General features: G+C 72.7%; 100 protein-coding genes and 1 riboswitch (1 of these 101 only partly in view). Of the genes, 48 read left to right on the top strand and 52 right to left on the bottom strand.

The window, feature by feature from the left end; translation table 11 throughout:
* Positions 1–375 carry the 5' portion of a lysophospholipid acyltransferase family protein gene (locus ABTY59_RS12920; RefSeq protein WP_352018966.1) on the bottom strand. Its footprint begins 372 nt before the window's first position, so the window shows 375 of its 747 coding nt (coding positions 1–375); its start codon is at positions 373–375; its stop codon lies off the left edge, out of view.
* A 174-nt stretch (positions 376–549) separates the two neighbouring features.
* Between ABTY59_RS12920 and ABTY59_RS12915 the strand changes: the two genes are divergently transcribed.
* Together ABTY59_RS12915 and ABTY59_RS12910 are read left to right on the top strand one after the other, a co-directional pair.
* The gene (locus tag ABTY59_RS12915; RefSeq protein WP_352018965.1) at positions 550–1,332 is read left to right on the top strand and encodes an alpha/beta hydrolase; all 783 of its coding nucleotides are present in this window, start codon (positions 550–552) and stop codon (positions 1,330–1,332) included.
* On the top strand, positions 1,325–1,978 hold the full coding sequence (locus ABTY59_RS12910; protein WP_352018964.1) for a hypothetical protein: 654 nt from the start codon (positions 1,325–1,327) through the stop codon (positions 1,976–1,978). Before ABTY59_RS12915 ends, ABTY59_RS12910 begins: the two co-directional genes overlap by 8 nt.
* A gap of 50 nt (positions 1,979–2,028) precedes the next feature.
* On the opposite strand, the gene ABTY59_RS12905 is transcribed toward ABTY59_RS12910, so the two are convergent.
* The 6 genes from ABTY59_RS12905 to ABTY59_RS12880 form a co-directional block, all read right to left on the bottom strand.
* Entirely contained in the window at positions 2,029–2,772 is a 744-nt protein-coding gene (locus ABTY59_RS12905; protein WP_352018963.1) for an endonuclease/exonuclease/phosphatase family protein, read from the bottom strand.
* A 75-nt stretch (positions 2,773–2,847) separates the two neighbouring features.
* Positions 2,848–3,789, bottom strand: coding sequence for an ROK family glucokinase (locus ABTY59_RS12900; protein ID WP_352018962.1), 942 nt, complete (start codon positions 3,787–3,789; stop codon positions 2,848–2,850).
* 66 nt (positions 3,790–3,855) lie between these two features.
* Entirely contained in the window at positions 3,856–4,320 is a 465-nt protein-coding gene (locus ABTY59_RS12895) for a DUF5304 domain-containing protein (RefSeq protein ID WP_352018961.1), read from the bottom strand.
* A 44-nt stretch (positions 4,321–4,364) separates the two neighbouring features.
* A complete protein-coding gene (locus tag ABTY59_RS12890; protein ID WP_352018960.1) occupies positions 4,365–5,501 on the bottom strand; it encodes an ArsA family ATPase in 1,137 nt (378 codons plus the stop codon).
* 96 nt (positions 5,502–5,597) lie between these two features.
* Entirely contained in the window at positions 5,598–6,038 is a 441-nt protein-coding gene (locus tag ABTY59_RS12885; RefSeq protein ID WP_352018959.1) for an SRPBCC family protein, read from the bottom strand.
* A 100-nt stretch (positions 6,039–6,138) separates the two neighbouring features.
* Positions 6,139–6,906 carry a metallophosphoesterase family protein gene (locus ABTY59_RS12880; protein ID WP_352018958.1) on the bottom strand — a complete coding sequence of 256 codons (768 nt, stop codon included), beginning with the start codon at positions 6,904–6,906 and terminating at the stop codon, positions 6,139–6,141.
* Between the two features lie 255 nt (positions 6,907–7,161).
* On the opposite strand from ABTY59_RS12880, the gene ABTY59_RS12875 reads away from it, so the two are divergent.
* On the top strand, positions 7,162–8,958 hold the full coding sequence (locus ABTY59_RS12875; RefSeq protein WP_352018957.1) for an AMP-dependent synthetase/ligase: 1,797 nt from the start codon (positions 7,162–7,164) through the stop codon (positions 8,956–8,958).
* Between the two features lie 57 nt (positions 8,959–9,015).
* On the opposite strand, the gene ABTY59_RS12870 is transcribed toward ABTY59_RS12875, so the two are convergent.
* The gene (locus ABTY59_RS12870; protein WP_352018956.1) at positions 9,016–10,158 is read right to left on the bottom strand and encodes a glycosyltransferase family 4 protein; all 1,143 of its coding nucleotides are present in this window, start codon (positions 10,156–10,158) and stop codon (positions 9,016–9,018) included.
* A gap of 84 nt (positions 10,159–10,242) precedes the next feature.
* On the opposite strand from ABTY59_RS12870, the gene ABTY59_RS12865 reads away from it, so the two are divergent.
* Positions 10,243–11,520 (top strand): glycosyltransferase 87 family protein, encoded by a 1,278-nt coding sequence (locus ABTY59_RS12865; RefSeq protein WP_352018955.1) that lies wholly within the window; start codon positions 10,243–10,245, stop codon positions 11,518–11,520.
* 23 nt (positions 11,521–11,543) lie between these two features.
* Here the strand turns inward: ABTY59_RS12865 and ABTY59_RS12860 are convergent, their stop codons facing one another.
* The 5 genes from ABTY59_RS12860 to ABTY59_RS12840 all read right to left on the bottom strand — a co-directional run bounded on the left by ABTY59_RS12860 (position 11,544) and on the right by ABTY59_RS12840 (position 16,927).
* Positions 11,544–12,758: a hypothetical protein gene (locus tag ABTY59_RS12860; RefSeq protein WP_352018954.1), complete on the bottom strand. Its 1,215-nt coding sequence runs from the start codon at positions 12,756–12,758 to the stop codon at positions 11,544–11,546.
* A gap of 24 nt (positions 12,759–12,782) precedes the next feature.
* Positions 12,783–13,802: a C40 family peptidase gene (locus ABTY59_RS12855; RefSeq protein ID WP_352018953.1), complete on the bottom strand. Its 1,020-nt coding sequence runs from the start codon at positions 13,800–13,802 to the stop codon at positions 12,783–12,785.
* 195 nt (positions 13,803–13,997) lie between these two features.
* Entirely contained in the window at positions 13,998–15,029 is a 1,032-nt protein-coding gene (locus tag ABTY59_RS12850) for a C40 family peptidase (protein WP_352019209.1), read from the bottom strand.
* Between the two features lie 257 nt (positions 15,030–15,286).
* Positions 15,287–16,651 (bottom strand): NYN domain-containing protein, encoded by a 1,365-nt coding sequence (locus tag ABTY59_RS12845; protein ID WP_352018952.1) that lies wholly within the window; start codon positions 16,649–16,651, stop codon positions 15,287–15,289.
* A 33-nt stretch (positions 16,652–16,684) separates the two neighbouring features.
* On the bottom strand, positions 16,685–16,927 hold the full coding sequence (locus ABTY59_RS12840) for a hypothetical protein (protein WP_055644001.1): 243 nt from the start codon (positions 16,925–16,927) through the stop codon (positions 16,685–16,687).
* Between the two features lie 161 nt (positions 16,928–17,088).
* Between ABTY59_RS12840 and ABTY59_RS12835 the strand changes: the two genes are divergently transcribed.
* A complete protein-coding gene (locus ABTY59_RS12835) occupies positions 17,089–17,823 on the top strand; it encodes a rhomboid family intramembrane serine protease (RefSeq protein ID WP_352018951.1) in 735 nt (244 codons plus the stop codon).
* Positions 17,820–18,101, top strand: a complete 282-nt coding sequence (locus tag ABTY59_RS12830; protein WP_017238849.1) for an Lrp/AsnC family transcriptional regulator — start codon at positions 17,820–17,822, stop codon at positions 18,099–18,101. Before ABTY59_RS12835 ends, ABTY59_RS12830 begins: the two co-directional genes overlap by 4 nt.
* Positions 18,102–18,172: 71 nt before the next feature.
* Here ABTY59_RS12830 and ABTY59_RS12825 read toward each other — a convergent pair whose 3' ends face one another.
* The 6 genes from ABTY59_RS12825 to ctaE all read right to left on the bottom strand — a co-directional run bounded on the left by ABTY59_RS12825 (position 18,173) and on the right by ctaE (position 25,327).
* On the bottom strand, positions 18,173–19,573 hold the full coding sequence (locus ABTY59_RS12825; RefSeq protein ID WP_352018950.1) for an aminotransferase class V-fold PLP-dependent enzyme: 1,401 nt from the start codon (positions 19,571–19,573) through the stop codon (positions 18,173–18,175).
* Between the two features lie 185 nt (positions 19,574–19,758).
* Positions 19,759–19,874: riboswitch (SAM riboswitch) on the bottom strand.
* Positions 19,875–19,961: 87 nt separating this feature from the next.
* On the bottom strand, positions 19,962–21,026 hold the full coding sequence (gene trpD, locus ABTY59_RS12820; protein ID WP_352018949.1) for an anthranilate phosphoribosyltransferase: 1,065 nt from the start codon (positions 21,024–21,026) through the stop codon (positions 19,962–19,964).
* 129 nt (positions 21,027–21,155) lie between these two features.
* A complete protein-coding gene (qcrB, locus tag ABTY59_RS12815; RefSeq protein ID WP_352018948.1) occupies positions 21,156–22,778 on the bottom strand; it encodes a cytochrome bc1 complex cytochrome b subunit in 1,623 nt (540 codons plus the stop codon).
* The gene (gene qcrA, locus ABTY59_RS12810) at positions 22,775–23,827 is read right to left on the bottom strand and encodes a cytochrome bc1 complex Rieske iron-sulfur subunit (RefSeq protein WP_352018947.1); all 1,053 of its coding nucleotides are present in this window, start codon (positions 23,825–23,827) and stop codon (positions 22,775–22,777) included. The genes qcrB and qcrA overlap by 4 nt, the downstream gene beginning before the upstream one ends.
* Complete coding sequence (gene qcrC / locus ABTY59_RS12805; RefSeq protein WP_352018946.1) at positions 23,824–24,633, bottom strand: cytochrome bc1 complex diheme cytochrome c subunit; 810 nt, start codon at positions 24,631–24,633, stop codon at positions 23,824–23,826. The genes qcrA and qcrC overlap by 4 nt, the downstream gene beginning before the upstream one ends.
* A 73-nt stretch (positions 24,634–24,706) precedes the next feature.
* A complete protein-coding gene (gene ctaE, locus ABTY59_RS12800; protein ID WP_352018945.1) occupies positions 24,707–25,327 on the bottom strand; it encodes an aa3-type cytochrome oxidase subunit III in 621 nt (206 codons plus the stop codon).
* Between the two features lie 202 nt (positions 25,328–25,529).
* Here ctaE and ABTY59_RS12795 point away from each other — a divergent pair, with 202 nt between their 5' ends.
* Positions 25,530–25,931, top strand: coding sequence for a DNA-binding transcriptional response regulator (locus tag ABTY59_RS12795; protein ID WP_189802204.1), 402 nt, complete (start codon positions 25,530–25,532; stop codon positions 25,929–25,931).
* 23 nt (positions 25,932–25,954) lie between these two features.
* Here ABTY59_RS12795 and ABTY59_RS12790 read toward each other — a convergent pair whose 3' ends face one another.
* From ABTY59_RS12790 to ctaC, 4 genes are all read right to left on the bottom strand, one after another.
* Positions 25,955–27,208: a L,D-transpeptidase gene (locus ABTY59_RS12790; protein ID WP_352018944.1), complete on the bottom strand. Its 1,254-nt coding sequence runs from the start codon at positions 27,206–27,208 to the stop codon at positions 25,955–25,957.
* A gap of 122 nt (positions 27,209–27,330) precedes the next feature.
* Positions 27,331–27,729, bottom strand: coding sequence for a cytochrome c oxidase subunit 4 (locus tag ABTY59_RS12785; protein WP_352018943.1), 399 nt, complete (start codon positions 27,727–27,729; stop codon positions 27,331–27,333).
* On the bottom strand, positions 27,726–29,462 hold the full coding sequence (gene ctaD, locus ABTY59_RS12780; protein WP_352018942.1) for an aa3-type cytochrome oxidase subunit I: 1,737 nt from the start codon (positions 29,460–29,462) through the stop codon (positions 27,726–27,728). Before ctaD ends, ABTY59_RS12785 begins: the two co-directional genes overlap by 4 nt.
* A complete protein-coding gene (ctaC, locus tag ABTY59_RS12775) occupies positions 29,459–30,424 on the bottom strand; it encodes an aa3-type cytochrome oxidase subunit II (RefSeq protein WP_352018941.1) in 966 nt (321 codons plus the stop codon). Before ctaC ends, ctaD begins: the two co-directional genes overlap by 4 nt.
* 502 nt (positions 30,425–30,926) lie before the next feature.
* On the opposite strand from ctaC, the gene ABTY59_RS12770 reads away from it, so the two are divergent.
* Positions 30,927–32,312 carry a cysteine desulfurase/sulfurtransferase TusA family protein gene (locus ABTY59_RS12770; RefSeq protein WP_352018940.1) on the top strand — a complete coding sequence of 462 codons (1,386 nt, stop codon included), beginning with the start codon at positions 30,927–30,929 and terminating at the stop codon, positions 32,310–32,312.
* A 705-nt stretch (positions 32,313–33,017) separates the two neighbouring features.
* On the opposite strand, the gene ABTY59_RS12765 is transcribed toward ABTY59_RS12770, so the two are convergent.
* Positions 33,018–33,992 carry a carbohydrate kinase family protein gene (locus ABTY59_RS12765; RefSeq protein WP_352018939.1) on the bottom strand — a complete coding sequence of 325 codons (975 nt, stop codon included), beginning with the start codon at positions 33,990–33,992 and terminating at the stop codon, positions 33,018–33,020.
* Positions 33,993–34,145: 153 nt separating this feature from the next.
* Between ABTY59_RS12765 and ABTY59_RS12760 the strand changes: the two genes are divergently transcribed.
* Both ABTY59_RS12760 and ABTY59_RS12755 read left to right on the top strand, forming a co-directional pair.
* Positions 34,146–34,352, top strand: coding sequence for a hypothetical protein (locus ABTY59_RS12760; RefSeq protein WP_352018938.1), 207 nt, complete (start codon positions 34,146–34,148; stop codon positions 34,350–34,352).
* Positions 34,353–34,419: 67 nt separating this feature from the next.
* Positions 34,420–35,904: a hypothetical protein gene (locus ABTY59_RS12755; RefSeq protein WP_352018937.1), complete on the top strand. Its 1,485-nt coding sequence runs from the start codon at positions 34,420–34,422 to the stop codon at positions 35,902–35,904.
* A 75-nt stretch (positions 35,905–35,979) separates the two neighbouring features.
* Here ABTY59_RS12755 and ABTY59_RS12750 read toward each other — a convergent pair whose 3' ends face one another.
* On the bottom strand, positions 35,980–36,336 hold the full coding sequence (locus tag ABTY59_RS12750; RefSeq protein ID WP_018848827.1) for a HesB/IscA family protein: 357 nt from the start codon (positions 36,334–36,336) through the stop codon (positions 35,980–35,982).
* A gap of 246 nt (positions 36,337–36,582) precedes the next feature.
* On the opposite strand from ABTY59_RS12750, the gene nadA reads away from it, so the two are divergent.
* On the top strand, positions 36,583–37,761 hold the full coding sequence (gene nadA / locus ABTY59_RS12745; protein ID WP_352018936.1) for a quinolinate synthase NadA: 1,179 nt from the start codon (positions 36,583–36,585) through the stop codon (positions 37,759–37,761).
* A gap of 78 nt (positions 37,762–37,839) precedes the next feature.
* Here nadA and ABTY59_RS12740 read toward each other — a convergent pair whose 3' ends face one another.
* The 5 genes from ABTY59_RS12740 to ABTY59_RS12720 all read right to left on the bottom strand — a co-directional run bounded on the left by ABTY59_RS12740 (position 37,840) and on the right by ABTY59_RS12720 (position 44,316).
* Positions 37,840–40,995: an efflux RND transporter permease subunit gene (locus ABTY59_RS12740; RefSeq protein WP_352018935.1), complete on the bottom strand. Its 3,156-nt coding sequence runs from the start codon at positions 40,993–40,995 to the stop codon at positions 37,840–37,842.
* Positions 40,996–41,172: 177 nt separating this feature from the next.
* Positions 41,173–41,862: a response regulator gene (locus ABTY59_RS12735; protein WP_352018934.1), complete on the bottom strand. Its 690-nt coding sequence runs from the start codon at positions 41,860–41,862 to the stop codon at positions 41,173–41,175.
* Entirely contained in the window at positions 41,859–43,103 is a 1,245-nt protein-coding gene (locus tag ABTY59_RS12730) for a sensor histidine kinase (protein ID WP_352018933.1), read from the bottom strand. The genes ABTY59_RS12735 and ABTY59_RS12730 overlap by 4 nt, the downstream gene beginning before the upstream one ends.
* Before the next feature lie 117 nt (positions 43,104–43,220).
* Positions 43,221–43,499 carry a PspA-associated protein PspAA gene (gene pspAA, locus ABTY59_RS12725; protein WP_352018932.1) on the bottom strand — a complete coding sequence of 93 codons (279 nt, stop codon included), beginning with the start codon at positions 43,497–43,499 and terminating at the stop codon, positions 43,221–43,223.
* Between the two features lie 19 nt (positions 43,500–43,518).
* Positions 43,519–44,316 (bottom strand): PspA/IM30 family protein, encoded by a 798-nt coding sequence (locus ABTY59_RS12720; protein WP_189802190.1) that lies wholly within the window; start codon positions 44,314–44,316, stop codon positions 43,519–43,521.
* A 273-nt stretch (positions 44,317–44,589) separates the two neighbouring features.
* On the opposite strand from ABTY59_RS12720, the gene ABTY59_RS12715 reads away from it, so the two are divergent.
* Both ABTY59_RS12715 and ABTY59_RS12710 read left to right on the top strand, forming a co-directional pair.
* Positions 44,590–45,195, top strand: a complete 606-nt coding sequence (locus ABTY59_RS12715; RefSeq protein WP_352018931.1) for a DUF3043 domain-containing protein — start codon at positions 44,590–44,592, stop codon at positions 45,193–45,195.
* A 50-nt stretch (positions 45,196–45,245) separates the two neighbouring features.
* The gene (locus tag ABTY59_RS12710) at positions 45,246–46,022 is read left to right on the top strand and encodes a class I SAM-dependent methyltransferase (protein WP_352018930.1); all 777 of its coding nucleotides are present in this window, start codon (positions 45,246–45,248) and stop codon (positions 46,020–46,022) included.
* Between the two features lie 97 nt (positions 46,023–46,119).
* Here ABTY59_RS12710 and ABTY59_RS12705 read toward each other — a convergent pair whose 3' ends face one another.
* Positions 46,120–46,326 carry a hypothetical protein gene (locus ABTY59_RS12705; RefSeq protein ID WP_352018929.1) on the bottom strand — a complete coding sequence of 69 codons (207 nt, stop codon included), beginning with the start codon at positions 46,324–46,326 and terminating at the stop codon, positions 46,120–46,122.
* A gap of 91 nt (positions 46,327–46,417) precedes the next feature.
* Here ABTY59_RS12705 and ABTY59_RS12700 point away from each other — a divergent pair, with 91 nt between their 5' ends.
* From ABTY59_RS12700 to ABTY59_RS12685, 4 genes are all read left to right on the top strand, one after another.
* A complete protein-coding gene (locus ABTY59_RS12700; RefSeq protein WP_352018928.1) occupies positions 46,418–47,620 on the top strand; it encodes a bifunctional adenosylcobinamide kinase/adenosylcobinamide-phosphate guanylyltransferase in 1,203 nt (400 codons plus the stop codon).
* A 56-nt stretch (positions 47,621–47,676) separates the two neighbouring features.
* Positions 47,677–48,753 carry a nicotinate-nucleotide--dimethylbenzimidazole phosphoribosyltransferase gene (cobT, locus tag ABTY59_RS12695; RefSeq protein WP_352018927.1) on the top strand — a complete coding sequence of 359 codons (1,077 nt, stop codon included), beginning with the start codon at positions 47,677–47,679 and terminating at the stop codon, positions 48,751–48,753.
* A 107-nt stretch (positions 48,754–48,860) separates the two neighbouring features.
* Entirely contained in the window at positions 48,861–50,624 is a 1,764-nt protein-coding gene (locus tag ABTY59_RS12690; RefSeq protein ID WP_352018926.1) for a phosphatidylglycerol lysyltransferase domain-containing protein, read from the top strand.
* Entirely contained in the window at positions 50,621–51,334 is a 714-nt protein-coding gene (locus ABTY59_RS12685; protein ID WP_352018925.1) for a hypothetical protein, read from the top strand. The genes ABTY59_RS12690 and ABTY59_RS12685 overlap by 4 nt, the downstream gene beginning before the upstream one ends.
* Here the strand turns inward: ABTY59_RS12685 and ABTY59_RS12680 are convergent.
* Positions 51,271–52,038 carry a hypothetical protein gene (locus ABTY59_RS12680; RefSeq protein ID WP_352018924.1) on the bottom strand — a complete coding sequence of 256 codons (768 nt, stop codon included), beginning with the start codon at positions 52,036–52,038 and terminating at the stop codon, positions 51,271–51,273. The two genes, ABTY59_RS12685 and ABTY59_RS12680, sit on opposite strands and share 64 nt — an antisense overlap.
* Positions 52,039–52,105: 67 nt before the next feature.
* Here ABTY59_RS12680 and cobS point away from each other — a divergent pair, with 67 nt between their 5' ends.
* Positions 52,106–52,870 carry an adenosylcobinamide-GDP ribazoletransferase gene (gene cobS, locus ABTY59_RS12675; protein WP_352018923.1) on the top strand — a complete coding sequence of 255 codons (765 nt, stop codon included), beginning with the start codon at positions 52,106–52,108 and terminating at the stop codon, positions 52,868–52,870.
* An 89-nt stretch (positions 52,871–52,959) separates the two neighbouring features.
* On the opposite strand, the gene ABTY59_RS12670 is transcribed toward cobS, so the two are convergent.
* From ABTY59_RS12670 to ABTY59_RS12650, 5 genes are read right to left on the bottom strand one after another with little or no spacing between them, the layout of a single operon-like run.
* Positions 52,960–53,754: an endo alpha-1,4 polygalactosaminidase gene (locus ABTY59_RS12670; protein ID WP_352018922.1), complete on the bottom strand. Its 795-nt coding sequence runs from the start codon at positions 53,752–53,754 to the stop codon at positions 52,960–52,962.
* Positions 53,751–54,371, bottom strand: a complete 621-nt coding sequence (locus ABTY59_RS12665) for a spherulation-specific family 4 protein (protein WP_352018921.1) — start codon at positions 54,369–54,371, stop codon at positions 53,751–53,753. Before ABTY59_RS12665 ends, ABTY59_RS12670 begins: the two co-directional genes overlap by 4 nt.
* 7 nt (positions 54,372–54,378) lie before the next feature.
* Positions 54,379–55,872 (bottom strand): hypothetical protein, encoded by a 1,494-nt coding sequence (locus ABTY59_RS12660; RefSeq protein ID WP_352018920.1) that lies wholly within the window; start codon positions 55,870–55,872, stop codon positions 54,379–54,381.
* Positions 55,869–57,401: a GT4 family glycosyltransferase PelF gene (gene pelF, locus ABTY59_RS12655; protein WP_352018919.1), complete on the bottom strand. Its 1,533-nt coding sequence runs from the start codon at positions 57,399–57,401 to the stop codon at positions 55,869–55,871. The genes ABTY59_RS12660 and pelF overlap by 4 nt, the downstream gene beginning before the upstream one ends.
* A 27-nt stretch (positions 57,402–57,428) precedes the next feature.
* Positions 57,429–59,537 (bottom strand): hypothetical protein, encoded by a 2,109-nt coding sequence (locus ABTY59_RS12650; RefSeq protein WP_352018918.1) that lies wholly within the window; start codon positions 59,535–59,537, stop codon positions 57,429–57,431.
* A 304-nt stretch (positions 59,538–59,841) separates the two neighbouring features.
* On the opposite strand from ABTY59_RS12650, the gene ABTY59_RS12645 reads away from it, so the two are divergent.
* The 6 genes from ABTY59_RS12645 (at position 59,842) to ABTY59_RS12620 (ending at position 69,659) form a co-directional block, all read left to right on the top strand.
* Positions 59,842–61,347, top strand: coding sequence for a leucyl aminopeptidase (locus ABTY59_RS12645; protein WP_352018917.1), 1,506 nt, complete (start codon positions 59,842–59,844; stop codon positions 61,345–61,347).
* Positions 61,348–61,659: 312 nt separating this feature from the next.
* The gene (lpdA, locus tag ABTY59_RS12640; RefSeq protein ID WP_189802175.1) at positions 61,660–63,048 is read left to right on the top strand and encodes a dihydrolipoyl dehydrogenase; all 1,389 of its coding nucleotides are present in this window, start codon (positions 61,660–61,662) and stop codon (positions 63,046–63,048) included.
* A gap of 62 nt (positions 63,049–63,110) precedes the next feature.
* A complete protein-coding gene (sucB, locus tag ABTY59_RS12635; protein WP_352018916.1) occupies positions 63,111–64,889 on the top strand; it encodes a 2-oxoglutarate dehydrogenase, E2 component, dihydrolipoamide succinyltransferase in 1,779 nt (592 codons plus the stop codon).
* Positions 64,890–65,020: 131 nt separating this feature from the next.
* Positions 65,021–65,644 (top strand): GntR family transcriptional regulator, encoded by a 624-nt coding sequence (locus ABTY59_RS12630; RefSeq protein WP_123451562.1) that lies wholly within the window; start codon positions 65,021–65,023, stop codon positions 65,642–65,644.
* Between the two features lie 303 nt (positions 65,645–65,947).
* Positions 65,948–68,653, top strand: a complete 2,706-nt coding sequence (gene aceE, locus ABTY59_RS12625) for a pyruvate dehydrogenase (acetyl-transferring), homodimeric type (RefSeq protein ID WP_352018915.1) — start codon at positions 65,948–65,950, stop codon at positions 68,651–68,653.
* A 43-nt stretch (positions 68,654–68,696) separates the two neighbouring features.
* Positions 68,697–69,659 (top strand): helix-turn-helix transcriptional regulator, encoded by a 963-nt coding sequence (locus ABTY59_RS12620; protein WP_352018914.1) that lies wholly within the window; start codon positions 68,697–68,699, stop codon positions 69,657–69,659.
* Positions 69,660–69,741: 82 nt separating this feature from the next.
* On the opposite strand, the gene ABTY59_RS12615 is transcribed toward ABTY59_RS12620, so the two are convergent.
* Positions 69,742–70,662 carry an SDR family oxidoreductase gene (locus ABTY59_RS12615; protein ID WP_352018913.1) on the bottom strand — a complete coding sequence of 307 codons (921 nt, stop codon included), beginning with the start codon at positions 70,660–70,662 and terminating at the stop codon, positions 69,742–69,744.
* A gap of 99 nt (positions 70,663–70,761) precedes the next feature.
* Here ABTY59_RS12615 and ABTY59_RS12610 point away from each other — a divergent pair, with 99 nt between their 5' ends.
* On the top strand, positions 70,762–71,283 hold the full coding sequence (locus ABTY59_RS12610) for a DUF4240 domain-containing protein (protein WP_352019208.1): 522 nt from the start codon (positions 70,762–70,764) through the stop codon (positions 71,281–71,283).
* Between the two features lie 49 nt (positions 71,284–71,332).
* Here ABTY59_RS12610 and ABTY59_RS12605 read toward each other — a convergent pair whose 3' ends face one another.
* Together ABTY59_RS12605 and ABTY59_RS12600 are read right to left on the bottom strand one after the other, a co-directional pair.
* Complete coding sequence (locus tag ABTY59_RS12605) at positions 71,333–72,166, bottom strand: SDR family NAD(P)-dependent oxidoreductase (protein ID WP_352018912.1); 834 nt, start codon at positions 72,164–72,166, stop codon at positions 71,333–71,335.
* The gene (locus ABTY59_RS12600) at positions 72,166–72,960 is read right to left on the bottom strand and encodes an SDR family NAD(P)-dependent oxidoreductase (RefSeq protein WP_352018911.1); all 795 of its coding nucleotides are present in this window, start codon (positions 72,958–72,960) and stop codon (positions 72,166–72,168) included. The genes ABTY59_RS12605 and ABTY59_RS12600 overlap by 1 nt, the downstream gene beginning before the upstream one ends.
* A 113-nt stretch (positions 72,961–73,073) precedes the next feature.
* Between ABTY59_RS12600 and ABTY59_RS12595 the strand changes: the two genes are divergently transcribed.
* On the top strand, positions 73,074–73,736 hold the full coding sequence (locus ABTY59_RS12595) for a TetR/AcrR family transcriptional regulator (protein ID WP_352018910.1): 663 nt from the start codon (positions 73,074–73,076) through the stop codon (positions 73,734–73,736).
* On the opposite strand, the gene ABTY59_RS12590 is transcribed toward ABTY59_RS12595, so the two are convergent.
* On the bottom strand, positions 73,726–74,223 hold the full coding sequence (locus ABTY59_RS12590) for a GNAT family N-acetyltransferase (RefSeq protein ID WP_352018909.1): 498 nt from the start codon (positions 74,221–74,223) through the stop codon (positions 73,726–73,728). The genes ABTY59_RS12595 and ABTY59_RS12590 overlap by 11 nt on opposite strands.
* A gap of 39 nt (positions 74,224–74,262) precedes the next feature.
* Between ABTY59_RS12590 and ABTY59_RS12585 the strand changes: the two genes are divergently transcribed.
* Positions 74,263–75,183, top strand: coding sequence for a TIGR01777 family oxidoreductase (locus tag ABTY59_RS12585; RefSeq protein ID WP_352018908.1), 921 nt, complete (start codon positions 74,263–74,265; stop codon positions 75,181–75,183).
* 269 nt (positions 75,184–75,452) lie between these two features.
* On the top strand, positions 75,453–76,814 hold the full coding sequence (locus ABTY59_RS12580) for an NAD(P)/FAD-dependent oxidoreductase (RefSeq protein WP_352018907.1): 1,362 nt from the start codon (positions 75,453–75,455) through the stop codon (positions 76,812–76,814).
* 64 nt (positions 76,815–76,878) lie between these two features.
* On the opposite strand, the gene ABTY59_RS12575 is transcribed toward ABTY59_RS12580, so the two are convergent.
* Positions 76,879–78,348, bottom strand: a complete 1,470-nt coding sequence (locus ABTY59_RS12575; RefSeq protein ID WP_352018906.1) for an NsdA family TPR-like regulatory protein — start codon at positions 78,346–78,348, stop codon at positions 76,879–76,881.
* A 288-nt stretch (positions 78,349–78,636) separates the two neighbouring features.
* Between ABTY59_RS12575 and lipB the strand changes: the two genes are divergently transcribed.
* The 4 genes from lipB to ABTY59_RS12555 all read left to right on the top strand — a co-directional run bounded on the left by lipB (position 78,637) and on the right by ABTY59_RS12555 (position 81,759).
* Positions 78,637–79,482, top strand: a complete 846-nt coding sequence (gene lipB / locus ABTY59_RS12570) for a lipoyl(octanoyl) transferase LipB (protein WP_352018905.1) — start codon at positions 78,637–78,639, stop codon at positions 79,480–79,482.
* 103 nt (positions 79,483–79,585) lie between these two features.
* A complete protein-coding gene (lipA, locus tag ABTY59_RS12565; protein WP_041128874.1) occupies positions 79,586–80,554 on the top strand; it encodes a lipoyl synthase in 969 nt (322 codons plus the stop codon).
* A 274-nt stretch (positions 80,555–80,828) separates the two neighbouring features.
* A complete protein-coding gene (locus tag ABTY59_RS12560; protein WP_041128875.1) occupies positions 80,829–81,044 on the top strand; it encodes an SCO2195 family GlnR-regulated protein in 216 nt (71 codons plus the stop codon).
* 10 nt (positions 81,045–81,054) lie between these two features.
* Positions 81,055–81,759: a DUF4191 domain-containing protein gene (locus ABTY59_RS12555; RefSeq protein WP_352018904.1), complete on the top strand. Its 705-nt coding sequence runs from the start codon at positions 81,055–81,057 to the stop codon at positions 81,757–81,759.
* Between the two features lie 69 nt (positions 81,760–81,828).
* Here ABTY59_RS12555 and ABTY59_RS12550 read toward each other — a convergent pair whose 3' ends face one another.
* On the bottom strand, positions 81,829–82,296 hold the full coding sequence (locus ABTY59_RS12550) for an RDD family protein (protein WP_352018903.1): 468 nt from the start codon (positions 82,294–82,296) through the stop codon (positions 81,829–81,831).
* A 221-nt stretch (positions 82,297–82,517) separates the two neighbouring features.
* Between ABTY59_RS12550 and glnA the strand changes: the two genes are divergently transcribed.
* The 3 genes from glnA (at position 82,518) to ABTY59_RS12535 (ending at position 86,087) form a co-directional block, all read left to right on the top strand.
* Complete coding sequence (gene glnA, locus ABTY59_RS12545) at positions 82,518–83,942, top strand: type I glutamate--ammonia ligase (protein ID WP_352018902.1); 1,425 nt, start codon at positions 82,518–82,520, stop codon at positions 83,940–83,942.
* A gap of 229 nt (positions 83,943–84,171) precedes the next feature.
* On the top strand, positions 84,172–84,897 hold the full coding sequence (locus tag ABTY59_RS12540; protein ID WP_352018901.1) for a cyclodityrosine synthase: 726 nt from the start codon (positions 84,172–84,174) through the stop codon (positions 84,895–84,897).
* A complete protein-coding gene (locus tag ABTY59_RS12535) occupies positions 84,894–86,087 on the top strand; it encodes a cytochrome P450 (RefSeq protein ID WP_352018900.1) in 1,194 nt (397 codons plus the stop codon). The genes ABTY59_RS12540 and ABTY59_RS12535 overlap by 4 nt, the downstream gene beginning before the upstream one ends.
* Before the next feature lie 64 nt (positions 86,088–86,151).
* On the opposite strand, the gene ABTY59_RS12530 is transcribed toward ABTY59_RS12535, so the two are convergent.
* Positions 86,152–86,427 carry a hypothetical protein gene (locus tag ABTY59_RS12530; protein ID WP_352018899.1) on the bottom strand — a complete coding sequence of 92 codons (276 nt, stop codon included), beginning with the start codon at positions 86,425–86,427 and terminating at the stop codon, positions 86,152–86,154.
* A 160-nt stretch (positions 86,428–86,587) separates the two neighbouring features.
* Between ABTY59_RS12530 and ABTY59_RS12525 the strand changes: the two genes are divergently transcribed.
* The gene (locus ABTY59_RS12525; RefSeq protein WP_352018898.1) at positions 86,588–86,947 is read left to right on the top strand and encodes an arsenate reductase family protein; all 360 of its coding nucleotides are present in this window, start codon (positions 86,588–86,590) and stop codon (positions 86,945–86,947) included.
* A gap of 15 nt (positions 86,948–86,962) precedes the next feature.
* Entirely contained in the window at positions 86,963–88,411 is a 1,449-nt protein-coding gene (gene pdxR / locus ABTY59_RS12520) for a MocR-like pyridoxine biosynthesis transcription factor PdxR (protein WP_352018897.1), read from the top strand.
* Here pdxR and ABTY59_RS12515 read toward each other — a convergent pair.
* On the bottom strand, positions 88,353–89,270 hold the full coding sequence (locus ABTY59_RS12515) for a Gfo/Idh/MocA family protein (protein WP_352018896.1): 918 nt from the start codon (positions 89,268–89,270) through the stop codon (positions 88,353–88,355). The two genes, pdxR and ABTY59_RS12515, sit on opposite strands and share 59 nt — an antisense overlap.
* Here ABTY59_RS12515 and ABTY59_RS12510 point away from each other — a divergent pair.
* The 4 genes from ABTY59_RS12510 to ABTY59_RS12495 all read left to right on the top strand — a co-directional run bounded on the left by ABTY59_RS12510 (position 89,269) and on the right by ABTY59_RS12495 (position 94,096).
* Complete coding sequence (locus ABTY59_RS12510; RefSeq protein ID WP_352018895.1) at positions 89,269–90,852, top strand: hypothetical protein; 1,584 nt, start codon at positions 89,269–89,271, stop codon at positions 90,850–90,852. The two genes, ABTY59_RS12515 and ABTY59_RS12510, sit on opposite strands and share 2 nt — an antisense overlap.
* Entirely contained in the window at positions 90,849–92,000 is a 1,152-nt protein-coding gene (locus ABTY59_RS12505; RefSeq protein ID WP_352018894.1) for an ARPP-2 domain-containing protein, read from the top strand. The genes ABTY59_RS12510 and ABTY59_RS12505 overlap by 4 nt, the downstream gene beginning before the upstream one ends.
* Before the next feature lie 156 nt (positions 92,001–92,156).
* Complete coding sequence (gene glnII / locus ABTY59_RS12500) at positions 92,157–93,188, top strand: glutamine synthetase (RefSeq protein WP_352018893.1); 1,032 nt, start codon at positions 92,157–92,159, stop codon at positions 93,186–93,188.
* Positions 93,189–93,538: 350 nt separating this feature from the next.
* On the top strand, positions 93,539–94,096 hold the full coding sequence (locus ABTY59_RS12495) for a winged helix-turn-helix domain-containing protein (RefSeq protein WP_352018892.1): 558 nt from the start codon (positions 93,539–93,541) through the stop codon (positions 94,094–94,096).
* On the opposite strand, the gene ABTY59_RS12490 is transcribed toward ABTY59_RS12495, so the two are convergent.
* Positions 94,097–95,512, bottom strand: a complete 1,416-nt coding sequence (locus ABTY59_RS12490; protein WP_352018891.1) for a PepSY-associated TM helix domain-containing protein — start codon at positions 95,510–95,512, stop codon at positions 94,097–94,099. It abuts the gene before it with no gap.
* A 51-nt stretch (positions 95,513–95,563) separates the two neighbouring features.
* Positions 95,564–96,193, bottom strand: coding sequence for a hypothetical protein (locus ABTY59_RS12485; protein ID WP_352018890.1), 630 nt, complete (start codon positions 96,191–96,193; stop codon positions 95,564–95,566).
* Positions 96,194–96,411: 218 nt separating this feature from the next.
* Here ABTY59_RS12485 and ABTY59_RS12480 point away from each other — a divergent pair, with 218 nt between their 5' ends.
* From ABTY59_RS12480 to ABTY59_RS12460, 5 genes are all read left to right on the top strand, one after another.
* On the top strand, positions 96,412–97,410 hold the full coding sequence (locus ABTY59_RS12480; RefSeq protein WP_352018889.1) for an NAD-dependent epimerase/dehydratase family protein: 999 nt from the start codon (positions 96,412–96,414) through the stop codon (positions 97,408–97,410).
* A 191-nt stretch (positions 97,411–97,601) separates the two neighbouring features.
* The gene (locus tag ABTY59_RS12475; protein WP_352018888.1) at positions 97,602–98,402 is read left to right on the top strand and encodes a tyrosine-protein phosphatase; all 801 of its coding nucleotides are present in this window, start codon (positions 97,602–97,604) and stop codon (positions 98,400–98,402) included.
* A 54-nt stretch (positions 98,403–98,456) separates the two neighbouring features.
* Positions 98,457–100,856 (top strand): hypothetical protein, encoded by a 2,400-nt coding sequence (locus ABTY59_RS12470; RefSeq protein ID WP_352018887.1) that lies wholly within the window; start codon positions 98,457–98,459, stop codon positions 100,854–100,856.
* 68 nt (positions 100,857–100,924) lie between these two features.
* Positions 100,925–101,809: a metal-dependent hydrolase gene (locus ABTY59_RS12465; RefSeq protein ID WP_352018886.1), complete on the top strand. Its 885-nt coding sequence runs from the start codon at positions 100,925–100,927 to the stop codon at positions 101,807–101,809.
* Positions 101,809–102,861, top strand: coding sequence for a PDR/VanB family oxidoreductase (locus ABTY59_RS12460; protein ID WP_352018885.1), 1,053 nt, complete (start codon positions 101,809–101,811; stop codon positions 102,859–102,861). The genes ABTY59_RS12465 and ABTY59_RS12460 overlap by 1 nt, the downstream gene beginning before the upstream one ends.
* Here ABTY59_RS12460 and ABTY59_RS12455 read toward each other — a convergent pair whose 3' ends face one another.
* Positions 102,862–103,332 carry a hypothetical protein gene (locus ABTY59_RS12455; RefSeq protein WP_352018884.1) on the bottom strand — a complete coding sequence of 157 codons (471 nt, stop codon included), beginning with the start codon at positions 103,330–103,332 and terminating at the stop codon, positions 102,862–102,864.
* A 37-nt stretch (positions 103,333–103,369) separates the two neighbouring features.
* Here ABTY59_RS12455 and ABTY59_RS12450 point away from each other — a divergent pair, with 37 nt between their 5' ends.
* Positions 103,370–104,083: a TetR/AcrR family transcriptional regulator gene (locus tag ABTY59_RS12450; RefSeq protein ID WP_352018883.1), complete on the top strand. Its 714-nt coding sequence runs from the start codon at positions 103,370–103,372 to the stop codon at positions 104,081–104,083.
* Here ABTY59_RS12450 and ABTY59_RS12445 read toward each other — a convergent pair.
* Positions 104,068–104,400, bottom strand: coding sequence for a 5-carboxymethyl-2-hydroxymuconate Delta-isomerase (locus ABTY59_RS12445; RefSeq protein WP_352018882.1), 333 nt, complete (start codon positions 104,398–104,400; stop codon positions 104,068–104,070). The genes ABTY59_RS12450 and ABTY59_RS12445 overlap by 16 nt on opposite strands.
* A 51-nt stretch (positions 104,401–104,451) precedes the next feature.
* On the opposite strand from ABTY59_RS12445, the gene ABTY59_RS12440 reads away from it, so the two are divergent.
* Positions 104,452–104,964 (top strand): GNAT family N-acetyltransferase, encoded by a 513-nt coding sequence (locus ABTY59_RS12440; RefSeq protein WP_352018881.1) that lies wholly within the window; start codon positions 104,452–104,454, stop codon positions 104,962–104,964.
* Between the two features lie 24 nt (positions 104,965–104,988).
* Here ABTY59_RS12440 and pulA read toward each other — a convergent pair whose 3' ends face one another.
* The 3 genes from pulA to ABTY59_RS12425 all read right to left on the bottom strand — a co-directional run bounded on the left by pulA (position 104,989) and on the right by ABTY59_RS12425 (position 113,231).
* Positions 104,989–110,277: a pullulanase-type alpha-1,6-glucosidase gene (gene pulA / locus ABTY59_RS12435; RefSeq protein ID WP_352018880.1), complete on the bottom strand. Its 5,289-nt coding sequence runs from the start codon at positions 110,275–110,277 to the stop codon at positions 104,989–104,991.
* Between the two features lie 69 nt (positions 110,278–110,346).
* Positions 110,347–112,032: a carbohydrate-binding module family 20 domain-containing protein gene (locus tag ABTY59_RS12430; RefSeq protein WP_352018879.1), complete on the bottom strand. Its 1,686-nt coding sequence runs from the start codon at positions 112,030–112,032 to the stop codon at positions 110,347–110,349.
* A gap of 122 nt (positions 112,033–112,154) precedes the next feature.
* Complete coding sequence (locus tag ABTY59_RS12425) at positions 112,155–113,231, bottom strand: LacI family DNA-binding transcriptional regulator (RefSeq protein WP_352019207.1); 1,077 nt, start codon at positions 113,229–113,231, stop codon at positions 112,155–112,157.
* Positions 113,232–113,277: the final 46 nt, after the last annotated feature.

The following is a 113,277-nucleotide window of genomic DNA, read 5'->3' as shown; positions in this document are numbered from 1 at the left end:
GTCGGGCGAGCGGGTGCCCTCGGGGTAGATCCCGAAGAGCCCGCCGCCCTCGATGACCTCGATGCCGGCCTTGATGGCCGCCTCACCCGCGCCGCGGGCGCCCGAACGGTCCACCGGGAGCTGGCCGACGCCCTTGAAGAAGGCGGCGGTGAGCTTGCCCTTCACCCCCGGGGTGGTGAAGTACTCGGCCTTGGCGATGAAGGTGACCTTCCGGTCCAGCACGGCGGGAAGGAAGAAGGAGTCCGAGAAGGACAGGTGGTTGCTCGCGAGGATCGCGGGGCCCTCGGCGGGGATGTTCTCCAGACCCTCCACCCAGGGCCGGAAGGCGAGCTTCAGGGACCCGCCGAGGGAGAACTTCATTGCGCCGTAGATCAACTCGCCATGCCTTCCGTGTGCCGTCGCCACGACTTTATCCCGTACCGGCGCACGGCCCCCGCTACGGCCCTGGTCGGTGTCGGTCCGGTCGCGTACCGTGAAGGTCCTTCCCCATTTGCCGTCGCTCCGGCGCACCCCGAGGACGCCGGAGTCGCAACCGAACAGGAGACCCCGGTGCCGGTCCTTCCCGGAGCCGAGCCGTACCGCCATGAGGGCGGAGAGGTCGGCGTCCTTCTCTGTCACGGATTCACCGGTTCCCCGCAGTCGATGCGCCCGTGGGCCGAGTACCTGGCCGACCGCGGCCTGTCGGTCTCGGTGCCGCTGCTGCCCGGCCACGGCACCCGCTGGCAGGACATGCAGCTCACCACCTGGCACGACTGGTACGCGGAGGTGGACCGGGCCCTGGGCGAGCTGCTGGAGCGGTGCCGGACCGTCTTCGTCTTCGGCCTCTCCATGGGCGGCGCCCTGACGCTGCGGCTCGCCGCCCGGCACGGGGACGCGGTGCGGGGCATCGTCCTCGTCAACCCGGGCAACAAGGTGCACGGCCTCGCCGCGCACGCGCTGCCCGTCGTCCGGCACCTGGTCCCCTCCACGAAGGGCATCGCCAGCGACATCGCCAAGGAGGGCTCGACCGAGGTCGGCTACGACCGGGTGCCGCTGCACGCCGCGCACTCGCTGCGGCAGCTCTTCCGGACGGTGGACGCCGAGCTCCCGCAGGTCACCCAGCCGGTGGTACTGCTCCACAGCCCGCAGGACCACGTCGTGCCGCCCGCCGACTCGGCCCGGATCCTCTCCCGGATCTCCTCGACGGACGTGAAGGAGATCCTGCTGGAACAGAGCTACCACGTGGCGACGTTGGACCATGACGCGGAGCGGATCTTCGACGAGAGCCTGGCCTTCGTCGAGCGTCTCGCCCCGGATCTGGTCGACGGGAAGGGGAGCAGGAGCGGTGGCTGAGCAGCAGGACGGCGACGGGCGGGAGCCGCAGCCCATCGACGAGGAGGCGGCCTGGGCCGCGATCGTCGCCGGGTACGGCGAGGAGCCCGCGGACCCTCCGGGGACGAAGCCGTTCCGGTCCGTCGAGAACCTGTCGCTGCCCGAGCCGGAGGAGCAGGACGGGGAGGACGACGCCCCGGAGATCCGGCCGGTGAAGGGCACGGCCTGGAAGCCGCGGCCCAAGCCGGTGCCCGAGGAGCCCGAGGCGGACGAGGACCCGGACGAGGACCCGGAGGCGGGCTCCGCGCGGCCCGCGCTCGGCAGCTCGATCGTGTTCGCGCCCGGGGTGCTGGGCGGTGGTCCCCGGGACTACTCGCCGGCCGAGCCGGAGGAGGCGGCGGGCGGCGACGAGGGCCACTTCGTGCCGCCGGAGCCGCCCCCGCTGCCGGAGGCGGACACCACGACCAAGTTCGCCTGGCTCGCGGTCGTCGGCGGACCGGTGCTGATGCTGCTCGCCGTCCTGCTCCAGTGGGACATGACCTGGTGGCTGACGACGCTGTGCGTGGGCGGCTTCCTCGGCGGCTTCGCGACGCTGGTGACCCGCATGAAGCACGACGACGACGATGACGACGGCTTCGACGACCCGGGCCGCGGGGCGGTCGTGTAGGGAAGGGGCCGTGGAGGGCGCGGGCCGTGCGGGGCGCGGCCCGCGCCCTCCTATGAGGCCGGCACCCGGACCGCCGCCAGGACCGGCAGGTGGTCGGTGGCGGCCCTGAGGTCCTGCGGGTCGAGGTCCGTCGGGACTCCGCAGCCGAGGAACTCGACGCCCGGGGTCGCCAGGATCGCGTCGATGCGCTGGTACGGGTCGGCCGGGGTCCAGGTGTGCTCGCCGCCCCAGGGGCTCACCGCCCAGCCGTCCTGGAGCTCCTTCGTGAGCCGGGTGAAGGCGGGGCCCCCGGGGCGTTCGTTCAGGTCGCCGGCGACGATCGCGTGCGGGGCGCCCAGTGCGGCGACCCGGTCGAGCACCATCCCCGCCTGGGCGTACCGCTCGTCCTCGCGCAGGCTCAGATGGCAGCTGACGAGCCCGAGCCGGGCGCCCGCGAAGCGGACCACGGCGGTCGCGAGGCCGCGCCGGTGCAGACCGGGGGTGAGCGGCAGCAGGACGTCCTCGGTCCGCTCCACGGTGGCCCGCAGGGAGCACAGCAGAAGCGGTCCGGCCGCGGTCGCGCCGCCGCTCAGGACGACGAGCTCGCTCTTCGCGGCGAGCCGGGCGGCGTGTTTGCGCCAGCGGAAGAAGCGCGGGGCCTCCTGGACGAAGACGAGGTCCGGGGCGCACGCGCGGATCACCCGGGCGAGGGCGTCCTCGTCGTCGCGCATCGAGCGGACGTTGTAGCTCAGGACCCGGAGGACGGCCGAACCGTCGCTCTCGGTGCGGGAGTTGGGCAGCTCACTGATCGCCATGACGGTCAACATACGACGACCGCCCGCCGGGTCCGAGAGGACGCGGCGGGCGGTCGTCACATGCCGGTGCGGGGTTCAGCCCTGGCGGGCCAGGTCCGCGGCGCCGACCAGGCCGGCCTTGTTGCCGAGCTGCGCGGCCAGGACCTGCGCGTGCGGACGCCACTGGCCGCCGATCAGCCAGCGCCGGAAGGACTTGCGGATCGGGTCGAGGACGAGGTCGCCCTCGTCCGAGACGCCGCCGCCGACGATGAACGCCGAGGGATCGAAGAGCGAGGCCAGGTCGGCGAGACCGGCGCCCGCCCAGCGGGCCAGCTCACGGAAGGAGTCGATGGCCACCGGGTCGCCGCCGCGGGCGGCCTGGCTGACGTGCTTGCCCTCGATGCCCTCCGGGGTGCCGTCGCCCAGGCCGAGGAGCAGCTCCGCGCGCTCCGGGGTGGCGTTGGCGCGCTGCTTGGCGTACCGGACGAGCGCGCGCCCGGAGGCGTACTGCTCCCAGCAGCCCTGGCTGCCGCAGCCGCACAGCAGGCCGTCCGGGACGACCCGGATGTGGCCGAACTCGGCGGCCACGCCGAAGCGTCCGCGGCGCAGCTTGTTGCCGATGATGATGCCGCCGCCGAGGCCGGTGCCGAGGGTGATGCAGATGACGTCCTCGTGGCCCTGGCCCGCGCCGAAGCGGTACTCGCCCCAGGCCGCCGCGTTGGCGTCGTTCTCCACGACGACGGGGAGACCGACCCGCTGCTCGACCTTGTCCTTGAGCGGCTCGTGCCGCCAGTCGATGTTCGGCGCGAAGAGGACGGTGGCGCGCTTGTCGTCGACGTAGCCCGCGGCTCCGATGCCGACGGCCTCGATCTGGTACCCCTTGCCGGCCTCGGAGACCGCGGCGCAGATGGCGTCGACGATGCCCTCGGGGGTCGGCGGGGTGGGCACGGTGTGCGTGTCGAGGATGTTGCCCTCCTCGTCGACCACGCCGGCCGCGATCTTCGTGCCGCCGATGTCGACGCCGATGGTGAGTCCCATGTGTCCCTCAGTTTTCGGTCGAGCCCCGCTAAGGCCCACCGTACCCGAGCGGGGGTGGCCCGCCGATCAGTCCAGGTCGATGTGCTGGCCGGTTCCGGGCCCTTCGTCGTCCTTGCGGTCGGCCTCGCTCGGTGCGTCCGCGTCCCGGCGCGGGTCGTCCGCGTCGGGGACGGCGCCGCCGGAGCCGCCGCGGGTCCAGCGGCTCTCGTGGCCCTCGACGGCCGAGCGGTAGGCGGCGAGCAGTTCGCTGCCGGCGGCGGCGAGGTGGTCGAAGACCTGCGGGTTGCGTTCGATGACGGGCTCGACGGCGGCCTTCGCCTGGTTGACGAGCTGCTGCACGGTCTGCGCGGCCTGGCCGCCGAGGAGCGGGTTCCCGAGGCCGCCGGAGACCTTGTCGGCCACGGCCTCGAAGAGCTTGCGGAACTCCTCCGCGGGCGAGCCCGGCTCGGTCGCGCGCTGCGCCCGGCGGCGGGCCTTCTCCGCCTCCAGGTCCTCGGCACAGGCCTTGGCCCAGGCGTCCGAATCGCTCATGGCGTACTCCTCAGTGGCTGCGTACTTCGACGGTACACGCCGTCTCAGGGGGTGCGGGGCCAGAGCCCGGGGTCGGGGGTGAAGCGCACCCGCAGGTCCCCGTCGACGAGCGCGGCGCCGGTGACGGTGCAGCGGCGCAGGGCTCCCGGCAGCGGGACTGCGCGGCGGAACGCGCCGACGGTCAGGAGCAGTTCGTCGCCGCGGCGGACCAGGGAGAGCTCCTCCTTGACAGCCCCGGGCAGCGGGATGTGCCAGACGAGGACACCGTCCTGTTCGCGCCGGTCCTCCACGGCCCACTCCGCCACGGGGGCCGTCCTGTCCGGCGCCGGGGAGGCGAGGAGCGCCAGGTCCTCGGCTCCGCCCGGTGCGCGGCCGAGGTGCGGCGCCTCGTACACCTCGTACGGCTCCTCGGCGGCGGTGGTGCGGAGCTCCGCGAGGTGGCGGTGCTGCTCGGCGGCGAGTCCCGCGAGCCAGGGGTCCCCCGAGCCGGCGGGGAGGATCCGGTTGGCGACGACGGCGTCGAGCGCGAGGCGCTGGACGGCGAGGCCGAGACGGGCGTCGCGCAGGGCGCGGGCGGCGGCGGGGCCGGGTTCGAGCACGAGACGGACGGTGGTGTCGGGGGCCTCGACGACGGCCTGGACGGCGGCGAGCTCGGCCTCCCAGCGGGCGGTGGTCTCGTACAGCCACTGCGCGGGCATCGGGACGCCGGCGAGCTGGGCGAGCATCGGGCGCAGGGCGCGGGCGGCCTGGCGCTCCGGGGGGAGGAGGCGACGCAGATAGCGGCGGAGCTGCCCGGGCAGGGCGAGCAGGGCCAGGGCCTCGGGGAGCGGGGGCAGATCGACGACGGCGAGGTCGTGGTCACCGGCGGCGGCCTCGCGGAGCGCCCGCAGCAGGGCGAACTGACGGCTGCCGGGGAGTTCGGTCAGCTCGGCGTCCTCGAAGGGGGCGGCGCCGAGGAGGTCGAGGGCGGCGGAGGAACGGGCCTGGAGGTCGAGGAACTCCCGCCGGAAGTCGCTCCCCGGCCGGGGGCGCAGGACCCGGAGGTTCCCCTCGCTCACGTGCCGGTCGTCCTCGGAGACGAGCAGGACCCTGCGGCCGGCCCTTGCCTCGGCGAGGGCGGTGGCGGCGGCGAGGGTGGTGCGTCCGGCGCCGCCGGGTCCGGTGACAAGCATGATCCCCATGCGCCAGACGTTACCGGGCGCCGTCGCGGGCGCGCCCCGGCCCGTGCGGGCAGGCGTCCCGCGGGGCGGAACGCGTGCCCGTGACGGGCGCGGCGGCTACTCGCCGGATTCCACCCGCTGCTTCAGGCCCTGCAGGGCGCGGTCGATGATGACCTTCTCGGCCTTGCGCTTGATCATGCCGAGCATGGGGATCTTGACGTCCACGGTCAGCTGGTAGGTCACCTCGGTGCGGTCGTCGCCGAGGGCCTTGAGCAGGTACGAGCCGTCGAGGGAGCGGAGCATCTGGGACTTGACGAGCGTCCAGCTGACCTCGTTGTCCCCGGTCCAGGTGTACGCGAGGGTGTGGTCGTCCTTGATCGCCCCGGCGTCGAGCAGCAGCCGGACCTTCTCCGCGCGCCCGGCCTCGTCGGAGGAGAGGATCTCGGCCTGCTTCACCTCGCCGGTCCACTCGGGGTAGCGGGCGAAGTCGGCGATCACACCCATGACGTCGGCCGGCGCCGCCTCGATGGTGATGCTCGAGCTGGTGTGTTCGGCCATCGCGGTGGCTCCTCCACTGTGCGGTCCGGCGGAAGTAAAGCGGAAGCAAAAGGGCACAGACGTGCCGACGGAAGGCTATCGCGCCCCTGTGGCCGCGCCGTCACCACTCCAGCGCGTGGGGCCTTCCGGTCGAGGCGAAGTGGCCGACGTTCACGCACTCCGTCGCGCCGATCCGCATCCGGCGTGCCAGCGGCTGGTGGACGTGGCCGAAGAGCGCGTACCGGGGCCGTACCCGGTGAATGGCGTCGAGCAGCGCGCGGCTGCCGCGCTCGAAGCGCCGGGCGACGGTGTCGTACGTCAGCTCGGGCACGTCCGGCGGGATGTGGGAACAGAGGACGTCGACGTCGCCGAGGGCCTCGACCTTCGCCGCGTACTCCTCGTCGGAGATCTCGTACGGGGTGCGCATGGGCGTGCGGAGGCCGCCGCCGACGAAACCGAACACGAGCCCGCCGAGTTCGATCCGCTCGCCGTCGAGGACGGTCGTCCCCGGCCCGGCGAAGTCGGTCCAGAGCCGGGGGATGTCGACGTTCCCGTAGGTGGCGTACGTGGGGGTGGGGAAGGCGGCGAAGAGTTCGGCGTACTGGCGGCGGACCGCGGCCTCGATGGCGGTGTCGCGGTCGACGTCGAGTCCGGCCCAGAGCCGTCGGCCCAGGTCGCGGGCCTCGTCGAAGCGGCGGGCGGTGCGGAGTTCGACGAGCCGGTCGGCGTTCTCGGTGCCGAAGAGGTCGGGGAAGATGCCCCGGCTGTGATCGGCGTAGTCGAGGAAGAGGACCAGATCGCCGAGACATATCAGGGCGTCGGCGCCCTCCCCCGCCTTGGCGAGGTCGCCGGCGTTGCCGTGCACGTCACTGACCACATGGACTCGCATGAGCCCACCTTAGGGGGTGTCACCTGCGGTTACTTGGGAGTCGCGAAACCCGTGGATTACTGTGCGCAGAGCACCGTCACGCATGTGTGACGCACGGAACATCTGGCCGGGACCCCCTATCGGGAACCCTGTACTGGTGGGTAACGTCCGGGCAGTCCAGTCGTGCTCACCCCCACTGAGCACCTGCCCGATCATGGACTACACCGGTGCATCACACAGAGCCGTGGCGCCGGCGCCCGATGAGGAGCAGCAGTCTTGCGCGAGTTCAGCCTTCCGGCCCTGTACGAGGTCCCCACGGACGGCAACCTGACGGATCTCATCCGCCGCAACGCCTCCCAGCACCCAGACGTCGCCGTGATGGGGCGCAAGATCGACGGGGTCTGGACCGACGTCACCGCGACGCAGTTCCTCGCCGAGGTCCGGGGGGTCGCCAAGGGGCTGATCGCCTCCGGCGTGGAGCCGGGCGACCGGGTCGCGCTGCTGTCCCGCACGCGCTACGAGTGGGTGCTCCTCGACTTCGCGATCTGGAGCGCCGGCGGGGTGACCGTGCCGGTGTACGAGACCAGCTCGCCGGAGCAGATCCAGTGGATCCTCGGCGACTCGGGCTCGGCCCTGGCGCTCGTCGAGAGCGCGGCGCACCAGGCGTCGGTGGATTCCGTGCGGGAGCACCTTCCGGAGCTCAAGGACGTCTGGCAGATCGAGGACGACGCGCTCGCGCGGCTCACCGCGGCCGGCACGGACGTCTCCGACGAGCTGCTCGACGCGCGCATGTCGGCGGCGAACGCGGACGACCCGGCGACGATCGTCTACACCTCGGGCACGACGGGCCGCCCCAAGGGCTGCGTCCTGTCCCACCGGGCCTTCTTCGCCGAGTGCGGCAACATCGTGGAGCGGCTCAAGCCCCTGTTCCGTACGGGCGAGTGCTCGGTGCTGCTGTTCCTACCGGCCGCGCACGTCTTCGGGCGGCTCGTCGAGGTCGCGTCCGTGATGGCGCCGATCCGTCTCGGCTGTGTCCCGGACATCAAGAACCTCACCGACGAGCTGGCCTCGTTCCGGCCGACGCTGATCCTGGGCGTGCCGCGCGTCTTCGAGAAGGTCTACAACTCGGCGCGGGCGAAGGCGCAGGCCGACGGCAAGGGCAAGATCTTCGACAAGGCCGCGCACACGGCCATCGCGTACAGCCGGGCGATCGGCACCCCGCAGGGCCCGTCCTTCGGTCTGAGGCTGAAGCACAAGGTCTTCGACAAGCTCGTCTTCAGCAAGCTGCGGGCGGTGCTGGGCGGTCGCGGCGAGTACGCGATCTCGGGCGGCGCGCCGCTGGGCGAGCGTCTCGGCCACTTCTTCCGGGGCATCGGCTTCACGGTCCTGGAGGGCTACGGCCTGACGGAGTCGTGCGCGGCGACCGCGTTCAACCCGTGGGACCGGCAGAAGATCGGCACGGTCGGCCAGCCGCTGCCGGGCTCGGTGGTGCGGATCGCCGACGACGGCGAGGTGCTGCTGCACGGCGAGCACATCTTCTCGCGGTACTGGAACAACGAGGCGGCGACGGCCGAGGCGCTGGCGGACGGCTGGTTCCACACGGGTGACATCGGCACCCTCGACGAGGACGGCTACCTCGCGATCACCGGCCGCAAGAAGGAGATCCTGGTGACGGCGGGCGGCAAGAACGTCGCCCCTGCGGTCATCGAGGACCGGATCCGGGCGCACGCGCTGGTCGCGGAGTGCATGGTGGTCGGCGACGGCCGTCCGTTCGTGGGCGCGCTGGTCACGATCGACGAGGAGTTCCTCGGCCGCTGGGCGAGCGAGCACGGCAAGCCGGCGGGTGCGACGGCGGCCTCCCTGCGGGACGACGCGGACCTGATCGCGGAGGTCCAGCGGGCCGTCGACGACGGCAACGCGGCGGTCTCCAAGGCGGAGTCGGTCCGCAAGTTCCGCATCCTCCCGGCGCAGTTCACCGAGGAGGCGGGCCACATCACCCCGTCCCTGAAGCTGAAGCGGAACGTGGTGGCGAAGGAGTTCGCGGACGAGATCGAGGCGATCTACACCAAGTAGCGGCACGACGGAGGGGCCCGGGGCGGCGCGTGCGCCCCGGGCCCCTCTCGCGTGCTCCTACAGCAGCTCGCGCAGCCGTTCCGCGAGCAGGTCCCAGCGCCACTTCTCCTCGACCCAGGCACGGCCGCGCTCGCCCATGCGGGCGCGCAGCTCGGGGTCGAGGAGGAGGGTGGCGACGCGGTCGGCGGCCTCCTCGGCGGACTCGCCGCGGACGACCCAGCCGGTCTCGCCGTCGAGGACGGCGTCGGGCGCGCCGCCGGAGTCCCCGGCGACGACGGGCAGACCGGTGGCGGAGGCCTCCAGGTAGACGATGCCGAGGCCCTCGACGTCGAGGCCGCCGCGCCGGGTGCGGCAGGGCATGGCGAAGACGTCGCCGGCCCCGTAGTGCGCGGGCAGCTCGGCCCAGGGCACGGCGCCGGTGAAGCGCACGGATCCGGCCACGCCGGTCTCGGCGGCGAGACGGCGCAGGTCCTTCTCGTACGGGCCGCCGCCGACGATCAGGAGGACGGCGTCCGGGACCCGGCGGAGGATTTCGGGCATGGCCCGGATCAGGGTGTCCTGGCCCTTGCGCGGCACGAGCCGGGAGACGCAGACGACGACGGGCCGGTCGCTGAGCCCGAGGCGGGCGCGGACCTCGGCGCCGCCGGAGCCGGGGTGGAAGGTCTTCTCGTCGACACCGGGCGGGAGCTGGACCATGCGGTCCGCGGCGGCCGGGGTGAGGGCGCTCGCGATCCGGGAGCGGGTGTACTCGCCGAGGTAGGTGATCGTGTCGGTGCCCTCGCCGATGCGGCGCAGGAGCTGCCGTGCGGCGGGGAGCTGGGCCCAGCCGGCCTCGTGGCCGTGGGTGGTGGCGACGAGCCGCTTCGCGCCGGCGCGGCGCAGTGCGGGGGCCATCAGGCCGAGCGGCGCGGCGGCACCGAACCACACGGACTCGCAGCCGTGCTCGCGCAGGAGCGCGGTGGCGCGGGCGGTGACGCGAGGGGTCGGCAGCAGCATGGTGGTGCGATCCCGCACGACCGTGAAAGGCTGTTCGGCGTCGAACGCGGCCGTCGCCTCGATCCCCTCGCGGCCGCGCTTCCACGTGGAGGCGTAGACCACGATCCGGTCGGGATCCAGGCGGAGTGCCATGTTGTGCAGGAAGGCCTGGATTCCGCCGGGACGCGGCGGGAAGTCGTTGGTTACGATCAGGGTCTTGTGCATCGTGGCCGACAGTACGCGATCGCATCCACCGCCCGGCAACACGGCCGCCCCGCCACCGCGGGCCGACAGGACAAGGACGCGACAGTGACGACGGGTGCCGTGGAGAACGGGTCACGCACGAGCCTGCGGCTTCCGCTCGGCCTCTGGGGTCTCAGCCGGGTCCTGCTGCTGCTCTGCGTCTTCAAGGTCGTGGTGATCCCGGGGCCGGACATCACGTTCGACGTGTCGAACATCTACCAGGGCTGGTACGAGGTCCTGCGGACGGGCACGTACCCGCTGGACGACGTCACCTGGCAGTACCCGCCGGCCGCGGCGTTCGCGATCCTCGCCCCGGGCCTGCTGCCGTTCCTCGGTTACGCGTCGGCGTTCTTCGTCCTCGCCTTCCTCTGCGACGCGGTGGTCTTCGGGCTCCTCCTCCACACGGGCCGCCGCGCGGGCCGCTCGATGCGGGGTGCCTGGTTCTGGCTGGCGGGCGTCCCGCTGCTCGGCCCGACGGCGTACGCCCGGTACGACGTGATGGTGACCGCCGTCGCGGTCATGGCCCTGCTCGCGGCGGGCCGCAGCCCCCGGGTGCTGGGCGCGCTGGCCGGCTTCGGCGCGGTCCTCAAGGTGTGGCCGGTGCTGCTGCTCGCGGGGACCCCGAAGGGGCGGGCGACGTTCCGCTCCTGGTCGACGGCGGTGGGCGCGGCGGCAGGCGTGCTGGCGTTCTGCCTGGTGTGGATGCCGGGGGCGCTGGCCTTCCTCGGCTTCCAGCGGGACCGGGGCACCGAGGTCGAGTCGCTGGGCGCGATGGTCTTCCACGTGGTCCGGCACTTCGGCTGGGACGGCGAGGCGCGGATGAACTACGGCTCGATCGAGTTCCTCGGCCCGTACGTGTCCACGGTGTCGACGGCCGCGATGGCCCTGACGGTCGCCGCCTTCGGCTGGCTGCTCGTGTGGCGGATCCGGGCGCGCCGCTTCGTGTCGTCGACTCCGGCGGACGCGGCCTTCGTCGCGGTGCTGCTGTTCACGACGACGAGCCGGGTCCTCTCCCCCCAGTACATGCTGTGGCTGGTCGGGCTGGCCGCGGTGTGCCTGGCCTACCGGTCGAGCCGGATGCGCAGGCCCGCGCACCTGGTGCTGTGGGCGACGGCGGTGACGCAGTTCGAGTTCCCGGTGTGGTTCTCGCACGTGACGCGGAGCGATCCGCTGGGCGTGGCGGTGCTGTTCACGCGGAACGGTCTGCTGATCGCCGCGACGGTCGTCGCCTGCCGGATCCTGTGGCGGCACACGGTGACGGAGCCGCGGCTCGCCGGGGCCGGGCGGGTGCCGGCGCAGGCGGCTCGGCCGGAGCGCGAGAAGGCCCTGTCGGGCTCGTTCTGAGCGTGCCCCGAGGAGGAAGGTAGCTAGCCGAGCCGCTCGCCCAGGTACGTGCGCCAGTCGGCCGTGAAGTCCTCCGGCGTGGTGTCCAGGACGTCCCGGAACGCCTTCTCCAGCGCGCCTTCCCGGACCGGGTGCGCCCCCACCGCCCGGTAGAACTCCGTCAGCTTCTCCTCGCCCCAGCGGTCCGCGATCAGCTCGCAGGCCAGCCAGCCGCCCTCGTAGGCGCGGGCCAGGGCCTCCGCGTCGCCGCCGAAGGCGAAGGCCGCGTCGTCGGGGAGTTCCGCCGGGAGGTCGCCCGCCCGGACCGCGCGCCGCAGCTCGGGGGCGGCCTGGGCGGCGGTGCGGTCGGTCCCCCGGTAGGCGACCCAGTCGGCGAGGCCCTCGGAGAGCCAGACCGGGGTGGCCCCGGTGGTCTGGACACGGGTCGCGACATGGGTGGTCTCGTGCGTGAGGACCAGCTGCCGGCCGAACGCGCCGAGCACCGCGTACGCGTCCGGGTTGACGATCACCCGGTCCGCGGGCGCCTTCGGGCCGCCGCCCGCCCGGCCGGTCGTGACGGCCGCGATGCCCCGGTAGGAGTCGGCCGGCCCCCCGAGGAGCCGGCCCATGGCCTCGATGGAGTCGGGGACGAGGACCACGACCCGGCCCGCCCAGTTCCCGTTCCAGGCGTCCCCGACGGCGGGCACCGCCCGGTCCGCGGCCGCCGCGATCTCCCGCAGCCGCTCCTGGCCCTGTCCCACGCCGAGGACGAGGCTGCGCGCGCCGGTCACCGTCGTGACCTCGCCCTGCTGCCACAGCTGCTGCGGGGCGCCCTCGGCGGCGCGGTCCCCGGTCACGTACCAGCGGCCGTCCCGCTGGGTCAGGTCAAGGATCCGCTCGCTGGTGGCGGGCCCGGAGTCGTAGCCCTTGATCCGGTAGCCGAGTTCGGCGCGGGCGGTGGCCCGGCCCTCGCCGGTCCGGTCGACGTCGGTGACCCGGTAGGTCCAGCTGCCCAGCGGGATCTTCGCGAGCCGGTCGAACTCGGTGCGCGCGGCGGGCGCGAGCGCGGGGTCGAGGGCCGCGAGCCAGCCGGGCGCGTCCCGGTCGAGCAGGGCCCGCGCGTGCGTGTCGAGGAGGCTCTGGATCTCCCGGGAGTCCGGGCCGGCCGGGGCGGGGGCCGCGCATCCGGCGAGGACGAGCACCACGGCCGACAGCCCCGCCGCCGCGCCGCGCACCGCACCACTCCGCCGAAACGCCACGCCCCCGATCGTAAGCGGACGGCCCTACACCCGGGTCACCGTCACGTGGGACATCATGTTCACCGGGTCGTAGCGGACCCGGGCCCCGGGGTAGGGGGCGTGGATGACCTGCCCGTTCCCCGCGTAGATCGCCACGTGGCTGGCGTCGCCGCGGTAGGTGACGAGGTCGCCGGGCTGGGCCTGGGAGAGCGGCACCTGACGGCCCGCGTGCCGCTGCGCGGACGAGGTGCGCGGCAGGCTGATGCCGGCCTGCCGGTACGACCAGACCATGAGGCCCGAGCAGTCGAAGGCGCTGGGGCCGGTCGCCCCCCACACGTACGGCTTGCCGATCGCGCTGCGGGCGGCGATCACCGCGGCGGCGGCCCGGGAGGGCCCGAGGTCGGCGAGCGGCGGCAGTGCCTCGCCGGGTGCCTCGGCGCGGTCGCCGGTGCGCGAGGAGCGGTCGTAGTCGGCGCGCTCCTCGACGGTGAGGGAGGCGAGCACCCGGCGGGCCTCGGCGAGCTTCCGCTCGACGGTGCGCTTGTGGCGGGCGACCTCGGTGCGGCTGGCCTCCAGTTCGGCGAGGGCCGCGCGCGCCTCGCTCCGCTTCTGGTTCAGGCCGCGCTGCGCGCGCCGGAGTTCACCGAGGGCGGCGCTCTGGCGGGCGGTGACGCGGTCCAGGGCGGTGGCCCGCTCCAGGTAGCTGTCCGGGTCGGAGGAGAGCAGCAGGGCGAGGGCGGGATCGATGCCGCCGGAGCGGTACTGGGCGCCGGCGACGGAACCGAGCGCGCCCCGCATGCGGTTGATGCGTTCCTGGCCGCGGGCGAGGCCGTCCTGCGCCTGGGAGACCGTCCGGCGCAGCGCGTCCGCCTTCTCGTCCGCCCGGTTGTAGCCCTCGGTCGCCTTCTCGGCCTCCTCGAAGAGGCGGTCGACCGTGGCGCGGGTGGCCGCGGGCGTGGCGCCGGGGTCGGCGCTCGCGGGGACGGCCCCGAGGGACGCCGCCGCGGTGGCCGCGGCGGCGGCGGTGAGGACGGTGACCCGGGCGGGTCGGCGGTGGGACGCCACGGATCGCGCTCCGTTCGGCTCGACGCAGACTGGCGCGGCAGACAGTAGCCGCTGATCAGCCCTCGTCCAACGAAGGTGCCGGGCACACAAAGTGACGCCCCGCCGGAGAACACAGGTCACCGGCGGGGCGTCAGGTCAGTGCGCGTCACCGCGAACCACCCGTTCGGGCGGCATGGCGGAGCGGGTCGGCGTGCGTCAGATGCGGACGCCGAACATGAACGAGCCCAGGGTGTTCATGGACTCGTAGCGGACGTAGGCGCCCGGGTAGGGGGCGTGCAGGACGGTGTTGTTGCCCGCGTACAGACCCACGTGCTGGAGGCCGTTGAAGAAGACCAGGTCGCCCGGCTTGAGCTGGCTGCGGCCGATCTTCACACCGTCGTTCTGCTGGGTGTAGGTGGTGCGGCTCAGGTCGACGCCGGCCTGGCCGTAGGCCCACTGGGTCAGGCCCGAGCAGTCGTACGAGTTGGGGCCCTCCATGCCGGAGGCGTACGGCTTGCCGACCTGGGTGCCGGCGGCGGCGAGGGCGGCGGCGCCGCGCTGCGAGGCCGGGACCTCGTTGCCCAGGTTCACGCGCTCACCGGCGGCGCGGCTGGCGCGCTGCTCCTTCTCCTGCATCCTGGCGCGCTCTTCGGCGGTGAGGGTGTTGAGGAGCTTCCGGGCCTCGGCGAGCTTGCCCTGGAACTTCTTCTTCTTCTCGCCGAGGGTCTTGCGGACGTCCTCGAGGTCGGCGAGCTTGGCGGTCGCCTCGGCCCGCTCCTGGGCGAGCGTGCGCTGCTTGGCCTGGATCGACGTGAGCACGTCGGCCTGCTGGGCGCTGATCTGGTCGATCGCGGACGCCTTGTCGAGGTAGGTGTCCGGGTCGGCGGAGAGGAAGAGCTGGAGCGCCGGGTCGATGCCGCCGGAGCGGTACTGGGCGCTGGCGACCGAACCGATCTGGTCCCGCAGGGTGTTGAGCTCCTGCTGGCCGCGGGCCACCTTGTCCTGGAGCTGGCCGATCTCCTTCTGCAGCTTGCCGCGGCGCTCGTCGGCGAGGTTGTACTGCTCCGTGGCCTCTTCGGCCTCGTGGTTCAGCTTGTCGACCTTCGACTTGACGTCGTCGATCTTCGGCTGCGCGGGGGCGGCCTGGGCGCCGGACTGGGCGGAGAGGGCGACTGCAGCGGCCGCGGCCGCGGTGAACACGGTCACACGGGTACGGCTCGGCTGCTTGGGACGACGGTGGGACGCCACGAAGGCGAGCTCCTTCTTCCTCAGAGCCGCCCAACCGGTCACGGGCAGGCGGTTCCTCCGCCGCCACCCCGGATGGGTGATCAACCGCGCGAAGGTTCGAGGCTCGACCCTAGTGACCAAGTTGTGATCAGTTCAAATCCCACTGGCAAAAATCTCGCCCACGCACCACTTTATTTACATACATCACACGGCCCGTGATGGGCACTTGACGGTGCGCCATCCAGAATTCGGGCATATCACCCAACACTTGAAATGCGTCACGAGAGGCGCGAAAGCCGCTTCAGCAACAAGGCGGACGCCACCGGCCGCGCCCCCGCCTTCGCCACGCCGTCGGCCACCTCGCGGTCGGTCGAGACCACCACGACCGGCCGGCCCGGCGGCTCCGCCCTGACCAGCTGGCGGATCAACTCGTCCGCCGTCACACCGGGCTTGGAGAACAGCACCCGCACCCCGCGCGGCGGCGCGAGCAGCACCGGCGCCGCCAGCTCCGCCCCGTCGAAGACGCAGGTGACCTCGGCGCCCGAGCGGGCCGCCAGGGCCGAGAGCCCGCCGAGCAGCCGCAGCCGCTGCTTCTCCAACGGCATTGTCGGATAGCCGGTCTTGGTGACGTTGTAGCCGTCGACGACCAGATGCGCCTGCGGCAGCGCGAGCAGCTGGTCGAGCAGCGCCGGGTCCGTCTCGGAGAGCGCCCGCGCCGCGATGTCCTTCGGCGACATCCTGCCCGGCTCCACCGCGTCCACGGTGTCCGCCGGGTGCACCGAGACGGGCGGCAGCGCCAGTTCGCGCCGCAGCCCCTGTGCCGCGTCGAGCACGGTGTCGAGCAGCAGCCGCAGCCGCATGTCCTCCACGGAGCGCCCCTCGCGCGCGGTCCTGCGGCTCGCCTCCAGGGCCGCCTCGACCTCGCCGAGCCGGGCCCTGAGCCGCCGCGTCTCGCTCTCGGCGGCCGACACCTGGGCCGCCGACTCCGCCCGCGCGGCCTCGATCTCGCCCTGGACCTTGCGCAGCGCCGCCTCGCCCCGCTTGACGTCGCTCTGGGCGCTGCGCAGCTTGCGGTGAAGCGATTCCGCTTCCTTGCGGGCGGACTCCAGATCGCGCCGGAGCTGCTCGGTCTCGTCCCGGGAGCGGTCCTGTGCGGCGGCGAGCTCCTCGCGCAGCCGCTCCAGCTCGCGCCGGCCGGCCTCGTCGACCCGCTCGGCGTCGGCGCGCTGGGCCTCCTCGCCGGCGGCCGCGACCAGCTTGACCCAGCCGGGCGGGCGCAGCACATAGGCGGCCGCCGCCACGTCGACGGGGTCGGCGGCCGCGGGCGGGGTGCCGGTCTCCACGGCTCCGGCCAGCTCGGGCTGGGCCTGCTTGAACCGTTCGCCGATGCGCTGCCGGAAGAGCGGGTCGCTCTCCAGCGCGGCGGCCATCGCGTTGCCGGCGAACTTGGCCCGCCGGCTCGCGGTGAAGCGGGCGTACTGCCGCAGGGGCGCGGGCAGCTCCGCGACGGTGAGCCCGCCGAAGGCGTCCGCGACCAGCGCGACGACCCGCCGCCGTACGCCTTCCGGCAGTGGGTGCTCGAGCGCCTCGGCAGCGTCACCTGCCGCGCCGGCCGGCTCACCACCGTGCGCGGGCTGCTCCACGATCCGTCACCCCTATGTCGTCCGCGCCGTCCCTCAGGAGGCGGCGCCCGGCCTGTCCACCAGTTCGATCTGGTCCACCGCGTTGCACCAGCGGCAGCGGACCGACTCGATGGTCTCACTGACCACCTGCCGCTCCTCGACCGTCGGGTCACCGGCGAGGTCCAGATGGACGTACTCCACGACCTTGGAGGACCGGGTCACGTCGAAGCGGGTCAGATTGCCGCAGAGCGTGCAGCGCCAGCGGGTCTCGTCGGTCGGCAGGGGAACCGTCGTCATCGGTGCCGTCCTTCTTCCTGTTGCGTGGTACTCAGGTGCGGGAGCCGCGGTGCGCCGTCGAACTGCGGTCGGTGGTGCCCGTAACCCTACGGCCTCGCGGGGAGGGCAGGGCACGGCGAGGCACTCTGTCCACTTCGGCCCCGGTACGCCATGATCTGTCCATGATCGACTGGCGGGGCGCGGCCCTCGGAGCCTGGCGGGGTGTCCGCGGCGGACCCACGGTGACGTACGGGCTGATCGCCGCCTGCTGCCTGCTCTTCCTGATCAGCCCGGTCTCCGGACTCCATCCGGGGTACGGCTCGGGGGACGCGCTCCTGGCCGCCCAGAGCGACTACTTCCGCCGCTGGGGCGTGGTGCCCGCGGAGCTCATGGGCGGCGACCCCCGGGCCCTGCTCACCCCGCTGACCGCGCTCTTCGTCCACGGCAGCTGGCTCCATCTGCTGGGAAACATGCTCTTCCTGTACGTCTTCGGCGCGATGGCCGAGGAACGCATGGGGCCCGTCGAGTTCTGCCTCTTCTATCTGGGGACCGGCTACGTCGCCCTGCTCGGGTACGCGGTGGCGCACGCCGACAGCGAGCAGACCCTGGTCGGCGCCTCCGGGGCGATCTCGGCGGTGCTCGGGGCCTTCCTCTTCCTCTTCCCGCGCTCCCGGGTCACCAGCCTCTTCCCCTTCCTGTTCTTCCTGCCGCTGCGCTTCCCCGCCTGGATCGTGCTGATCTTCTGGTTCACGCTCCAGTGGCTGGCCGCGCGGGAGGCGGGCGCGGGGCCCGGGGTCGCCTATCTGGCCCATGTGGTGGGCTTCTGCGTCGGCTTCCTCTACGCCTGGGGGCGGTTCCGCGGTGGGGATAGAGTGAAAGCCCCAGCCGCGGCGACCGAGGGAGAAAGCCAGCCGTGATCACCGCGATCGTGCTCATCAAGACCAGCGTGGACCGCATCCCCGAGATCGCCGAGTCGATCGCCGCGCTCGACAGCGTCAGCGAGGTCTTCTCGGTCACCGGTACGTACGACCTGATCGCCATGGTCCGGGTGCCGCGCCACGACGACCTGGCGGACGTCATCCCCGGCCGGATCAGCAAGATCCCCGGCGTCGAGGCCACGGACACGCACGTCGCGTTCCGGACGTACTCCCAGCACGATCTGGAGGCGGCCTTCGCCATCGGCCTGGAGTCCTGACGCCGGACGCGCGGCAGCACTGAAGGGGGCCTCCCGACCGGGAGGCCCCCTTCACCCGTACGAGTGACTGATCAGCCGCGGTCCGGGACGCAGCGGCCGTCCTCGGTGCGGTACTTCCACTGCGCGCCGTCCCGGACGAGTTCCTTCACCGCGCCGACGAACCGCTCCACGTGCTCGTCCGGCGTACCGGCGCCGAAGCTCACCCGGATGGCGTTGAGCGAACGCTCCCCGGGCGCCGCCTCGGGCGCGCCGCACTCGCCCGGGTCCTGCGGGTCGCTGCCGAGCAGCGTGCGGACCAGCGGGTGGGCGCAGAAGAGGCCGTCACGGACGCCGATGCCGTACTCGGCGGAGAGCGCGGCGGCGAAGTGGGAGCTGTTCCAGCCCTCCACCACGAAGGAGATGACGCCCACGCGGGGCGCGTCGTCGCCGAAGAGCGAGAGGACCCGCACCTCGGGCACCTCGGCGAGGCCCGCGCGGACCGTGTCGATCAGGTGCTGCTCGCGGGCGACGAGGGAGTCGAAGCCGGCCTCGGTGAGCGCCTTGCAGGCGGAGGCGATCGAGTAGACGCCGATCACGTTCGGCGAACCCGCCTCGTGCCGGGCCGCGGTGGTGTGCCACTCCACGTCCACACCACCGTCGGCCCGGCGGGCCACCTTGCGGGAGGCGCCGCCGCCCGCGAGGTAGGGCTCGGAATCCTGGAGCCAGTCGGCACGGCCGGCGAGGACGCCGGAGCCGAAGGGCGCGTACAGCTTGTGCCCGGAGAAGGCGACCCAGTCCACGTCGAGTTCGCGGACGGAGACCGGGTGGTGGGGGGCGAGCTGGGCGGCGTCGAGCACGATCCGGGCGCCGTGGGCGTGCGCGGCGGCGGCGAGCTCCTTCACCGGCCACAGCTCGCCGGTGACGTTGGAGGCGCCGGTGACGCAGACGAGGGCGGGGCCGTAGGGGTCGCGGTCGGCGAGGGCGCGCTCCAGGGTCTCGACGGCCTGCTGCGGGGTGCGGGGTGCGTTGAGGTAGGTGACGCGGGCGTCCCTCCAGGGCAGCAGCGAGGCGTGGTGCTCGGTCTCGAAGACGAAGACCTGGCAGCCTGCCGGGACCGTGGCGGCGAGCAGGTTGAGCGAGTCGGTGGTGGAGCGGGTGAAGACGACCTGGTCGCCGGGGCGGCAGTCGAGGAACTCGGCGACGGTGGCGCGGCTGTTCTCGAAGAGGTCGGTGGAGAGCTGGGAGAGGTAGCCGGCCCCGCGGTGGACGCTGCCGTAGTAGGGGGCGTAGGCGGCCACGTCGTCCCAGACCCGCTGGAGCGCCGGAGCGCTGGCCGCGTAGTCGAGCGCCGCGTAGGTGACCTCGCCGCCGGTGACGAGCGGGACGGTGACGTCCCGGCCGAGGACCGGCAGCGGGGCGGCGCAGCAGGGGTCGGCGGAGTCGGCGGCGGCGGAGTCGACGGTGGCGGTGGCGGCGTTCGGGCGTGCGGACATGGCGGTATCTCCCGGCATAAAAGGGGCGCGAAAAGGCGTGAAAGGGCCCGCAGGGCAGCAGCGCGCGAAGGGCCGCGCCACGTACGGGTGATGAGGGGAAGAGGGGCCGGAAGGGCCCTAACGCATTCGCTTGCTCACGAGACGACGCTCCCTAGAGGACCAAGGACCCCAGGGTGACGCGCAGGGGTCCGCGCTTGCCGCAGGCTTCTGCCGTACGACCTGGTCTTCACCCGGGGCACCCCGCCACGGACGGAGGGTTGCCGGACAGCCGGCCGGGGCCTTGCAGCTGTCACTCATGACCTGTTCCCGAACCTATGCCAGGCGATCACGACGCCGCAACCCCGTCCCGCCATCCGGGACGGGGCCGACACGCGCCGTTCACACGGGCTCAGGCGTTGCTGGCCGCGATCCACCGCTCCAGCGTGCGGCGGGCCGCACCGGAGTCGACCGACTCGGCCGCCTTCGCGATGCCCGCGCCGAGTCGCTCCACGAGGGTGCCCGCGCCGGGCTCCAGGGCGGTGAGCGCCGCCGCCGCGTTGAGCAGCACGGCGTCCCGTACCGGACCCGTCTCCCCCGCGAGCAGCCGGCGGGCCACGTCGGCGTTGTACGAGGCGTCGGCGCCGCGCAGTGCCTCCAGGGGCACGAGGTCGATGCCGACGTCCCTGGGGTCGAAGCGCTCCTCGGTGACGCCGCCGTCCCTGACCACCCAGACGCGGGAGGTGGAGGTGGTGGTCAGCTCGTCGAGGCCGTCGTCACCGCGGAAGACGAGGGCGGAGTTGCCGCGCTCGGCGAAGACCCCGGCGACGACCGGGGCCATGCGCGGGTCGGCGACGCCGACGGCCTGGGCCCGCACCTTGGCCGGGTTGGTGAGCGGGCCGAGGACGTTGAAGGTGGTCCGGATGCCCAGCTGGCCGCGGGCGGCGGCGACGTGCCGCAGCGAGGGGTGGAACTTCACGGCGAAGCACATGGTGATGCCGGCTTCCTCGGCGACCTCGGCGACCCGGCGCGGGGTCAGGTCGAGGTTGATGCCGAGCTTCTCCAGGACGTCGGAGGAGCCGGACGCGGAGGAGGCGGCCCGGTTGCCGTGCTTGACGACCTTGGCGCCCGTGCCGGCGACGACGATCGAGGCCATCGTGGAGATGTTCACGGTCTTGGCGCCGTCGCCGCCGGTGCCGACGATGTCGACGGCGGGACCCGGCACCTCGATCACGTTGGCGTGCGCGTACATGGTCCGCACCAGGCCGGTGATCTCCTGGACGGTCTCGCCCTTGGCACGCAGCGCCACCATGAACCCGGCGATCTGCGCGTCGGTCGCCTCGCCGCTCATGATCAGGTCCATCGCCCAGGCGGTGTCGTCGGCGGAGAGGTCCTTGCCGTCGAGCAGGCCGTTCAGCAGGACGGGCCAGGAGCGGCCCGCCGTGGTAGGTCCTCCAGCGGGGGTCGCAGCGCTCATGGCAGCTCCTGATGATCACGTGACGGATACGGTCCCACCCTATCGACCTCCGGGGACGGCAAAGAGCCCCGTCCATCGAATGGACGGGGCTCTCGCCGTGGCGACCTACAAGGTCAGGTGTTCAGGTGATCAGTGGTGGCCGTGGCCGCTCTGGATCTCCTTGTACTCCTCGACCGTGGGCTTGGCGATCTGGCTGTCGTCGCCGTAGTAGCCCTTGTTGAGCTTGACCCGCAGCTTCTCCATGGCGCCGATCTTGCGCTCCACGCCGTTGTCGTCGACGGCCGGCGGAAGCTCCGCGGCCTCGTACTGCTCGTGCGCGGTGAGGCGGTGCAGCTCGCCCTGGCTGAGCGGCTCGTGGATCTCGACGAACTCACCGTGCGGCAGGCGCTTGATGATGCCCGACTCGCGGCCGTGCAGCACCTTGTCCTTGTCGCGGCGCTGGAGGCCGAGGCAGATCCGCTTCGTGACGACGAAGGCGATGACCGGGCCGGCGAAGAAGAAGATCCGCACGAACCAGGTGATCGAGTTCAGCGACAGGTGGAAGTGGGTCGCCCAGAGGTCGTTTCCACCACCGACGAGCATGATCATGTACGCGGTGATCCAGGCGACACCGAAGGCGGTGCGCGTCGGAGCGTTGCGCGGGCGCTGCGCGATGTGGTGCTCGCGCTTGTCGCCGGTGATCCACGACTCGATGAACGGGTAGACCGCGATCGCCGCGAGGACCGCCGGGAAGATCGCCAGCGGGATCATCACGCCGAGGACCAGCGTGTGGCCCCACAGGTTGATCTCCCAGCCCGGCATGACACGGATCAGACCCTCGGCGAAGCCCATGTACCAGTCGGGCTGGGCGCCGGTGGACACCTGGTCCGGGCGGTACGGGCCGATGGCCCAGATCGGGTTGATCGAGGCGATCGCCGCGATGACCGCGATGACACCGAAGACCAGGAAGAAGAAGCCTCCGGCCTTCGCCATGTACACGGGCAGCAGCGGCATGCCGACGACGTTGTTGTTCGTCCGGCCGGGGCCGGCGAACTGCGTGTGCTTGTGGACGAACACCAGGATGAGGTGGGCGACCACGAGGCCCAGCATGATGCCGGGGAGCAGCAGCACGTGCGCCGAGTAGAACCGGGCGACGAAGTCGCCGCCGGGGAACTCGCCGCCGAACAGGAACATCGACAGGTACGTGCCGACGACCGGCACGGACAGGATCGCGCCCTGCATGAAGCGGACACCGGTGCCGGAGAGCAGGTCGTCCGGGAGCGAGTAACCGGTGAAGCCGGTGAACATGCCCAGGAAGAACAGCAGGAAGCCGAACAGCCAGTTGATCTCACGCGGCTTGCGGAACGCGCCGGTGAAGAAGACGCGCATCATGTGCACGAACATGCCGGCGAGGAAGATCAGCGCCGCCCAGTGGTGGATCTGCCGGATGAGCAGACCACCGCGCACCTCGAAGGAGATGTGCATGGTCGAGTTGAACGCCTCGGACATCAGCTGTCCCTGGAGCGGGACGTACGGTCCGACGTACTCCACCTCGTTCATCGACGGGTGGAAGAACATCGTCAGGTAGACGCCCGTCAGGATGATGATGAGGAAGCTGTAGAGGCAGACCTCGCCCAGCATGAAGGACCAGTGGTCCGGGAAGATCTTCCGCATGTTGGCCTTGGCCAGCGTGTAGATCCCCAGGCGGCCGTCGGCCCAGTCCGCGACCCGCTCGCCGGCGGGTGCTTTCTTCGTTTCGGTCACGGTGCTCATCCGCGCTCCCAGAAGGCAGGACCGACGGGCTCGTCGAAGTCGCCGAGCGCCTCCAGGAAGCCCTTGTCGTTCACGCCGATCCGCAGCTGCGGGAGGGCGTGACCGGCCGGGCCGAAGATGACGCGGGCGCCGTCGGAGAGGTCGAAGGTGGACTGGTGGCACGGGCAGAGCACGTGGTGCGTCTGCTGCTCGTACAGGGAGATCGGGCAGCCGACGTGGGTGCAGATCTTCGAGAACGCGACGATGCCCTGGTGCGACCACTCGAGCTCGCGCTTGTCCTTGATGTCCTCCGGCTGGATCCGGACGATCATCAGGGCGGCCTTGGCGATCTCGGTCTGGAAGTGCTCGTCGTGCTCCGAGAGGCCCTCGGGCATCGCGAAGGTCAGCGAGCCGACCGCGACGTCCTCGGGACGCAGCGGCTCGTGCGTGTTCATGTTGATGAGCTGGAGCCCCTTGGACCACAGGGTGACCCGGAGCTTCTTCTCGGGCAGCGGGCCCATGTCACGCAGCAGGACGATGCCGGAGAGCGGTACGAGCGACAGCGCGCCGAACATCGTGTTGCGGATGAGCTTGCGGCGGCCCATGCCCGACTCCGCGGCACCGGCCGCGAAGTCCGCCATGACCTTCGCCTTGACCTCGGGCGACGCCGCCATCGGGTGACGCTCGTCGGCGACCTCGACGTCGGACATCAGGGTGCGGGCCCAGTGGACCGCGCCCGCGCCGATGAAGAAGAGGGCGGCACCGAGGGTCAGACCCAGGGCGAAGTTGAGCGCGGACACCCGGCCGAGGGGCCAGATGTACACGATCTTGTCGACCGGGAAGATCACGTACGAGGCGATGAAGCCGATGGTGGCCAGCATCGACAGCGTGAACATGAAGGCGACCGTGCGCTCGGACCGACGGGCGGCCCGCTCGTCGATGTCCTGGATGCGGGGCTTGTGGGGCGGGAGGCCCGGGTCGGCGAACGGGTCGTCGGCGACCTTCACCGCGCCGTGCGCGGTGTCCTGCCCTGCCGGCAGGTTCTCTTCTGGAATCTCTTGGCTACTCATGACTTCTTGGCCTTAGCGGTGTGGGCCGCGACCCAGATGGCAACTGCGATCAGCGCACCCAGACCGAAGACCCAGGCGAACAGGCCCTCACTGACGGGGCCGAGGCCACCGAGCTTGAGACCGCCCGGGTTGTCGGCCTTGTCGCTGTTGACGGCCTGGACGTACGCGATGATGTCCTTCTTCTCCTTCTCCGGCATGGTCGTGTCGGGGAAGGAGGGCATGTTCTGCGGGCCGGTCTGCATGGCCTCGTAGAGGTGCTTCGGGCTCACGCCTTCGAGGCTCGGGGCGTACTTGCCGTAGGTCAGCGCGCCACCCTCACCGGTGAAGTTGTGGCACTGGGCACAGTTGGTGCGGAACAGCTCGCCACCACGGGCGATGTCGGCACCGTCAGGGCTGTACTGGCCCTCGGTCGGCGTGATCGCACCGGCACCGAGAGAGGCGACGTACGCCGCGAGCTGATCGATCTCAGCCTGCGAGTAGATGACCTTCTTCTTCGGGACCTGGGCGCCCGGCTGCTGGGCCGGCATACGGCCCGTGCCGACCTGGAAGTCGACCGCGGCCGAACCGACGCCGACGAGGGACGGGCCGTCAGTGGTGCCCTGACCGCCGGTTCCGTGGCAGCTGGCGCAGCCGACGGAGTAGAGCTTCTTGCCCTCCTCGATGGCGAGGGACTGGGCGGTTTCATCGGCCTTCGCCGTGCCCGCGGGCGCGAACGCGGCGTACAGCCCCCCCGTGGCCGCCAGCGCGAGAAGTAGGACGACGACCGCCGCCAGCGGATGGCGTCGTCGTGCGGAGAGCTTTTTCACGGATTACCCCGGTGTCAGGATCTTCTGCGTCGATGCTTGCTGGATGTCTCGGTCCGCCCGGAGGCGGAGCCGATTACTTGATCATGTAGATCGTGGCGAAGAGGCCGATCCAGACGACATCGACGAAGTGCCAGTAGTAGGACACGACGATGGCGGCGGTTGCCTGCTCGTGGGTGAACCTCTTGGCGGCGTACGTCCGGCCGAGGACCAGCAGGAAGGCGATGAGACCGCCCGTCACGTGCAGGCCGTGGAAGCCGGTGGTCAGGTAGAACACCGAGCCGTACGGGTCGGAGGACAGCGAGAGGCCGTCCTTCTTGACCAGCTCGGTGTACTCGAACACCTGGCCGCCGATGAAGATCGCACCCATCACGAACGTGATGATGAACCACGTCCGGAGCTTCTTCACATCGCCCCGCTCGGCGGCGAAGACGCCGAGCTGGCAGGTGAGGGAGGAGAGCACCAGGATCGTGGTGTTGGTCGCCGAGAAGGGGAAGTTCAAGGCCGAGGCCTTTTCCGCCCAGAACTCGGGACCCGTCACCGATCGCAGGGTGAAGTACATCGCGAAGAGGGCCGCGAAGAACATCAGCTCGGAGCTCAACCAGATGATGGTTCCGACGCTGGTGAGGTTCGGTCGATTGACCGACGGGTGCGCGTGCCCTGTTTCTACTGTCGTTACTGTCGCCACGACCGACATTATGTCGGTCGCTTATCCCGCCCTCACTCCGGGGGGTGCCGTTCGGAGTGTCAGGGGGGCGTGTCCAGCCCGAACGGCCCAGCGCGGAGGCCCCGGAGCACCGTTCGAACAGGTGCTGAACGGGTGTTGACGGGGTGTGGACCGGAGTAGCATCCGGCGCATCGGTCGACGACCTTCCCACGGACTTCCCCACGGAGGAACGATGCAGTCGAGTGCCACGGTCCTGGTCTACAGCGACGACGCGAACACCCGCGCGCAGGTGCGGCTCGCGGCCGGACGCAGGCCCGCGACCGACGTTCCCCCGGTCGAGTTCGTGGAGTGCGCGACGCTGCCCGCGGTGCTCAAGCGGCTGGACGAGGGCGGGATCGACGTGTGCGTGCTCGACGGCGAGGCGGTGCCCGCCGGAGGCATGGGGGTGTGCCGGCAGATCAAGGACGAGGTCTTCCGGTGCCCGCCGGTGCTGCTGCTGATCGGACGCCCCCAGGACGCCTGGCTGGCCACCTGGAGCCGCGCGGACGCCGCGGTCACCCTTCCGGTGGAACCGGTCGAGTTCGCGGCGTCCCTGGCGTCCCTGCTGCGCTCACGCCTGTCGATCGACGCGTGAGCGGGCCGGGACGCGCGCGTTAGTCAGATCGAGGGCCTCAGACGGGCCTTCTCGGTGGGGGTCACGGGGTTCGCCGCGGCCTCCACCAGGGCGCTGCCCTGGCGCCACTTGTCCCAGGTCAGGTTCCAATCGCCGAAGCCGTTGCCGAAGGTGTCCATCGTGTCGCCGTAGCTGTTGACGACGCTGACCAGGTCGCCGGGGCGGACGGTCTCGAAGAACCAGGCCGCGTTCCCCGTCGACATGCCGACGCAGCCGTGGCTGACGTTCTCGACGCCCTGGGAGCCGACCGACCAGGGCGCGGCGTGGACGTACTCGCCGCTCCATGTCACCCGCGTGGCGTAGTACACGGGCAGGTCGTACGAGTCGTCGCTGCCCTCCGCGATGCCGATGCTGGTGCCCCGCATCCGGACGTAGTACTCCTTGCCGAGCACCACCTTGATGCCGTTACGGGTGGAGAAGCCGGGTTTGCCGGTGGTCACCGGGATGGTATTGATCACTTCTCCGTTGCGCTTCACCGTCATGTAGTGCGACCCGGCGTCCGTGACGGCCTCGATCCGGTCGCCGATGGTGAGCTTCAGCGGCTTGGAGGCGCCGCCGTACAGCTTGTCGCCGACCTTGAGGCCGTCCAGGTTGCCGGTGACCGTGACGAGCGCCCCGGCCGGCCAGTACTCCTTCGGGCGGAAGTGCAGCTTCTTGTCGTCCACCCAGTACCAGGCGCCCTCCACGGCGGGCGTGGAGCGGACCTTGAGGGCCCGTTCGACGACCGCGCGGGCGGAGCGGTCCTTGACGGGGAGGCTGAGCTCCGCCGTGATCGGCTGCCCGACGCCGTACGTGCCCGCCTGCGGGCCGAAGGTCACGGTCAGGGCCCGTTTGGCCGGAGCCGTCTCGAAGGTGAACGTACGGGCGCCTGGAGCGCCGTCCTCGTCCTCGGTGGCCACCCGGACGGTGTAGCGGGCACCGGCGGCCAGGGCGGCCGTGGAGCGCCAGCGCTGTCCGTCCGCGGTGAGTTCGCCGGCCAGGTGGTGGCCGGAGGCGTCGGTGGCGGTGACGTCGGTGATCCGGGCGTCGTCGTCCTTGGCCGTGATCTCCAAGGGCTTGTCGGGGTCCGCCTTGGCGCCGTCGGCGGGAGCGCTGACCGCGAGCTGGTCGGCCGCGTCGTAGGCCTTCTCCGACAGCGGGTGCCCGTCGGAGCCCGCGCACGCGGTGGCGCCCGCGGTGACGGTGACGGCCAGAAGAGTGCAGCTCAGAACAGTCCTTATGCGCGGCGTGTCGTTCATGACTTCACGCTAAATACGTTCCTCGCGACCGGCGCGCCGAGTGCTGCAAAAGAGGGGCCCGGACACTTCGGTGACGAAGTGTCCGGGCCCCTCGGTGTGCTCCGGTGCGGAGCGGGGTACCGCTACTGGTTCTGGTTCTCGCCGCGGTAGAACTCGAAGACCCAGCCGAACAGGCCGACGAGGATCAGCGGGGCGGAGAAGTACAGGATCCACCAGCCCATCGCGATCGCGAGGAAGGCGAGCGCGCCACCGACGGCCAGCGAGAGCGGCTGCCAGCTGTGCGGGGCGAAGAAGCCCACCTCGCCGGCCTCGTCCGCGACGTCGGCCTCCTTGTCGTCCTGCGCCATCGCGTCGACACGCTTGGCCGTGAAGGCCAGGTAGTAGCCGATCATGATGGCCAGGCCGAAGGCCAGGAAGAGCGCCGTCGTACCGACCGGCTCCTTGGACCAGACGCCGTACACGATCGCCATGGCAAGGATGAAGACGCTCAGCCAGATGAACATCTTGCCCTGGATCTTCACTTGCCGGCCTCCTTGCTGCCCGTGAGGGCCGCGGCCTCGTGCGGCTTGTTCTCGAGCTGGTCGACAGCCGCGATCTCAGGGTGGTGCAGGTCGAACGCCGGGGATTCCGAACGGATCCGCGGCAGGGTGAGGAAGTTGTGCCGCGGCGGCGGGCAGGACGTCGCCCACTCGAGCGAACGGCCGTAGCCCCACGGGTCGTCGACCTCGATCTTCTTGCCGTACTTGGCGGTCTTCCAGACGTTGTAGAAGAACGGCAGGATCGACAGACCGAGCAGGAAGGAGGAGATCGTCGAGATCGTGTTCAGCGTGGTGAAGCCGTCGGCCTCCAGGTAGTCCGCGTAACGACGCGGCATGCCCTCGGCACCGAGCCAGTGCTGCACCAGGAAGGTGCCGTGGAAGCCGATGAACAGCGTCCAGAACGTCATCTTGCCGAGGCGCTCGTCCAGCATCTTGCCCGTGAACTTCGGCCACCAGAAGTGGAAGCCGGCGAACATCGCGAAGACCACGGTGCCGAAGACGACGTAGTGGAAGTGCGCGACGACGAAGTACGAGTCGGAGACGTGGAAGTCCATCGGGGGCGAGGCCAGGATGACGCCGGTCAGACCACCGAAGGTGAAGGTGACCAGGAAGCCGATCGTCCAGAGCATCGGGGTCTCGAAGGACAACGAGCCCTTCCACATCGTTCCGATCCAGTTGAAGAACTTCACGCCGGTCGGTACGGCGATGAGGAACGTCATGAAGGAGAAGAACGGGAGCAGTACGCCACCGGTGACGTACATGTGGTGCGCCCACACGGTCACGGACAGACCGGCGATCGCGATGGTCGCGGCCACCAGACCGATGTAGCCGAACATCGGCTTGCGGCTGAAGACCGGGATGACCTCGGAGACGATGCCGAAGAAGGGCAAGGCGATGATGTACACCTCTGGGTGTCCGAAGAACCAGAAGAGGTGTTGCCAGAGCAGCGCTCCGCCGTTCGCGGCGTCGAAGACGTGGGCACCGAACTTGCGGTCCGCCTCCAGGGCGAACAGCGCGGCCGCCAGGACCGGGAAGGCGAGCAGGACCAGGACACCGGTCAGCAGCACGTTCCAGGTGAAGATCGGCATGCGGAACATCGTCATGCCCGGAGCGCGCATGCAGATGATCGTGGTGATGAAGTTGACCGAACCGAGGATCGTGCCGAAGCCGGAGAAGGCCAGACCCATGATCCACATGTCGGCGCCGACACCCGGCGAGCGGACGGCGTCCGACAGCGGGGAGTAGGCGAACCAGCCGAAGTCGGCCGCACCCTGCGGGGTGAGGAAGCCGGCCACCGCGATGATCGAGCCGAAGAGGTACAGCCAGTACGCGAACATGTTCAGCCGCGGGAACGCCACGTCGGGCGCGCCGATCTGCAGCGGCATGATCCAGTTCGCGAATCCGGCGAACAGCGGCGTCGCGAACATCAGCAGCATGATCGTGCCGTGCATCGTGAACGCCTGGTTGAACTGCTCGTTCGACATGATCTGCGTACCCGGACGGGCCAGCTCGGCGCGCATGAAGAGCGCCATCAGGCCACCGATGCAGAAGAAGGCGAACGACGTGACCAGGTACATCGTACCGATGGTCTTGTGGTCCGTGGTGGTGAGCCACTTGATGACCACGTTGCCGGGCTGCTTGCGCCGTACGGGAAGCTCGTTCTCGTACGAGTCCTCAGCTGCGGCGGCACCCTGGGTTTCGTTGTGGATGCTCACAGTTGGTGCTTCTCCGCATTCCTAGCCGGGTCCGTCTGCTCGATGCCGGACGGGATGTAGCCGGTCTGCCCCTTCTCGGCCAGCTCCTTCAGGTGCTGCTGGTAGCGCTCCGGGGAGACCACCTTGACGTTGAAGAGCATCCGGGAGTGGTCGACACCGCACAGCTCGGCGCACTTGCCGAGGAAGGTGCCTTCCTGCGTCGGAGTCACCTCGAAGGAGTTGGTGTGACCCGGGATGACGTCCTGCTTCATGAGGAAGGGGACCACCCAGAACGAGTGGATGACGTCACGGGAGGTCAGGACGAACCGGACCTTCTCCCCCTTCGGCAGCCACAGGGTCGGGCCCGGGTTGCCGGTCTGCGGGTTCCGGTCGCCGGGGATGCCGGCGTCGTAGACACCGCCCGCGTTCTCCGGGAAGTCCTCGAGGAACTTGTCCGGGATCGCGGCGAGGTTCTTGTCCGTCTTGGCGTCGCCCTTCACACCGGGCACGGCCTCGACGTAGTTGAAGCCCCAGCTCCACTGGTAGCCGACCACGTTGACCGTGTGAGCCGGCTTCGGGGTGAGCTCGAGGAGCTTCGACTCGTCGCGCGCGGTGAAGTAGAAGAGCACGGAGACGATGATGAGCGGGGTGACCGTGTACAGGGCCTCGATGGGCATGTTGTAACGGGTCTGCGGGGGTACCTCGACCTTGGTCCTGCTCCGCCGGTGGAAGATGACGGACCAGATGATCAGGCCCCACACCAGGATTCCGGTGATGAGCGCGGCAGCCCACGAGCCCTGCCACAGGGAGAGGATCCGAGGCGCCTCTTCCGTGACGGGGGTGGGCATACCAAGGCGGGGGAAGTCTTCCCAGTTGTACGAGCAGCCCGTGGCTGTCGCCAGGATCAGGCCCGCAGTCAGCACCTGCGGCAGCTTCCGCCGCATCGGGCGCCGCGACGAGCGGTCGGAGCCGTTGGGACTCACGTAGCGCCTTCCCGAGAGTCTCGGCCCGCGTTGGTCGGCCACGGCCGTCCGTCTCGCTGGTCGGTCGCCGCCCCGGCCGCGGGCAGGGGTTTGGATGTTTATGCGGACCAAACCCTACTGGACGCTATTTGGGGTCGCGCGGGGAGGGTGCCCAACGCGCCGTCCGAGTCCCCGAAGGGGTGGACTCCGGGGTTCCGAAGGGGGTCCGGAGGCGCCCGTTCGGCCGTCTGACGTCGTACGGGGAGAGGACCCTGACGGGGGCTCACCGAGGCCGGCCGCGGGCATGGGGGGCGGGGTACGGGAGGGCGCGGCGCGGAGCGGGGGAAGGCGGGGCCGGGCGCAGGGGGCGTGCCTACGCGCGCGCGTGGATCCCGGGTCCGGGGGCGCGACTGCCGGCCCTGCCCCGCGGCACCCCAGGGCCCTCGGGGGGCGGGGGCGCCCCGCCGTGGCGCGCGGACGCCCGGGGCGCCGGGGGTGGAGGGCCGCGTTCTACGGTGGGTGGATGCCGTACTTCGACGCCGCGTCCGCCGCTCCGCTGCACCCCGTCGCCCGCCAGGCGCTGCTCGCCTCCCTCGACGAGGGCTGGGCCGACCCCGCCCGGCTGTACCGGGAGGGGCGGCGGGCCCGGCTGCTCCTGGACGCGGCCAGGGAGGCCGCCGCCGAGGCGGTGGGGTGCCGCCCGGACGAGCTCGTGTTCACTCCTTCGGGGACGCGCGCGGTTCACTCCGGTGTCTCCGGGGCGCTCGCGGGACGCCGGCGTGTCGGGAACCGGCTCGTCGTCTCGGCGGTCGAACACTCCTCCGTCCTGCACACGGGTGAGGCGCACGCGGCGGCCGGCGGGACGCTGACCGAGGTGCCGGTCGGCCGCACGGGGGCGGTGGACCCGGACGCGTTCGCGGCGGCGCTGGCCGCGGACACGGCCCTGGCCTGCCTCCAGTCGGCCAACCACGAGGTCGGCACCGAACAGCCCGTCGCCGAGGTCGCCGAGGCCTGCCGGGCCGTCGGAGTGCCGCTCCTCGTGGACGCCGCACAGTCGCTCGGCTGGGGCCCGGTCCCGGAGGGCTGGTCGCTGCTGGCGGCGAGCGCGCACAAGTGGGGCGGCCCGGCGGGGGTCGGGCTGCTCGCCGTACGGAAGGGAGTGCGCTTCGCACCGCAAGGCCCGTCCGACGAGCGGGAGTCGGGCCGGGCCCCCGGCTTCGAGAACCTGCCGGCGATCGTGGCGGCGGCGGCCTCGCTGCGGGCGGTGCGGGCGGAGGCGGCGGCCGAGGGGGCGCGGCTGCGGGTCCTGGTGGACCGGATCCGGGCGCGGGTGCCGGAGCTGGTGCCGGACGTGGAGGTGGTGGGCGACCCGGTGCGGCGCCTCCCCCATCTGGTCACCTTCTCGTGCCTGTACGTGGACGGCGAGACGCTGTTGTCGGAGCTGGACCGGGAGGGTTTCTCCGTTTCGTCCGGTTCGTCGTGCACGAGTTCAACGCTGACGCCCAGCCATGTGCTGCGCGCGATGGGGGTGCTGAGCGAGGGGAACGTGCGGGTGTCCCTGCCGGCCGGCACCTCGTCCGAGGACGTGGACCGCTTCCTCGCGGTCCTGCCGGGAGTGGTGACGGGGGTACGCGAACGGCTGGGCGCCCCCGTCTCCGCGCCGTCCGCACCGGCCCCCTCCGGCTCCCTCGTCGTGGACTCCCTGGGCAAGCGCTGCCCGATCCCGGTGATCGAGCTCGCGAAGGTGATCGGAGAGGTACCGGTGGGCGGGACGGTGACGGTCCTGTCGGACGACGCGGCGGCGCGGCTCGACATTCCGGCGTGGTGCGAGATGCGGGGCCAGTCGTACGAGGGCGAGTCCCCTTGGGCGGGGGGCGGGGCGGCGTACGTGGTCCGCCGCGTGTCGTAGGGTCCCGCCCGGTCGTGGGCCGGCGCCGCGCCGTTGTGGGCCGGCGCCCCGCCCCGTTGTGGGCTGGCGCCCCGCCCGTTGTGGGCAGGCGTTCCGCAGGGCGGAACGGGTGGGCACAACGGACGGCGCCCTTGCCGGCGCCAGAGGCTGCCGATCCTGGACCCGCACCCGGGTGCACCGTCGCTTGTGGTGCGGGTCAAGGCGCGGAACGCGGAGGCGCCGCGAGAGGGCGCCGTCCCGTGTGCCCACCCGTCCCGCCCTGCGGGACACCTGCCCACACGGCGGTGGACACCGCCCCACCAGGGCGCGGGCACACACGGGCGCGGGGCGCACCGCCCGGCCGGGCGCGGGCACACGCGGGCGCGGGGCACGCCGCCCCGGCCGGGCGCGGGCGCACGGGCGCGGGGCGCGCCGCCCTGGCCGGGTGCGGGCACGCACGGGCGCGGGGCGCGCCGACCCGCCCGGGCACGGGCACACACGAGCGCGGGGCGCACCGCCCCGCCCGGGCACGGGCACACACGAGCGCGGGGCGCACCGCCCCGCCCGGGCACGGGCACACACGAGCGCGGGGCGCACCGCCTCGGCCGGGTGCGGGCACACACGGCACGGGGCGCACCGCCCCGCCCGGGCGCGGGCGCACGCGGGGGCGTGCCGACCCGCCCGGGCGCGGGGCCGCGCGGGGACGGCCGCGCGCCCCGCGTGGGGTCAGAGGAGGTGGGACTGGACCTCGGTCGCCGCGTCCTCGCCGTACGCCTTCGTGAAGCGCTCCATGAAGTTCGCCCGCCGCAGCGTGTACTCCTGGGTGCCCAGCGTCTCGATGACGAGCGTCGCCAGCATGCAGCCCACCTGCGCCGCCCGCTCCAGGTCCACGCCCCACGCCAGGCCCGTGAGGAAGCCCGCGCGGAAGGCGTCGCCGACGCCGGTGGGGTCGACCTTGGCGGTCTCCTCGGCGCAGCCGACCTCGATGGGGTCCTCGCCGACGCGCTCGATGCGCACGCCGCGCGAGCCGAGGGTGGTGACGCGGTGGCCGACGCGGGACAGGATCTCCGCCTCGGTCCAGCCGGTCTTGGACTCGATGAGGCCCTTCTCGTACTCGTTGGAGAAGAGGTAGGCGGCACCGTCGAGGAGCGTGCGGATCTCCTCGCCGTCCATGCGCGCGATCTGCTGGGAGAAGTCCGCGGCGAAGGGGATCCCGCGGGCCTTGCACTCCTCCGTGTGGCGGAGCATGGCCTCGGGGTCGTCGGCGCCGATGAGGACGAGGTCGAGGCCGCCCACGCGGTCGGCGACGGCCTTGAGCTCGATCAGCCGGGCCTCGCTCATGGCACCGGTGTAGAAGGAGCCGATCTGGTTGTGGTCCTTGTCCGTGGTGCACACGAAGCGCGCGGTGTGCAGGACCTCGGAGATCCGGACCGAGCCGGTGTCGACGCCGTGCCGGTCGAGCCAGGCCCGGTACTCGTCGAAGTCGTAGCCGGCCGCGCCCACGAGGATCGGGTTGCCGCCCAGCTGACCCATGCCGAAGCAGATGTTGGGGCCGACGCCGCCCCGGCGGACGTCGAGGTTGTCGACGAGGAAGGAGAGGGACACCGTGTGGAGCTGGTCGGCCACCAGCTGGTCGGCGAACCGGCCGGGGAAGGTCATGAGGTGGTCGGTGGCGATGGAGCCGGTGACTGCGATACGCACGGCGGGGTGCTCCTGCGAATTCGGTAGGGGCGCGCGAGGCGCTCGAAAGGGGCGACAGTTCACGCTACCGGGTGGGGCGCGCCCTGCCGAACAGTGGAAACTACCCCAGAGTAGGGCTTTTCCACGAAGCGGTGGGGTGCATACGGTGCGCCCATGACCACGTACCCCGCTCCTCGTGAGCGACACGAGTCCGAGTTCAGCCTCGCCCAGCTGCGCGGGGACGGCGCCCGGATGGCCCCGCACTGGGTGACTCCGGCCGGTCCCGACCCCGTACCGGTCTCCCCCGCGGCGATCCACGGCGTCGTCGTTCCGGCGGCCTCGGCCCGGCTGATCGACGCCACCGCCGAGTACGGCGGCTGACGGACGGGAACCGTCCGCCCGTCCGCTCCGTCCCATCGGCGTCCGGTCGAGACGAGGGAGCGTTGCGGTGAGCGGTACGGAGAACGTACGAAGGCGACGGAACGTCCTCGCCGCCTCGGTGGCGGCGGGCGTGCTGCTCGCCGGGGGCGGCGGCGTCTATCTGGCCGTCGCGGCGACGGGGTCCGGCGGGGCCGCGACGTCCGGGGCGGGCGGCGAGGTCGCCGACGCGAAGGCGACGGCCCCGCCGCCGCTGCGGCTCGGGGACGGCGGCGGCGGTCCCGGCATCGCGCCGGGCGAGCCGGACCCGAACGGGACGGGACCCGGGATCGCGCCGGGCGAGCCGGACCCGAACGGGACGGTCTACACATCCAAGGGCCCCCTCCCCCAAGGGCCCTCCTCGGCCGCGGTCCACCGGCCCGAGGGCCTGGTCACCTCGGCGGAGGTGACCAGGCTGGCGGATGCGCTCGGGATCGAGGGCCGGCCCGAGCTGGTCGGGGACGTCTGGACGATCCGGCCGGAGAAGGACGGCCAGGGTCCGCGTCTGGACGTGGCGAAGGCGGCTCCCGGGAGCTGGACGTACTCCTGGTACGACGGCGGCCCGGTCGGCGACTCCTGCCTCAAGGGCTCCGCGTGCCCGCCCCCGGGCGAGGTGAAGCCACCGGCTTCGGGCCGTACGCCGGTGAGCGAGGCGGCGGCGAGGGCGGCGGCCGTCCCGGTCCTGAAGGCGCTCGGCCAGGACGACGCGAAGGTGACCGCGAGCCAGGTCATGGACGGTTCGGTGCGGGTGGTCAACGCCGATCCGGTGGTGGGCGGGCTGCCGACCTACGGCTGGTCGACGGGGCTGCACATCGGACCGGACGGCCGGGCGGTCGCCGGGAGCGGGACGCTCAAGGCGCCGGTGAAGGGCGACACGTACCCGGTGGTCGGGGCGGCGAAGGCGCTCGCGGAGCTGAACGAGGCCTCGAAGGGCACGGGCCCGGTCGGGATCGGCGGCTGCGCGACGGACCCGCCGGCGGGTGCGGGGGTCGACGGGAACGGCAAGGACGAGCCCGCCGCGCCCTGCCGGTCGATCGCGGACAGGGTGCCGCCGACCGAGATCCCGGTGACCGCCGCGGTGTTCGGTCTCGCGGCCCGGGACGTGGCCGGCGAGCGGGTGCTCGTGCCCTCCTGGCTGTTCACGGCGGACCCGGTGGACGCGGCGCCGTACACGGTGGTCGAGACCGCGGTCGCCCCCGCGTACCTGGCTCCCCCGGCGCAGCCCTCGCCTCCGGACGAGGGCACGGCGCCGGTCCGGCAGATCACGTCGTACCGGTCGGCGGAGGAGGGCCGGAAGCTGGCCGTCAGCTTCTGGGGCGGGGTGTGCAGCACGTACACCGCGAAGGCCGTGGAGACGCCGGAGAAGGTGACGGTGCGGATCGACGAGAAGGCCGATCCCGGGCGGGTGTGCGCCGCGATCGCCAAGGAGATCACGCTGACCGTCACCCTGCAGGGCCCGCTGGGCGACCGGACCGTGGTCGACGGGGCGAGCGGGCAGGCCGTGCCCCGGCGCTGAGCGGCCCCGGACGCGCGTGAGGGCGGCGGCCCCGGGGTGATCCCCGGGGCCGCCGCCCTCACACTTCGTACAGGCTTAGCTGAACGAGTCGCCGCAGGCGCAGGAGCCCGTGGCGTTCGGGTTGTCGATGGTGAAGCCCTGCTTCTCGATGGTGTCGACGAAGTCGATCGACGCGCCGCCGAGGTACGGGGCGCTCATGCGGTCGGTGACGACCTTGACGCCGTCGAAGTCCTTCACGACGTCGCCGTCGAGCGAGCGCTCGTCGAAGAACAGCTGGTAACGCAGGCCGGAGCAGCCGCCGGGCTGAACGGCGACGCGCAGGGCCAGGTCATCGCGGCCTTCCTGGTCGAGGAGGGCCTTGACCTTGGCCGCGGCGGCGTCGGACAGGAGGATGCCGTCGCTGACAGTGGTCTTCTCGTCCGATACGGACATCTGCTTCTCTCCCGGTGTGTACGGAGACTGCTTGCCGACGGTTGCAACCGACGGTGCCCCGGATTCATTCCGGGCCGAGTGGGGTCTTCCCTCTTTCATGCTCGCACACCCTGTCCAGGAGCGCGGACAGCGAATTCGTCACATCGACACTATGGCCATCGTCATTCTGACGTGAAGCGGTTATGATAGATAGCGTCATTTCGACGAAAAGCGTTTCCCGAAGACCCCGAAGAAAGGGTGCGTGACGTGACCACCGCCCAGCCCCTGGATGTGCAGCCGACGCCGCTCGCCCTGCTCCTGCTCGGTCGCGAAGCCGACCCGAAGAGCGAGCGCGGAGTGGAGTGTCCCGGCGATCTGCCGTCGCCCTCCGACCCGGACCTCGTGGAGCGCGCCCGCGCCGCGAAGGAGAAGCTCGGGGACAAGGTCTTCGTGCTCGGCCACCACTACCAGCGCGACGAGGTCATCCAGTTCGCCGACGTGACGGGTGACTCCTTCAAGCTCGCGCGCGACGCCGCCGCCAAGCCGGAGGCGGAGTACATCGTCTTCTGCGGTGTGCACTTCATGGCCGAATCGGCCGACATCCTCACCGGTGACGACCAGAAGGTCGTCCTGCCCGACCTCGCGGCCGGCTGCTCGATGGCCGACATGGCCACCGCCGAGCAGGTCGCCGAGTGCTGGGACGTGCTGACCGAGGCCGGCGTCGCCGACCAGGTGGTGCCCGTCTCGTACATGAACTCCTCGGCCGACATCAAGGCCTTCACCGGCAAGCACGGGGGCACGATCTGCACCTCGTCCAACGCCGAGCGGGCCCTGGCCTGGGCCTTCGAGCAGGGCGAGAAGGTGCTCTTCCTGCCGGACCAGCACCTGGGCCGCAACACCGCCGTCCGCGACATGGGCATGTCCCTGGACGACTGCGTGCTCTACAACCCGCACAAGCCGAACGGCGGTCTCACCGTCGAGGAGCTGCGTGCCGCCAAGATGATCCTGTGGCGGGGCCACTGCTCGGTGCACGGCCGCTTCTCGCTGGACTCGGTGAACGACGTCCGCGAGCGGATCCCGGGCGTGAACGTGCTCGTCCACCCCGAGTGCAAGCACGAGGTCGTCGCCGCCGCGGACTACGTGGGCTCGACCGAGTACATCATCAACACCCTGGAGGCGGCCCCGGCCGGTTCCTCGTGGGCGATCGGCACCGAGCTGAACCTGGTCCGCCGTCTGGCGAACCGTTACGCCGACCAGGGCAAGGAGATCGTCTTCCTCGACAAGACGGTCTGCTTCTGCTCGACCATGAACCGCATCGACCTCCCCCACCTGGTGTGGACCCTGGAGTCCCTGGCCGAGGGCAACCTCGTCAACCAGATCCAGGTCGACAAGGAGACCGAGAGCTTCGCCAAGCTCGCCCTGGAGCGGATGCTGGCCCTGCCGTAACGGTTCTCCCGTACGTACGCCGGAAGGGGCGGCCCCACGTGATCGTGGGGCCGCCCCTTCCGTCCGTCACCCGGGACCTCAGTCCAGGGCGTCCAGCAGGCTCGCGTCGAGCGGGGTGACGTCCGGCTGCTCGGGGATCACCGTCCCCTCGCCGTCCTTCGCGCCCTTCTTCGCCGCCCTCTTCTTCGCGCGGCGCTCCTTGCGGAGCTCCACCATCGCGTAGAGCGTCGGGACGAGGAGCAGCGTCAGCAGCGTCGAGGTGATCAGACCGCCGATCACCACCACGGCCAGCGGCTGGGCGATGAAGCCGCCCTCGCCGGTCACGCCCAGGGCCATCGGCAGCAGGGCGAAGATCGTCGCCAGGGCGGTCATCAGGATCGGGCGGAGCCGGTGCCGGCCGCCCTCGATCACCGCTTCGACGACACCCAGACCCTGCGCCCGGTACTGGTTGATCAGGTCGATCAGGACGATCGCGTTGGTGACGACGATGCCGATGAGCATCAGCATGCCGATCATCGCCGGGACGCCCATCGCCGTGCCGGTGAGCACGAGCAGACCGATCGCGCCGGTCGCCGCGAACGGGATCGAGACCAGCAGGATCAGCGGCTGGACGAGCGACCGGAAGGTCGCCACCAGGAGCATGAAGACGATCGCGACGGCCGCGAGCATCGCCAGGAACAGGTTGAGGAAGGCCTCGTCCTGGTCCTCGGAGACACCGCCGATGGTCGCCGTGGCGCCCTCCGGCAGGTCGAGCGCGCTGATCTCGGACTGCAGGGCGGCGCTCACCGCACCGGTGTTGTCGCCGGTCGGCTTGGCCGTGATCGTCGCGGCGCGGGCGCCGTCGATCCGGGTCATCGAGACCGGGCCGGGGACCAGCTCGACGGTGGCGATGTCGCCCAGCTTCACCGGGCCGAGCGGCAGCGCCCTGAGCGCGGCCAGGGTGGTGGCCGGGTGCGCCGAGGTGATGAGGACGTCGCGCTCGCTGTCGTCGAGGATCGCCTTCGCCGCCGGGGTGCCCCGGACGGACTGGGCGACGATCGCGCCGAGCGAGGCGGTGTCGAAGCCGGCGTCGGCCGCCTTGGCGTTCGCCTTCACCGAGATCCGCGGGACGGACTGGGAGAGGTCGCTCTGGACGTCGGTGACGTCCTTGAGCCCGGCGATCGCGGTGCGGACCTGCTCGGAGGCCTTCTTGAGGACCTCCGCGTCGGCGGCCTTCACGATCACGCGCAGGTCGCCCGAGCCGAAGCCGTCGCCCGCCGCGATGGTGGTGTCGCCGATGCCGTCGAGGGCGCCGAGGCCCTTCTCGATGGCGTCGCGGGTCTTCTCGTACGAGCCGGAGTCCTCCAGGCTCACCTTGTACGAGGCCTGGTTGGAGCCGGTGCCGCCGCCGAAGGCCGCCATGAAGCCGGAGGAACCGACGGTGACCTGGTAGTCCTTGACGCCCTCGGTCTCCGCGAGGACCTTCTCGATCTTCCTCGCGGCCTCGTCCGAGGCGCTCAGGCTGGTGCCCGGCGCCAGCTCCTGCTGGATGTTGAGCACCTCCTGCTCGCCCTGGTCGAAGAAGTTCGTCTTCAGGAGTGGGGCCATGCCGAAGGTGACGACCAGGACGACGAGCGCGATGGCCAGGCTCATGAACCGGCGCCGGGTCGCGAAGCGCAGGACCGGCACGTACATCCGCTGGAGGCGGCTCTTCTCCTCCTTCTCCTCGGCGACGCGGCGGGCCTCCGCCAGGTCCTCCGAGGTGCCCTTGGGGGCGCGCAGGAACCAGTACGACAGCACCGGGACCACGGTCAGCGAGACGAGCAGCGAGGCGAGCAGGGCCGCCGTGACCGTCAGCGAGAACGAGCCGAACAGCTCGCCGATCATGCCGCCGGTCAGACCGATCGGCAGGAACACGGCGACGGTGGTGAGGGTCGAGGAGGTGACGGCGCCCGCCACCTCGCGGACCGCCGTGAGGATCGCGCTCTGGCGCTCCTCGCCGTACCCCAGGTGCCGCTTGATGTTCTCCAGGACCACGATCGAGTCGTCGACGACCCGGCCGATGGCGATGGTGAGCGCGCCGAGCGTCAGCATGTTGAGCGAGAGGTCACGGGTCCACAGCACGATGAGGGCGAGGACGACCGAGAGCGGGATGGAGACCGCGGTCACCAGGGTCGAACGGATCGACGCGAGGAAGACCAGGATCACCAGGACGGCCATGACGAGACCGAGGGCGCCCTCCGTCGTCAGACCGGAGACGGCCTTGGCGACGGCCGGGCCCTGGTCGGAGACCACGGTCAGCTCGGCGCCCGCGCCGAGGTCGCGGCGCAGCTCGGGGAGCTTCTCCTCGACGGCGTCTGAGATGGCGACGGCGCTGCCGTCCTTGTCCATGGTGGCGAACACGGCGAGGCTGGGCTTGCCGTTCGTCCGGGTGAGCGAGGTGCGCGGGGACTCCTCCTGCTTCACCGCGGCGACGTCGCCGAGGCGGACCGCCTTGCCCCGGCCCGGCACGGCCGCCGGGATGCGGAGGTCCTCGATCTGCCGCAGCGAGGTGTACCCGCCGCCGACCTGGATCGTGCGGGACTTTCCGGCCTCCGAGAAGGCGCCCGCCGGCATGGTGGCACCGCCGGAGCGGAGGGCCTCGGCGAGCTTCATCGTGTTCAGCCCGGCCGCGGCGAGCTTCCGCTCGTCCGGGGTGACGGAGACCTGGAGGTCCTGGACGCCGCTGACCGTGACCTGGCCGACGCCCTCGATGTCCTGCAGGGCGGGCACGACGGTCCGCTCCAGCTGGTCGGCGAGTGCCTGCGGGTCCTTGTCCGAGGCGGCGGCGAGGACGACGGTCGGCATGTCGTCCGTCGAGCCGGCGATCACCTGCGGGTCGACGGAGTCGGGCAGCTGCGCGCGGGCGCGGTTCACCGCCTGCTGGACGTCGGCGACGAGCTGCTTCGTCGACTCGTCGCCGTAGTCGAAGGACGCCATGACGACGGCCATGCCCTCGGAGGCCGTGGACGTGACCGACTTCAGGCCGTCGACGGCCTTCAGGTTGTCCTCGAGCGGCTCGACGACCTGCTTCTCGACCACATCGGGAGAGGCGCCCTGGTAGGGGGCGAGGACCGAGACCATGGGCAGCTCGATCGACGGGAACAGCTGCTGCTTCAGCTGCGGGATCGCGATCGCGCCGAACACGATCGCGACGATGGACATCAGCCCGATCAGGGCCCGTTGCGCGAGGCTGAATCTGGACAGCCAGGACATGGGGTCTCTCTTCTGTGGCGTACTCGTCGGCGGGCGGGAGCAGCCAAGACCCCGGCCCGGACCCGCTGGATCCGCCGGAGGCGCCCCCCCTCCATACGATCTGCCATCCGCGGCCGGAAGTCCTCGGCCCCCGGGTCCACTTCCTTATCTCGCGCATACCGCGTCTGGAGTACGCGCCTACTCCACCCGAGGGCGTACGAGACCCGACTCGTAGGCCGTGACCACCAGCTGGGCCCGGTCGCGGGCGCCGAGCTTGGCCATGGTCCGGTTGACGTGCGTCTTCACGGTGAGCGGGCTGACGTCGAGCCGCTCGGCGATCTCGTCGTTGGAGAGGCCGCCCGCGACGAGGACGAGGACCTCGCGCTCCCGGGCGGTGAGCGCGGCGAGCCGCTCGGTGCGGGCGTCGCCTCCCCCGCCCGTCGTGTCCTGGCCGGAACCCTGCGCGAGGAAGGTGGCGATCAGCCCTTTGGTGGCGGCCGGGGAGAGCAGCGCCTCGCCGGCGTGCGCGATCCGGATCGCGCCCAGCAGCTCCTCCGGTTCGGCCCCCTTGCCGAGGAAGCCGGAGGCTCCGGCGCGCAGCGACTGCACGACGTACTCGTCGACCTCGAAGGTGGTCAGCATGACGATCCGTACGTCCGCCAGCTCGGGGTCGGCCGTGATCATCCGGGTGGCGGCGAGGCCGTCGGTGCCCGGCATGCGGATGTCCATGAGGACGACGTCGGGCCGGACGGAGCGGGCGAGCGCGACCGCCTCGGCGCCGTCGGGCGCCTCCCCCACGACCTCCATGTCGGGCTCCGAGTCCACCAGGACCTTGAAGGCGCTGCGGAGCAGGGCCTGGTCGTCGGCGAGCAGTACGCGGATGGTCATGCGCGGTCCTCCCCCGTGCGGGACGTCACCGGCAGTATCGCCTGGACGCGGAAGCCGCCGCCGTACCGGGGCGCGGCGGTGAGGGTGCCGCCGAGCGCGCCGACCCGCTCGCGCATGCCGAGCAGCCCGTGGCCGCCGACCGGGGGCTCCGCGACGGCCTGCGGCGGAACGGTCCTGGGGGTGCCGTTGTCGAGGACGGTGATCTCGACGGTGCGGCCCACCCGGACGATGCTCACCTCGGCCTTCGCGTCCGGCCCCGCGTGCTTGCGCACGTTGGTCAGGGCCTCCTGCACGATCCGGTACGCGGCGAGGTCGACGGTCGCCGGGAGCGTCAGGCCCTCGTCGGCGCGGGCCAGGGCCACCGGGAGGCCGGCCTTGCGGAAGCTGTCGAGCAGCCCGTCGAGGACCGCGAGGCCCGGCGCGGGCTCCGTGGGGGCCTCGGGGTCGCCGGACTGGCGCAGCAGCCCGACGGTGGCGCGCAGCTCGTCCAGGGCGGAGCGGCTGGCCTCGCGGACGTGCGCGAGGGCCTCCTTGGCCTGGTCGGGGCGCTTGTCCATGACGTGGGCGGCGACGCCGGCCTGCACGTTCACCAGGGCGATGTGGTGGGCGACGACGTCGTGGAGGTCCCGGGCGATCCGCAGCCGCTCCTCGGCGACCCGGCGCCCCGCCTCCTCCTCCCGGGTCCGTTCGGCCCGTTCGGCCCGCTCCCGGATCGCGTCGACGAAGGCCCGGCGGCTGCGGACGGCGTCCCCGGCGGCCGCCGCCATCCCGGTCCAGGCGAACACGCCGAGGTTCTCCTGCGCGTACCAGGGGGTCGGCCCGAAGGCCATGGCCGCGACCGTGAGCACGGTCATCGTGACGAGACCGACCCGCCAGGTGGTGGGCCGGTCGGTCCGGGCGGCGACCGTGAAGAGCGCGACGACGGCGCTCATCGCGATGGGAGCGGGCCGGTTGTCGTCGACGAGCTCGATCAGGGTGATCGACACGGTGAAGGCGAGCACCGCGAAGGGTCTGCGCCGTCGCATCACGAGGGCGGCCGCCCCCAGGATCATGATCAGCACGCTCGACGCGTCGGGCACGTGCTCCCCGAACGTCGGCCCGTCCGGGCTGCCGTGCGGGTCGGTGAAGGACCCGGCGACCATGGCGACCAGCGCGCCCGCGGCGATCGTCGCGTCGAAGGCGAGCGGGTGCGCGCGGAAGCGGTCGCGGAGGCGGGTGTAGGGGGTGCCGGTGGGGGTCACGGGAGTCCACGGTACGGGGCGGTGCGACCCCCCGTCGGGGGCAGGCGTTCCTCCCCGGCGGACTTCGGCCCGGGGGCGGCCCCGTGCGGGACGCCCGCCCGCAGGGGACGCCGGCCGTCAGCCGGGGATCAGGCCGTCGTCCGAGAGCAGCGCCCGCACCTCGTCCAGGCTCGCGTCCGGGGACGGGAGGATCAGCTCGGACGGCTCCAGCGCCTCGTCCGGCAGCGGCGAGCCGAGTCGGCGGACGGCGTCGAGGAGGGCGCCGAGCGTGCGCCGGAACCCGTCCTCGTCCCCCGACTCCATCTCATCGAGCAGCTCGTCGTCCAGCCTGTTCAGCTCGACGAGGTGGCTGTCGGCCAGCTTCCACTGACCCTCCCCCATGATCCGTACGATCATGACGCGTCCTGTCTGTCGCCTACTTCTCGAAGCGCGGGTGGGACTGCTGCTGGGTGCGGTCCTGCGGCGCGGCCGCGCCACCGCCCTCGATGGCCTGCTGCTGCGCCGAGGGGCCGCCGGCCAGCTCGGCCTTCATGCGCTGGAGCTCCAGCTCGACGTCCGTGCCGCCGGAGAGCCGGTCGAGCTCCGCCTGGATGTCGTCCTTGGCCAGGCCCGACTGGTCGTCGAGCGCGCCGGACGCGAGCAGCTCGTCGATCGCGCCGGCGCGCGCCTGGAGCTGGGCGGTCTTGTCCTCGGCCCGCTGGATGGCGAGACCGACGTCGCTCATCTCCTCCGAGATGCCGGAGAAGGACTCGGCGATCCGGGTCTGCGCCTGGGCCGCCGTGTAGGTCGCCTTGATGGTCTCCTTCTTGGTGCGGAAGGCGTCCACCTTGGCCTGGAGGCGCTGGGCGGCGAGCGTGAGCTTCTCCTCCTCGCCCTGCAGCGTCTGGTGCTGCACCTCCAGGTCGCTGACCTGCTGCTGGAGCGCGGCCCGCCGGGACAGCGCCTCGCGCGCCAGGTCCTCGCGGCCGAGCGCCAGCGCCTTGCGGCCCTGGTCCTCCAGCTTCGCGGACTGGCCCTGCAGCTGGTTCAGCTGGAGTTCGAGCCGCTTGCGGGAGGTGGCGACGTCGGCGACGCCGCGCCGCACCTTCTGCAGCAGCTCCAGCTGCTTCTGGTAGGAGTAATCGAGCGTCTCGCGCGGATCCTCGGCCCGGTCAAGGGCCTTGTTCGCCTTCGCGCGGAAGATCATCCCCATACGCTTCATGACACCGCTCATGGGCTTCGCGCGCCCCCTTCTGACGGACTCGGCTCCAGCTCTTCAACAGGATCCACACTACGGGCCCTGTCTCCATTACCGCACTGTTCGGAGCGGGATGCGCTCCTCCCCAAGGACGACTGTGCGCGGTGTTCCCTCCCGCGCAGGGAGTAGAGGGATCTCAGGGGAAGACCGCGCCCGTCCTCCGTACGTACGCCCGAAGACGCAGTCCGTTAGCGGATCGTTCCCGCCCGGCATGGGGTTCATGCCCACCACCCCGTACCCTTGGGTTTTGTGTTCCGTAGCCGTTCGAAGGACGAGAAGGCCCCCACCGACAAGGTGACGGCGGACCTCTCCACCAAGCAGCCCCGCGACCCCGAGGCCCCCAAGGGCCGCCCGACCCCGAAGCGGAGCGACGCGCAGTCCCAGCGCCGCCGCGCCGCGACGGTGCCGACCGACCGCAAGGAGGCCGCCAAGCGCCAGCGCGAGGCACGCCGCTCGGACCTGGCCCGGCAGCGCGAGGCGCTCGCCAGCGGTGACGAGCGCTATCTGCCCGCCCGCGACAAGGGCCCGGTCCGCCGCTTCGTGCGCGACTACGTCGACTCGCGCTTCGCGATCGCCGAGTTCTTCCTGCCGATGGCCGTGGTGATCCTCGTGCTGTCGCTGTTCGGCAACGCCAACCGGTCGCTCCAGAACATCTCCCTGCTGCTGTGGCTCGGTGTGATCGTCCTGATCGTCATCGACTCGATCGGCATCTGGATCCGTCTGCGGAAGCAGCTGAACGAGCGCTTCCCGAACGAGCCGAAGCGCGGTGCCATCGCCTACGGCCTGATGCGCACGCTCCAGATGCGCCGACTGCGTCTGCCGAAGCCGCAGGTCAAGCGCGGAGAGCGGCCCTGAGCGCCGACAGTTCGGAGTCGGGCGCTCGTGCGTTCGGTGAGGGCGCCCCGGTGCTGCCCGTCGTCGCCCACTGGCCCGCCGGTCCCGGCGGGCTGCGCGACACCATCCGGCAGGAGGTCGTCGCCCGTCAGCTCGACGAGCAGATAACCGGCCGCTACCCGGTGGGGCAGCGGCTGCGGATCCTCGACGCGGGCATGGGGCAGGGCACCCAGGCCCTGCGCCTCGCCCGGGCCGGACACACCGTGACCGGTCTCGAGGCAGACCCCGACCTCCTGAAGGCGGCCCGTGAGTCGCTGGCGACGGAGCCCGCCGGGATCCGCGAGCGGGTCCGGATGATCGAGGGCGACGGACGCGAGACCGGCGTCCACTTCCTGCCCGGCAGCTTCGACGTGGTGCTCTGCCACGGAGTGCTGATGTACGCGGACGAGCCCGACGCGCTGCTCGCGGGCCTGGCCCGGATGCTGGCCCCCGGCGGGCTGCTGTCCCTGGTGGTGCGGAACGCGGAGGCCCTGTCCATGCGGCCGGGGCTCGCCGGGGACTGGTCGGGGGCGCTCGCCGCCTTCGACTCCGACGTCTACACGGACGACAACGGCGTGAAGGTGCGGGCCGACCGGCTCGACTCGCTCACGGCGACGCTCGCGGGGATCGCGGCGCCGCTGCACGCCTGGTACGGGGTGCGGGTCTTCACGGACGACGTCCCCGCCGACGCGGGCCTTCCCGCCGCCGACGAACTGGACCGGCTGCTCGCCGCCGAGGACCGGGCCGGACGCACGGATCCGTACCGGCGGGTGGCGGCGCTGCTGCACCTCTGCGGGGTACGGGGCTGACGGAGGCGCGTGCGCGTTCCGCGCCCTGACCCGCACCCCCTGGCGACGGTGCGCAGGGGTGCGGGCCTCTGGCGCCGGCAGGGCGCCGTTCCGGGCCTCAGCCCTCCGCGTTCAGAGGCATCGGGCCGTAGATCTTCGTCCCGTCCTCCGACAGCGTCACCTGGTCCGCGCCCCCGCCGAGGAGGTCACGCCAGTTCTCGCCGATCCAGCTCTCCGCGTCGCCCTGGGTGGTGAACTCCTCGGGGGTCACCACCGGCTCGACCTCCGTGCCGTCGGCCTTCTCGAACCGCCACGTCCATGCCATGCAAGCCTCCTGGAGCCCACCGGATGATCGGTTTCCTGCCCGCAGCGTAGCCGGGCGCGCACGGCTCGCGGTGGCGCGGGAGGATCTGAGGGTGGAACTGACTCTGCTCGGCACCGGCGCGCCCCTCGGACTCCCCCGCCCCGACTGCCCCTGCGCCGTGTGCGCGCTGTCCCGGGGGACCCGGGCGCGGGCCGCGACGGCGCTCCTGGTGGACGGGGCGCTGCTGCTGGACCTGACCCCGGGGGCCGCGCTCGCGGCGGCCCGTTCGGGGCATTCGCTGGTGGGCGTGCGGCAGGTGCTGCTCACGCATCCGCACGACGGGCCGGCCGTGGAGGTGCCCGCGGGGCTTCCCACCGCGGGGCGGGTGCCGGACGGGCGCGAGTTGACACTGATCAGCGGGCACCGGGTGCGGGCGGTGCCGATGGACTCGCCCGGGACCGGGTACGAGGTGACCTCGGCGGAGGGCGAGCGGCTGCTGTATCTGCCGCCGGGGGGTGCGCCCGCCGGGATCGCGGGCGATCACCGCGCTCCGTACGACATGGTCGTCGCCGATGTCACGGGGCGGCCGGACGGGCTCGCGCGGCTGCGGGCGACGGGGGCCGTCGGTCCGGCGACCGAGGTGATCGCGGTGCACCTGGACCACGACGCGCCCGCCGGTGCCGAGCTGGAGCGGCGGCTGGCGGCGGCGGGGGCGCGGGCGGTGCCGGACGGGACGACGCTGTACGTCGGCGACTACCACGAGGTGCCGGAGGTGCCCCGGCGGACGCTGGTGACGGGCGGGGCCCGGTCGGGGAAGTCGGTGGAGGCGGAGCGTCGTCTGGAGACCTTCCCCGAGGTGCTGTACGTGGCGACGGGCGGGACCCGGGAGGGCGACCCCGAGTGGGCCGAGCGCGTGGGGCTGCACCGGGAGCGGCGGCCGGGTTCGTGGCGCACGGCCGAGACCTGCGAGCTCGTGCCGCTGCTCGCGGAGGACGGGCCCGCGCTGCTCGTGGACTGTCTGTCGCTGTGGCTGACGGACGCCATGGACCGGGTGGGCGCCTGGGACGACGAGCGGTGGCGGGACGGCGGGCAGGCGGCGCTGCGGGAGCGGACGGCGGAGTTGGTGGCGGCGGTGCGGGCGACGAGCCGTACGGTCGTGGCGGTGACGAACGAGGTCGGCTCGGGGGTGGTGCCGGCCACGGCGGCGGGGCGTCGTTTCCGGGACGAGCTGGGCCGGCTGAACGCGGCGTTCGCCGACGAGTGCGAGCAGGTCCTGCTCGTGGTCGCGGGTCAGGCGCTGGTGCTGCGCGGGTAGGGTGCGAGCACCGATGTCACCGTTGGCCCTCGCTGATTTTCCTCAAGGCGGAACCCGTGAACCTGGACGACTTCTCCGATCTGATCGAGCGCCCCGACGGCGGGATACGGCGTGACGCCGAGGAGCGCCGGGAGCGGCTGAGCGTGCCGCCGGGGGCGCTGGGCCGGCTGGACGAGCTGGGCGAGTGGCTGTCGGCCGCCCAGGCCTCGGTGAAGGTGCGGGCGATCGGGCAGCCGAAGGTGGTGCTGTTCGCCGGTGACCACGGGGTGGCCTCGCTGGACGTGTCGGGTCGCCCGGCGGGCACGGCGCACGAGCTGGTGCGCGCGGTGCTCGACGGGGAGAGCCCGGTGGCGGTGCTCGCCCGCTCGATGGACGTGCCGGTGCGGGTCGTGGACGCCGGTCTTGACTGCGATCCGGAGCTGCTGCCGGCCGAGGTGGTACGGCACCGGGTGCGGCGCGGCAGCGGCCGGATCGACGTGGCGGACGCGCTGACGGTCGAGGAGGCGGAGGCCGCGGTCCGGCTCGGGATCGCGATCGCCGACGAGGAGGCGGACTCGGGCACGGATCTGGTGGTGCTCGGGGATCTGAGCGTCGGCGGGACGACCTCGGCGTCGACGCTGATCGCGGCGCTGTGCGGGACGGACGCGTCGGTGGTGACGGGCCGGGGCGGTGCCGGGATCGACGATCTGGCGTGGATGCGCAAGTGCGCGGCGATCCGGGACGCGCTGCGGCGGGCCCGGCCGGTCCTGGGTGACCAGCTGGAGCTGCTCGCGGCGGTCGGCGGGGCGGACCTGGCGGCGATGACGGGATTCCTGCTGCAGGCCTCGGTGCGGCGGATGCCGGTGATCCTGGACGGTGTGGTGGGCGCGGCCTGTGCGCTCGTGGCGCAGCGGGCGGCGTTCCGGGCGCCGGACTGGTGGCTGGCGGGCCAGGTGAGCGGGGAGCCGGCGCAGGCGAAGGCACTGGACCGGATGGCGCTCAACCCGCTGCTGGATCACGGCGTCCATGTGGGTGAGGGAACCGGGGCATTGCTCGCACTCCCCCTCGTCCAGGCCGCGGCGGCGTTCGCCGCGGAGCTGCCCGAGCGTCCGGATCCGACCACTCCGGCCGTCGAGGGCGCTGCGGAGGCCTGAGCTCGGGGCGGAACGGACGACTGATTCCGGGGCGGTCACGCGCCACGCGCGCGTGGCCGCCTCCGGCGTCTCCGCACGGCAGGCACTGCCCCATATGATCGCTTTTCATGGGAGAAGTCCGCTTGTCTGCCGAAGTCGCACCCCGGGGCTCGACCGCACGTTCACGGCGCAGCGCCGCGTTCGCCGTCTGGTACCTGCGCGTCGTCACGTTCATCAATTTCCTGAGCGCCGTCTGGGTCTCGTTCGGGCAGGACCTGCGCCGCCACAACGAGGACAACTACTTCACCCCGTACATGCTCACGGCGGGCTTCGCCTCGGGGGTCTTCACCCTCTTCCTGGCGATCACCATGCGGCGCCGCAAGCGGGCCGCGTGGATCCTGAACATGGTGCTCGGCGGCCTCTTCCTGCTGCTCTTCGCCCTCGTGATGTTCTTCCCCGAGATCAGGCAGCACGCCCAGAACTGGATCTCCCTGGTCCTCACCGCCGCGTTCGTCCTCGCGCTGGTGCTCGGCCGCAAGGAGTTCTACGCGAAGGGCGACCGCTCCAACCCGAAGCTCGCGGCGGGGGTGGCCGTCGGCGGACTGCTCGTCACCTCGCTGCTCGCGGCCGTCCTGGTGACCGTCACCAACGAGTCCACCGGCCACTCCACCTTCCTGGAGCGCTGGAAGTACGGGCTGATGCGGCTGGCCACGCTCGCCTCCGACGACTCCGGCTTCACCGGCATCCACACCCCCGGCTGGGTCGACGTCACCATCAACGTGCTGTCCACGCTGCTGATCTTCGCGGTGCTCTTCGCCGCCTTCCGCTCCCGGCGGGCCGTCGACCCGCTGACCGAGGAGGACGAGGAGCGGCTGCGGGTCCTCCTCGACAAGCAGGGCGAGCGGGACTCGCTGGGCTACTTCGCGCTGCGCCGGGAGAAGAGCGTGGTGTGGTCGCCCAGCGAGAAGGCGGCGATCGCCTACCGGGTGGTCGGCGGGGTCTCGCTCGCCTCCGGCGATCCGATCGGCGACCCGGAGGCCTGGCCGGGCGCGATCGAGCCCTGGCTCGCCGAGGCGCGCGAGCACGGCTGGATCCCGGCGGTGATGGGCGCGAGCGAGGAGGCCGGGGTCATCTACGCGCGGCACGGTCTGGACGCCCTGGAGCTGGGCGACGAGGCGATCGTGGACACCGACGAGTTCACCCTGGACGGCCGGGCCATGCGGACGGTCCGGCAGGCGTTCAACCGGGTGAAGCGGGCCGGGTACGAGGTCCGGATCCGGCGCCACGAGGACATCCCCCGGGACGAGATGGCGGAGCTGCTCCGCAAGGCGGACGACTGGCGGGACGGGGCGACCGAGCGCGGTTTCTCGATGGCGCTCGGCCGCCTCGGCGACCCCGGGGACGGGCGCTGCGTGATGCTGGAGTGCACCGACGAGAAGGGCGAGCTGCGCGCCCTGCTGTCCTTCGTGCCCTGGGGGCCGAAGGGGCTCTCGCTGGATCTGATGCGCCGTGACCGGGACTCCGAGAACGGCCTGATGGAGTTCATGGTCATCGAGCTCCTGCAGCGCGCCGAGGAGATCGGGATCACGCAGGTCTCGCTGAACTTCGCGATGTTCCGGTCCGTCTTCGAACGTGGCTCGAAGCTCGGGGCGGGACCCGTGCTGCGGATGTGGCGTTCGCTGCTCAGCTTCTTCTCCCGCTGGTGGCAGATCGAGTCGCTGTACCGCGCCAACGCCAAGTACCGACCGATCTGGGAGCCCCGATTCATGCTCTTCGAGAAGAGCGCCGACCTGCTGCGCATCGGCCTCGCCGCCGGGCGGGCCGAAGGCTTCCTGGAGGCCCCGGGCCTGCCGAAGTGGCTGCACCGCAGGCACCTGGGGAGCAGCCGTTGAGACACGCCGTCAGGGAGTTCGCCCGCCGGGAGTGGGGGCCGCTGTTCGCCGCCGTGCGGACGGCGCTCGTCACCAGGGGGTGGAGGGCGGTCCCGATGACGCTGGCCGCCGTCTGCCTCACCGCCCTGTTCCAGGTCGTGCAGAACCAGGACTGGGGCTACCAGCCGGTGCAGGACATCGGTTCCGTACGGGCCGAGGACCCGCTGTGGCTCGCGCTGCTGCGGACCCCCCTCTCGCTGTTCGTCCCGGCGCTCGACCTGCCCGTGTGGGGGGCCCTCGCGCAGGTCCTGCTGGTGTTCGGGATCGCCGAGATCTGCCTGGGCCGGTGGCGGACGCTGGGCGTCGCGTACCTCGCCACGCTGGCCGGCACGCTCTACGCGCGCGTGGGCATCGCGCTCGGTCCCGACAGCCCGTTCGGGCTGCCCGCCTCGGACGCGCGGGTCGTCGACACGGGCCCGTCGGCGGCGGTGGTCGGGCTCGCCGTGTACGTCTGCTGGCGCTACCGGGCGTACTGGACGGGCGGGCTGGTGGTCGTGGCGATGGTGGTGGAGGTGGCGATCAAGGCGAACCTGGCGGGCAAGGAGCACCTCGCGGCGATCGCGGCCGTCCTCGTCCTGATCGCGGTCGAGGCCCGGCGCGGCCGGCGTCAGGACGGCGGCGTCGGGCCGCGCCCGGGGACCCGCTCCTGGAAGCCGCCGATCAGGTCCTGAAGGCGGCGGCGCACCTTCGTCCAGCGCCGGTCGTGCCGGTACGTACGGATCCGGGAGCGGGCCCTGGCCCGGTGGCGGCGCCGGTAGAAGCGCTTGGACCACCAGGAGCCGGGGCGGGCCAGGCGGACGGCGCCGACGATCGCCACGAACGGCACGAAGGCCCCGAAGACGGCCATCCGGAACTTCCCCTTCACCAGGGTGACCAGGATGAGGAGGAAGTTCAGCGCCAGGGTCAGCAGGAAGGTGGCCCGGTCCTGGCGCTCCTCGGCGGTCATGTCGTTGACGCCGAGCGGCGAGAAGCCGCTGAGGGTGAGCCCGACGAGGGCGGTGGTGAGCACGACGACCTCGACGCTCTTGCGGCCGTCCTCGGACCAGTACACGTCGTCGAGGTGGAGGATGAGCGCGAACTCGTCCAGGACGAGCCCCACGCCGACGCCGAAGACGACCGCGAAGACGGCCGCGCCGACGCCGTGCCGGCTGCTGCCCACCGCGCCGAACCCGCCGAGGACGGTGAGGACGACACCCGGTACGACGTGATGGATGTGGACGCCCCCGGAGGAGACGTTCCCGAAGGGGCCCTTCCCCGCCCGGATGAGCCGGGTGATGGTGCGGGTGACCAGGAATGTCAGGACGAAGGAGGTCAGAGCGAGCAGCATGGGGAGCTTGCCCGGCTCGACGATGTTGCGGGAGAACCAGTGACCCATGCCACCCCGTTCCGATATGAGCGGTATGCGCAATCTACCGGCTGAGGGCGGCGATTACCCTGCCCGGATGGACGGCCTGCGTTTCGCCTTCGGGACCCTCACCGTGTTCCCCGCCCGCATCACCCGCTGGGACCGGGACGCGGCGCGCGCCGGCATGCTCTCGGCCCCGCTCGCGGGTCTGGTCGTCGGACTGTGCTCCGCCGCGCTCGGCGGTTCGTTCCTGCTGCTCGGCTCCGGTCCGCTGCTCGCGGCCGTCGTCACCACCGCCGTCCCCGCCCTGCTCACCCGGGGCCTCCATCTCGACGGCCTCGCGGACACCGCCGACGGCCTCGGCAGCGCCAAGCCGGCCGAGGAGGCGCTGCGCATCATGAAGCAGTCGGACATCGGCCCGTTCGGCGTGATCGCCCTCGTCCTGGTGCTGTTCGCCCAGGTCGCCGCGTTGTACCGGCTGTACGGGGAGGGATGGGCGCAGGGCACGATCGGCGCGGTCCTCGCCGCCACCGTGGCCCGCCTCGCCCTCACCCACGCCTCGCGCCACGGGGTCCCGGCGGCCCGCCCCGAGGGCCTCGGGGCGATCGTCGCGCAGACCGTCCCGACCCGGTCCGCGACCTTCACGACCGCGCTGTTCCTGGTCCTCTGCGCGGCGTCGGGCCTCCTCCTGTCCCCGTACGACGCCGTCCGCAACGTCCTGGCGGCCGGCGCGGCGCTCGGCGCGGCGGCGCTGCTGCTCCGGCGGTGCGTGCGGCGGTTCGGCGGGGTGACGGGCGACGTGTTCGGCGCGGTGGAGGAGACGGCGGCGACGGTGGCGCTGGCCGCGCTGACGCTCGGCTGATCCCGGGCCGCGAGCCCGGCATGATCCGAAAGACGGGCCCTAGTGCCGTGCCGGGCGTCGCGACCCGGTGAACCTTTCCGGTCACAGCACTAGCAGGGCTCGCGCCACGCGTCGAGCTCGTACCGCTTCCGCATCGAGCTGAGGCCCAGCTTCCGGGCCTGGGGGCAGAACTGCCCCGTCGTCAGCTCGTACTCGACGTGGAAGACGGCCTTGCCCGCCGCCGTGAACGGGGCGAGGCGGCCGCACTCGTCGTACTCCGCGCACTGCTCGTTGACCGCGAAGTCGAAGTCCGGCAGCAGCTTCGGGATCTGGTCCAGGTCGTTCTTGAGGCCGACCGCGAGACCCCGGTCGTGGGCCATGCGCGCGATGAGCCGGTTGTAGCGGAGCTGGTCGGCGGCGGTCAGCGGGAAGCCGGTGCGGTTGTCGTAGCCGTCCATGTTGTCGGGTTCGACGGCGTCGAAGCCCTTGTCGCGGCACATGTCGAGGCGCTTCGCCATGAGCGGGCCGAGGAGGTCGGTGCGGCGGATGTCGAGCCAGCGCTCGCCCTCCCAGCCGTTGCCCGCGCCGAGGAGGGCCTTCGGGAAGCGGCCGGCGTCCGGGCGGAAGTCCTCCCAGGCGCCGGTGGACAGGTAGCAGATCACCTTGCGGCCGCGCCGGTGGAGGTCGGCCACCGCCGACGCCGGATGGTCGAAGCCGTCGATGTCGTACACCGGGACGTCGACCGCGGGGTCCAGCCTGCCGCTGAGCTGCCACTGCCAGGCGAGGCCGGGCGCGGGCCGCCAGCGCTCCCCGCTGGGCTTCGGGTCGGGTTCGGGTTCGGGGGCGCCCGTGCAGGCCGTGGCGAGGAGCAGCAGCCCCGCGATCAGGGGCAGCGGTCGTCTCATCGGGCGGGCTCCAGGAGGTGCGGAAGGGTGCCCCACGGGTGCGCGCCCGTCCCGGGGACGGCGCAGTGCACCGGGGTGGCGGGGCGGACGCCCGCCGGGGCGGCGTAGACGAGGTGGCAGTAGTGGGCGGCGACCGGCAGGTCCAGGGTCCGGTAGGTGTCCCAGGGGCCCTCGAAGGTGACGAGGAGGTCGGCCTGGGCCTCGTAGCCGGGGTCCGGGTGGGCGCCGTGGTTGAAGACGAGCGTCGCGGTCCCGGCGGCCCGGGCGGCGACCGCGATGCGACGGTAGTGGGCGAGGGCGGCGCGCGCGGTCGCCACCTGGTCCAGGAAGGCGCCGTCGGCGCCGTACCAGTCGCGGTGGCGGAGCAGTTCGGCGACGACCTCGGCGTGCGGGCGGCGGCCGTAGGCGGTGTCCACGTAGCCGAGGACGCGCACCCCGGCCGCCCGCAGCCGCCCCGCGGCCTCGGTGAACGCCGGGTCGGGCGCCGTGCCGACGCCGCTCGCCGGGTTGAGGACGACGCCGTACAGGCAGGGCGCCGCGTCGACGAGCGCCGACCAGGCCTCGGGACGTTCGGCCGGGTGCTCGTAGTACGGCACCAGGAGGGAGGGCTTCGTCATGACGTCCCTAAGCGCGGTGGGCGGTCGGTCGTACCAGCAGAGCACAGGCCAGGGCGGCGAGCACCGCCGCCGCTCCCCCGGCGGCCGCCGGGCCCGCCGCCGGTTCCAGGGTCTGCGCGGCCGCCGCGAGCAGGCAGACGGTGGCGGCGCTGAGCACCGCCCCGAAGGCCTGGAGCAGCAGTCCCAGCCAGAGCACGGTGCCGATCAGGAGCAGGGTGAGCAGGCGCGGGAGCGTCGGCCACGGCGCCCCCGGCCAGACCAGGGTCGCGGTCAGGGCGAGGGCGAGGAGCACGGTGAGGTAGCCGCCGAGGCAGAGGACGAGGGTTCCGGTGACCGCCCGGCGGAACTCGCGTGCGGTGGTCAGGGTCCGCAGCCTGGTCAGACTGCCGTCCCGGAAGCGGTGCAGCAGCCATTCGGCGGGCCCCATGGAGAGGGTGAGGGCGATGACCGCCCCCGCCCCGCTCACCGGGGTGTCGCCGACGCCCGCATGGAGGACGAGCAGACCGCTGCCGAGGCCGAAGAGGCCGTACGGGAGGGAGGCGGCGCGCGGGGGGCCGCCGCGTCCGGCCGCGCCCCGGCGCAGTCCCGGGCGCAGGACGAGCGCGGCGAAGACGACGGAGGCGGCGAGGGAGCCGATGAGGAGCGCGGCGCGCAGGGCGTCCGGCAGGTCCCAGCGGAAGGCGGGGACGGCGCCGGTGAGCGGCAGCAGCGCGCAGAGCAGGGCCCGTTCCCGGCCGAGGACCAGGAGCACGGTCGCGGCGGCGAGGTAGAGCGACTGCCCGGCGGCGAAGACGGCGGCCGGGGTCTCGCCGGGCGCGGCGGCCGCGAGGGCGACGGCCGTTCCGGCGAGGGCGCCGGCCGGGGCTCCGGTGAGCAGGGCGCGGGCGGCGGCGGGCCGGTCGCCGAGGCCGAGCCAGGTGTAGGCGCGGTGGGAGAGGGCCTGGTTCCACACCCAGCCGGTGACGGCTCCGGCGAGCAGCGGGACGGTTCCGGCGGGGAGCCCGAACCGGCCGTGCCCGCCGGCCAGCAGCGGCGCGGCGAGGACGTACGCGAGGCCGGGGAGCGCGAAGACGAGTCCGCGCAGCAGACAGCCCGCGAGCTCCCCGTACCAGGCGCCCGGGGGTGGTGGCGCCGGTTCGGGGTGGCGCCGCTCCCCGCGCGCGTAGAGGTCCTCGGCGAGGGAGAAGGAGTCGGCGCGGCCGTAGGTGAGCCGGATGTGTTCGTCGGTCATGCCGTCGGACTCGAGGATCGCGGCGATCTCGTCGGGGTGCACGGCGGCGGCCACGAAGCCGTCGAGCCGCGTGGCGAGTTCGTCGAGCGGATCGTCGGCGAGGGCGTCGTCCGCGGCCGGTTCCCCGGCGGGCCCGGCCGGGCGGTCGGCGGGGGCCGGAGGCGGGGCGGCGGCGCCGGGCCGGGATGCGGCGCCCTCCCGTCGCGGGCGCGGGATCGCCGGGAGCGGGGTCCCCGCCTTCGGGGGTGTGAGCCAGAGGGAGCCGCTCATGCCCGGGTGCCTCCTGTGGCGAGGGCCGCGGTGGTGCGGCGGGGGGCGGGGATGCTCACCCGCAGGGGTGGCCGGGCCGGCGGCGCGGGGCGTGCCGGGCGGGCGCCCGCCAGTTCGCGGTAGATCTGCCGGAAGCCGTCGACCGAGCGGTGCAGGGTGAACTCGTCGATGACCCGTTGCCGGGCGCGACGGCCGAGTTCGGTGCGGCGGGCCCCGTCCCGCAGGAGCGCGGAGACGGCGGCGGCCATGACGGCCGGTTCGCGGGGCGGGACGACGATCCCGGTGTCGCCGACGGCCTCCCGTACGCCTCCGACGTCGGTGGAGACGGTGGCGCGGCCGCAGGACATGGCCTCGATGAGGGAGAAGGGGAAGCCCTCGCTGATGGAGGAGAGCATGACGACGCTGCCGGCCGCGTAGGCCGAGGGGACGTCGCTGATCCGGCCCTCGAAGGACACCCCGTCGGCGACGCCGAGTTCGGCGGCGAGCTTCTCCAGGCGGGTGAGGTAGTCCTCGTTCCCAGCCGGGACCGGTCCGAACAACCGGAGCCTGAGCGCGGGGAGTTCGGCGCGGGAGATCGCGTACGCCCGGATCAGGGTCTCCAGGTCCTTGATGGGGTCGACGCGGCCGCACCAGCTGAGGGTGGGGGTCTCGGGCTCGGGCCCCGCCTCGGGGAACAGGGCCGGGTCGACGCCGTTGTAGACGGTGCGGATGCGGTCGGCGGGGGCTCCGCCGCGCTCCTCCCAGCGCCGGTTGTACTGGTTGCAGGGGGTGATGAGGTCGGCCTTGCGGTAGCCGAGGGTGTTGAGCTCGCGGTAGAAGCCGAGCATGAGGGCCTTGACGGGCCAGCGTTGCGCTTCGGTGCGGTAGCCGAGGTAGCGCTCGCGGAGGTAGATGCCGTGTTCGGTGAGCAGGAAGGGCACCCCTTCGAAGTGCTGCGCGGCGAGCGCGGGCAGCGTGGCGAGGCCGCTGGAGACGGCATGGGCCACGCCGCCGGTGGATATCCGGGCGGCGAGCGGCCGCAGGGCGTGTTCCAGCAGGTCGGTGGCGGTGAGGGCGTCGTGGACGGTGGGGCGGGCCGCGAGGGTGGGCAGGTGCGGCATGGTCCAGATCCACATGAGGGAGCGCAGGGCGGGCTCGGAGCGCAGGGCGGCGGTCAGTCGTCCCCGCCGGGCGAGGGCGGCCAGTTCGTACAGGCTCGCGCCGAAGTCGCGGCCCGCCTCCGGGTCGAGGAGGGAGAGGAGGAGCCCTTCGTACGCGTCGAGGAAGCGGCGGCGTGCGTGCCCCCGCAGGGGCCGGCGCGCGGCCGGTCCCTGCGGGGGTCCCCAGAGGGGGTACGCCGTGTGCCGGGTGACGTTGGGCGGCAGTTCCCAGGTGACGGGTTCGCGGCCGCTGCCGGTGAGGGCGAGGATCTCGAAGTCGACCTCCGGCATGCCGCGGACGAGCTGGTCGCACCAGGTGCTGACGCCGCCGTGGACATGCGGGTAGGTGCCTTCGGTGAGCATGGTGACATGACGGCCACTGCTCGGCATGAGCGTGTTCCCCCCAGAACGTGCTGGTCAGGCGGTCGGGAGCGTGAGTGTGACGGCGGTCTGGAGCAGTTCGGGCGCGGTCCAGGCGGAGCGGCTGCCCGCGTAGGCCGTCCCGAAGGCCGTGGTGCCGAGCAGGAGGTTCTTGCGGGTGCCCTCGGGGGCGGTGACGGGCACGGTGACGCCGGAGGGCGCCTTGACGGTGACCGTGGTGCCGACGCGGTAGGCGGTGACCTTGCCGGTGGCGACGGCCTGGTCCCAGGCGGCGCGGCGGGCCAGTTCGGTGCCGACGTCCCGCTGGGCGGGGTTCACCAGGGGCGCGTTCGTCGCGAACAGGGCCCGGTAGTCGGCGAGCACCCGGTCGAGGACGGGGTAGAGGAGCCGCTCCTCGGCGAGGTTGGACTGGTGCACGTAGTGCGGCCGGGGGTCGTTGCCCAGGACGTGGGAGAGGGCGGTGCGGGCTTCCTGCGGCACGATGTGGTCGGCGTAGCCGGTGGCCGTGGGGAGCGGGGCGGGCAGGCAGGTGGAGGCCGGGTTGGACTCGCAGACGCCGCTGCCGCCGTCGGCGCGCGAGGTGTAGATCCAGTTGTACTCATCGGTCATCTCGGCGGCGGTGCCCACGTTGTAGTACACGTTCATGGGGTGGCGGGGCACGGTCCTCGCGGCGCCGGACGCGGTGCCGACGGCGCGCTGGCCCGGCTCGCGGGAGTTGTCGCTGCCGGTCCACTTGACGCCGTTGTCGGCGAGGGCGCCGGCCAGGTTGGGGTTGTCGACGGGCTGCTGGGGCAGGGTCCTGAGGCCGGAGTGCTCGCCGGTGACGAGTTCGGAGCGGTCGACGGAGATGCCCTTGCGGACGGCCCAGTTGACGTTGTCGCGGATCTGGGCGGACAGCTCGGCGCGGCCGACCCAGAGGGTGTTGCCCTTGGCGTCCTTGGCGCACTGCCAGGGGACGACGGCGTTGTCCTGGACGCAGCCGAGGAAGGGGTGGGTGTAGGTGTGGTTGATCCACCGGTACTGGGCGCGGTCGGCGACGAGCCGGTCGGTGAGCGGGTCGGTGCCGCCGTGTTCGGCCTTCCACTGCTCGCCCTGGCCGCCGTTGTAGACCATGTCGAGGGTGAAGCCGGAGGACTTCTGCCAGGCGGCGGCGTACTGGGCGTCGGCGACCGTCATCCGGATCGGGTCGGCGCCCTCGCCGTCGTCGCCGACGCAGTCGAAGTCGCCGGGCGTGCAGTCGAGTCCGGTGTCCCAGCGGGCGTCCGGGGCGAAGACGTCGTCGACGTGGACGGAGAGGTAGTTGCGGGTCTGTCCGAGGTGGACGCCCTGGGTGAGCCAGTCGACGATGCCGCGGGCGAGGGCGCGGAACTGCCGCTGGTACTGGTTGTAGGCGAAGGTGACGACGAGTTCGCGGCGCCCGTCGGCGGCGTACTCGCCGACGAGGCTGGCCCGGCCGCCGCCGTCGGCGGGCACGTCGAGGTAGCTGGTGTAGCCGGCGCGGGGGCGGCCCGCGTAGCCGTAACTCTCGGAGATCGAGGGGTCGTTGTCCTCGAAGGCGAGCGTCCCGGCGAGGTACCGGAAGGGGCCGGCCTTCCCGGCGGCGGTGACGCCGGCCTGCCGGCCGTCGAGCACGCCGGACCAGCCGCCCTGGTCGGTGTAGTCGAGGCCGACGCCGGGGTGCGACCAGGTGTACGCGTCGACCTGCGGGATCCCGAAGCTCCGCTCGTACGCGTGGAGGGCGGAGGCCTCGGCGGAGTCGGGGCCGAAGGCGCTCTCGTGGGGCAGGACGACGCCCTGGTACTTGGCGCGGGGCCTGCCGTCGACCGTGTCGCTGAGGAAGGCCGTGTCGAGGACCGGCCGGTTCGGGTCGTTCAGGTCGATCCTGCGGTACGGGACGCCGGAGCCCTCCAGCTCGGCGGTGATCGCGCCGACCGCGCTGCCGCCGTCGTCGACGACGAGGACGGTGAGGTCCACGCGGGGCGCCGTCGCGGCGACGGCCTGCGCGGACGGGACGACGGTGGCGAGCAGCGCGGCGGCGGCGAGGGCCGCGATCCTGCCCGCGTGAGGACCGGTACGGGGCGCGGTACGGCCGCCGGCGGCGGTGCGGGGCGCGGTTCTGGGCGTACGGATTCGGCCGGAGTCCATGGCGGATGTCCCCCCTCGACGGCGCCCGACCGGAGCGGCGGGTCCCGTGGAGATGTCGCAGATGAGGCGAAGAACGGTGTGTCGTCCTTGCGTGAATGAGGCGAGTGTGACGGGGCGGCGGGAGCCGGAAGGGTAAACATGAAAGAGACACCACGGATGAGTGAATCAGCGCCGCCGTGAGCGAAGCGGGTGATCGAGCGTAGGCTCGTTCTCGGCGCTCTCCGGGCCGAAATACGATGCGGCGGGCACGGTCGGCCCATCCCTCGACCGCCACAGAACTCAATGGAAGCGAGATTTCACCACCGTGACTGCTCTCACTCTCAGCACTGCCGGCGCGGCGACGCTGCGCGCCGACGCCCTCGTCGTCGGCGTCGCGAAGTCCGGGAAGACGCTGGTCGTCGCCCCGGGCGCCGAGGCCGTCGACAAGGCCTTCGACGGCCGGCTCGCCGCGGTCCTGGAGACCCTGGGCGCCTCGGGTGCCGAAGGTGAGGCGACGAAGCTGCCCTCCCCCGCCGGTCTCAAGGCCCCCGTCGTCCTGGCCGTCGGCCTGGGCACCGCCCCCGAGGACGGCGAGTCCTTCGACGCGGAGACCCTGCGCCGCGCCGCCGGCACCGCCGCCCGCACCCTGACCGGCTCGAAGAAGGCCGCGTTCGCGCTGCCGATCCTCTCCGCCGAGGACGCCTCCGCCATCGCGGAGGGCGCCCTGCTCGGCGCGTACGCCTACACCGCGTACCAGGAGAACGCCGACGCGAAGAAGCCCCTCGCCGAGGTGGCCCTGCTCGGCGCCAAGCCGCGCGACAAGGCCTACAAGGCCGCCGCCGAGCGCGCCCAGGCCGTCGCCGAGGAGATCAACCGCGCCCGCGACCTGATCAACCAGCCGCCGAACGACCTGACCCCGGCCGCGTTCGCCGCCGCCGCCCAGGCCGCCGGCAAGGAGCACGGCCTCAAGGTCCAGGTCCTCGACGAGAAGGCGCTCGCCAAGGGCGGCTACGGCGGCATCCTCGGTGTCGGCGTCGGTTCCGTGAACCCGCCCCGCCTGGTCCGCGTCGCCTACACCCACCCGAAGGCGGAGAAGACCCTCGCCCTGGTCGGCAAGGGCATCACCTACGACTCGGGCGGCATCTCCCTGAAGCCGGCCGGCCACAACGAGACGATGAAGTGCGACATGAGCGGCGCCGCCGCCGTGTTCTCCTCCGTCGTCGCCGCGGCCCGCCTCGGCCTGGAGGTCAACGTCACCGGCTGGCTCGCCCTCGCGGAGAACATGCCGTCCGGCTCCGCCACCCGCCCGGGTGACGTGCTGCGCATGTACAGCGGCAAGACCGTCGAGGTCCTGAACACCGACGCCGAGGGCCGGCTCGTCCTCGCCGACGCGCTCACCAAGGCGTCCGAGGAGCACCCCGACGCGATCGTCGACGTGGCGACCCTGACCGGCGCCATGGTCCTGGCGCTGGGCAACCGCACCTTCGGCATCATGGCCAACGACGACGACTACCGGACCGCGATCCACGAGATCGCGGACGAGGTCGGCGAGCAGTCCTGGCCGATGCCGCTCCCGGCGGACCTGCGCAAGGGCATGGACTCCCCCACCGCCGACATCGCCAACATGGGCGAGCGGATGGGCGGCGGCCTGGTCGCCGGTCTCTTCCTCCAGGAGTTCGTGGGCGAGGGCATCACCTGGGCCCACCTGGACATCGCGGGCCCGGCCTTCCACGAGGGCGCCCCGTACGGCTACACCCCCAAGGGCGGCACCGGCTCCTCGGTCCGCACCCTGGTGAAGCTGGCCGAGCGCACGGCGGCCGGCGAGCTCTGAGCACGGCGGGCATGACGGGAGGCCCCGGAGCTCCGGCTCCGGGGCCTCCCCCCGTTCCGCCCGTGGCCGGTGCGCCCGCGGCTGTTCGCTCGCGACGAAATCCGTAGGTTCGTACGCTCTCGTCACCCCGCCGTACGGACGATCGGCCGTCTCAGAGCACGGCCCCGCGTCCCGTCCTCCGTCAACAAGTGCGAAGATGGGTTCTCGGCAGGACAGGGCCCCCACCACAGGGCCGAAATAAAGCGGCCGGACACCAGCCGCCGCCAGGTCGTCGACGACCGGCGACGAGCGCACATGCATGGAGGACGTGACGTGGCGAACGACGCCAGCACCGTTTTCGACCTAGTGATCCTCGGCGGCGGTAGCGGCGGTTACGCCGCGGCGCTGCGCGGAGCGCAGCTGGGCCTGGACGTCGCACTGATCGAGAAGAACAAGCTCGGCGGCACCTGCCTGCACAACGGCTGCATCCCGACGAAGGCCCTGCTCCACGCCGGCGAGGTCGCCGACCAGGCGCGCGAGGCGGAGCAGTTCGGTGTCAAGGCCTCCTTCGAGGGCATCGACATCAAGGCCGTGCACAAGTACAAGGACGACGTGATCTCCGGCCTGTACAAGGGCCTGCAGGGTCTCGTCGCCTCCCGCAAGGTGACCTACATCGAGGGCACCGGCCACCTGTCCTCCCCGACCTCCGTCGACGTGGACGGCCGTCGCGTCGAGGGTCGTCACATCCTCCTCGCCACCGGTTCCGTGCCGAAGTCCCTGCCCGGCCTGGAGATCGACGGCAACCGGATCATCTCCTCGGACCACGCGCTGACCCTGGACCGCGTCCCGGAGTCCGCGATCATCCTGGGCGGCGGCGTCATCGGCGTCGAGTTCGCCTCGGCGTGGAAGTCCTTCGGCACCGACGTCACGGTCATCGAGGGCCTGAAGCACCTGGTCCCGGTCGAGGACGAGAACAGCTCGAAGCTTCTTGAGCGCGCGTTCCGCAAGCGCGGCATCAAGTTCAACCTCGGCACCTTCTTCCAGTCCGCCGAGTACACCGACAGCGGCGTCAAGGTCACGCTGGCCGACGGCAAGACCTTCGAGGCCGAGGTCCTCCTGGTCGCCATCGGCCGCGGCCCGGTCTCCGCCGGTCTCGGCTACGAGGAGCAGGGCGTCGCCATGGACCGCGGCTACGTCCTGGTCGACGAGTACATGCGCACCAACGTGCCGACGATCTCGGCCGTGGGCGACCTCGTCCCGACGCTCCAGCTCGCGCACGTCGGCTTCGCCGAGGGCATCCTCGTCGCGGAGCGCCTGGCCGGTCTGAAGACCGTCCCGATCGACTACGACGGTGTGCCCCGGGTGACGTACTGCCACCCCGAGGTCGCCTCCGTCGGCATCACCGAGGCCAAGGCCAAGGAGATCTACGGCGCGGACAAGGTCGTCGCCCTCAAGTACAACCTCGCGGGCAACGGCAAGAGCAAGATCCTGAAGACCGCGGGCGAGATCAAGCTCGTCCAGGTCAAGGACGGTGCCGTGGTCGGCGTCCACATGGTCGGTGACCGCATGGGCGAGCAGGTCGGCGAAGCGCAGCTGATCTACAACTGGGAGGCGCTGCCGGCCGAGGTCGCGCAGCTCATCCACGCCCACCCGACGCAGAACGAGGCGCTCGGCGAGGCCCACCTGGCGCTCGCCGGCAAGCCTCTGCACTCCCACGACTGACGCTCACGTCATCACAGGGCGCGACGACCACTTTCCGCAATTCGTTAGGAGCAACTGAAACCATGTCGGTTTCCGTAACCCTGCCGGCGCTCGGCGAGAGCGTCACCGAGGGCACCGTCACCCGCTGGCTCAAGGCCGAGGGTGAGCGTGTCGAGGCCGACGAGCCGCTGCTCGAGGTCTCGACCGACAAGGTCGACACCGAGATCCCGGCCCCCGCCTCGGGCATCCTGGCCTCCATCAAGGTCGCCGAGGACGAGACGGTCGAGGTGGGCGCCGAGCTCGCCATCATCGACGACGGCTCCGGCACTCCGGCTGCCGCCCCGGCCCCGGCCGCCGAGGCCGCTCCGGCTCCCGCCGCCGCCCCGGCGCCGCAGGCCGCCCCGTCCACCGAGGTCCAGGAGCCGGCTCCGGCCCCGACCGCCGAGGCCGCCGCCGGTGCCGGTTCCGCCCAGGGCACCGACGTCGTCCTGCCGGCGCTCGGCGAGTCCGTCACCGAGGGCACCGTGACCCGCTGGCTGAAGTCGGTCGGCGAGACCGTCGAGGCCGACGAGCCGCTGCTCGAGGTCTCCACGGACAAGGTCGACACCGAGATCCCCGCCCCCGCCTCCGGCGTTCTCCTGGAGATCGTCGTCGGCGAGGACGAGACCGCCGAGGTCGGCGCCAAGCTGGCCGTCATCGGCGCCGCGGGTGCCGCTCCGGCCGCCGCCCCGGCCCCGGCCGCCCCGGCTCCCGCCGCCGCTCCGGCCGCCGCCGCTCCGGCTCCCGCCGCTCCGGCCGCCCCGGCTCCGGCCCCCGCGCCGGCCGCCCCGGCCGCTCCGGTCGCCGCTCCGGCTCCGGTCGCCGCCGCCCCGTCGATCGCCCCGGCCGTGGTCACCCCGGTCCCGGCCGCTCCCGCCGCCGCACAGCCGGCGGAGGACGGCGCCTACGTGACCCCGCTGGTCCGCAAGCTCGCCACCGAGAACGGCGTCGACCTGGCGTCGGTCAAGGGCTCCGGCGTCGGCGGCCGCATCCGCAAGCAGGACGTCCTCGCGGCCGCCGAGGCCAAGAAGGCCGCCGCTGCCGCTCCCGTCGCCGCCCCGGCCGCCGCCGCGCCGAAGACCCCCGCCCTGGAGGTCTCCCCGCTGCGTGGCCAGACGGTCAAGATGACCCGCATGCGCAAGGTCATCGGCGACAACATGATGAAGGCCCTGCACGGCCAGGCCCAGCTGTCCTCGGTCGTCGAGGTCGACATCACCAAGCTGATGAAGCTGCGCGCCCGTGCGAAGGACGCCTTCGCCGCCCGTGAGGGTGTCAAGCTCTCCCCGATGCCGTTCTTCGTGAAGGCGGCGGCCCAGGCGCTGAAGGCCCACCCGGTCATCAACGCCCGGATCAACGAGGCCGAGGGCACCATCACGTACTTCGACTCGGAGAACATCGGCATCGCCGTGGACTCCGAGAAGGGCCTGATGACCCCGGTCATCAAGGGTGCGGGCGACCTGAACATCGCCGGCATCTCCAAGGCCACGGCCGACCTGGCCGGCAAGGTCCGCGGCAACAAGATCACGCCGGACGAGCTGGCCGGTGCGACCTTCACCATCAGCAACACCGGTTCGCGCGGTGCGCTGTTCGACACGATCATCGTGCCGCCGAACCAGGTCGCCATCCTGGGCATCGGTGCCACGGTCAAGCGTCCGGCCGTCATCGAGACCGCCGAGGGCACCGTCATCGGCGTCCGCGACATGACCTACCTGACGCTGTCCTACGACCACCGTCTGGTGGACGGCGCCGACGCCGCCCGCTACCTGACCGCCGTCAAGGCGATCCTGGAGGCCGGCGAGTTCGAGGTCGACCTCGGTCTGTAAGGCGAGGGGCGAGGAACGTCGCCGAAAGGCAACGTAACGAGCCTCACCTGCGGCGCCCCCGTCCGGAAGTGTTTCCGGACGGGGGCGCCGCCGTATTGTCTAAGGGTCAACACTCCCCGAGGAGCCGCTTCATGACCGTCCCCGTCGTCCACTCGCTGCGCGAGCAGATCCGCGAGCACATCGTGGAGGGGATCGTCAGCGGCCGCTGGAAGCCGGGCGAGCGCATCGTGGAGCGCCGGATCGCGACCGAGCTGGAGGTCTCCCAGACCCCCGTCCGCGAGGCGCTGCGCGAGCTGGAGTCGCTGCGGCTGATCGAGTCGGCGCCGAACAAGGGCGTCCGGGTGCGCAATCTCACCGCGGCCGACCTGGAGGAGAGCTACCCCGTGCGGGCCGGTCTGGAGCAGATCGCGGCCGAGCTGGCGGCCGGGCGGCTCGCGGCGGACTGCTCGACCCTGGAGCCGCACGTGGCGGCCCTGTACGAGGCGGACGCGGCCTCGGACGGCACGGCGCAGGTGCGGCACACGGTGGCCTTCCACCGGGAGCTGGTGAAGGCGGCGGGGAACGGCGTCCTGCTGCACACCTGGGAGACGCTGGGCATCGAGGTCTTCACGGCCCTGTCGATCCGCTGGCTGGGCACGGTCCAGAAGTCGTACGCGGAGGAGCACCAGGAGCTGGTGGAGGCCTTCCGGCGGGGTGACCCGAACATCGGTGCGCTCGTGAAGGCACATGTTCTGGGCTGCGCTCCGCGAGCCTGAGCCACAGCCGTACGCACAGTGAGCGGGTCCGTCCGGACGGCGGGCCCGCTCATTCGTGCGCGCCCACCCTCAGAGAACCGGCCTCACCTGCGAAAACAGGACAGAAAACAAGGCACCGGGTGCCCGTTTCCTTGGCACCCTGTGCCGACTTTCTCGATCTGAAGAGGTTTTCCCCTTCAACCCTTTGATCGATCATCGATCGCCGGTTTAGAGTCTTCGGCGGGCCGTCACCCGGCCCTTCGCCCTGTCCTGCCAGACAAGGCCCCCTTATCTCCACCCCCACCTGTCCGGAAGGCGGCGATCATGACCGATCCCGTAGGCAAGATTCCGAGCGAGCTCGACCAGCTCCCGGACCGTGACACCGAGGAGACCGCCGAATGGGCGGCCTCCCTGGACGCCGTCACCAAGGCCGCCGGCCCCCACCGGGCCGCCTACCTGATGCGCCGTACCCTCCAGCACGCCGAAGGCGCGGGCCTGGCCCTCCCCAAGCTCCTGGAGACGGACTACGTCAACACCATCCCCACCTCCGCCGAGCCCTCGATCTCCGCGTTCGGCGGCGACGAGGAGATGGAGCGGAAGATCACCGCGTGGAACCGCTGGAACGCGGCCGCGATGGTCACCCGCGGCTCCAAGCACGGCGTCGGTGGCCACATCGCCACCTTCGCCTCCGCGGCCTGGCTCTACGAGACGGGCTTCAACCACTTCTTCAAGGGCAAGGAAGCCGATGGTTCCGGCGACCAGCTCTACATCCAGGGCCACGCCTCCCCCGGCATCTACGCCCGCGCGTTCCTCGACGGGCGCCTGAACGAGGCCCACCTCGACAACTTCCGGCAGGAGTCCGGCGGCAACGGCCTGCCCTCCTACCCGCACCCGCGCCGCCTGCCCTGGCTGTGGGAGTTCCCCACCGTCTCCATGGGTCTGGGCCCGCTCTCCGCGATCTACCAGGCGCGCTTCAACCGCTACCTGACCAACCGCGCCATCAAGGACGTCTCCGCCTCGCACGTGTGGGCGTTCCTCGGTGACGGCGAGATGGACGAGCCCGAGTCGACCGCGGCCCTCGCCCTGGCGGCCCGTGAGGGTCTGGACAACCTGACCTTCGTCATCAACTGCAACCTGCAGCGCCTCGACGGCCCGGTCCGCGCCAACTTCAAGATCGTGCAGGAGCTGGAGGCCCAGTTCCGCGGCGCCGGCTGGAACGTCGTGAAGTCGCTGTGGGGCAACGCCTGGGACGAGCTGTTCGCGCTCGACACCACCGGCGCCCTCGTCCGCCGCCTCCGCGAGGTGCCGGACGCGCAGGTCCAGACGTACCAGACCCGCGACGCCGCCTACATCCGCCAGGACTTCTTCGGCAAGGACCCGGCGCTCGTCGCGATGGCGCAGCTGCTGAGCGACGACAAGATCCTCGAGTGCTTCCACCTCTCCCGCGGTGGCCACGAGCCGCGCAAGGTGTACGCCGCGTACAAGGCCGCCCTGGAGTTCAAGGGCGCGCCGACGGTGATCCTCGCGCAGACCGTCAAGGGCTTCACCCTGGGTGAGGGCTTCGCGTCGAAGAACGCGAACCACCAGATGAAGAAGCTCACGACGGACGAGTTCAAGAACATGCGTGACCTTCTTGAGCTGCCCATCTCGGACGCGCAGTTCGTCGACGGCCAGGTGCCCTACGGCCACCCCGGCGCCGACTCCCCCGAGGTCCGCTACCTCCAGGAGCGCCGCGCGGCGCTCGGCGGCCCCGCCCCGGCCCGCCGCACGCACCCGCTCGCCCCGCTGCCGGCCCCGGCCGACAAGGCGTTCGCCGCGTTCGACAAGGGCTCCGGCGCGCAGTCGATGGCGACGACGATGGCGTTCGTGCGACTGATCAAGGACCTGATCCGCGACAAGGAGACCGGCAAGCGCTGGGTCCCGATCGTTCCGGACGAGGCCCGTACCTTCGGTATGGAGTCGCTGTTCCCGTCGCTCGGCATCTACTCGCCGAAGGGCCAGACGTACGAGCCGGTCGACCGCGACCAGCTGATGTACTACAAGGAGGCCGTCAACGGCCAGATCCTGAACGAGGGCATCACCGAGGCCGGCTCGATGGCCGACTTCATCGCCGCGTCCACCGCGTACTCCACGCACGGTGAGGCGATGATCCCCTTCTACATCTTCTACTCGATGTTCGGCTGGCAGCGGACCGCCGACCAGATGTGGCAGCTCGGCGACCAGCTCGGCCGCGGCTTCCTCGTCGGCGCGACCGCCGGCCGCACGACCCTGACGGGCGAGGGCCTCCAGCACGCCGACGGCCACTCGCCAGTGATCGCGGCCACCAACCCGGCCGCCCTGACGTACGACCCGGCGTTCGCCTACGAGGTCGCGGTCATCGTCAAGGAGGGTCTGCGCCGGATGTACGGCGAGGCCGCCGAGGGCGAGGACCAGAACGTCTTCTACTACCTGACGGTCTACAACGAGCCGATGCCGCAGCCGGCGAAGCCGTCCGGCATCGACGAGGGCATCGTCAAGGGCCTCTACCGCTTCAACACGGCGGAGTCGGCGGGCCTCGACCTGCCGGCGAACGCCTCGCGGATCCAGCTGCTCTCCTCCGGCACGGCCATCCACTGGGCCCTGGAGGCGCAGAAGCTGCTCGCCGCCGAGTGGGGCGTGGGCGCCGACGTGTGGTCCGCGACCTCGTGGACCGAGCTGCGCCGCGACGCGCTGGAGGCCGACGCGGCCCTCCTGCGCGGCGAGGAGCAGGTGCCGTACGTCCGCAAGGCCCTGGAGGGCGTCGACTCCCCGGTCCTCGCGGTCTCCGACTACATGCGCCAGGTCCCGGACCAGATCGCGCAGTGGATCGAGCAGGACTACACCTCGCTGGGCGCCGACGGCTTCGGCCTCTCGGACACCCGCGACGCGGCCCGCCGCCACTTCGGCGTCGACGCCCAGTCGATCGTCGTCGCGGCCCTGGCCCAGCTGGCCCGCCGTGGCGAGGTCCCGGCGTCGGCCGTGAAGGAGGCGCGCGAGCGCTACGGCCTGTAAGGGTCCTTGCTCCACCGAGGCGGGCGGCACGCATGATGGGTTCATGCGTGCCGCCCGCCTCATCAAGTTGGTCCTGTTGCTCCAGTCGCGTCCCTCGATGACGGCGGCCGAACTGGCCGCGGAGCTGGAGGTGTCCGAGCGGACGATCACCCGGGACGCGCTCGCCCTCTCGGAGGCCGGGGTCCCGGTGTACGCGGAGCGGGGCAGGGCCGGCGGCTACCGGCTCGTCGGCGGGTACCGCACGCGGCTCACGGGGCTCGCGCGGGGCGAGGCGGAGGCGCTGTTCCTGTCGGGGCTCCCGGGCGCGCTGCGCGAGATGGGTCTGGAGGACGCGGCCTCGGCGGCCCGGCTGAAGGTCTCGGCGGCGCTGCTGCCCTCGCTGCGGGACGCTTCCGAGTCGGCGGCGCGGCGCTTCCACCTGGACGCGCCGGGCTGGTACCAGGAGCCGGAGACGCCGGAGCTGCTCGCCGCGGTGGCGGAGGCGGTCTGGGACGACCGGCGGCTCTCGGCCCGGTACCGGCGCGGGGACGGCGCGGAGGTGGAGCGGGAGCTGGAGCCGTACGGCCTCGTCCTGAAGGCGGGCGTCTGGTACGTGTGCGCGCGCTCGGGCTCGACCTTCCGTACGTACCGGGTGGACCGGTTCACGGCGGCGGCCGTGGGCGGGGAGCGGTTCGACCGGGACCCGGACTTCGACCTGCCCGAGTTCTGGGCGGAGCGGTCGGCGGAGTTCGCCCGCTCCCTGCTCCGTACGGAGGTGGTCGTGCGGCTCTCGGAGGCGGGCGCCCGCCGGCTGCCGCACGTGACGGACCGCGCGGCCGCGGAGGAGGCGCTCGCGGCGGGGACCGCCGGGGGCGGCCGGGTGCGGGTGGTCCTGCGGGTGGAGAGCGAGGAGGTCGCGCTCGGTCAGCTGCTGGGGCTCGGCCCGGAGGTGGAGGTCCTCGCCCCGGCCGCGCTCCGCGAGCGGTTCGCGGAGGCGGCCCGGGCGATGGCGGAGCTCTACGGGTAGGGCCGTGCCGTACGGCCCGCCGGCGACGCCGGTAGGACCGTGTACGGCCTGCCGGCGACGCCGGAGGACCCTGCCGTACGGCCTACCGGTAGTCGGCGACGTCCGGGGTGCCCGTCTCGCCCGCCACGATGAAGCCCCACGCGTCCGGCCGGGAGCCGTCGGCGTCCGTGAAGCCGTACTCCTTCGCCAGCTCGCCGCTGGAGAGGGACCGGCCGGTCCAGCGGTGCCGGTCGGGGTCGGCGGCGAGCGCGGCGACGGCCCGGCCGACGTAGACCGGCGACTCGGAGACGCCGAAGTCGGGGGTCTTCTCCGTGGCGTCGCGCCAGTTCTCCTCGGTGACGCCGAAGGCGGTGAGCATCTGCTCCGACCGCATCCAGCCGGGGGTCACGGCGACGGCGGTGCCGCCGTGCTCCTCCAGCTCCTTCGCGAGGCCGAAGGCCATCCGGATGGGGGCGTTCTTCGTGAGGTCGTAGAAGAGGTTCTCGCGGAAGCGGGTGGCGTTGTACGCGGCGGTGCCGTCGGTGACCTCGACGACGAGGCCACCGGGGTTGCGGATCAGCAGCGGCAGCGCGAGGTGCGAGGTGATGACGTGGGTGCGTACGCCGAGTTCGAGCATCCTGAGGCCGCCGGCGAGGTCGTTCTCCCAGGTCTTCTTGCCGAAGGAGAGCAGGTGCTCGCCGCCCCAGACGTCGTTGACGAGCACGTCGAGCCGGCCGTGGTCGCGGTCGATCCGGTCGACGAGGGCCCGGACCCGGTCGGGCTCCAGGTGGTCGGTGGGGACGGCGATCCCCTCGCCGCCGGCGGCCGTCACCAGTTCGGCGGTCTCCTCGATGGTCTCGGTGGCGCGGCCGACCTCGCTGAGCTTCTCGCGGGTGGTGCGGCCCGTGACGTACACGGTGGCGCCGGCGGCACCGAGCTGGACGGCGATGGCCCGTCCGGCGCCCCGGGTGGCCCCGGCGACCAGGCAGATCCGTCCGTGCAGGGGTGTGGTCTCAGTCGTCATGGACCTCAGGCTGACAGGAAAGCCCGCCATCTTCTGTCCGGATTCATTTCGGGCTTTCCGGGTGCGTCGGACTCCGCGAGCCACGATGCTGGTCCCGTGATGGACGAGACCGAGTTCTGGGAGCTGATCGACGCCACCCGCGAGGAAGCCGAGGGCGACCCCGAGGAGCAGGCGGATCTGCTCGTGGAGCGGCTGACCCGGCTTGACCCCGACTCGGTGCTCGACTACGCGCGCCACTTCGAGGCCCGTTTCAACCGCGCGTACCTCTGGGAGCTGTGGGGTGCGGCGGCGGTGCTCTTCGACGGGGCGGGCGAGGAGACCTTCGACTCGTTCCGCTGCTGGCTCATCGGCCAGGGCCGGGAGGTGTACGAGGGGGGCGTGCACGATCCGGACGCGCTGGCGGAGCTGCTCGGCGACTTCGACGTGGAGATCGACGGGGACGGCGAGGAGATCGGCTTCGCGGCGGACGAGGCGTACGAGGCGCTGACCGGCGCCGAGACCCCGGACCTGGGCATTCCGATGCCGGGCGGGGAGCCGCTGGGCGCGCCGTTCGACCTGGAGGACGACGACGTGCTCGCGGCCCGTTTCCCCCGGCTGTGGGAGCGCTTCGGGACGGCGTAGGGCGGCCCGGGGCCGCGGACGGAGGGATCCGCGGGCCCGGGCCGGTGGCTCAGCCCGACGGGAGCCGGGGGTTCTCGCGCGCGAGGATCATGTCCGTGCGCGGCTGGAGCGCCGGGAAGAGCTGCTCGGGCTGGGGGATCGCCCAGTACCTGCCCTCCGCGACCATCTCGAAGACCCTCTCGGCGTGCTCCTCGGGCGTGAGTCCGTGCTCGTCGGCCATCTCCTGCAGCTGGTCGTTGAAGGCGGCGATCTCCGGCGGGGCGGTCTCTCCGGGCCTGGCGGCCTTGAAGATCTCGCTCCTGACCGAGCCGGGCGTCACGACGGACACCTGGACGGGTGCGCCCTTCATCAGCATCTCGTAGTGCAGCGACTCGGTGAGGGCGAGCGTGCCGAACTTGGTGACGCTGTACGGGGCCATCAGCGGGCTCGGGAGCATGCCGCCGATCGAGGAGACGTTGACGACCCAGGCCTTCTCGCCGCGTTCCAGCATGCGGGGGACGAAGGCCCGGATGCCGTTGACGTATCCGCCGATGTTGACGCGGAGCATCGCGTCCCAGCGCTCGGCGGGGATCTCCCAGGAGTAGCCCATGGTCATGATCCCGGCGTTGTTGACCAGCAGGTCGACGACGCCGAACCGGGCGTACGCGGTGTCGGCGAGGGCCTCGACGGAGGCCGGGTCGGCGACGTCGGTGACCACCGTCTCCACCTCGGCGCCGTCGGCCCGCAGCTCCTCGGCGAAGGCGGCGAGCCGGTCGGCGGCGATGTCGGCGAGGACCAGCTTCATGCCGAGTCCCGCCGCGTGCCGGGCGAGGCCGGCGCCGATGCCGGAGGAGGCGCCGGTGATGACGGCGGTACGGCCGTGGAAGACCTCGGCGGCGGTCATCAGAAGTGGGTTCCGCCGTCGATGCGGACCTCGGTGCCGGTGATGAACCGGCCGTCGTCCGAGGCGAGCATCGCGACGACGCCCGCGACCGTCTCGGGACCGGCGAAGCCCTGGCCGAGGGCGGGGGCGAGCTTCATGAAGAGGGAGAGGTCGGCGTCCTCGGGGAGGCCGGGGCCGACGCTCTGGCGGCTGGCGCCGGTGCCGTCGGTCATGCCGGAGGAGATGGAGCCGGGCTGGACGGCGGTGAAGCGGATGCCCTGCTTGGCGTACTCGGCGGCGAGCGCGTGGGTCATGGACTGGATGCCGCCCTTGCTGGCCGCGTACGCGGCCATGTAGGGGTGGGCGAAGAGCGCGGAGGTGGAGGAGAAGTTCACGACGGCGGAGCCGTCGCCCTCCAGGAGGGCGGGAATCGCCTCGCGGATCATGAGGAAGGTGCCGGTGAGGTTGATCCGGATCACCTGCTCGAAGGAGTCGAGGCTCGTCTCGTGGGTGTGCGAGGAGCGCAGGATGCCGGCCGCGTTGACCAGGACGTCCAGGCCGCCGAGGGCCTCGACGGCGGCGGCGACCCCGGCCCGTACGGAGGCCTCGTCGGCGACGTTCACGACGACGGTGGTGAGGCGGTCGGCGGCGTCGCCGGCCTTGGCGACGGTGTCCTTCAGGCCGTCCTCGCTGATGTCGGCGGCGACGACCCGGCCGCCCTCGGCGAGCATGCGCAGGACGGTGGCCTGGCCGATGCCGGACCCGCCGCCGGTGATGAGGGCGCGGCGTCCTTCGTAGCGGCTCAGCTGGTTCATGTCGACAACCTCTCGATGTCAAGCTTTCCGGGGATTGATGCCACCGTACGCCCGAGTGGCACGTTTTGCCACACCTGCACGTCGTGCATCTTCGGCAGGCGTACGCTTCGGGGGTGAGCACCAAGCCCGAGGCCGCCGCGCCCCCCGCCCCCTCGCTGACGGAGCGCCGCAAGGCCGCCACCCAGCTGGACATCGCCCGCGCCGCCGCCGAGCTCTTCACCGAGCGCGGCCCCGACGGCACCACGGCCGAGGAGATCGCCCAGCGCGCCGGAGTCGCCCTGCGCACCTTCTACCGCTACTTCCGCTCCAAGCAGGACGCCGTCGCCCCGCTCCTCGCGGGCGGCGCCGACCGCTGGCGCGAACGGCTCGCCGCGACGGGACCCGGCGCGGGCGTGCCCGAGGCCCTGGAGCGCTCCATCGCCACCTCGCTCACCCCGAACACCCCGGCGGAGGAGGAGGGCCTGCGCTGGACGCGCGGGCTGCTGCGGGCCGCCGCCGAGGACCCCGCCCTCCGGGCCGTCTGGTACCGGGTCAACCAGGAGTCCGAGGAGCGGCTGCGCGAGGTCGTCGCCGGGCTCGCGGGCCCGGACGCCGACGCGCTGGAGGTACGGCTCGCGGCGGCGGCGGCCACCGACGCCATCCGGATCGCCCTGGAGACCTGGGCCGAGACGGACGCCCCGGAGCACGGCGAGGGGGCCCCGGCCGCCCTCGCGGTCCGCTGCCTGCGCGAACTGATGGGCGGGATGCGGCTGCTGAACCCGGGCGTCAGGGACTGAGCGTCCGGCCCATGAGGACGTCGTCCACGTACGCCCCCGCCAGGAACAGCTCCCCCGGCAGCACGCCCTCGACCGCGAAGCCCTCCGAGACGTAGAGCGCGCGGGCCGGCGCGTTGTGCCCGAGGACCCGCAGCGTGATCCGCACGGCCCCCTCCTCCCGCGCCCGGTCCATCGCGGCCCGCAGCAGCGCCCGGGCGACACCCGCGCCCCGGGCGGACGCGGCGACCGCGAGGCCCTGGATCTGACGGACGTGGGCGGTGGCGGCGAGCGGCGTCGGCGGCACCACCCGGACGTAGCCGACGACCGCCCCGCCGCGCACCGCCACCAGATAGTCCCCGGGACGGTGGCGCTCGTCGAAGAAGGGCGCGTCCGGCGCCGGCGGCGGCAGCACGGCGTGGAGCGTCGACCAGGTGCTCCGGTCCAGCTCCGCGAGCGCGGCGCCGTCGTCCTGCGCGGCGGTACGTATCAGCGTCTCCGGCACGATCATGACGGCCACTGTGCCACGCACCCGGGCGGGGAGGGCAGGATGGGGACCATGCAGCGTTCCGCGATCCGCAAGCGTGTCGCCGTCACCGGCGCCTCCGGCCTCATCGGCTCGGCCCTGGTCCGCTCCCTGCGCGCCGACGGCCACGACGTCCTCCGCCTCGTCCGCCGCCCCGCCCGCACCGCCGACGAGGTCGAATGGGACCCCAGGCGGCTGTACGTGGACGCCGCCGGGCTCGTCGGCGTCGACGCCGTCGTGCACCTGGCGGGCGCGGGCGTCGGCGAGCGCCGCTGGAACGAGGCGTACAAGAAGGAGATCCGGGACAGCCGGGTCCTCGGCACGACCGCCGTCTCCCAGGCGCTCGCCTCGCTCGCCGACCCGCCGGAGACGCTCGTCTGCGGCACGGCGCTCGGCTGGTACGGGGACACCGGCACGCGCGCGGTGGACGAGAGCGCCCCCGCCGGGACCGGCTTCCTGCCCTCGGTCTGCGTGGAGTGGGAGGCCGCGGCCGCCCCCGCCGAGGAGGCCGGCATCCGGGTCACCTACGCCCGCACCGGTCTGGTCGTGGCCCGCGAGGGCGGCGCCTGGGGCCGCCTCTTCCCCGTCTTCCGCGCCGGGGTCGGCGGACGGATGGGCGACGGCCGCCAGTACTGGTCGTACATCTCCCTGCACGACGAGGTGGCCGCCCTGCGTCATCTCATCGACACCCCCGCCCTCTCCGGCCCGGTGAACCTGACGGCCCCCGAGCCGGTCACCAACCGCGAGGTGACGGCGGCGATGGGCCGGGTGCTGCGCCGCCCGACCCTCCTCACCGTCCCGGCGCCCGCCCTGAAGGCCGTCCTCGGCGACTTCGCCCAGGACGTGCTGGGCAGTCAGCGGGTGCTGCCGGGGCGCCTGTTGGAGACCGGCTTCGACTTCGCCTTCCCGACGATCGACGACTCGATCCGGGCGGCCCTGCGCTGAGCCCCCCTCCCCAGGGCGGTGCGCTCCCCCGTGCTGCGTGAACCCCGCCGCGCGCGGGCCGACTTCCGCGGCGGCGCTGCCTAGGCTCGATGCCCACCGTTCGCCGACGACCGTTCGGCGGCGACCGTTCGGCGGCGACCGTACGACCACGACGGTTCGCCGCCGACCGTTCGCGACCACTGTTCGAAACGAACGCGAACGCGGGCATTCCGGAGGCCTGTTGGGGGCATAACGGCTCCCACCGGCGGCGCCTACCTGGGGAGGGGCACGTGCTCAGTACCGCAACCAGCGCACAGCACAGGGACGTCGTGGAGGCCGTCGACGTCGTGATCGTAGGAGCCGGGACGGCGGGGCTCGCGGCCGCGCACCGGCTGACCGGAGCGGGGCTCGCCGTCGCCGTCGTCGAGGCGGAGCCGCAGGTCGGCGGACGGCTGGGCACCGACCTCGTCGACGGCTTCCTGCTCGACCGGGTGGGCCCGCTGCTCACCCTCTCGCCCGAGGAACTGCGGACCACCCCCGGCCTCGACGGCCTGGAACTCCGCCCCTTCACCCCCGGGGTGCTCGTGCACAGCGACGGGCGGTACGCGCGGTGGGGGGTCCCGCACCCGCGCCGGACCTCCGGACACCGGAGCGGCGGAGTCCACCGGGGCGTGGGGGGAGCGTTCAGCATGGCGCGCGCCCTCGCGAGCGCCCCCCGGAATCCGGCCGCCTCGCTCGACCAGGCACGCCTCGGTGCCTCGCTCGTACGGCTCGCCGCGACGCCGACGCAGCGGCTGCTCGCGCGCCCCGAACGGACCGCCCGGGAGGCCCTCACCGCGAGGCTCCCCGCCCGGACCGTGCAGGGCGTGCTGCGGCCGCTGCTCGCCGCGCTCCTCGCCGACCCGGACCTCGGCATGTCGAGCCGTCAGGCGGACCTGGCGCTGCGGGCCTTCGCCCGGGGGCGGCCGGCCGTCCCCGAGGGCGGTTCGGCGGCGCTCCCCGAGCGGCTCGCCGCCGCGCTGCCGCCGGGAACGGTCCGCACCGGCGTCCGGGTCACCGACGTGTCGGTCTCCCGGGTCACCACCGCCGAACACGGCGTGATCGGCTGCCGCTCCGTGCTCCTGGCCACGGGGGCGCGCACGGCGGCGGAGCTGCTGCCCGGGCTGCGGGTCCCCGGCTTCCACCCGGTCACGGTCCTCCACCACACGGCGCCCGTGGCGCCCGTGCCGGACCCCACGCTCCTCCTGGAGTCCGACCCCGGCGGGCCCGTCGCCCACACGGCGGTGATGAGCGCGGTCGACCCGACCCGGGCCCCGGCCGGGCGGTCCCTCGTCACCTCCACCGTCCTCGGGACCCCTCCGGACGACACGGAACGGCGGGTCCGCAAGCACCTGGCCACCCTGTACGGCACGTCCACGGACGACTGGGAGCTCCTGGCCCTCCACCACACCCGGGACGCGGTCCCGGCGATGCCGCCGCCGCACGACGCGGAGCGGCCGGTCCGGCTGCTCGCGGGGCTCTACGTGTGCGGGGACCACCGGGACGCGGGGACGGTGACGGGCGCGCTCAGGTCCGCGGAGCGGGCCGCCGGGGCCCTCCTGGCGGACCTGGGCGTCCCCCACGACCGGGCCCGCCCGAACGCGGCGGCCTGACCCCGCCGTCCCGTCGCGCGGGTCGGGGCGCGGACGCGGCGGCGCCCCTCAGGGGCGCCGCCGGTCAGCCGAGGGCGGCCACGCGGTCGCGGTACGTGCGGGCCGCCGCCGCGTCGCGGTACGGCTCCAGGCGGCGCTCGAAGTCCCGGACGTACTCGACCGCCCGGGCCGACCGCATCTCGGAGGCCTGCTGCGCCGCCTCCGCGCCCAGCGCGCACGCCTGGTCCAGTTCGCCGAGGGCGAGGCGGGACGTCGCCAGCACCACCCGGCAGAAGAGGCGGCTGCGGGCGTATCCGGGCGCCCTGAGCTGGAGCGCGCGCTCGGCGTGCTGCGCGGCCGACCGGTACTGCTGGAGGTCCCGGTGGCAGTGCCCGAGCTCGTCGGCGAGCTGTGCCTCGTCGAAGTGCCGGGCCCAGTAGGGGACCTCGTCGCCGGGCCGGGCCGCCTCCAGGGCCCGTTCCGCGCGGACGAGCGAGGCGCTGCAGGCGCGCGCCTCGCCGAGGACCGCGTGGCCCCGTGCCTCGACGGCGTGCAGCATCGCCTGGACGACGGGCGGGGCGGCCGGGCCGACGCCCTGCTGGGCGACCCGGGCCAGCTGGACGGCCTCGCGTCCGTGGCCGAGGTAGACGGCCTGGCAGCTCATGGTGAGGAGCACGTACGAGCCGTAGGCGCGGTCCCCGGCCGCCTGGGCGAGGCGCAGCGCCTGGACGAAGTAGCGCTGGGCGAGGCCGTGGGCGGCGATGTCGTACGAGGTCCAGCCCGCGAGCCGGGTGAGGTCGGCGGCCGCGGCGAAGAGGCGGCGGCCGGTGCTCTCGCCGTAGGTGCCGCGGAGCATGGGCTCGGCCTCGTGCTCCAGGTAGCGGACGAGGGCCTGCCGGGCGTGCCCGCCGCCGTAGGCGTGGTCGAGGGTGCGGAAGAGTTCGCCGACGGAGCGGAGGGCGGCGATGTCGCCGCTGGAGACCCGCTGGCCGGGGCCCCGGTCCGTACCGCGCTGGCGGGGTACGGAGAAGCGGCCCTGGGGCGGGACCCGGGTGTCGTGCGGGGGCGCGGAGGCCCGGGGCGCTGCGGGGGCGGGCTCGCCGCGGGCGACCCGGTCGTCGGCGCGGCCGATCAGCCAGTCGCGGCTGGGGACGACGAGGCCGGCCGGGGTGAAGGCGATCTTGCGGAGCTCGGCGTGGCTGCCGGAGTCCTTGCGCCACAGGCCGCTGACGATGTCGACGGCCTCCTCGGGGGTGGCGGCGAACTCCAGGCCCGCGTAGACGGGCGCGCAGGCGTCGAGGCCGAGGTCCTGGGCGGAGAGGCGGCGGCCGAGGCGGCGGGTGAAGACCTCGGCGATGAGGGCGGGGGTGGTGCCGCGCGGCTGCTGACCGCGGAGCCAGCGGGTCACGGAGGTCTTGTCGTACCGCAGGTCGAGCCCGTGTTCCAGACCGAGCTGGTCGACCCGTCTGGCGAGCCCCGCGTTGGAGAACCCCGCTTCGGCGATGAGCGCGGCGAGCTGGCGGTTCGGGATGCGCTGCGGTGGTCGTTCCGTCATCAGCTGTGCGGTCTCCTGCCTTCCGGGTCCGGGCGGCAGCCCCGTCGGACCCTCATGGAACGGCGTGAATTTAGCGGTCCTCACGGCCCGTACCGCCACCTTCGCCCCACATTCATCCGATCGTGTGAGGATTGACGGCGCCGCTGACGTAGACGGCCCCGTCCACCTGCCGGAGGGGCGTCCCCGCCGCCGCCGTACAGTGGCATGGGCGCGAATGACGCATGGTGCCGTGCCGGCCCGGGATGATCCCCGGTCCCCGGACCCCGGCACCCAGGAGGAGGCATGGCCGTGAGTGAGCTGCGATTCGTCCGCCTTGGGTTCGGCGAGGAAGCCGTCGAGTACCAGGTGGCCTGGGACAAGCAGCGCGAGGTGCACGCCGCGCGGTTCGCCGACGAGACCGACGACACCTGTCTGCTCCTTGAGCACCCGCCGGTCTACACGGCCGGGCGGCGCACCCAGGAGAGCGAGCGACCGCTGGACGGGACGCCGGTGGTGGACGTCGACCGCGGCGGCAAGATCACCTGGCACGGACCCGGCCAGCTGGTCGGCTACCCGATCATGAAGCTGCCCCGCCCGGTGGACGTCGTCGCGCACGTGCGCCGCCTGGAGGAGGCCCTGATCCGCACGGCCGCCGAGTTCGGCGTGGAGACGACCCGGGTCGAGGGCCGCAGCGGGGTGTGGGTCCTGGGCGATCCGGTCGAGCAGCGGCCCTCCCTCGGCGGGCTCTCCCTGGACTTCGACCCGCGGCTGACCGACGAGGAGTTCGATCCCCGTCTGAACGGCCCCGAGTACGCCCCGTCCAACGCCGGCCAGCGCCGTGAGGACCGCAAGCTCGCGGCCATCGGCATCCGGGTCGCCAAGGGCGTCACGATGCACGGCTTCGCCCTCAACGTGAACCCGGACAACACCTGGTTCGACAAGATCATCCCGTGTGGCATCCGGGACGCCGGCGTGGCCTCCCTGGCCAATGAGCTCGGCCGGGACGTCACCATCGAGGAGGTGCTCCCGGTCGTGGAGAAGCACCTGCGGGCCGTCCTGGAGCACGCGGAGCTGAAGCCGCGGACCATCGAGCGGGCGGACGCGGGCACGGACGAGCGCGTGGAGGAGCGGGCCCCGGAGCCCGCCTCGGCCTGAGGAATGCCGGGCTCTGGCCAAGGGTTGGCCAGAGGTAGGCAAGGCATGGAAGCAACGGGCGTACCCTGGTGTGCGCCGAAGAATCGAAGCTACAGGAGCCGATGTGTCCGCAGTCGCACCCGACGGACGCAAGATGCTGCGCCTGGAGGTCCGGAACGCCCAGACCCCCATCGAGCGCAAGCCCGAGTGGATCAAGACCCGCGCGAAGATGGGGCCCGAGTACACGAAGATGCAGGGCCTCGTGAAGAGCGAGGGCCTGCACACGGTCTGCCAGGAGGCGGGCTGTCCCAACATCTTCGAGTGCTGGGAGGACCGCGAGGCGACCTTCCTCATCGGCGGTGACCAGTGCACGCGGCGCTGCGACTTCTGCCAGATCGACACGGGCAAGCCCGAGGCCCTCGACCGTGACGAGCCGCGCCGCGTGGGCGAGTCGGTCGTCACGATGGACCTGAACTACGCCACCATCACGGGCGTCGCGCGCGACGACCTGGAGGACGGCGGCGCCTGGCTGTACGCGGAGACCGTGCGCCAGATCCACCAGCAGACGGCGGACCGCGCCGACGGCCGCACCAAGGTCGAGCTGCTCGCCCCCGACTTCAACGCGGTGCCGGAGCTCCTCAAGGAGGTCTTCGACTCGCGCCCCGAGGTCTTCGCGCACAACGTCGAGACCGTCCCGCGGATCTTCAAGCGGATCCGTCCGGGCTTCCGGTACGAGCGCTCGCTGGACGTCATCACCCAGGCCCGTGACTACGGTCTGGTCACGAAGTCCAACCTGATCCTCGGCATGGGCGAGACCCGCGAGGAGATCAGCGAGGCGCTCCAGCAGCTGCACGACGCCGGCTGCGAGCTCATCACGATCACGCAGTACCTGCGCCCCTCGGTCCGGCACCACCCCGTGGAACGCTGGGTGAAGCCGCAGGAGTTCGTGGAGCTGAAGGAGGAGGCCGACGAGATCGGCTTCTCCGGTGTGATGTCGGGCCCGCTGGTGCGCTCCTCGTACCGCGCGGGCCGGCTGTACCAGCAGGCGATCGAGAAGCGCGGCGCGGTCGACAACGCCACACAGGCCGTCTGAGACACCGGTCCCGCGACCGTGTGAATCGACGCACACATAGTTACTGGTCAGTAGTGGCCGGATCCGGTGCGGTCCGTACGACCCCGCAGCTCAGCGGGGAGGTACGGGCCGCACCGTCGTTCCCCGCTCGTCCGACCGGCCGCATCAACGTTTCATCAGTGTTTGACCAGCGGGTCACGCCCTGGTAACACCGATCTGTGAGCCTGGTTTCACTCACCGCCACCACCCGCTCACACCCCACCTCGTCTCACCCGCAATCGAGGGAGGACCCCGTATGCCGGCCGCATCGACGCACGTCCGCGTCACCGCGATCCCGTCCGTCACCGACGCCCTGAAGGCCGTGGAGGCCCTGCTGCTGGGCGCAGGACAGCGCACCGCACGGCGCAACGCCTGGAACTCCGTCCTGGAGGACCGCCGCCGCGCGAAGGACCGCGTCGAGGCCCAGCACGTGATGGAGGTCGCGTCGGGCCGGGCTTCCCGGGCCACGTAAACTTCAGGACATGGCGAGGAAGGCAAACACGGGCAGCGCTGACGCTGCGAACCCCGGGCGACTGAAGCAGATCGCCCTCACGTACCAGATGACCCGGAAGGCGGACCCCAAGGTCGGTCTGGTCGTCGCGGGCGTGGGCATCGTCGTACTCGGTGTCCTCCTCGGGATCGGCTTCCTCATCGGTCATCCGGTCTACCTGGGCATCCTGGGCTTCGTCCTGGGTCTCCTGGCGGCGGCCATCGTCTTCGGACGGCGTGCCGAGCGCGCGGCCTTCGGGCAGATGGAGGGCCAGCCGGGCGCGGCCGCGGCGGTGCTGCAGAACGTCGGGCGCGGCTGGACGACGACCCCCGCGGTCGCGATGAACCGCAGCCAGGACGTCGTGCACCGCGCGGTCGGCCGGGCCGGCATCGTCCTGGTGGCCGAGGGCAACCCGAACCGGGTCAAGACCCTGCTCGCGGCCGAGAAGAAGCGGATGAGCCGCGTCGTGGTGGACGTGCCGGTGCACGACATCATCGTCGGCGACGGCGAGGGCCAGGTGCCGCTCAAGAAGATCCGTACGACCATGCTCAAGATGCCCCGCGTGCTCTCCGGCCCGCAGGTCACCGCGGCCAACGACCGGCTGCGGGCGATGGGCGACCTGATGAGCAACATGCCGCTGCCGAAGGGCCCGATGCCCAAGGGCATGCGGATGCCGCGCGGCGGAAAGACGCGCTGACCCCCCGACCTGACGGACAAGGCCCCGGACCGTGCGGTCCGGGGCCTTGTCCGTGCGTGCTCGGCGACGTCAGATGCGGACCTGGACGGCGCCCGAGAGGCGGTCGTGGAGGCCGCGGCCGTCGCGGTCCCAGATGAGGGCCGGGATCGCCAGGCAGACGAGCAGGGAGCGCAGCGCCACCCGGAACACCCCGAGGCGTCCGCCCCGCGCGGAGACGACCCGCAGGCCGAAGAGGCGCTTGCCGGGCGTCGAGCCGACGGTCCCGACCGTCAGGACGCCGAGCACGAACAGGATGACGAGCGCCCAGTTGCCCGTCGCCTGGTTGTAGCCGTCGGTGATCAAGCCGTATGCGATCAGGATGCAGAGGGCCCAGTCGACGGCGAGGGCGCCGAGGCGCCGCCCGGGGCGGGCGATCGAACCGGGACCCTCCTCGGGCAGCCCGAGCTGCTGACCGCGGTAGCCGAAGTCGACGCCTGCGTCCTCGGCCGCCGCGCGGGGGCCGGAGAGCCAAGATCCGAGTGCTTGCCTGTTGTCCACCCGACCACGGTACTGCGCCCGTTTTTGATCACTTCGGCCCGGGTACGCGTAGGGCTCCGACACGGCGCGGCGGCACCCGGCCCGGTTAACTTCGACGAAACAAACGGGTCATGCTTGAGAAATCCCGTCTGCCTATGGTCGGGTCCAGCGTGTGCCACCGCACTGGCCGCACGACCGCTGCAAACCCCGCCCCTCCCCGGGCCGGGAGTAGGAGGAGTGGGATGTCCCAGAACAACGGGTTCCAGAACGCCGACGAGGTCCAGAAGTTCATCAAGGACAACGACGTCAAGATGGTCGACGTCCGGTTCTGCGACCTTCCGGGTGTGATGCAGCACTTCACGATCCCGGCGACGGCCTTCGACCCGGCGGAGGAGCTCGCCTTCGACGGCTCGTCGATCCGCGGTTTCCAGGCCATCCACGAGTCGGACATGGCGCTCCGCGCCGACCTGTCGACGGCCCGCGTGGACCCCTTCCGCCGCGACAAGACGCTGAACATCAACTTCTTCATCCACGACCCGATCACGGGCGAGCAGTACAGCCGTGACCCGCGGAACATCGCGAAGAAGGCCGAGGCGTACCTCGCCTCCACCGGCATCGCCGACACCGCCTACTTCGGCCCCGAGGCCGAGTTCTACGTCTTCGACTCGGTGCGCTTCGAGACCTCGGCGAACCAGGGCTTCTACCACATCGACTCCGAGGCCGGCGCCTGGAACACCGGTTCGGAGGAGAACAACCGCGGCTACAAGGTCCGCTACAAGGGCGGCTACTTCCCGGCCCCGCCGGTCGACCACTTCGCCGACCTGCGCTCCGAGATCTCCCTGGAGCTGGAGAACGTCGGCCTCCAGGTCGAGCGCCAGCACCACGAGGTCGGCACCGCCGGCCAGGCCGAGATCAACTACAAGTTCAACACGCTGCTCGCCGCGGCCGACGACCTGATGCTCTTCAAGTACATCGTGAAGAACGTCGCCTGGCGCAACGGCAAGACCGCGACCTTCATGCCGAAGCCGATCTTCGGCGACAACGGCTCGGGCATGCACGTCCACCAGTCGCTGTGGTCGAACGGCGACCCGCTGTTCTACGACGAGACGGGCTACGCGGGCCTCTCGGACACCGCCCGCTACTACATCGGCGGCATCCTCAAGCACGCCCCGTCGCTGCTCGCCTTCACCAACCCGACGGTGAACTCGTACCACCGCCTGGTCCCGGGCTTCGAGGCCCCGGTCAACATGGTGTACTCGCAGCGCAACCGCTCCGCCGCCATGCGCATCCCGATCACGGGCTCGAACCCGAAGGCCAAGCGCGTCGAGTTCCGCGCGCCGGACCCGTCCTCGAACCCGTACCTCGCCTTCTCGGCGCTGCTCCTCGCGGGCCTCGACGGCATCAAGAACAAGATCGAGCCGGCGGAGCCGATCGACAAGGACCTGTACGAGCTCGCTCCCGAGGAGCACGCGAACGTCCAGCAGGTCCCGACCAACCTGGAGGCCGTGCTCCACGCCCTGGAGGACGACAACGAGTACCTCCAGGCCGGCGGCGTCTTCACCTCCGACCTGATCGAGACCTGGATCGACTACAAGCGCACCCACGAGATCGCCCCGATCCAGCTCCGCCCGCACCCGCACGAGTTCGAGCTCTACTTCGACCTCTAAGCCGTACCGCGGTTCTTTCCGAGGCCCGTCGTCCCCTTCGCGGGGGCGGCGGGCCTCGCCGTTTTCCGGCCAAGATCACAAGAATGCGAACAGCTGACGAACTATCGTCCGTACCTGCGAGTAGGGGGTTCACTCTCCGCGACCGGTCGATAGCGTGTCGTCGTCGCTGCCGCCACACCCGGAGCACAGGGCTCCGCTGGGACTAGCTGGCGCGATGAGGACTGCCTACGTGACTCAGGCGGCTTTCGCCCCTGCAGAGACGCTCCTGCTCCAGCCGTACACCGACCACTGCCGTGTCATCGCCGAAGAAGGCGCACACGTGGTCATCGGCGTCTCCCCGGGAAACAGTTATTTCACCGCCCAGCGGCTGCGCGAGCTGACGCGCTGGGGTCTGGACCACTTCGAACAGGTCGATCTCGTCTACACCGATCTGCATGTCGCCGACATGTACGAGGCGCTCGGGTACGGGCCCGACGAGGCGCGGCGGAAGGCCGTCAAGAACCTCCGGGGGGTGCGGGCGAAGGTCGGGGCCGCCGTGGCCGAGGCCGACCCCACCGGGGTGCGGGTGCGGGCCCGCGGGATGTCGGAGTTCGGCGACGTCCCCGCCTACCGCGAGCTGCACCGCACGGTGCTCGACGCCGTGGCGGCGGACCCCGTGGTGCGGGAGACCTGCGACGCGCTGACCGGCATCTTCCTGGCCGGGAAGCTGGCGCCGGGGCAGGCGACCGACGAGCGGCAGCAGGAGGTGTGCCGGGCGTACATCTGCGCCGAGGTGCCGCTGTTCCTGGACACCCCCGCGATCCTCGGGGTGCCGTCCTCGCTCAACTGCTACCACCAGGCCCTGCCGTTGGCCGATCTGCTCTACGGGCGGGGATCCGGGCTCCGGGCCTCGCGCAACCAGGGCCACGGCATCCTCACGCCCGTCGAGACGACCATGGAAGGAGACGCGCGATGAGCGTCGCCGTCACCACCCCGCCGGCCTTCCCCTTCGACTGGGACGGCACCCGGCTGCCCGCCGAGATCGACGCGCTGCGCGCCGAGCCGGTCCGCAGGGTCCGCACGATCGCCGGGGCGGAGGCCTGGCTGGTCTCCTCGTACGAGCTGTGCAGGCAGGTCCTGGAGGACCCGAGGTTCAGCCTGAAGGACACCTCGGCGCCGGGGGCGCCACGGCAGTACGCGCTGACGATCCCGCCGCACGTGGTGAACAACATGGGCAACATCACCGGGGCCGGGCTGCGCAAGGCCGTCATGAAGGCCATCAACCCGAAGGCACCCGGCCTGGAGGAGTGGCTGCGGGCCCGGGCCGGGTCCCTGGTGGACGCGCTGGTCGCCGAGGGGGCGCCCGGGGAGCTGCGGAGCGCCTACGCCGATCCGTACTCGGCGGGGCTGCACTGCCGGATGCTGGGCATCCCCGAGGAGGACGGGCCGCGGCTGCTGCGCAGCCTGGACGTGGCCTTCATGAACGCGCCCCGCGAGATCGAGGCGGCCAGGCTCCACTGGGACCGGGACATCGCCTACATGACCGAGCGCCTGGACGACCCGGCGACCGGCGGACTGCTGGCCGAGCTCGCGGCGCTGCGCGAGGACCCCGAGTACGCGCACCTGACGGACGAGATGCTGGCGACGGTGGGCGTGACGCTCTTCGGCGCCGGGGTGATCTCCACCGCCGGGTTCCTGACGATGGCGCTGGTCTCGGTGCTGACCCGGCCGGACGTCCGGGAGGCGCTCACCGCCGGCGGCGCGCACGGCGTCGCCGGGGCCATGGACGAACTGCTGCGGGTGAACCTGTCGATCGGCGACGGGCTGCCGCGGCTCGCCCTGGAGGACGTGCGGCTCGGCGACGTCGAGGTGCGGGCCGGTGAGCTCGTCCTGGTGCTCGTGGAGGCCGCGAACCACGACCCGGAGCGCTTCCCCGACCCGCTGGCCTTCCGGCCCGGCCGGGAGAACGCCGCCGAGCACCTCTCCTTCGGCGGCGGACGGCACTACTGCCCGGCGACGGCGCTCGGCAAGCGGCACGCCGAGATCGCCCTGGAGACGCTCCTCGACCGGCTGCCGGGGCTGCGGCTCGCGGTACCGGTCGAGCAGCTGGTGTGGCGCACCAACTTCATGAAGCGGCTCCCCGAACGGCTGCCGGTGGCCTGGTAGCGGACGGGGCCCCGACAACGAGGACGGCGCTGCCCGGCCCGGCCGGGCAGCGCCCCTGGCATGCTCAGCGGCCGTAGCGGATCAGGGCGCGGACCATGCGGCAGGTGGTGTCGGAGGGCGGGTGGATGCCGATCTGCTCGGCCGTCGTGCGTATCGCCGCGTTCGTCGCCTTCGACGGGACGTACACCCCGGCGTCGAGCAGGGCGATCGCCAGGCGCATGGCCTTCAGGCGGCGGTTGTGCGTCACGTACCACTCGCGGGGCCGGCCCGCGGGGAGCGGCTTCTTCTGCAGCGGCTTCCAGGGTTCGAGGGACGGCGTCCGGATCACGGCGAGAGCCATGGGCTACCTCCTGGCGAACGGTGGGGTGCGGGCCCTCCCCGGGACCCTCACCTTCACCCCCCATTTTAGAGACCCCCACTGACAATCGCCCCTGGCCAGATGGGGTTTGGGGGGTGGTGGAGGGCTGCTTGGGGGGTACCGTGCGGGTACGGTGTGGGGCATGGAGATCTGGATCAATCCCGCCTGTTCCAAGTGCCGCAGCGCCCTCACCCTCCTCGACGCGGAGGGCGCCGACTACACCGTGCGCCGCTACCTGGAGGACGTGCCGGATCCCGAGGAGATCCGTGCCGTGCTGAAGCGGCTCGGGCTGGAGCCCTGGGACATCACGCGGACCCAGGAGGCCGACGCCAAGGAACTCGGTCTGAAGGACTGGCCCCGGGACGAGGCGAACCGCGAACGCTGGATCGAGGCCCTCTCGGCGCACCCCAAGCTGATCCAGCGGCCCCTCATCACGGCGGAGGACGGCACCGCCGTCATCGGCCGCACCGAGGAGGCCGTACGGGACGCGCTGTCCCGCTGAGCGGAAGTCACCGGAGTGCTCGGGAACGACCTGCATCTGGAGCTCGGTGCCGGCGGCGGCAGACGGGCCGCGCTCATCACGGCCCTGCGCGAGGCCGTGCGCGCCGGGCGGCTCGCCCCCGGGACGCGGCTGCCGCCCTACCGCTCGCTCGCGGCCGACCTCGGGATCGCCCGCAACACCGTCGCCGACGCGTACGCCGAGCTGGTCGCCGAAGGATGGCTGACCGCACGCCAGGGCTCCGGCACCCGGGTCGCCGACCGCGTCGCCGCCCCCGCCCCCGGACCCGTCCGGCGGGCCGCGCCGCCGGCCCTCCCGTACGACCTCGTCCAGGGCAGGCCCGACCCGGCCGCCTTCCCGCGCGGCCCCTGGCTCGCGTCCGCCCGGCGGGCCCTCACCGACGCGCCGCACGAGGCCTTCGGGGCCCGCGACCCGCACGGCCGGATCGAACTGCGCCGCGCGCTCGCCGAGTACCTCGCGCGCGTGCGGGGCGTCCGCGCCGCGCCCGACCGGATCGTGGTCTGCTCCGGCGCCGCGCACGGACTGCGGCTGCTGGCCCGGGTGCTCGGCGGCGGGCGCCCCTGGGGCGTCGAGGCGTACGGACTGCCCTTCCACCGGGACCTGCTCGCCGACGCCGGGATCCGTACCGTGCCCGTGCCGGTCGACGAGGACGGCGCCAGGACCGGGGACATCCCGCCCGGGGCCGGGGCCGTCCTGCTCACGCCCGCCCACCAGTTCCCCACCGGCGGGCCGCTGCACCCCGGGCGCCGGGCCGACGTCCTGGAGTGGGCCCGCCGCTCCGGCGGCCTGGTGGTGGAGGACGACTACGACGGTGAGCTGCGCTACGACCGGCGGCCCGTCGGCGCCGTCCAGGGCCTCGACCCCGAACGGACCGTCTTCCTCGGCTCCGTCAGCAAGAGCCTCTCCCCCGCACTGCGCCTCGGCTGGATGTGCCTGCCGGCGGCGCTCGTCGACGCCGTCGTCGACGCGAAGGGCGCACGCGAGCCGTACGCCTCGGCCACGGAGCAGCTGACCCTCGCCGACTTCCTCGGCCGCGGCGCCTACGACCGGCACGTCCGGGGCATGCGCCGCCGCCACCGGGAGCGGCGCGACCGGCTGTCCGCCGTCCTCGCGGAACGGGTGCCGGAGGTGCGGGTGACGGGCATCGCCGCCGGTCTGCACGCCGTCCTGGAGCTGCCCCCCGGCACCGAGCGCGCGGTGCTCGCCGCGGCCGCCCGGCACGGGGTCGCCACGGAGGGCCTGGCCGCCTACCGCCACCCCGACGCCCGGGACCACGCCCGCCCGGACGGCCTGGTCATCGGCTACGCCACCCCACCGGAGCGGCTGTACGGAGCGGCGCTGGACGCACTGTGCGGGGCGCTGTCCGAGGGCCTCGCGGCGGGAGGCCTCAGGCAGCCGGGTCCTCGTGTCGCGCGCGCCGCTCCGCCTCCGTCAGGATCTCCGTGATCCTGAGGCCGAAGCGGGCGTCGCAGGGGTGCGGCTCGCCCGTGCGGGCGGCGGTGACGAGGGCGTCCACGGCGGCACCGAAGGCCCCCACCGCGCCGTCCCAGCGGGGCATCTCGGCCCGGCCCCCGGTGCCGTACAGCGTGAGCGCCGCCTCGGCCGCCTCCGGGGGCGCGCTCAGGGTGAGGGTCGCCGTGCTGCTCGCGCCCGACGCGTGACGCAGCACCAGGTGGTGGGTGTCGTCCGGGCCGGGGACGGCCGTGATGCCGGTGACGTCGCCGAGGACCGGCAGGTAGACGGAGAGGACGTGCGGGCCGACGTCCCACAGGCCGCCCTTCTCCCGCCGCCAGGGCGAGGCCGCGTACGCGCTGAGGGAGCCGGGGCCGTAGAGCGAGCCCAGCCAGTGGGCCTCGCCGAGGAACCAGCCGCCTGCCGCCGTCTGTTCCTCGACCCAGCGGGCCGTGGGCTCCGCGAACCGCAGGGTGCAGAAGACCACCGAGGCGACCCCGGCCGCCGCCACGGCCTCGGCCACCTCGCGGGCCGCTGCCACGGTCGTGGCGACCGGCTTGTCCAGCAGGACGTGACACCCGGCGGCCGCGGCCCGGACCGCGAGCGGGGCCTGCACGTCCGGCGGGAGGGCCAGGGCGACGGCGTCGCTCGCCTCGAAGAGGGCGTCCACGTCGTCGTACGCGCGCGTGCCGGACGCGGCGGCCAGCTCGGCGGCCGCGTCGGGACGTCTGCCCCACACGCCGCTGAACTCGACGCCCGGATGCCCCGCGAGCGCGGGCGCGTGCGTGCGGGCGGCCCAGGGGCCGGTGCCGAGGAGTCCGATCCGGGGCTTCTCACCGAGGTTCTTCGCCATGCCCCCAGTCTGCCGGGCGGCACCGACAACCACCCACCCCCGTACACCGCCGGCGCCGCTCCCCCGGGCCGGTGCTAGCGTCTTCGCGCCGGCCGCGGGACTCCGGCGCGACTTCCGGAACCTGCCTCTGAAGCAACGTCTTCGCTGTTCGCGCCCCCATTCCCCGGCCGGCACCACACACCCGGGAGGGGAGAGCGCCGTGTCCGAGCTCGTCGCCGCCGAGGACGTGCTCCTCTTCGTCAACGCCGCCGTCACGGCCACCGGCCAGCGGGAGTTCCGCTCCTCCGCCGCCGAGCAGCACTTCTCGCTCGCCTTCCTCCACGCGTACGTACGGGTCAACTACCGGCCCGTGTACGCCGCCGCCCTCGCGCTCGACGTCAACGACCACAACGCGGCCCTGATCATCGAGCACCTCCTCCGCACCCCGAAGGAGGCGGACCCGGGCGAGGGCCGGCTGATCGCCGCCCGCCTGGCGCGGATGCCGCCGCAGCGGGTCTACCGCCTCTTCGGCGCCCTGCGCGCCGCCGGGGTCAACAACCGCCGCACGCGCGCGATCACGCGCGCGTGGCTCGCGGCCCGCCCCGATCCGGCCCTCGACGCGGTGAAGTACCGGAACGGTCTCAGGACCGCGCTCCGGCACGTGCACGCGCGCCCGGCCGATCCCGAGACGGGCGACTTCCTCTTCGCGCCGGGCCGCCGGGTCCGCTACGAGAACCCGACGCTCGACGCGCACCGCCGGGCGCACTACGAGCAGGCCGCGCTGTACGAGCTGCCGTTCACGGTCGCGGAGGGCTTCGCAGCGAGGCACGGGATCCCCCGCGCGGTGTTCCTGGAGCGCATCGCGCCCCGGATGACCCGGCTCGAACGGCTGCGGACCGACCGGGCCGCCGATCTGTCGGTCATGCCGCTCACCCGGCTCGCCCTGTACGTGCTGGCGCTCCCGTTCGCCGAGCGGGTGGAGCGCCGGGCCGAGCTGACGAACGCGCTGCGCGCGGCCGCCCGCCGCGCCGCCGGGCCGTACGCGGGGAGCTGGGGGCGGGTGGCGGCCGTGCTCGACGACAGCTTCTCGTCCTCCGGTTCGGCGGTGAAGCGGCGCCGCCCGCTGGCCGTGGCCCTCGGCTGCCACTTCCTCCTGGAGGCGCTCGCGGCCCCCGGGGCGTACACCGCTCTGTGGACCTCGGGCCGGGACGATCCCCTGCTCGTCCATCCCCACGGGCCCACCCCGCTCGGCCTGCGCGTCCTGGACGCCCTCGACACCGGTCCCGAGCGGCTGGTGATCGTCTCGGACGGCTGGGACAACGCGCCTCCGGGGCTCGCGGGCGAGGTGCTGCGGGTGTGGCGGTCACGTCTCGATCCAGGGCGGCGGACGAGCGTCGTGCACCTGAACCCCGTATACGACGCCGAGGGCTTCGACGTGCGCCGGCTGGCGCCGAGCGTGCCGGTGGCGGGGATCAGGGACGCGGATGACCTGGCGGCCCTGGTGGAGATCGCGCAGTTCACGGAGGGGCGGACGGGCTTCGCGGAGCTGCGGGCCTATCTGGACGGGCGGGTGGAGCGGTTCCTGAAGGAGGCGGAGGGGTGACCCGGATCGATCTGACCGGTCTCGACGTGCGGCCCGCGCAGGTGTGGGGCGGGGTGCGGCTCGTGCCGCTCGTCCGGGACGAGCCGGTGCCGGGGCTGCGGCTGCGCCGGGAGGTGTACGGGGGCCGGGGACCGACCACCGTCGAGCTCGGCGACCGGACCACGTACACCTCGTACGTTCCGCACGGCCTCGTCGCCGACTGGACGGGCGCGGGGGCGGAGGCCGCCGCCTACGGGTCCCGGCTCGGGGGTGACGGGGGGCCGGAGGCCGTGCCGGTGCGCCGCCTCCACCGGATGGCCAAGCGGCGGCGGAGGGAGGACCGGCTGCGGTTCCTGCCCCTGCACCTCGCCCTGGAGGGCTATCTCGCGCTGCACTTCGGCGGGCCGTCCGTGGTCTGGGACGACTGGTCCCGGGAGGCGCTCCGGCGCGGACTCTCGCCGCGCGCCGAGGCGGCGTACGCGGGGTGGGCGGTGCCCGGGCTCGGCGAGGCACTGCGGGTCTTCGAACTGCACCCGGGCCAGTGCGGGATGCTCCTGTACGTGGCCGACGCGCTGGCCGCGGCCTTCGTGGTGCCGCACCCGGACGACTACCGCCTGCTGCACCCGACGCTGGTGGAGGACCTGTACGGGGAGCTGGTCCACCAGTACGCGCACTACGGCGCCCCCGTGCCCGCGTTCACGGCCCGGATCCGGGACGGGGCGGGCGGCGTCCGGGGCCTCGCGGACCTGCGGGCGGCGGCCCTGGAGCAGGAGCGGGCCTGGGCGGTGGCGCACGACGGGCTGATGGCGCGGGACCTGCGGGAGACGTCGTACGCCTTCGAGCGGGTCCACCGAGCGGGGCCCTTCGCTCTGCACCGGTTCCTCCCGCCGTTCGAGCGGGGCGGGCGGGAGCAGCACATCGGGGAGGTGATCACCGACCGGAAGGGACGGGCGGCGTACCTGAAGACCTTCCGGCTCTCCGAGAGCCAGATCCGGAAGGGGTACCTCCTGAACCGGCTCGCGGACTGCGACTGGCACCTCGGGCGGACGGCCGAGGCGCTCGGCACCTCGTACGCCGAGGTGGTGCGGCGGGTGCGGTCGGCGGGGCTCGGATCGCTCCTCGACGCGCACGTCGTCGCACGGCGGCTGCGCGAAGATCGGGAAAGCTGAGTAACACGGGGTTCACAAACGGGCAACCGACGGGAAATCCCGTGTTGCCAAGCTGCGGTCGAACACAAACGCGCAGTCAGCGCGTCAGACCGCAGCTTCTCGCAGTGCCGCGAGCCGCAGCGGACACCCGCAGCAGCACGCCAAAGGATGAGACCCGTGACCTTCAAGGCTGAGTACATCTGGATCGACGGCACCGAGCCGACCGCGAAGCTTCGCTCCAAGACGAAGATCATCGCCGGTGAGGGCCTCGCCCTCGACGAGCTGCCGATCTGGGGCTTCGACGGCTCCAGCACGAACCAGGCCAAGGGCCACGCCTCGGACCGCGTCCTGAAGCCGGTCTTCGTCTGCCCGGACCCGATCCGCGGCGGCAACGACGTCCTGGTGCTGTGCGAGGTCCTCAACACGGACATGACGCCGCACGAGTCCAACACGCGTGCCGCGCTCGCCGAGGTCGCCACCCGTTACGCCGCTCAGGAGTCGATCTTCGGCATCGAGCAGGAGTACACCTTCTTCGAGGGCACCCGTCCGCTCGGCTTCCCGGTCAACGGCTTCCCGGCCCCGCAGGGCGGCTACTACTGCGGCGTCGGCGTGGACGAGATCCACGGCCGCCCGATCGTCGAGGCGCACCTGGAGAACTGCCTCAAGGCCGGTCTCGGCATCTCCGGCATCAACGCCGAGGTCATGCCCGGCCAGTGGGAGTTCCAGGTCGGCCCGCTGGCCCCGCTGGAGGTCTCGGACCAGCTCTGGATCGCCCGCTGGCTGCTCTACCGCACGGCCGAGGACTTCAACGTCTCGGCGACGCTCGACCCGAAGCCGGTGAAGGGCGACTGGAACGGCGCGGGCGCGCACACCAACTTCTCCACGAAGGCGATGCGCGAGGGCTACGACGCGATCATCACCGCGTGCGAGTCGCTGGGTCAGGGCTCGAAGCCGCTCGACCACGTCAAGAACTACGGCGCCGGCATCGACGAGCGCCTGACGGGCCTGCACGAGACCGCCCCGTGGGACGAGTACTCCTACGGCGTCTCGGACCGCGGCGCCTCGGTCCGCATCCCGTGGCAGGTCGAGCAGGACCGGAAGGGCTACATCGAGGACCGCCGCCCGAACGCGAACGTGGACCCGTACGTGGTGACCCGCCTGATCGTGGACACCTGCTGCGAGGCCCTGGAGAAGGCCGGCCAGGTCTGATCCGCACCGCTCGGGAAGGGGCGCCCACCGTTTCACACGGTGGGCGCCCCTCTCGTCATGTGGGATGAAAGACAGGGCTTTTGGGCCCCGGAGGGTCGTCGGAGGCATTCCCTTCTGGTTCAATAGGGATATGGCCATCAAGCAGAACGACACCGCGAAGGGTCGCCACGACCTCGAGCCGTTCTGGCCTTCCCGGGCGCACCACGACTTCGACCGGTGCTGTCGACGCGTGAGGAACGCGTCGGCCCTCTAACGCCCCGACCGGTACGCACCGGTCCCGGCCTTCGGCCGCACGCGCACGACGTACGAGACCTCTCCGTCCGTTCCCCGCGCGAAAGAGCTGACCTGCCATGGCCCACACCCAGAGCGCTTCCCTCACGGCCGTCCGTCCCGGCCGGCACCGACTGCGTGCCGTCGATCCGAACGAGGTCGTCGACTTCTCCCAGGTGGCGGACTTCCTGCCGCCCGGCGCCACCCTGCTGCCCGCCCCGCCGCACGCGCTGCCCACGCTGCCCGGGCGCCCGCCGATGGTCGGGTACCTCGTCCTCGTCCCGGCCGGCCGGGAGCCGCACCTTCCGGCGGCCCCCGTCCCCGCCCCCGCCCCTGCCGCCGTCGCGGCGGAGGAGCAGGGTCCGGTGGCCATCGACGCCGCCCGGCGGATCGCCCTCGTGGACGGGCAGGCGCTGGACCTGACGTACCTGGAGTTCGAGCTGCTGGCCCATCTGGTGGCACACCCGCACCGGGTGCACACGCGCGACCAGTTGGTCACGACGGTGTGGGGGTACGGACACGTGGGCGACGGCCGCACGGTCGACGTGCACGTGGCCCGGCTGCGCCGCAAGCTGGGCGCCGAGCACCGCCACACGATCCAGACCGTGCGGCGGGTCGGCTACAAGTACACGCCCTGATCAGGCGGTCGTGCGGGACCTCGCCCTCACCTTCGCCACCAGGGCGAGGGTGAGGTCCACCGCCAGGAACAGCAGCAGGCTCAGACCGAGCAGCGGGACGAACCAGCTGACGAGCGCCGTCGCCGCCGCGAGCGGCAGCAGCAGCGTCACCGGCACCTTCCGCCAGGCTCCCCGCGCCACCGGGCGGCCCGGGCGGCGCAGCCACCACATGCGGTAGCCCCAGAGGATCAGCAGGATCAGGGCGAGCGCGAGGGCCGCGAGGGCCAGTTGGTTGAACAGGCCGAGGAAGACACCGGTGTGGGCGTCGATGCCGACGCGGGTGAGCTGCGCGAGCAGCGGATAGTCGGCGAAGCGCAGCCGGTCGAGGACCGTGCCGTCCTTCGGGTCCAGCGCCACCGAGTCCAGCTGGACCGGGAACTGGGTGTCGGTCTCCTTGACCACGTATCCCTTGCCGTCGGCGGGCAGCGCGACCGAGATCCGCGGGCTGTCGATGCCGGCCGCGCGGGCGGCGGCGACCGCCTTGTCGAGGCCGATGTCCGGGCCCTGCGCGGTGGCGGAGCCGTGGTGGCCGGCGCCGTGGCCCTCGTGCTCCGAGCCGGGGTTCGCGCCCGCCGACAGGGTGGGCGTCGCGCCGCCGAGACCGTCCTGGACGATGCCGATGTTCTCGCCCGCGTACCGCGACCAGGTCAGGCCCGTCGCGGAGAGCAGGACCAGGCCGACCGCCGCCCACAGGCCGACCGAGCCGTGCCAGGAGAGCGTGCGGCGGCGGGACTTCGGGCCCCGCTCGGGCAGGATCAGCGCGCGGCGGTTCCTCCGGCGTCGGCCGACCCAGAGCAGGACGCCGCCGAGCGCGAGCACCCACAGCCAGCTCGCGGCGAGTTCGCTGTAGTTGCGGCCGAGCTCGCCCAGGTGCAGATCGGCGTGGAGGCCGTCGATCCAGGTGCGCAGCGGGAGGGCGCCGGAGCTGCCGAAGCTGGGCAGCTGTCCGCGTACGTCACCGGTGTACGGGTCGACGAAGACGGCGAGCGAGGTGCCCTCGGGCACGTCGGGGTCGGTCATCAGGACGCGGGTGGTCGCGCCGGGTTCGGCGCCGGGCCAGACGGCGGTGACGGTGCCGTCCGGGTCGGCCTCGCGGGCTATGGCCACCTGCCGGGAGAGCGGCAGGGTGGTGTCGCCGACGGGGACTTCCAGCTCGTGCGCGTAGACGATCTTCTCCGCCTGGAAGGAGAGCGCGTAGAGCAGACCGCTGACGGCGGCCACGAGGAGGAAGGGGGCGACGAGGACGCCCGCGTAGAAGTGGAGGCGCAGGACGAGGGGGCGCAGGGCGCTCCAGGTGCCGGGCCGGGTGGGGGTCGGTGCTGACGGTGGGGTCGCGGAGCCGGGGGTTTCCGGGCGCGCGAGATCGCCGATGGTCATGACGGACTGTCCTTGGAGTCGTGGTGTCGACAGGGGGAAGCGGCCCCCGGGTCAGACGTGTGCTCCGAGGGCCGTGGCGCGGGGTGCGGACAGCCGGGGCGGGCCGCGCCGGTTGAGGGCGTGCGCGAGGACGACGGTGTGCGGGCGGCGGGCGTTCCGCCGCGCCCGGCGGACCGGGCGGCGCGGGGCCTCGGGGACGGGGACGAGGGCGCGGAGGAGCCGGAGCGGGGTGAAGGCGTACGCGAGGGCGGCGCGGGCCAGCGTGAAGAACGCGGCTTCGCCCCGGGCGAGCCAGAGGCCGCAGAGGAGGGCGGCGAGGAGGTGGGCGGTGAGCATGCCGGTGCCGGACGTCATGTCCATGGGGTCGGCGGTGGCCATGACCACCGCGTCCATGGCGTCGGCGTGGTGCATCCCGGGCATGTCCGCCATGCCGCCCGTCATGCCCGGCATGTCCGCCATGGCGTCGGCGTCGTGCGTGCCCGGCATCGCGTCCGTACCGCCGCCGCCCGCCATGCCGTGGCCCACGGTCGAGAACAGCAGGTGCAGCGCGCCCTGGAGGACCACCAGGGCCCCCGCGATCGCGGGTGCGCCCCGGCGGCGTCCGGCCGCGGCCCAGGCGGCCGCCGTCGTCGCGGCGAACGCCCCGAGCAGGGTCGTCGCCGGTAGCTGGTGGGCAGACATGGACGAATGCCCCACAGCGGCCAAAGTCACGCACACGACCGCGAAAAGCGCGGCTCGCAGGGCGCGCAGGGGCGACCGGGCATCCGTCATCGACGCCATGGTGCCATCCCGGCCAGATGGCCGGACAGACCCCCTCCCGATGACGTTCCTCCCCTGGCGGAATCCTCCGGGAGCGGAACACCCTGGCACCGGCTCCGCCCGCCGGGCAGGCTCGGATCATGAAACTGCTGATGCTCGGAGGCACGGAGTTCGTCGGACGCGCGATCGTGGAGGCCGCGCTCGCGCGCGGCTGGGAGGTGACGGTCTTCCACCGGGGCCGGCACGCGGCTCCCGAGGGGGTCGCGTCGCTGATCGGGGACCGCACCGCCCCCGGCGGCCTCACCGCCCTCGCCACCGGATCCTGGGACGCCGTCGTGGACACCTGGTCGGCCGCACCCTCGGCGGTCCGGGACGCCGCCCGGCTCCTGGAGGGCCGGGTCGGGCGGTACGCGTACGTGTCGAGCCGCTCCGTGTACGCCTGGCCGCCGGCCGCCGGACTCGCGGAGGACGGACCGCTGGTGGAGGGCTCGCCCGACGACGGTGACGTGCCGTACGCGGAGTCCAAGCGGGGCGGTGAACTCGCCGCCACCGGCGCGTTCGGGCCCGACCGGACGCTGCTCGTGCGCGCGGGCCTGATCCTGGGCCCGTACGAGAACGTGGGCCGGCTGCCGTGGTGGCTGGGCCGGATCGCGCGCGGCGGACCCGTCCTCGCCCCGGGGCCGCGCGGGACGACGGTCCAGTACATCGACGTCCGCGACCTCGCCGCGTGGACGCTGGACGCGGTGGCCGCCGGGCTCTCGGGGCCGTACAACCTGGTCTCGCCGCCCGGGCACACGACGATGGGCGAGCTGCTCGACGCGTGCGTACGGGCGACCGGGAGCGCCGCCGAACTGCGCTGGACGGAACCGGAGGCGCTGCTCGCGGCCGGGGCGGCCCCCTGGACGGAGCTGCCCGTGTGGCTGCCGCCGGGCGAGACGTACGACGCGATGCACACGGCCGACGTCTCCCTGGCCGTCGCGGCGGGGCTGCGCTGCCGGCCGGTGGAGGAGACGGTCGCGGACACCTGGACGTGGCTGCGGTCCCTGGGCGGCACCGCCCCCCAGCGCCCGGACCGCCCGGCCGTGGGCCTCACCCCGGAACGGGAGGCGGAGGTCCTGGAGGCGCTCGCGAAGGGGTGAGGGCGGGACGGGGGCGGGGCCGGGGCGGGGCTCCGGGCGGCGGGGCGGGTCCGGACGCCCCCGGATCAGCCTTTACCCGCACGTATCAGCCCATTCATGCCCGTACTCACCCGGACCCGTCCGGACCTGCCCGGATCGGGGCGATCCATTACCGTCGACACGAACGCGTACGCACCGGAGGAGTCGACGCCATGCCCGCCATCCCCGCCACCTCCGTCGCCAACCTCCGCGATCTCGGCGGCCTGCCCCTCGGGGACGGGCGCTCGGTCCGCCCCGGCCTCGTCCTGCGCTCCGCGCAGCTCGACCGGCTCGACCCGGACGAACCCGCCGTGGCGGGCCTCGGCATCCGGACCGTCGTGGACTTCCGTACGGCGACCGAGCGCGGCGACCGGCCGGACCGGGTCCCGCCCGGCGCCCGGGTGCTCGTCGCCGACGTCCTCGCCGACTACCTGGCCGGCAGCGGCCTGCCGCCCGCCGCGCGTCTGAAGGCCCTGCTCGCCGACCCCGCGCTCGCCGAGGAGCACCTCGGCGGGGGGCGGGTGCGGGCGGCCTTCGCCCGGACGTACCGGACCTTCGTGTCGGGCGAGTCCGCCCGCGCCTCCTACCGCGCGCTGCTCGGCGAGCTCGGGACCCCGGGCGCGGGTCCCCTGCTGTTCCACTGCTCGGCGGGCAAGGACCGCACGGGCTGGGCGGCGACCGTCCTCCTGTCGCTGCTCGGCGCGGACGAGGAGACCGTCCGGACCGAGTACCTGGCGGTCAACCCGGCGGTGCGGCTGGCGTTCGCGCCGATGATCGAGGGGTTCACGGCACAGGGTGGCGATCCCGAGCTCGCGCTCCAACTGATCGGGGTCCTGCCGGAGTACCTGGACGCGGCGCTCGACGAGGTGGCCGTGCGGCACGGGTCGATGGAGAAGTACGTACGGGAGGGGCTCGGCGTCCCGGACGAGGTCACGGACCTGATCCGCGAGCGACTGACGGTCTCGGCGGCCTGAGGGGGCGTCCCGGGTCCGGGGTGACCATCGGAAGAATCGCTCGTTCTGCTGAACGTGAGCACCCAGGATCTCGTTCCCTCGCCCGTGGGCCCGGTCGACGTCGAGCAGGCCGAGGCCGCGCTCGTCGAGCGGTATCCGCGACTCGTCCGCATCGCCTATCTGGTCCTGCCGCCGGCGCTCGGCCGCAACCGCCGGGTGCTGACCGCGCACGCCCTCGTCCAGCGGTCGCTGCCGCGCCGCCGGGTGCCGGGTTCCGCGGTGCCGGGGCCGCGGCGGGACGAGGACGCGGTGGATCCGGGCTACGCGTACGTACGGGGCGAGGTCCTGCGGCAGGCGCTGATCGCCGGACTGCCGCTGAGGCGCCTCGCGCTGCCCCGCCGGGCGCAGTTCCCGCCGCTCCTGCCGCACGTGTGGGGGCTCCGGCTGTTCCCCCGGGTGGGCGGGGCCGACGAACTCGCCCTGGACCAGCGGCTGTCCCGCCTCTCGGGCCCCGGCCGCGCCGCCTACGTGCTGCGCGGCCTGGAGCGGCAGGGCGACCCGGAGGTCCTGCGCGTCCTGGCGGCGGCGGGCGTGGAGAATCCGGCGGCGGCCCTGGCGGAGGCGGACGCGCTGGACGCGCTGGACGCCGTGCCCGCCCCGGACGGGCCTGACGCCGGTGCGCCGGGGGGCGCGGGGAGTGCCGGGAGCCCTGGTCGGCCCGCCGCCTCGGGGGCTTCCGGGGCCCGGCGGCGTACCGACGCACCCGGGAAGGCCGGAGGGGTGGAGGGAGCCGACGTGCGGGGTGGCGACCGCCTCGAACCGGGCGGGCGCATCGACCCGGGCGGGCGCGCCGACCGGAGCGGACCCGCCGACCGGAGCGGACACCTCGGCCCCGACGGGCGCGCCGACCGAGGTGGACACCCCGACCGGGTCGGGCGCTCCGAGCGCGTCGGCGAGCAGGCCGGGCCCGGCCGGGCCGACGGCCGTCGCGGCGGCGACGGCGACGGCCGGGAAGGCCGTACGGGCGACTCCGGCGGCGGGGCCGGTGGCATCGGCCGGACGGCCGGGACGGGCGGCGGAGCGTCCGGGCCCTCCGCGGGGGCCCCCGCCCGCCCCCGGCGGCTCAGTGGTGCGGCACTGCTCGAATCCGACGAGTTCGACCCCTGTGCCCTGCAGGCGCGGCCCACCGATCTCATGCGGCGGCGCCAGCACGGGCGGGCCGCGTTCGTCGGTGTCGTGGCGGTCCTCGTGTGCGGGGCCCTGCTCGGGCTGCCCGGGGACGGCTGGGGCAGAAACGGTGCCGCGGCGCCTTCGTACGCCCGTAACCCCGCCGCCGAGGCCGCCCTCGATCCCGGGGCCGTCAGGAGGGTGGATCCGGTGGTGTGGCCGGGGGCGACCCGGCGGGACTTCTCCGTGTGGCCCGCGCGCGGCGGGCTGAGGGGCGACAGCGCGCTGCTGCGGCGGGCGCTCGCCGTGTGGGCCCGGCCGGGTGGCTCCGTACGGTCGTCGGCCACGCCCGGGACTCCGGTCGGGCCTCCCATGGGGCCGCCGCAGTTGCTGTTCGCCGGGCAGGTCGACGCCATGCGGGTCGTGCTGTTCCATGACGGGCTGCGGGCCGTGCGGTACGCGGAGCCCGCCGAGGGCACGGCCGGCGCCGCGCTGGACTTCGCGCGGACGGACGCGGCCGACCCGGTCGGCGCGGCGGCGCTCGTGGTGTCCCGCGCGGCGGGCAACGTCCGCTATCTGACGGCCCCGTGGGTGCGGGAGACGGCCGTACGGGACCTGCTCACGCCCGCGAAGGACCCGAGGCCGCTGGTGCGGGACGCCGACGGGGTGACCGATCCCCTGCCGAGCCCCGCGAGGGCCGGCGGCTGCACCCGGTGGAACACGCTCCAGGTGCGGGACGGCGAGGGGCTGCGGCTCCTCACCGACCTCGGCGAGCTCGCGCCCGCCCGGCTGCTCTGGGGGCCGCCGGCCGCGCCCGTGGACGCGACGGGGGCGGAGGCGCGGCGGACCTGGGCGCGGACGGCGTGCCTGCTGACGGCGGTGCGGGCGCGGGGGGTGCGGTCCGTGAACGCCTGGCGGTTCGCCCGGCAGCCCCTGCCGGAGGGCGCGGGACGGGCGGACTGGGTGTGCACGCGCGCGGAGACCTGGCGGGGCACGGGCAGCAGGGTCCTCGCCCAGTTCCTCGTGCCGTCGCCCGAGGTCCCCGCCGCGCTCGCGGCCCGCTCCGAGGGCTCGCCGGCCTGCGGGGTGCGTGATCCCCGGGTCCTCGCGGGCGTGTTGTGGCGCGCGCCGGGCGGTGGCTGGTTCGTCCTGGCGGCGGGCAGCGACGACTTCACGTCCCTGGAGACCTCCGGCGGGGTGGACGGACGCTCCGACGGCCCGCTGCTCGCGGTGAAGGCGACGGCGGGCGCGCGCGCCGACCTGCGCGGCACCCTGCGGGACGGCACCCGGAGCGGTGCCCTCCGCTGACCGGGGCGGCTCAAAAAGAGGCCGCACAAGCCTGTTGCCACTGCCTTACCCCTCAGTACATTGACGTCATGTCTAATACGCAGCCTGCACCGGTGGCGTCAGAGCACGTCGAGCTCAAGGCCCGCAAGGTCTCCTTCGACTGGGAAGAGACGCCGCTCCACTGGGTTCCGGGCGACCCCTTCACCACGCACACCATCAACGTGCTGCACCTGCTGCTGCCGGCCGGCGAGCGCTGGTTCGTCCACGTCTACAAGCAGGCGCTGCCGTACGTCACCGACGACCGGCTGCGCGAGGACGTCATCGGCTTCATCGGCCAGGAGGCCATCCACTCCCAGGCCCATGACGACGTCCTCCCGCACCTGCGGAAGCTGGGCCTCGACCCCACCCCGTACACCGCGCAGGTCGACTGGTTCTTCGAGAAGCTGCTCGGGGACCGGACCCTGCCGCCCGGGCGGCCGCGCCGGTGGTGGCTGATGGAGCGGGTCGCGCTGATCGCCGCCATCGAGCACTACACCGCCTTCCTCGGCGACTGGGTGCTCAACGCCGAGGAGCTCGACCGGGTCGGCGCCGACCCCACCATGCTGGACCTGCTGCGCTGGCACGGGGCCGAGGAGGTCGAGCACCGCGCGGTCGCCTTCGAGCTGTTCATGCACCTCGACGGCGGCTACCGGCGCCGCGCCCGCACCTGGGCGCTCGCCTTCTCCGCGCTCGTCTTCCTCTGGCAGCGGGGCATCCGCTTCTTCCTGGAGAACGATCCGAGCCTGCTCGACCCGAAGGCCTCCTTCGCGGACTTCGTCCGCAAGGGCCGGCAGGGCGTGCTGCCCTCCACCCCGGCGATGCTGCGCTCCATACCCCGCTACCTGAGCCGCGCCTACCACCCCTCCCAGGAGGGCGACACCGCGCAGGCCATGGCCTACCTGGCCACCTCGCCCGGCGCCAACGGGGGCCACTGATGCCCCGGTTCACCACCGTCGCCCTCGTCGCCGGCGCCGCGCTGCTGGTCCGGCGCGCCGTCCGCAGCCGCATGTCCACCGCGCCGCTCTGGCCCCTGCCCGCCCTCGACACACCCGTCTCCGGGTACGGGCGGGGCAGCACCGTCCCGCGCAAGGTCCGGGTCACCGGCCGCGCCACGCCCGCCGAGGGCGTCGTCGAACTGCGCCTGGAAGGTGACGGGCTGCCCGCCTGGCAGCCGGGCGCCCACCTCGACCTCGTCCTGCCCTCCGGTCTCGTCCGGCAGTACTCGCTCTGCGGCGATCCGGCCGACCCGGCCTCGTACACCGTCGCCACCCGTCTCGTCGAGGACGGGCGGGGAGGCTCGCGCGAAGTGCACGAGCAGCTCCACGAAGGCGTGGAGATCGAGATCCGGGGACCCCGCAACCGCTTCCCGCTGGTCGACTCCCCCGCGTACGTGTTCGTGGCGGGCGGCATCGGCATCACCCCGGTCCTGCCCATGCTGCGCGCGGCCGAGGCGGCGGGGGCGGACTGGCGGCTCGTGTACTGCGGGCGGAGCCGGGCCACCATGCCCTATCTGGAGGAGATCGCCCGGATCGGGGACGGCGAGCGGGTCACCGTCGTCGCCGAGGACGAGTCCGGCTTCCCCGACCTCGGCTTCCTCGGGCGGCTTCCCGTCGAGGCGGTCGTCTACTGCTGCGGGCCCGAGGGTCTGATGGACGCGGTGACCGCGGCGATGCCGGAGGGCCGGGCGCCGCGTCTGGAGCGCTTCACCGCCGCCGCGGCGACCGGGACGGCCTTCGAGGTCGAACTGCGCCGCTCCGGGCGCACGTTGACGGTGGCGGCCGACCAGTCGCTCCTCTCGGCGGTCCGCGAGGAGCTGCCGGGGATCACGTACTCCTGCCGGCAGGGTTTCTGCGGCACCTGCCGACAGCGGGTCCTGGAGGGCGAGGTCGACCACAGGGACGAGCTGCTCACCGACGACGAGCGGGACGACTCGATGCTGATCTGCGTCTCGCGCTGCGCGGGGAAGCGGCTCGTCCTCGACCTGTAGTTACGGGAGGACGAGCCAGTCCAGGGCCAGCGCGGTCAGGAGGCCTCCGACCAGGAGCCAGGTGCCGAGCCGCGTGCGGCCGTTGCGGGAGAGCTCGATCACGATCCCGCAGAGGATCATGGCGAGCCCGTACACGCCCACGACCAGGACGGACGTACGGCTCGCGAGCCGGATGACCAGCACCACGGCCAGGGCGACCAGGAGCACGGACGCGGCGGCGACGCGCAGCCGCCGCGCCTGCTTCGGGGTCATCCCGTCGGCCGGCACCTCGGGCTCCGAGGGGTCCGAGGGCTCCGCGGCGTCCGAGGTCTCCGCAGCGTCCGAGGGCTCCGCCGTGTCCGCAGGGTCCGAGGGCTCCTTCTTCCCTTCCGGGGCAGGGGAGTCGGGGGTTTCCTGGGCCTCGTCGGCCTTCCGGGGCTCGTCGGCCTCCGGGGCCTCGGCCGTCGGGGTGTCCTGGTCGGAAGCGCTCATGGGGCAGGAGCGTAACGGACGCGGTTAGGCTGTTCGTATGACGACCGGGGTACGCCGCAGGATGGGCGTCGAGGAGCGCAAGCGGCAGTTGATCGGGGTGGCCCTCGAACTCTTCAGCCACCGCTCTCCCGACGAGGTGTCCATCGACGAGATCGCCGCGGCCGCGGGCATCTCCCGACCGCTGGTCTACCACTACTTCCCCGGCAAGCAGAGCCTCTACGAGGCGGCGCTGCGGCGGGCGGCCGACGAACTGGCCGCCCGGTTCGTGGAGCCTCCGCGGGGACCGCTCGGGGCCCGGCTGCTGCGGGTGATGGGCCGGTTCTTCGACTTCGTGGACGAGCACGGGCCGGGCTTCGCGGCGCTGATGCGCGGCGGTCCCGCGGTGGGCTCGTCCACGACGAACGCGATGATCGACGAGGTGCGGCAGGCCGCGTACGAGCAGATCCTGGCGCATCTGGAGGTCGAGGAGCCCTCCGCGCGGCTCGAACTCGTCGTCCGTTCCTGGGTGTCGCTCGCCGAGTCGACGGCCCTGCTCTGGCTGGACGGGCGCCGGATCCCGCGCGCGGAGCTGGAGCTCCAGCTCGTGCACGACTTCGCGGCGCTGGCCGCGGTGAGCGCCGCCTACGACCCGGACATGGCCGGGATCCTCGTACGGATCCTCGCGGACGAGCCGGCCGACGGACCCTTCGGGGACCTGGTGGCCCGGCTCACGGCGCTCGCGCCCCGCGTGCCCGATCAGCGCTTGCGGTAGGACACGTCGAGGTCGCGGATCTCGACGGAGAGGCGGACGCCGTCCGTCGCCTTGAGGTGGGCGGGCAGCAGATCGAGGACGGCCTCGGCGAGGCGGGCCTTGGCCTCCTCCGTACGGCCCGGCAGCAGGGCGATCTCCACGTGCACGATCACCTCGTCGGCCGCCCCGTCGCCGACGACCAGCTCCTCGACCTCCCGGAACCGGGTCTTGCAGGCGTCGAGCGAGGCGTCGACCGTCTTCACGACGAGCGGGTGCAGGGCGCGCGCGAAGCCGCGCCGGTCGAGCGGCGCGGAGTAGTCGACGGTGATCTGCGGCATGGGGTCTCTCCCGGGGGACGGATGTCTGGCCACACCCTTACGGTGATCACCATGACGGCACAAGTGACCTTCCGGCAGGCGGACGAACGCGATCTCGACCTTCTGGTGGAGTTGTTCGACGGGGTGGCGCGCTGGATGGTGCGCGGCGGGATCGACCAGTGGAAGCCGGGGGCCCGCGGCGCCGGGCACTTCCGCGCGCGGATCGCCGAGGGCGAGGTGTGGCTCGCCGCGCACGAGGGGCGGACCGTGGGGGCGTACGAGCTGTGGTGGGAGGACCGGGACGTCTGGGGGCCGCAGCCGCCGGTGGCCGGGTACGTGCACCGGCTGATGACCGACCGGGAGGCCGCGCCGGCGGGTGCGGGGCGGGCGCTGCTCGCGCACGCGGAGGAGCGGATCGCGGCCTCGGGCCGGACGCTGGCCCGGCTGGACTGCGAGGCGCGCAACCCGGTCCTGGGGATGTACTACGAGGGGGCCGGGTACGCGGACGCCGCCCCGCGCCTGGAGAAGGTGGGGGCGGACGGCCGCGTGTACGCGGTGCGGCTGATGGAGAAGGCCCTGGCGTGACGGTCGTCGCGCCAGGGCCTCCGGTCAGTTCGCCTTGAAGACCGCCACCGTCCGGGCCGGGACCGTGAAGGTGCCCGTGGCCCTGTCGTACGCGGAGGACTTCACCACCTGGTCGGAGCCGGCGGCCTGGACCGGGTGGAGGGCGTAGCCCTTCCCGGCCGGGTCGCCGACCTTCTGGGTGGTGGCGCCCGGGGTCGCGTTGAGGACGACGACCAGGTCGCCGAGGCGCATGGTGATCACGCCCGGGGTCTCGTCGCGGCCGGAGAGCGGGAAGGCCAGGGCCTCCTGGACCCGGTCCGCGGTGGCGAGGGAGAACACCGGCTCGGTCGTACGGATCCTCTGCAGGTCCCGGTAGGCGGCGGAGGCGCCGTCGATCGGGTCGCAGCCGACGGTCAGGGCCGGGTTCGCCAGGAGCGGCTTGCCGTAGGCCCACTTCGCCTTGTTGTCGGCCGCCGGCGGCAGTCCTCGGCCGAAGCCGTTGCCGTCGCGGCAGTCCCAGTGGATCGCGTTGTACCAGTCGCCGCTGTCGAAGGAGTTGCGGTCCAGGGACTTGGAGCGGAGCAGGTCGGAGCCCGCCTGGGAGAGCGCCGGGCCCTGCGAGAGGGTGGCGGTGGCCATGGCGAGGACCTGCATGCGGGCGCGGTCGGCCGGGGTGGTGTCCGCCGGGAGCTTGAAGGCGAGCGCGTCGTACAGGGACTCGTTGTCGTGGGCGTCGGCGTAGGCGAGGGCGTCGCCGGGGGCGGCGGCGTACCCGGCGGGGGCGCCGTTGTAGTCGACCTGGCTGCCCTTGACGGTGCGGCCCGAGGTGTCGGTGAAGGTGTAGTCGGCGAGGTTGCCGGTGAGGCCGACCTTGATGAGGTCCTGGTAGTGGAGGAGACGGGCCTTCTGCTGCTCGGGGCTGCCGTTGGCGGCGGAGGCGTTGGGGTCGGTGTAGAGGCCGGAGGCGAAGCCCTGGACGCCGGGGTCCTCGTCGAAGGGGCCGCCGCCGCGGACGGCGTCACGGGCCCGGTCGGAGAAGGTCGCGATGCCGGTGCCGGCCATGTTCTTCTGGGTGGCCTGGACGAAGCGGGCGTCGTCGGCGACCTCGCCGAAGTTCCAGCCCTCTCCGTAGAGGACGATGGCCTTGCCGTCGACGCCGTCCTTCGCGACGGTCAGCTCGTCCAGGGCCGTGCGCACGGCCAGGATGTTGGCCTTGGGGTGGTGGCCCATGAGGTCGAAGCGGAAGCCGTCGACCTTGTACTCCTTGGCCCAGGTGACGACCGAGTCGACGACGAGCTTGCCCATCATGGCGTTCTCGGGCGCGGTGTTGGCGCAGCAGGTGGAGGTGGCGACGGTGCCGTCGGCCTGGAGGCGCTGGTAGTAGCCGGGCACGATCCTGTCGAGGACGGACTTGTCGGCCTGTCCGGCCGCCACGGTGTGGTTGTAGACGACGTCCATGACGGTGCGCAGTCCGTCGCCGTTGAGGGCCTGGACCATCTGCCGGAACTCGACCGTGCGGCGGGTGCCTTCGGGGTCGGTGGCGTAGGAGCCCTCGGGGACGGTGTAGTGGAGGGGGTCGTAGCCCCAGTTGTAGGCGTCCTTCGCCGCGGCGGCGGCGACGCAGGCCTGCTGCTCCTCGGAGTCGGGGGCGTAGACCGACAGGTCGCAGGCGGGGGCGGTCTGCGCGGACTTCTTCTCGGGGATGGTGCCGATGTCGAAGGCCGGGAGCAGGTGGACGTAGGAGGTGCCGGACGCGGCGAGTGCCTTGAGGTGCTGTGAGCCCTTGCTGTCCTTGTCGGTGAAGGCGAGGTAGGTGCCCCGGTGGTCGGCCTTCGCCGTGGGGTCGGCGACGGAGAAGTCGCGGATGTGGAGTTCCTGGATCTGGGCGTCCCGCAGCGGCACGGCGGCGGGCTTCCGCAGGGTCTTCCAGCCGGCGGGGGCGAGCTTCGGGTCGGTGAGGTCGACGACGAGGCTGCGGGCGGAGTCGGTGGTGAGGGCGGTGGAGTAGGGGTCGGTGACCCGGTTCTCGACGATCTTCCGGACGGTGGGGGCCCAGACCTTCACGACGTACCGGTAGGGCTTGCCCGCCCAGCTGCGGGGGCCGGTGACGGACCAGACGCCGGAGGCGTCGTCGCGCCGCATGGGCACGGTCCTCCCGTCGAGTTCGAGGGCGACGGTCCGGGCGGTGGGGGCCCAGAGGGAGAGGGTGGGGCGGCCGTCGCGGAAGACCGGGCCGAGGTCGGCCCGGGTGGCCTTCGCCGCGTAGAGGTCGTCGAGGACGCCGGCGGTCTGGACGCCGGTGGCGGCGAGCAGGGCGCCGTTGGCGGCGCGCTGGGTGGCGATCAGCTGGCCGCGCAGGGAGTCGCGGACGCGGTCCGTGTCGCGGGGGTCGACGGTGAAGGCCGGGTAGTCCTTGAGGTGGGGGTACTTCGCCTTCTGGGCGTCGCTGAGCGCGGACGGGGTGAGGCGGAGCCACCGGCCCTCGGTGTTCAGGGCGCCGTCGGTGACCGTGATCCCTCCGTCCGCGGCGTACACCAGCTGCTGGCTGGTGGCGTCGGTGGTCTTCACCTTCCAGACGACGGTGTTCCGGTCGATCCACTGGGCCTCGGCCTTGCCGAGGTCGAGGTTCGGGGCGCCGCCGACGGTGGGGAGGAGGTACTTCGGCTGTCCGCCGAGGAGCCAGACCTCGTGGCCGTAGGTGGCGAGGTCGAGGGACTGGTCGGTGGGCAGGTCCTTCTCGTCGCCCTTGTGGAGGATGTACGAGAGGGAGCTCGCGCCCGCGGCCAGCGGGACCTCGTAGACGGCGCCGTAGGCGTCGACGCGGGCCGGCAGGAGGGGCTTGGACCAGTCGGTGGGCTGGGCGGCGCCGGTCCAGGTGTGGAGGCCCCAGCCGTCGTAGTTCCCGTCGTCCCTCTTGTAGTGGAGGACGGCCTTCGTCGTGTCCGGGGTGGCGGGGGCCGGGTCGGTGTCGGACTGGCCGTCGGCGCCCTGCGTGATCCAGACCTCGCCGGTGCGGCCGAGGTTGATGCTGCGCTGCGGGCCGTCGGCGGTGCCCGCCTTCTCGACGGTGTACGTGACGGTGGAGGCGCCTTCGGGGACCTTGACCCAGGCGAAGGCGCCGTGGGCGTCGCGTCCGGTGAAGGCGGCTTCCTGGCCCGCGGCCTCCAGGGTCCAGCCGTCGTAGTTCCCGTCCTCGCGCCGGTAGTGGACGACGGCGTACGGGCGCTCGACGGCGACGGGCTTCTCGGGGGCCGCCGGTGCGCCGGCCGTGGTGGCGGCGAGGGCGCTCGCGGTGCGGCCCGCGGTGTCGACGACGACGGCCTTGTAGCGCAGGGCGGTGCCGGCGGGGGCGGTGACGTGCTGGGTGACCTTGTACGGGGCGTGGTCGGCGGTGCCGAGGGTCTGCCAGGGGCCGTTCCCGACCTGGGCGGCGAAGACGACGCGGTCGAGGCCGCCGCCGGTGACGTCGGCGGAGAGCTCGACGGTGCCGGTGGAGCCGGCGGCCGGGGCCTTCAGGGAGAGGGTGGGCCTCGTCGCGGGGGCGGGCAGCGGGGCGGCGGCCTTCAGGACGAGGGAGGAGAGGGCCGGGACGGTGACGGTGACCTTGCCCCGGGAGGCCGTGACGGCGCCCTGACCCCCGTACAGGGCACGGAAGTCGGCGGAGTCGACGGGGACGGTGACGGTCTTCGGCGTGGTGGCGCCGTTGACGGCGACGAGGTATTCGGTGCGCTGCTTCGGGTCGGTGCGGGTGAAGGCGTAGACGGAGCCTTCGGCGTACCGTTCCTGCTGGACGCCGTCGCGCAGGGCGGGGTTCTCCCGGGTGAGCCGGGAGAGGGCGGCGATCGAGCGGTACAGCGGGTGCGTGGTGTCGTACGCGTCGGTGGCGTGGGTGCGGTCGGTGCCGAGCTGGTCGTCGTCGAGGTAGTCGGCGGTCTTCGAGGCGAAGAGGGTCTGGCGGGCGTCCTTGTCGCCGCCGGGGCCGGTGAAGCCCTGCTCGTCGCCGTAGTAGACCACCGGGTTGCCCCGGGAGAGGAACATCAGCTCGTTGGCGAGGCGGTCGCGGCGGACGAGCTCCTCGTCGGAGGCGTTCGGGTTGTCCTGCTTCAGGAAGGTGCCGATGCGGCCCATGTCGTGGTTGCCGAGGAAGGTCACCTGCTCGTAGGCGTTGGCCTTGTCGGTGGTGTACCGGTAGTCCTCGGCGAAGACCTTGGCGAGGCGGTCGGCTCCGGCGCCCTGGGAGGCGAAGGCGCGGGCGGCGTCCTGCAAGGGGAAGTCGAGGGTGGCGTCGAGCCGCCCCCGGGTGACGTACGGGGAGGTGACGGCGGTGTCGGCGGAGTACACCTCGCCGAACATGAAGAAGTCCTCGCGGCCCCGCTTCTTCGCGTATGCGTCGAGGGCGGTGGCCCACTGGGTCCAGAAGTCAAGGTCGACGTGCTTGACGGTGTCGATGCGGAACCCGTCGATGTCGAAGTCCCGGACCCACTTCTCGTAGATCCTCTTCATGCCCTCGACGACCTCGGGGCGCTCGGTCCACAGGTCGTCGAGTCCGACGAAGTCGCCGTATTCGGCGGACTCCCCGGCCCAGGTGGAGTCGCCGCGGTTGTGGTACATCGTCGGGTCGTTCAGCCAGGACGGGACCTTTCCGCCGGTCGTCGTCGGCGTGTACGGGAAGGAGTCCGCGTCCACCTTCCCGACCTTCGTCCGGTCGTCGAAGGGGCGGCCGTCCTCGTCGAGGTACGGGTAGGCGCCCTTGGGGCGGTAGCCGTACTTCTTCTCCGCGTAGTCGACGGTGTCGGCGGTGTGGTTGGTGATGACGTCGAAGAAGACCTTCATGCCCTTGGCGTGGGCGGCGGCGATCAGCCTCTCCAGGTCCTCGTTGGTCCCGAAGTGCGGGTCGACCTGGGTGAAGTCGGTGATCCAGTAGCCGTGGTAGCCGGCGGAGGCGTCCTTGCCGGTGCCCTGCACGGGCCGGTTCTTGAAGATCGGCGCCATCCAGATCGCGGTGGTGCCGAGGCCCTTGATGTAGTCGAGGCGCCGGGTCAGGCCCTTGAGGTCGCCGCCCTGGTAGAAGCCCTTGTCGGTGGGGTCGAAGCCGGTCCGGGTGCGGCTGCCGGTGAGCCCGCCGCGGTCGTTGGAGGTGTCGCCGTTGGCGAACCGGTCGGGCAGGACGAAGTAGAACTGCTCGCGGGTGAGGTCCTGGCGTGCGGGCTGCGCGGCGAGGGCCCGGTCGGAGGGCGGCGCGGGCGGCCGGGGCGCGGCCGTCGCGGGGACGGCCGGCACGAGGGCGGCGCACAGCGCGGCGGCCAGCGCGACCGCCGTTCTCTTGCGTATCACGGGGGGTGCTCCCTGGAGGTACGGGAAGAGAGGGCCGCCCCGGCGGGGCGGCCCTTGCGTGGGGGAGGCTCAGTTGCGGAAGGTGTCGTTCAGGACGGTCCGGCCCGAGGCGGGGACGGTCGCGGTGCGGTTGGCGCCGGACTCCCAGGTGACGTTCCCGGCGGCGTCCTTGCGGACGTACTTGTACTCGAAGGCCGTTCCGGCGGGCAGGTTCACCGTCAGCTTCCACACGGGGTACGAGGCCGGGTCGAGCTTGAGGGCGGCGGCCGGGGCCCAGTTGCCGAGTTCGGCGCGGTTGCCGGTGACGTAGATGTTCTGGCCGGTGACCGTGGTGGCGTCGACGTTGAAGGAGGCGCCGGCGGTGACCGGCTGGGAGCCGCAGCTCATGGCCCCGGTGTGCAGGGCCAGCGCGGTGTTCGCGGCGAGGGTGGCCGTGAACTGTCCGGCGGAGTTCACCGTGACGGCGGTGTTCGACTGCACGTCGCAGTAGGTGCCGGCGGCGAGGGAGGTCTGGAAGGTGCGGGTGAGGGCCGAGGACTCGTGGTTGACGGCCACGTAGGCCTTGGAGCCGCGGCCGAACGCGATCGCGTTGCCGCCGTTGTCCCACCAGTTCGTGACGGCCTGCCCGCGGGCGGTGTTGCGGAAGGCCACCATGGAGGAGATCTCGCGCCAGGCGTGCTGGCACTTCCAGCCGTCGCTGTAACAGGCGTTCACCTGGCCGCCGTTGGGCGGGCCCGCGTCCTTGTCGGTCCACTCGTAGCCGGAGTGGACGTCCGGGGATCCGTAGGGCCAGGCGAGCATGAAGACGGAGGCGAGGGTGTAGTTCGCGCCGTCCTTGTAGGAGAGGGTGTCGCCGCCGCGCTCGGTGTCGTGGTTGTCGACGAAGACGCCGGCCTGGCCGGAGGGCATGTAGCCCCAGGCCTCGCCGAAGTTCTTGAGGTAGGCGAGCTTCTCGTTCTGCAGGACGCGCTTGAGGTCGCGGGCGTAGCGGAACTCCTGGACGTCGCCGTTGCCGAGGTACTCGCTCGGGGAGACGGCCTCGCCGGCGCCGTAGATGGCCTCCTGCTTCCAGAAGACGTTCGGGTTCGTCAGCCGGGACTTGATGTTCGCGAGGTCGGCGGCCGGCATGTGCTTGGCGGCGTCGATGCGGAAGCCGTCGACGCCGAGCGAGGCCAGGTCGTTGAGGTAGCCGGCTATCTTCCCGCGGACGTAGTCCTCGCCGGTGTCGAGGTCGGGGAGCTGGACCAGTTCGCAGTTCTGGACGTTGGCGCGGTCCTGGTAGTTGGAGATGGAGGACCGGCAGTCGTCCATGTCGGCGCCCGAGTAGAGGCCGGGGTAGTCGTACTTGGAGAACGGGGTCCCGCCCGTTCCCGTGCCCGATCCGTTCGCCATGTGGTTGACGACGGAGTCGGCGACGACCTTGACGCCCGCCGCGTGACAGGTGTCGATCATGCTCTTGAAGGCGGTGCGGTCGCCGAGGCGTCCGGCGATCTTGTAGCTGACCGGCTGGTACGAGGTCCACCACTGGCCGCCCTGGAGGTGCTCCTGGGGCGGGGAGACCTGGACGTATCCGTATCCGGCGGGGCCGAGGCGCTCGGTGCACTCCCGGGCGATCGAGGCGAAGTTCCATTCGAACATCACCGCGGTGACGTCCTTCTCGCCGGGCGGGGCGGCCTGCGCGGGGGCGTTGCCCGTGACGGCCACAGCGGCTCCCGCCACGAGGGCGAGTGCAGCGGCCACGGTCTTTCTGGCCATGTTTCCTCCTGCCGACTTCACTGTCGCAAGAAGTTGCCGAAAATGTCAGCAACTGTTTTCAGCCGTGACCGTACGAGTGCCCCGGCGCCCGGTCAACCCTCCGGACGCCCCGACGCAACTTGTTACGAAAGGACTTGCGAGAGCCGGCCGGGCGGCTGCGCCGTGGAACCGCGCACCACCAGCTCCGGCTGGAAGACGAACTCCGTGCGCTGGACCGGGTTCCCCTCGATCTCCTCCAGGAGCGCCCCGACGGCCGCCGTCGCCATGGCCTGCACGGGCTGGCGGACGGTGGAGAGCGGCGGGCTGGTGAAGGCGATGAGCGGGGAGTCGTCGAAGCCGACGACGGAGACGTCGCCCGGCACGTCGAGGCCGTGGGCGCGGACCGCGCGGATCACGCCGAGCGCCATCAGGTCGGAGCCGCAGACGATGCCGGTGCAGCCCTCGCGGAGCAGGATCTCGGCGGCGGCGTGCCCGCCCTCCACGCCGAAGAGCGTGGGCCTGATGAACCGTTCGGCCTCGGCGCGTTCGACGCCGAGGAGCTCGTACAGCTCGGCGGTGAAGCCCTCGGCCTTGCGGCGCGAGGGGACGTACCGGGTGGGGCCGATGGCGAGGCCGATCCGCTCGTGGCCCAGCTCGACCAGGTGCCGGACGGCCATGCGGGCCGCGGCGCGGTCGTCCGGGGAGACGAAGTTGGCGTCGATGTGCTCGTTGTAGCCGTTGATGAGGACGTACGGGACGCCCCGCTCGGTCAGCCGTGCGTAGCGCGCGGGGTCGGCGGAGGCGTCCGCGTGCAGCCCGGAGAGGAACACGATGCCGGCCACCCCGCGCTCCACGAGCTGCTCGACGAGCTCGTCCTCGGTGGCGCCGCCGGGCATCTGGGTGCAGAGCACCGGGGTGTAGCCGTGCCCCGCGAGGACCTGCTCGACGACCTGCGCGAAGGCCGGGAAGATCGGGTTGGTGAGCTCGGGCACGACGAGCCCGACGAGGCCCGCGCTGCGGCGTCTGAGCCGTACGGGACGCTCGTACCCGAGCACGTCGAGGGCCGCGAGCACCTTGTGCCGGGTCGCGCCGGCCACCCCCGCCTTGCCGTTGAGGACCCGGCTGACGGTGGCCTCGCTGACCCCGGACTGGGCCGCGATGTCCGCGAGCCGCGGGGCGCCGTTCCCGGCGCCCGCGGCCGCCCCGCCCCCCCCCGACACCCCGCCGAAGCCGGGCAGTCCGGAGAGCACGGAGGCGTACGGCAAG

Source organism: Streptomyces sp. NPDC096079 (assembly GCF_040303145.1).
GTDB lineage: Bacteria > Actinomycetota > Actinomycetes > Streptomycetales > Streptomycetaceae > Streptomyces.
This window is presented reverse-complemented; position numbering and strand designations above follow the sequence as displayed.

Excerpts from the sequence above, each read along its gene's own strand:
- ABTY59_RS12835 (WP_352018951.1), top strand. The coding sequence starts at position 17,089 with ATGATCGACTGGCGGGGCGCGGCCCTCGGAGCCTGGCGGGGTGTCCGC.
- ABTY59_RS12485 (WP_352018890.1), bottom strand. The coding sequence starts at position 96,193 with ATGTCTGCCCACCAGCTACCGGCGACGACCCTGCTCGGGGCGTTCGCC.
- ABTY59_RS12905 (WP_352018963.1), bottom strand. The coding sequence starts at position 2,772 with ATGGCGATCAGTGAGCTGCCCAACTCCCGCACCGAGAGCGACGGTTCG.
- trpD (WP_352018949.1), bottom strand. The coding sequence starts at position 21,026 with ATGAGCGCTGCGACCCCCGCTGGAGGACCTACCACGGCGGGCCGCTCC.
- ABTY59_RS12750 (WP_018848827.1), bottom strand. The coding sequence starts at position 36,336 with ATGTCCGTATCGGACGAGAAGACCACTGTCAGCGACGGCATCCTCCTG.
- pelF (WP_352018919.1), bottom strand. The coding sequence starts at position 57,401 with ATGCCGAGCAGTGGCCGTCATGTCACCATGCTCACCGAAGGCACCTAC.
- ABTY59_RS12585 (WP_352018908.1), top strand. The coding sequence starts at position 74,263 with ATGGGGACCATGCAGCGTTCCGCGATCCGCAAGCGTGTCGCCGTCACC.
- qcrA (WP_352018947.1), bottom strand. The coding sequence starts at position 23,827 with ATGAGTAGCCAAGAGATTCCAGAAGAGAACCTGCCGGCAGGGCAGGAC.
- ABTY59_RS12555 (WP_352018904.1), top strand. The coding sequence starts at position 81,055 with ATGGCGAGGAAGGCAAACACGGGCAGCGCTGACGCTGCGAACCCCGGG.
- ABTY59_RS12660 (WP_352018920.1), bottom strand. The coding sequence starts at position 55,872 with ATGAGCGGCTCCCTCTGGCTCACACCCCCGAAGGCGGGGACCCCGCTC.
- ABTY59_RS12720 (WP_189802190.1), bottom strand. The coding sequence starts at position 44,316 with ATGAGCGGTGTCATGAAGCGTATGGGGATGATCTTCCGCGCGAAGGCG.
- ABTY59_RS12900 (WP_352018962.1), bottom strand. The coding sequence starts at position 3,789 with ATGGGACTCACCATCGGCGTCGACATCGGCGGCACGAAGATCGCGGCC.
- ABTY59_RS12460 (WP_352018885.1), top strand. The coding sequence starts at position 101,809 with ATGCCCCGGTTCACCACCGTCGCCCTCGTCGCCGGCGCCGCGCTGCTG.
- ABTY59_RS12740 (WP_352018935.1), bottom strand. The coding sequence starts at position 40,995 with ATGTCCTGGCTGTCCAGATTCAGCCTCGCGCAACGGGCCCTGATCGGG.
- ABTY59_RS12465 (WP_352018886.1), top strand. The coding sequence starts at position 100,925 with ATGTCTAATACGCAGCCTGCACCGGTGGCGTCAGAGCACGTCGAGCTC.
- glnA (WP_352018902.1), top strand. The coding sequence starts at position 82,518 with ATGTCCCAGAACAACGGGTTCCAGAACGCCGACGAGGTCCAGAAGTTC.
- ABTY59_RS12610 (WP_352019208.1), top strand. The coding sequence starts at position 70,762 with ATGGACGAGACCGAGTTCTGGGAGCTGATCGACGCCACCCGCGAGGAA.
- ABTY59_RS12475 (WP_352018888.1), top strand. The coding sequence starts at position 97,602 with ATGCCCGCCATCCCCGCCACCTCCGTCGCCAACCTCCGCGATCTCGGC.
- ABTY59_RS12735 (WP_352018934.1), bottom strand. The coding sequence starts at position 41,862 with ATGACCATCCGCGTACTGCTCGCCGACGACCAGGCCCTGCTCCGCAGC.
- ABTY59_RS12495 (WP_352018892.1), top strand. The coding sequence starts at position 93,539 with ATGGCCCACACCCAGAGCGCTTCCCTCACGGCCGTCCGTCCCGGCCGG.
- ABTY59_RS12630 (WP_123451562.1), top strand. The coding sequence starts at position 65,021 with ATGACCGTCCCCGTCGTCCACTCGCTGCGCGAGCAGATCCGCGAGCAC.
- ABTY59_RS12600 (WP_352018911.1), bottom strand. The coding sequence starts at position 72,960 with ATGAACCAGCTGAGCCGCTACGAAGGACGCCGCGCCCTCATCACCGGC.
- ABTY59_RS12705 (WP_352018929.1), bottom strand. The coding sequence starts at position 46,326 with ATGGCATGGACGTGGCGGTTCGAGAAGGCCGACGGCACGGAGGTCGAG.
- ABTY59_RS12525 (WP_352018898.1), top strand. The coding sequence starts at position 86,588 with ATGGAGATCTGGATCAATCCCGCCTGTTCCAAGTGCCGCAGCGCCCTC.
- ABTY59_RS12445 (WP_352018882.1), bottom strand. The coding sequence starts at position 104,400 with ATGCCGCAGATCACCGTCGACTACTCCGCGCCGCTCGACCGGCGCGGC.
- ABTY59_RS12605 (WP_352018912.1), bottom strand. The coding sequence starts at position 72,166 with ATGACCGCCGCCGAGGTCTTCCACGGCCGTACCGCCGTCATCACCGGC.
- ctaE (WP_352018945.1), bottom strand. The coding sequence starts at position 25,327 with ATGTCGGTCGTGGCGACAGTAACGACAGTAGAAACAGGGCACGCGCAC.
- ABTY59_RS12680 (WP_352018924.1), bottom strand. The coding sequence starts at position 52,038 with ATGGGTCACTGGTTCTCCCGCAACATCGTCGAGCCGGGCAAGCTCCCC.
- ABTY59_RS12890 (WP_352018960.1), bottom strand. The coding sequence starts at position 5,501 with ATGGGGATCATGCTTGTCACCGGACCCGGCGGCGCCGGACGCACCACC.
- ABTY59_RS12575 (WP_352018906.1), bottom strand. The coding sequence starts at position 78,348 with ATGACGGAACGACCACCGCAGCGCATCCCGAACCGCCAGCTCGCCGCG.
- ABTY59_RS12590 (WP_352018909.1), bottom strand. The coding sequence starts at position 74,223 with ATGATCGTGCCGGAGACGCTGATACGTACCGCCGCGCAGGACGACGGC.
- ABTY59_RS12440 (WP_352018881.1), top strand. The coding sequence starts at position 104,452 with ATGACGGCACAAGTGACCTTCCGGCAGGCGGACGAACGCGATCTCGAC.
- ABTY59_RS12795 (WP_189802204.1), top strand. The coding sequence starts at position 25,530 with ATGCAGTCGAGTGCCACGGTCCTGGTCTACAGCGACGACGCGAACACC.
- ABTY59_RS12880 (WP_352018958.1), bottom strand. The coding sequence starts at position 6,906 with ATGCGAGTCCATGTGGTCAGTGACGTGCACGGCAACGCCGGCGACCTC.
- cobS (WP_352018923.1), top strand. The coding sequence starts at position 52,106 with ATGGACGGCCTGCGTTTCGCCTTCGGGACCCTCACCGTGTTCCCCGCC.
- ABTY59_RS12885 (WP_352018959.1), bottom strand. The coding sequence starts at position 6,038 with ATGGCCGAACACACCAGCTCGAGCATCACCATCGAGGCGGCGCCGGCC.
- sucB (WP_352018916.1), top strand. The coding sequence starts at position 63,111 with ATGTCGGTTTCCGTAACCCTGCCGGCGCTCGGCGAGAGCGTCACCGAG.
- ABTY59_RS12620 (WP_352018914.1), top strand. The coding sequence starts at position 68,697 with ATGCGTGCCGCCCGCCTCATCAAGTTGGTCCTGTTGCTCCAGTCGCGT.
- ABTY59_RS12430 (WP_352018879.1), bottom strand. The coding sequence starts at position 112,032 with ATGGCCAGAAAGACCGTGGCCGCTGCACTCGCCCTCGTGGCGGGAGCC.
- ABTY59_RS12615 (WP_352018913.1), bottom strand. The coding sequence starts at position 70,662 with ATGACGACTGAGACCACACCCCTGCACGGACGGATCTGCCTGGTCGCC.
- ABTY59_RS12480 (WP_352018889.1), top strand. The coding sequence starts at position 96,412 with ATGAAACTGCTGATGCTCGGAGGCACGGAGTTCGTCGGACGCGCGATC.
- ABTY59_RS12510 (WP_352018895.1), top strand. The coding sequence starts at position 89,269 with ATGCCCCCAGTCTGCCGGGCGGCACCGACAACCACCCACCCCCGTACA.
- ABTY59_RS12690 (WP_352018926.1), top strand. The coding sequence starts at position 48,861 with ATGGGAGAAGTCCGCTTGTCTGCCGAAGTCGCACCCCGGGGCTCGACC.
- ABTY59_RS12515 (WP_352018896.1), bottom strand. The coding sequence starts at position 89,270 with ATGGCGAAGAACCTCGGTGAGAAGCCCCGGATCGGACTCCTCGGCACC.
- ABTY59_RS12450 (WP_352018883.1), top strand. The coding sequence starts at position 103,370 with ATGACGACCGGGGTACGCCGCAGGATGGGCGTCGAGGAGCGCAAGCGG.
- ABTY59_RS12665 (WP_352018921.1), bottom strand. The coding sequence starts at position 54,371 with ATGACGAAGCCCTCCCTCCTGGTGCCGTACTACGAGCACCCGGCCGAA.
- ABTY59_RS12895 (WP_352018961.1), bottom strand. The coding sequence starts at position 4,320 with ATGAGCGATTCGGACGCCTGGGCCAAGGCCTGTGCCGAGGACCTGGAG.
- ABTY59_RS12670 (WP_352018922.1), bottom strand. The coding sequence starts at position 53,754 with ATGAGACGACCGCTGCCCCTGATCGCGGGGCTGCTGCTCCTCGCCACG.
- ABTY59_RS12840 (WP_055644001.1), bottom strand. The coding sequence starts at position 16,927 with ATGACGACGGTTCCCCTGCCGACCGACGAGACCCGCTGGCGCTGCACG.
- ABTY59_RS12650 (WP_352018918.1), bottom strand. The coding sequence starts at position 59,537 with ATGGACTCCGGCCGAATCCGTACGCCCAGAACCGCGCCCCGCACCGCC.
- ABTY59_RS12790 (WP_352018944.1), bottom strand. The coding sequence starts at position 27,208 with ATGAACGACACGCCGCGCATAAGGACTGTTCTGAGCTGCACTCTTCTG.
- qcrB (WP_352018948.1), bottom strand. The coding sequence starts at position 22,778 with ATGAGCACCGTGACCGAAACGAAGAAAGCACCCGCCGGCGAGCGGGTC.
- ABTY59_RS12455 (WP_352018884.1), bottom strand. The coding sequence starts at position 103,332 with ATGAGCGCTTCCGACCAGGACACCCCGACGGCCGAGGCCCCGGAGGCC.
- ABTY59_RS12530 (WP_352018899.1), bottom strand. The coding sequence starts at position 86,427 with ATGGCTCTCGCCGTGATCCGGACGCCGTCCCTCGAACCCTGGAAGCCG.
- pspAA (WP_352018932.1), bottom strand. The coding sequence starts at position 43,499 with ATGATCGTACGGATCATGGGGGAGGGTCAGTGGAAGCTGGCCGACAGC.
- ABTY59_RS12770 (WP_352018940.1), top strand. The coding sequence starts at position 30,927 with ATGCCGTACTTCGACGCCGCGTCCGCCGCTCCGCTGCACCCCGTCGCC.
- ABTY59_RS12760 (WP_352018938.1), top strand. The coding sequence starts at position 34,146 with ATGACCACGTACCCCGCTCCTCGTGAGCGACACGAGTCCGAGTTCAGC.
- aceE (WP_352018915.1), top strand. The coding sequence starts at position 65,948 with ATGACCGATCCCGTAGGCAAGATTCCGAGCGAGCTCGACCAGCTCCCG.
- ABTY59_RS12825 (WP_352018950.1), bottom strand. The coding sequence starts at position 19,573 with ATGTCCGCACGCCCGAACGCCGCCACCGCCACCGTCGACTCCGCCGCC.
- ABTY59_RS12535 (WP_352018900.1), top strand. The coding sequence starts at position 84,894 with ATGAGCGTCGCCGTCACCACCCCGCCGGCCTTCCCCTTCGACTGGGAC.
- ABTY59_RS12870 (WP_352018956.1), bottom strand. The coding sequence starts at position 10,158 with ATGCACAAGACCCTGATCGTAACCAACGACTTCCCGCCGCGTCCCGGC.
- ABTY59_RS12490 (WP_352018891.1), bottom strand. The coding sequence starts at position 95,512 with ATGACCATCGGCGATCTCGCGCGCCCGGAAACCCCCGGCTCCGCGACC.
- ABTY59_RS12560 (WP_041128875.1), top strand. The coding sequence starts at position 80,829 with ATGCCGGCCGCATCGACGCACGTCCGCGTCACCGCGATCCCGTCCGTC.